This is a genomic window from Phyllobacterium zundukense (assembly GCF_025452195.1).
In the GTDB taxonomy this organism is placed as follows: Bacteria; Pseudomonadota; Alphaproteobacteria; order Rhizobiales; family Rhizobiaceae; genus Phyllobacterium; species Phyllobacterium zundukense_A.
Map to the genome: position 1 here is coordinate 459,545 of NZ_CP104973.1, position 113,437 is coordinate 572,981.

At 56.3% G+C, this 113,437-nt stretch carries 113 protein-coding genes and 2 pseudogenes (2 of these 115 cut by a window edge); 60 read left to right on the forward strand and 55 right to left on the reverse strand.

The window, feature by feature from the left end:
* A protein-coding gene (locus N8E88_RS14605) for an A24 family peptidase (protein WP_262294296.1) crosses the window boundary here: on the reverse strand, positions 1-110 show its 5' end (the start). The gene continues 415 nt to the left of window position 1, outside the view; the window shows 110 of its 525 coding nt (coding positions 1-110); the start codon lies at positions 108-110; the stop codon falls past the left edge of the window.
* A 39-nt stretch (positions 111-149) separates the two neighbouring features.
* Positions 150-350 carry a Flp family type IVb pilin gene (locus N8E88_RS14610; RefSeq protein ID WP_262294297.1) on the reverse strand — a complete coding sequence of 67 codons (201 nt, stop codon included), beginning with the start codon at positions 348-350 and terminating at the stop codon, positions 150-152.
* Between the two features lie 318 nt (positions 351-668).
* On the opposite strand from N8E88_RS14610, the gene N8E88_RS14615 reads away from it, so the two are divergent.
* The 11 genes from N8E88_RS14615 (at position 669) to N8E88_RS14665 (ending at position 11,010) form a co-directional block, all read left to right on the forward strand.
* Positions 669-1,112: a pilus assembly protein N-terminal domain-containing protein gene (locus N8E88_RS14615; RefSeq protein ID WP_262294298.1), complete on the forward strand. Its 444-nt coding sequence runs from the start codon at positions 669-671 to the stop codon at positions 1,110-1,112.
* Between the two features lie 122 nt (positions 1,113-1,234).
* A complete protein-coding gene (locus N8E88_RS14620; protein ID WP_262294299.1) occupies positions 1,235-1,825 on the forward strand; it encodes a TadE/TadG family type IV pilus assembly protein in 591 nt (196 codons plus the stop codon).
* Positions 1,826-1,873: 48 nt separating this feature from the next.
* On the forward strand, positions 1,874-2,491 hold the full coding sequence (locus N8E88_RS14625) for a TadE/TadG family type IV pilus assembly protein (protein WP_262294300.1): 618 nt from the start codon (positions 1,874-1,876) through the stop codon (positions 2,489-2,491).
* A 63-nt stretch (positions 2,492-2,554) separates the two neighbouring features.
* Positions 2,555-3,799, forward strand: a complete 1,245-nt coding sequence (locus tag N8E88_RS14630; protein WP_262294301.1) for a phosphopentomutase — start codon at positions 2,555-2,557, stop codon at positions 3,797-3,799.
* Positions 3,792-4,682, forward strand: a complete 891-nt coding sequence (gene mutM / locus N8E88_RS14635) for a bifunctional DNA-formamidopyrimidine glycosylase/DNA-(apurinic or apyrimidinic site) lyase (protein WP_262294302.1) — start codon at positions 3,792-3,794, stop codon at positions 4,680-4,682. Before N8E88_RS14630 ends, mutM begins: the two co-directional genes overlap by 8 nt.
* Before the next feature lie 16 nt (positions 4,683-4,698).
* A complete protein-coding gene (locus N8E88_RS14640; RefSeq protein WP_262294303.1) occupies positions 4,699-5,472 on the forward strand; it encodes an enoyl-CoA hydratase in 774 nt (257 codons plus the stop codon).
* 144 nt (positions 5,473-5,616) lie between these two features.
* Positions 5,617-5,883, forward strand: coding sequence for a 30S ribosomal protein S20 (rpsT, locus tag N8E88_RS14645; protein ID WP_112526460.1), 267 nt, complete (start codon positions 5,617-5,619; stop codon positions 5,881-5,883).
* Positions 5,884-6,790: 907 nt separating this feature from the next.
* Entirely contained in the window at positions 6,791-8,254 is a 1,464-nt protein-coding gene (gene dnaA / locus N8E88_RS14650) for a chromosomal replication initiator protein DnaA (protein ID WP_410010675.1), read from the forward strand.
* A gap of 174 nt (positions 8,255-8,428) precedes the next feature.
* Positions 8,429-9,547: a DNA polymerase III subunit beta gene (dnaN, locus tag N8E88_RS14655; RefSeq protein ID WP_262294304.1), complete on the forward strand. Its 1,119-nt coding sequence runs from the start codon at positions 8,429-8,431 to the stop codon at positions 9,545-9,547.
* A 21-nt stretch (positions 9,548-9,568) separates the two neighbouring features.
* Complete coding sequence (gene recF, locus N8E88_RS14660; RefSeq protein WP_262294305.1) at positions 9,569-10,732, forward strand: DNA replication/repair protein RecF; 1,164 nt, start codon at positions 9,569-9,571, stop codon at positions 10,730-10,732.
* Between the two features lie 14 nt (positions 10,733-10,746).
* Complete coding sequence (locus N8E88_RS14665) at positions 10,747-11,010, forward strand: hypothetical protein (RefSeq protein WP_262294306.1); 264 nt, start codon at positions 10,747-10,749, stop codon at positions 11,008-11,010.
* Here the strand turns inward: N8E88_RS14665 and N8E88_RS14670 are convergent.
* The gene (locus N8E88_RS14670) at positions 10,989-12,374 is read right to left on the reverse strand and encodes a DUF1254 domain-containing protein (RefSeq protein ID WP_262295482.1); all 1,386 of its coding nucleotides are present in this window, start codon (positions 12,372-12,374) and stop codon (positions 10,989-10,991) included. The genes N8E88_RS14665 and N8E88_RS14670 overlap by 22 nt on opposite strands.
* 262 nt (positions 12,375-12,636) lie before the next feature.
* Here N8E88_RS14670 and N8E88_RS14675 point away from each other — a divergent pair.
* Positions 12,637-12,813, forward strand: a pseudogene (locus tag N8E88_RS14675) (L-lactate permease); the annotation flags it as partial.
* A gap of 187 nt (positions 12,814-13,000) precedes the next feature.
* Complete coding sequence (locus N8E88_RS14680; RefSeq protein WP_262294307.1) at positions 13,001-13,702, forward strand: glutathione S-transferase family protein; 702 nt, start codon at positions 13,001-13,003, stop codon at positions 13,700-13,702.
* 167 nt (positions 13,703-13,869) lie between these two features.
* Here N8E88_RS14680 and N8E88_RS14685 read toward each other — a convergent pair whose 3' ends face one another.
* The gene (locus N8E88_RS14685) at positions 13,870-14,139 is read right to left on the reverse strand and encodes an usg protein (protein WP_114428520.1); all 270 of its coding nucleotides are present in this window, start codon (positions 14,137-14,139) and stop codon (positions 13,870-13,872) included.
* Positions 14,140-14,244: 105 nt separating this feature from the next.
* Between N8E88_RS14685 and groL the strand changes: the two genes are divergently transcribed.
* From groL to N8E88_RS14730, 9 genes are all read left to right on the forward strand, one after another.
* Complete coding sequence (gene groL / locus N8E88_RS14690; RefSeq protein WP_262294308.1) at positions 14,245-15,870, forward strand: chaperonin GroEL; 1,626 nt, start codon at positions 14,245-14,247, stop codon at positions 15,868-15,870.
* 116 nt (positions 15,871-15,986) lie between these two features.
* The gene (locus tag N8E88_RS14695) at positions 15,987-16,259 is read left to right on the forward strand and encodes a DUF4242 domain-containing protein (protein WP_262294309.1); all 273 of its coding nucleotides are present in this window, start codon (positions 15,987-15,989) and stop codon (positions 16,257-16,259) included.
* Between the two features lie 67 nt (positions 16,260-16,326).
* Positions 16,327-16,770, forward strand: coding sequence for an SRPBCC family protein (locus tag N8E88_RS14700; protein ID WP_262294310.1), 444 nt, complete (start codon positions 16,327-16,329; stop codon positions 16,768-16,770).
* The gene (locus N8E88_RS14705; RefSeq protein ID WP_262294311.1) at positions 16,760-17,089 is read left to right on the forward strand and encodes an ArsR/SmtB family transcription factor; all 330 of its coding nucleotides are present in this window, start codon (positions 16,760-16,762) and stop codon (positions 17,087-17,089) included. Before N8E88_RS14700 ends, N8E88_RS14705 begins: the two co-directional genes overlap by 11 nt.
* A gap of 82 nt (positions 17,090-17,171) precedes the next feature.
* Positions 17,172-17,501 carry an ArsR/SmtB family transcription factor gene (locus N8E88_RS14710; protein ID WP_262294312.1) on the forward strand — a complete coding sequence of 110 codons (330 nt, stop codon included), beginning with the start codon at positions 17,172-17,174 and terminating at the stop codon, positions 17,499-17,501.
* The gene (locus tag N8E88_RS14715) at positions 17,498-17,983 is read left to right on the forward strand and encodes an SRPBCC family protein (RefSeq protein WP_262294313.1); all 486 of its coding nucleotides are present in this window, start codon (positions 17,498-17,500) and stop codon (positions 17,981-17,983) included. Before N8E88_RS14710 ends, N8E88_RS14715 begins: the two co-directional genes overlap by 4 nt.
* A 53-nt stretch (positions 17,984-18,036) precedes the next feature.
* Complete coding sequence (locus N8E88_RS14720) at positions 18,037-18,798, forward strand: DUF899 domain-containing protein (protein ID WP_262294314.1); 762 nt, start codon at positions 18,037-18,039, stop codon at positions 18,796-18,798.
* Positions 18,799-18,866: 68 nt separating this feature from the next.
* Positions 18,867-19,280, forward strand: a complete 414-nt coding sequence (locus N8E88_RS14725) for a GFA family protein (RefSeq protein ID WP_262294315.1) — start codon at positions 18,867-18,869, stop codon at positions 19,278-19,280.
* Between the two features lie 104 nt (positions 19,281-19,384).
* Positions 19,385-19,678 (forward strand): GYD domain-containing protein, encoded by a 294-nt coding sequence (locus N8E88_RS14730; RefSeq protein ID WP_262294316.1) that lies wholly within the window; start codon positions 19,385-19,387, stop codon positions 19,676-19,678.
* A gap of 18 nt (positions 19,679-19,696) precedes the next feature.
* On the opposite strand, the gene N8E88_RS14735 is transcribed toward N8E88_RS14730, so the two are convergent.
* The 3 genes from N8E88_RS14735 to N8E88_RS14745 form a co-directional block, all read right to left on the reverse strand.
* On the reverse strand, positions 19,697-20,965 hold the full coding sequence (locus N8E88_RS14735) for a DUF2778 domain-containing protein (protein WP_262294317.1): 1,269 nt from the start codon (positions 20,963-20,965) through the stop codon (positions 19,697-19,699).
* 462 nt (positions 20,966-21,427) lie between these two features.
* Entirely contained in the window at positions 21,428-21,916 is a 489-nt protein-coding gene (locus N8E88_RS14740) for a RidA family protein (protein WP_262294318.1), read from the reverse strand.
* Positions 21,910-22,635, reverse strand: coding sequence for an SDR family NAD(P)-dependent oxidoreductase (locus N8E88_RS14745; protein WP_262294319.1), 726 nt, complete (start codon positions 22,633-22,635; stop codon positions 21,910-21,912). The genes N8E88_RS14740 and N8E88_RS14745 overlap by 7 nt, the downstream gene beginning before the upstream one ends.
* 123 nt (positions 22,636-22,758) lie before the next feature.
* Between N8E88_RS14745 and N8E88_RS14750 the strand changes: the two are divergent.
* From N8E88_RS14750 to N8E88_RS14795, 10 genes and pseudogenes are all read left to right on the forward strand, one after another.
* Positions 22,759-23,662, forward strand: a pseudogene (locus N8E88_RS14750) (LysR substrate-binding domain-containing protein).
* A gap of 166 nt (positions 23,663-23,828) precedes the next feature.
* Positions 23,829-24,287: a (2Fe-2S)-binding protein gene (locus N8E88_RS14755; protein WP_262294320.1), complete on the forward strand. Its 459-nt coding sequence runs from the start codon at positions 23,829-23,831 to the stop codon at positions 24,285-24,287.
* A 4-nt stretch (positions 24,288-24,291) separates the two neighbouring features.
* Positions 24,292-26,448 carry a xanthine dehydrogenase family protein molybdopterin-binding subunit gene (locus N8E88_RS14760; protein ID WP_262294321.1) on the forward strand — a complete coding sequence of 719 codons (2,157 nt, stop codon included), beginning with the start codon at positions 24,292-24,294 and terminating at the stop codon, positions 26,446-26,448.
* A 2-nt stretch (positions 26,449-26,450) separates the two neighbouring features.
* On the forward strand, positions 26,451-27,092 hold the full coding sequence (locus N8E88_RS14765; RefSeq protein ID WP_262294322.1) for an Isoquinoline 1-oxidoreductase subunit: 642 nt from the start codon (positions 26,451-26,453) through the stop codon (positions 27,090-27,092).
* A gap of 93 nt (positions 27,093-27,185) precedes the next feature.
* Positions 27,186-27,377 carry a hypothetical protein gene (locus N8E88_RS14770; RefSeq protein WP_262294323.1) on the forward strand — a complete coding sequence of 64 codons (192 nt, stop codon included), beginning with the start codon at positions 27,186-27,188 and terminating at the stop codon, positions 27,375-27,377.
* 126 nt (positions 27,378-27,503) lie between these two features.
* Positions 27,504-28,295: a hypothetical protein gene (locus tag N8E88_RS14775; RefSeq protein WP_262294324.1), complete on the forward strand. Its 792-nt coding sequence runs from the start codon at positions 27,504-27,506 to the stop codon at positions 28,293-28,295.
* A 149-nt stretch (positions 28,296-28,444) separates the two neighbouring features.
* Complete coding sequence (sugE, locus tag N8E88_RS14780; RefSeq protein ID WP_262294325.1) at positions 28,445-28,759, forward strand: quaternary ammonium compound efflux SMR transporter SugE; 315 nt, start codon at positions 28,445-28,447, stop codon at positions 28,757-28,759.
* A 227-nt stretch (positions 28,760-28,986) separates the two neighbouring features.
* On the forward strand, positions 28,987-29,757 hold the full coding sequence (locus tag N8E88_RS14785) for a molybdopterin-synthase adenylyltransferase MoeB (RefSeq protein ID WP_262294326.1): 771 nt from the start codon (positions 28,987-28,989) through the stop codon (positions 29,755-29,757).
* Positions 29,758-29,760: 3 nt separating this feature from the next.
* Positions 29,761-31,017: an aconitase X gene (locus N8E88_RS14790; protein WP_262294327.1), complete on the forward strand. Its 1,257-nt coding sequence runs from the start codon at positions 29,761-29,763 to the stop codon at positions 31,015-31,017.
* Positions 31,014-31,421 carry an aconitase X swivel domain-containing protein gene (locus tag N8E88_RS14795; protein WP_262294328.1) on the forward strand — a complete coding sequence of 136 codons (408 nt, stop codon included), beginning with the start codon at positions 31,014-31,016 and terminating at the stop codon, positions 31,419-31,421. Before N8E88_RS14790 ends, N8E88_RS14795 begins: the two co-directional genes overlap by 4 nt.
* A 208-nt stretch (positions 31,422-31,629) precedes the next feature.
* On the opposite strand, the gene N8E88_RS14800 is transcribed toward N8E88_RS14795, so the two are convergent.
* A complete protein-coding gene (locus tag N8E88_RS14800) occupies positions 31,630-32,565 on the reverse strand; it encodes a 2-hydroxyacid dehydrogenase (RefSeq protein WP_246410807.1) in 936 nt (311 codons plus the stop codon).
* A 314-nt stretch (positions 32,566-32,879) separates the two neighbouring features.
* Here N8E88_RS14800 and N8E88_RS14805 point away from each other — a divergent pair, with 314 nt between their 5' ends.
* The 5 genes from N8E88_RS14805 to N8E88_RS14825 all read left to right on the forward strand — a co-directional run bounded on the left by N8E88_RS14805 (position 32,880) and on the right by N8E88_RS14825 (position 37,944).
* Complete coding sequence (locus N8E88_RS14805; RefSeq protein ID WP_262295483.1) at positions 32,880-33,362, forward strand: SH3 domain-containing protein; 483 nt, start codon at positions 32,880-32,882, stop codon at positions 33,360-33,362.
* Positions 33,363-33,495: 133 nt separating this feature from the next.
* Positions 33,496-33,828 carry a hypothetical protein gene (locus N8E88_RS14810; RefSeq protein WP_262294329.1) on the forward strand — a complete coding sequence of 111 codons (333 nt, stop codon included), beginning with the start codon at positions 33,496-33,498 and terminating at the stop codon, positions 33,826-33,828.
* Between the two features lie 142 nt (positions 33,829-33,970).
* The gene (locus tag N8E88_RS14815; protein ID WP_262294330.1) at positions 33,971-34,702 is read left to right on the forward strand and encodes a TylF/MycF/NovP-related O-methyltransferase; all 732 of its coding nucleotides are present in this window, start codon (positions 33,971-33,973) and stop codon (positions 34,700-34,702) included.
* Positions 34,703-34,819: 117 nt separating this feature from the next.
* Positions 34,820-36,835 (forward strand): acyltransferase family protein, encoded by a 2,016-nt coding sequence (locus N8E88_RS14820; protein WP_262294331.1) that lies wholly within the window; start codon positions 34,820-34,822, stop codon positions 36,833-36,835.
* Between the two features lie 332 nt (positions 36,836-37,167).
* The gene (locus N8E88_RS14825; protein ID WP_262294332.1) at positions 37,168-37,944 is read left to right on the forward strand and encodes a metallophosphoesterase; all 777 of its coding nucleotides are present in this window, start codon (positions 37,168-37,170) and stop codon (positions 37,942-37,944) included.
* Between the two features lie 2 nt (positions 37,945-37,946).
* Here the strand turns inward: N8E88_RS14825 and N8E88_RS14830 are convergent, their stop codons facing one another.
* The 7 genes from N8E88_RS14830 to N8E88_RS14860 form a co-directional block, all read right to left on the reverse strand.
* Complete coding sequence (locus N8E88_RS14830; RefSeq protein WP_262294333.1) at positions 37,947-40,184, reverse strand: succinoglycan biosynthesis protein ExoP; 2,238 nt, start codon at positions 40,182-40,184, stop codon at positions 37,947-37,949.
* 140 nt (positions 40,185-40,324) lie between these two features.
* Positions 40,325-41,254, reverse strand: a complete 930-nt coding sequence (locus N8E88_RS14835; protein ID WP_315975288.1) for a glycosyltransferase family 2 protein — start codon at positions 41,252-41,254, stop codon at positions 40,325-40,327.
* Positions 41,244-42,218, reverse strand: coding sequence for a glycosyltransferase family 2 protein (locus N8E88_RS14840; RefSeq protein WP_262294335.1), 975 nt, complete (start codon positions 42,216-42,218; stop codon positions 41,244-41,246). The genes N8E88_RS14835 and N8E88_RS14840 overlap by 11 nt, the downstream gene beginning before the upstream one ends.
* Positions 42,218-43,222: a glycosyltransferase family 2 protein gene (locus N8E88_RS14845; RefSeq protein ID WP_262294336.1), complete on the reverse strand. Its 1,005-nt coding sequence runs from the start codon at positions 43,220-43,222 to the stop codon at positions 42,218-42,220. The genes N8E88_RS14840 and N8E88_RS14845 overlap by 1 nt, the downstream gene beginning before the upstream one ends.
* Before the next feature lie 49 nt (positions 43,223-43,271).
* Positions 43,272-44,447: a glycosyltransferase gene (locus tag N8E88_RS14850; protein WP_262294337.1), complete on the reverse strand. Its 1,176-nt coding sequence runs from the start codon at positions 44,445-44,447 to the stop codon at positions 43,272-43,274.
* Positions 44,448-44,595: 148 nt separating this feature from the next.
* Positions 44,596-45,387, reverse strand: coding sequence for an endo-1,3-1,4-beta-glycanase ExoK (locus N8E88_RS14855; protein ID WP_262294338.1), 792 nt, complete (start codon positions 45,385-45,387; stop codon positions 44,596-44,598).
* Between the two features lie 252 nt (positions 45,388-45,639).
* The gene (locus tag N8E88_RS14860) at positions 45,640-46,008 is read right to left on the reverse strand and encodes a hypothetical protein (protein WP_262294339.1); all 369 of its coding nucleotides are present in this window, start codon (positions 46,006-46,008) and stop codon (positions 45,640-45,642) included.
* Positions 46,009-46,275: 267 nt separating this feature from the next.
* On the opposite strand from N8E88_RS14860, the gene N8E88_RS14865 reads away from it, so the two are divergent.
* The 6 genes from N8E88_RS14865 (at position 46,276) to N8E88_RS14890 (ending at position 53,912) form a co-directional block, all read left to right on the forward strand.
* Positions 46,276-47,526, forward strand: coding sequence for an O-antigen ligase family protein (locus tag N8E88_RS14865; RefSeq protein ID WP_262294340.1), 1,251 nt, complete (start codon positions 46,276-46,278; stop codon positions 47,524-47,526).
* Between the two features lie 460 nt (positions 47,527-47,986).
* Complete coding sequence (locus tag N8E88_RS14870) at positions 47,987-48,664, forward strand: sugar transferase (protein ID WP_114428017.1); 678 nt, start codon at positions 47,987-47,989, stop codon at positions 48,662-48,664.
* A gap of 116 nt (positions 48,665-48,780) precedes the next feature.
* Positions 48,781-50,112, forward strand: a complete 1,332-nt coding sequence (locus N8E88_RS14875; RefSeq protein ID WP_262294341.1) for a UDP-glucose dehydrogenase family protein — start codon at positions 48,781-48,783, stop codon at positions 50,110-50,112.
* 42 nt (positions 50,113-50,154) lie between these two features.
* Positions 50,155-51,234 (forward strand): glycosyltransferase, encoded by a 1,080-nt coding sequence (locus N8E88_RS14880; RefSeq protein WP_262294342.1) that lies wholly within the window; start codon positions 50,155-50,157, stop codon positions 51,232-51,234.
* A 39-nt stretch (positions 51,235-51,273) separates the two neighbouring features.
* Positions 51,274-52,455, forward strand: coding sequence for a glycosyltransferase (locus tag N8E88_RS14885; RefSeq protein WP_262294343.1), 1,182 nt, complete (start codon positions 51,274-51,276; stop codon positions 52,453-52,455).
* Complete coding sequence (locus N8E88_RS14890) at positions 52,452-53,912, forward strand: lipopolysaccharide biosynthesis protein (RefSeq protein WP_262294344.1); 1,461 nt, start codon at positions 52,452-52,454, stop codon at positions 53,910-53,912. The genes N8E88_RS14885 and N8E88_RS14890 overlap by 4 nt, the downstream gene beginning before the upstream one ends.
* Here N8E88_RS14890 and N8E88_RS14895 read toward each other — a convergent pair.
* The 3 genes from N8E88_RS14895 to N8E88_RS31550 form a co-directional block, all read right to left on the reverse strand.
* Entirely contained in the window at positions 53,859-55,193 is a 1,335-nt protein-coding gene (locus N8E88_RS14895; RefSeq protein WP_262294345.1) for a polysaccharide pyruvyl transferase family protein, read from the reverse strand. The two genes, N8E88_RS14890 and N8E88_RS14895, sit on opposite strands and share 54 nt — an antisense overlap.
* A gap of 183 nt (positions 55,194-55,376) precedes the next feature.
* A complete protein-coding gene (locus tag N8E88_RS14900) occupies positions 55,377-56,372 on the reverse strand; it encodes a glycosyltransferase family 2 protein (RefSeq protein ID WP_262294346.1) in 996 nt (331 codons plus the stop codon).
* Between the two features lie 361 nt (positions 56,373-56,733).
* Entirely contained in the window at positions 56,734-57,009 is a 276-nt protein-coding gene (locus N8E88_RS31550) for an exopolysaccharide production repressor protein (RefSeq protein WP_315975289.1), read from the reverse strand.
* Positions 57,010-57,871: 862 nt separating this feature from the next.
* Here N8E88_RS31550 and N8E88_RS14910 point away from each other — a divergent pair.
* Entirely contained in the window at positions 57,872-59,152 is a 1,281-nt protein-coding gene (locus tag N8E88_RS14910; protein WP_262294347.1) for a polysaccharide biosynthesis/export family protein, read from the forward strand.
* Between the two features lie 41 nt (positions 59,153-59,193).
* Here the strand turns inward: N8E88_RS14910 and N8E88_RS14915 are convergent, their stop codons facing one another.
* Both N8E88_RS14915 and N8E88_RS14920 read right to left on the reverse strand, forming a co-directional pair.
* Entirely contained in the window at positions 59,194-60,039 is an 846-nt protein-coding gene (locus tag N8E88_RS14915; protein ID WP_262294348.1) for an ornithine lipid ester-linked acyl 2-hydroxylase OlsC, read from the reverse strand.
* 281 nt (positions 60,040-60,320) lie between these two features.
* Positions 60,321-60,938, reverse strand: a complete 618-nt coding sequence (locus N8E88_RS14920; protein ID WP_262294349.1) for a P-loop NTPase family protein — start codon at positions 60,936-60,938, stop codon at positions 60,321-60,323.
* Between the two features lie 285 nt (positions 60,939-61,223).
* Between N8E88_RS14920 and N8E88_RS14925 the strand changes: the two genes are divergently transcribed.
* The 3 genes from N8E88_RS14925 to N8E88_RS14935 are packed head-to-tail and all read left to right on the forward strand — an operon-like array spanning position 61,224 to position 64,255.
* Positions 61,224-61,976: a COG4280 domain-containing protein gene (locus tag N8E88_RS14925; RefSeq protein WP_262294350.1), complete on the forward strand. Its 753-nt coding sequence runs from the start codon at positions 61,224-61,226 to the stop codon at positions 61,974-61,976.
* Positions 61,976-62,194 carry a hypothetical protein gene (locus N8E88_RS14930; protein ID WP_315975290.1) on the forward strand — a complete coding sequence of 73 codons (219 nt, stop codon included), beginning with the start codon at positions 61,976-61,978 and terminating at the stop codon, positions 62,192-62,194. Before N8E88_RS14925 ends, N8E88_RS14930 begins: the two co-directional genes overlap by 1 nt.
* A gap of 18 nt (positions 62,195-62,212) precedes the next feature.
* On the forward strand, positions 62,213-64,255 hold the full coding sequence (locus tag N8E88_RS14935; RefSeq protein WP_262294351.1) for an acyltransferase family protein: 2,043 nt from the start codon (positions 62,213-62,215) through the stop codon (positions 64,253-64,255).
* A 4-nt stretch (positions 64,256-64,259) separates the two neighbouring features.
* Here the strand turns inward: N8E88_RS14935 and N8E88_RS14940 are convergent, their stop codons facing one another.
* A complete protein-coding gene (locus N8E88_RS14940) occupies positions 64,260-64,871 on the reverse strand; it encodes a TetR/AcrR family transcriptional regulator (protein ID WP_262294352.1) in 612 nt (203 codons plus the stop codon).
* Positions 64,872-65,031: 160 nt separating this feature from the next.
* Here N8E88_RS14940 and N8E88_RS14945 point away from each other — a divergent pair, with 160 nt between their 5' ends.
* On the forward strand, positions 65,032-65,793 hold the full coding sequence (locus N8E88_RS14945; protein WP_262294353.1) for an SDR family NAD(P)-dependent oxidoreductase: 762 nt from the start codon (positions 65,032-65,034) through the stop codon (positions 65,791-65,793).
* 93 nt (positions 65,794-65,886) lie between these two features.
* Here N8E88_RS14945 and N8E88_RS14950 read toward each other — a convergent pair whose 3' ends face one another.
* Together N8E88_RS14950 and irrA are read right to left on the reverse strand one after the other, a co-directional pair.
* Positions 65,887-66,600: a DNA helicase gene (locus N8E88_RS14950; RefSeq protein ID WP_262294354.1), complete on the reverse strand. Its 714-nt coding sequence runs from the start codon at positions 66,598-66,600 to the stop codon at positions 65,887-65,889.
* Positions 66,601-66,991: 391 nt separating this feature from the next.
* Positions 66,992-67,423 (reverse strand): iron response transcriptional regulator IrrA, encoded by a 432-nt coding sequence (irrA, locus tag N8E88_RS14955; RefSeq protein WP_112526576.1) that lies wholly within the window; start codon positions 67,421-67,423, stop codon positions 66,992-66,994.
* Between the two features lie 318 nt (positions 67,424-67,741).
* Here irrA and fabA point away from each other — a divergent pair, with 318 nt between their 5' ends.
* From fabA to fabI, 3 genes are read left to right on the forward strand one after another with little or no spacing between them, the layout of a single operon-like run.
* A complete protein-coding gene (gene fabA, locus N8E88_RS14960) occupies positions 67,742-68,257 on the forward strand; it encodes a 3-hydroxyacyl-[acyl-carrier-protein] dehydratase FabA (RefSeq protein ID WP_008122449.1) in 516 nt (171 codons plus the stop codon).
* Positions 68,258-68,293: 36 nt separating this feature from the next.
* Entirely contained in the window at positions 68,294-69,520 is a 1,227-nt protein-coding gene (gene fabB, locus N8E88_RS14965; RefSeq protein WP_262294355.1) for a beta-ketoacyl-ACP synthase I, read from the forward strand.
* Positions 69,521-69,527: 7 nt separating this feature from the next.
* The gene (gene fabI / locus N8E88_RS14970; protein ID WP_262294356.1) at positions 69,528-70,343 is read left to right on the forward strand and encodes an enoyl-ACP reductase FabI; all 816 of its coding nucleotides are present in this window, start codon (positions 69,528-69,530) and stop codon (positions 70,341-70,343) included.
* 149 nt (positions 70,344-70,492) lie between these two features.
* Here fabI and N8E88_RS14975 read toward each other — a convergent pair whose 3' ends face one another.
* The 9 genes from N8E88_RS14975 to rimP all read right to left on the reverse strand — a co-directional run bounded on the left by N8E88_RS14975 (position 70,493) and on the right by rimP (position 81,674).
* Positions 70,493-71,512 (reverse strand): class I SAM-dependent methyltransferase, encoded by a 1,020-nt coding sequence (locus N8E88_RS14975; protein WP_262294357.1) that lies wholly within the window; start codon positions 71,510-71,512, stop codon positions 70,493-70,495.
* An 81-nt stretch (positions 71,513-71,593) separates the two neighbouring features.
* Positions 71,594-73,735: a polyribonucleotide nucleotidyltransferase gene (gene pnp, locus N8E88_RS14980; RefSeq protein WP_262294358.1), complete on the reverse strand. Its 2,142-nt coding sequence runs from the start codon at positions 73,733-73,735 to the stop codon at positions 71,594-71,596.
* 258 nt (positions 73,736-73,993) lie between these two features.
* Positions 73,994-74,341, reverse strand: coding sequence for a 30S ribosomal protein S15 (gene rpsO, locus N8E88_RS14985; protein ID WP_310072173.1), 348 nt, complete (start codon positions 74,339-74,341; stop codon positions 73,994-73,996).
* 74 nt (positions 74,342-74,415) lie between these two features.
* Positions 74,416-75,387, reverse strand: a complete 972-nt coding sequence (truB, locus tag N8E88_RS14990) for a tRNA pseudouridine(55) synthase TruB (protein WP_262295485.1) — start codon at positions 75,385-75,387, stop codon at positions 74,416-74,418.
* A gap of 1 nt (position 75,388) precedes the next feature.
* On the reverse strand, positions 75,389-75,850 hold the full coding sequence (rbfA, locus tag N8E88_RS14995) for a 30S ribosome-binding factor RbfA (RefSeq protein WP_262294359.1): 462 nt from the start codon (positions 75,848-75,850) through the stop codon (positions 75,389-75,391).
* A 94-nt stretch (positions 75,851-75,944) separates the two neighbouring features.
* Positions 75,945-78,671, reverse strand: a complete 2,727-nt coding sequence (gene infB / locus N8E88_RS15000; RefSeq protein WP_262294360.1) for a translation initiation factor IF-2 — start codon at positions 78,669-78,671, stop codon at positions 75,945-75,947.
* Positions 78,668-79,309: an RNA-binding protein gene (locus tag N8E88_RS15005; protein ID WP_262294361.1), complete on the reverse strand. Its 642-nt coding sequence runs from the start codon at positions 79,307-79,309 to the stop codon at positions 78,668-78,670. The genes infB and N8E88_RS15005 overlap by 4 nt, the downstream gene beginning before the upstream one ends.
* A gap of 29 nt (positions 79,310-79,338) precedes the next feature.
* Positions 79,339-80,940 carry a transcription termination factor NusA gene (gene nusA, locus N8E88_RS15010; RefSeq protein WP_262294362.1) on the reverse strand — a complete coding sequence of 534 codons (1,602 nt, stop codon included), beginning with the start codon at positions 80,938-80,940 and terminating at the stop codon, positions 79,339-79,341.
* A 65-nt stretch (positions 80,941-81,005) separates the two neighbouring features.
* Entirely contained in the window at positions 81,006-81,674 is a 669-nt protein-coding gene (gene rimP / locus N8E88_RS15015) for a ribosome maturation factor RimP (protein ID WP_262294363.1), read from the reverse strand.
* Positions 81,675-81,942: 268 nt separating this feature from the next.
* On the opposite strand from rimP, the gene N8E88_RS15020 reads away from it, so the two are divergent.
* The gene (locus N8E88_RS15020; RefSeq protein WP_181872304.1) at positions 81,943-82,107 is read left to right on the forward strand and encodes a hypothetical protein; all 165 of its coding nucleotides are present in this window, start codon (positions 81,943-81,945) and stop codon (positions 82,105-82,107) included.
* Between the two features lie 28 nt (positions 82,108-82,135).
* On the opposite strand, the gene N8E88_RS15025 is transcribed toward N8E88_RS15020, so the two are convergent.
* From N8E88_RS15025 to N8E88_RS15105, 17 genes are all read right to left on the reverse strand, one after another.
* Positions 82,136-83,653 (reverse strand): tripartite tricarboxylate transporter permease, encoded by a 1,518-nt coding sequence (locus N8E88_RS15025; protein WP_262294364.1) that lies wholly within the window; start codon positions 83,651-83,653, stop codon positions 82,136-82,138.
* Positions 83,654-83,662: 9 nt separating this feature from the next.
* Positions 83,663-84,145 carry a tripartite tricarboxylate transporter TctB family protein gene (locus N8E88_RS15030; protein ID WP_262294365.1) on the reverse strand — a complete coding sequence of 161 codons (483 nt, stop codon included), beginning with the start codon at positions 84,143-84,145 and terminating at the stop codon, positions 83,663-83,665.
* On the reverse strand, positions 84,142-85,092 hold the full coding sequence (locus N8E88_RS15035; RefSeq protein ID WP_262294366.1) for a Bug family tripartite tricarboxylate transporter substrate binding protein: 951 nt from the start codon (positions 85,090-85,092) through the stop codon (positions 84,142-84,144). Before N8E88_RS15035 ends, N8E88_RS15030 begins: the two co-directional genes overlap by 4 nt.
* A gap of 504 nt (positions 85,093-85,596) precedes the next feature.
* Positions 85,597-86,295 carry a tRNA (guanine(46)-N(7))-methyltransferase TrmB gene (locus N8E88_RS15040; protein WP_262294367.1) on the reverse strand — a complete coding sequence of 233 codons (699 nt, stop codon included), beginning with the start codon at positions 86,293-86,295 and terminating at the stop codon, positions 85,597-85,599.
* Between the two features lie 19 nt (positions 86,296-86,314).
* Complete coding sequence (metK, locus tag N8E88_RS15045) at positions 86,315-87,580, reverse strand: methionine adenosyltransferase (protein ID WP_262294368.1); 1,266 nt, start codon at positions 87,578-87,580, stop codon at positions 86,315-86,317.
* A gap of 182 nt (positions 87,581-87,762) precedes the next feature.
* Positions 87,763-88,176: a helix-turn-helix domain-containing protein gene (locus tag N8E88_RS15050; RefSeq protein WP_112526604.1), complete on the reverse strand. Its 414-nt coding sequence runs from the start codon at positions 88,174-88,176 to the stop codon at positions 87,763-87,765.
* A 100-nt stretch (positions 88,177-88,276) separates the two neighbouring features.
* Complete coding sequence (gene lnt, locus N8E88_RS15055; RefSeq protein ID WP_410010676.1) at positions 88,277-89,797, reverse strand: apolipoprotein N-acyltransferase; 1,521 nt, start codon at positions 89,795-89,797, stop codon at positions 88,277-88,279.
* A 130-nt stretch (positions 89,798-89,927) separates the two neighbouring features.
* Entirely contained in the window at positions 89,928-91,022 is a 1,095-nt protein-coding gene (locus N8E88_RS15060; RefSeq protein WP_262294369.1) for a hemolysin family protein, read from the reverse strand.
* A gap of 5 nt (positions 91,023-91,027) precedes the next feature.
* Positions 91,028-91,567, reverse strand: a complete 540-nt coding sequence (gene ybeY, locus N8E88_RS15065; RefSeq protein WP_262294370.1) for an rRNA maturation RNase YbeY — start codon at positions 91,565-91,567, stop codon at positions 91,028-91,030.
* Positions 91,542-92,561 (reverse strand): PhoH family protein, encoded by a 1,020-nt coding sequence (locus tag N8E88_RS15070; RefSeq protein WP_262294371.1) that lies wholly within the window; start codon positions 92,559-92,561, stop codon positions 91,542-91,544. Before N8E88_RS15070 ends, ybeY begins: the two co-directional genes overlap by 26 nt.
* A 29-nt stretch (positions 92,562-92,590) precedes the next feature.
* A complete protein-coding gene (miaB, locus tag N8E88_RS15075; protein ID WP_262295486.1) occupies positions 92,591-94,021 on the reverse strand; it encodes a tRNA (N6-isopentenyl adenosine(37)-C2)-methylthiotransferase MiaB in 1,431 nt (476 codons plus the stop codon).
* 19 nt (positions 94,022-94,040) lie between these two features.
* The gene (locus tag N8E88_RS15080) at positions 94,041-94,889 is read right to left on the reverse strand and encodes a lyso-ornithine lipid O-acyltransferase (protein ID WP_262294372.1); all 849 of its coding nucleotides are present in this window, start codon (positions 94,887-94,889) and stop codon (positions 94,041-94,043) included.
* On the reverse strand, positions 94,890-95,393 hold the full coding sequence (rimI, locus tag N8E88_RS15085) for a ribosomal protein S18-alanine N-acetyltransferase (RefSeq protein ID WP_262294373.1): 504 nt from the start codon (positions 95,391-95,393) through the stop codon (positions 94,890-94,892).
* Positions 95,390-96,076: a tRNA (adenosine(37)-N6)-threonylcarbamoyltransferase complex dimerization subunit type 1 TsaB gene (gene tsaB / locus N8E88_RS15090; protein ID WP_262294374.1), complete on the reverse strand. Its 687-nt coding sequence runs from the start codon at positions 96,074-96,076 to the stop codon at positions 95,390-95,392. Before tsaB ends, rimI begins: the two co-directional genes overlap by 4 nt.
* Positions 96,077-96,175: 99 nt before the next feature.
* On the reverse strand, positions 96,176-96,688 hold the full coding sequence (locus tag N8E88_RS15095; RefSeq protein ID WP_262294375.1) for a DUF3859 domain-containing protein: 513 nt from the start codon (positions 96,686-96,688) through the stop codon (positions 96,176-96,178).
* A gap of 12 nt (positions 96,689-96,700) precedes the next feature.
* Positions 96,701-98,878: a malate synthase G gene (locus N8E88_RS15100; protein WP_262294376.1), complete on the reverse strand. Its 2,178-nt coding sequence runs from the start codon at positions 98,876-98,878 to the stop codon at positions 96,701-96,703.
* Between the two features lie 104 nt (positions 98,879-98,982).
* Positions 98,983-100,998, reverse strand: coding sequence for a hydantoinase/oxoprolinase N-terminal domain-containing protein (locus N8E88_RS15105; protein ID WP_262294377.1), 2,016 nt, complete (start codon positions 100,996-100,998; stop codon positions 98,983-98,985).
* Positions 100,999-101,156: 158 nt separating this feature from the next.
* Between N8E88_RS15105 and N8E88_RS15110 the strand changes: the two genes are divergently transcribed.
* Positions 101,157-102,119, forward strand: coding sequence for a cation diffusion facilitator family transporter (locus N8E88_RS15110; RefSeq protein ID WP_262294378.1), 963 nt, complete (start codon positions 101,157-101,159; stop codon positions 102,117-102,119).
* 3 nt (positions 102,120-102,122) lie between these two features.
* Here N8E88_RS15110 and N8E88_RS15115 read toward each other — a convergent pair whose 3' ends face one another.
* Positions 102,123-103,361: a DNA recombination protein RmuC gene (locus tag N8E88_RS15115; RefSeq protein WP_262294379.1), complete on the reverse strand. Its 1,239-nt coding sequence runs from the start codon at positions 103,359-103,361 to the stop codon at positions 102,123-102,125.
* Positions 103,362-103,474: 113 nt separating this feature from the next.
* Between N8E88_RS15115 and def the strand changes: the two genes are divergently transcribed.
* From def to truA, 3 genes are read left to right on the forward strand one after another with little or no spacing between them, the layout of a single operon-like run.
* Complete coding sequence (gene def / locus N8E88_RS15120) at positions 103,475-104,005, forward strand: peptide deformylase (RefSeq protein WP_262294380.1); 531 nt, start codon at positions 103,475-103,477, stop codon at positions 104,003-104,005.
* A gap of 10 nt (positions 104,006-104,015) precedes the next feature.
* Entirely contained in the window at positions 104,016-104,945 is a 930-nt protein-coding gene (gene fmt / locus N8E88_RS15125; protein WP_262295487.1) for a methionyl-tRNA formyltransferase, read from the forward strand.
* A gap of 11 nt (positions 104,946-104,956) precedes the next feature.
* A complete protein-coding gene (gene truA, locus N8E88_RS15130; protein WP_262294381.1) occupies positions 104,957-105,742 on the forward strand; it encodes a tRNA pseudouridine(38-40) synthase TruA in 786 nt (261 codons plus the stop codon).
* Here the strand turns inward: truA and N8E88_RS15135 are convergent.
* Both N8E88_RS15135 and dapE read right to left on the reverse strand, forming a co-directional pair.
* On the reverse strand, positions 105,694-106,320 hold the full coding sequence (locus N8E88_RS15135) for a hypothetical protein (RefSeq protein ID WP_262294382.1): 627 nt from the start codon (positions 106,318-106,320) through the stop codon (positions 105,694-105,696). The genes truA and N8E88_RS15135 overlap by 49 nt on opposite strands.
* Positions 106,317-107,504: a succinyl-diaminopimelate desuccinylase gene (gene dapE / locus N8E88_RS15140; RefSeq protein WP_262294383.1), complete on the reverse strand. Its 1,188-nt coding sequence runs from the start codon at positions 107,502-107,504 to the stop codon at positions 106,317-106,319. The genes N8E88_RS15135 and dapE overlap by 4 nt, the downstream gene beginning before the upstream one ends.
* Before the next feature lie 101 nt (positions 107,505-107,605).
* On the opposite strand from dapE, the gene N8E88_RS15145 reads away from it, so the two are divergent.
* Entirely contained in the window at positions 107,606-108,661 is a 1,056-nt protein-coding gene (locus N8E88_RS15145; RefSeq protein WP_262294384.1) for a 2-dehydropantoate 2-reductase, read from the forward strand.
* 6 nt (positions 108,662-108,667) lie between these two features.
* On the opposite strand, the gene dapD is transcribed toward N8E88_RS15145, so the two are convergent.
* Positions 108,668-109,522: a 2,3,4,5-tetrahydropyridine-2,6-dicarboxylate N-succinyltransferase gene (gene dapD / locus N8E88_RS15150; RefSeq protein ID WP_262294385.1), complete on the reverse strand. Its 855-nt coding sequence runs from the start codon at positions 109,520-109,522 to the stop codon at positions 108,668-108,670.
* 156 nt (positions 109,523-109,678) lie between these two features.
* On the opposite strand from dapD, the gene N8E88_RS15155 reads away from it, so the two are divergent.
* Complete coding sequence (locus N8E88_RS15155) at positions 109,679-110,521, forward strand: LOG family protein (RefSeq protein WP_262294386.1); 843 nt, start codon at positions 109,679-109,681, stop codon at positions 110,519-110,521.
* Between the two features lie 6 nt (positions 110,522-110,527).
* Here the strand turns inward: N8E88_RS15155 and N8E88_RS15160 are convergent, their stop codons facing one another.
* The gene (locus N8E88_RS15160) at positions 110,528-111,253 is read right to left on the reverse strand and encodes a pyrimidine 5'-nucleotidase (RefSeq protein WP_114427971.1); all 726 of its coding nucleotides are present in this window, start codon (positions 111,251-111,253) and stop codon (positions 110,528-110,530) included.
* Positions 111,254-111,422: 169 nt separating this feature from the next.
* On the opposite strand from N8E88_RS15160, the gene N8E88_RS15165 reads away from it, so the two are divergent.
* Positions 111,423-112,178, forward strand: coding sequence for a GGDEF domain-containing protein (locus tag N8E88_RS15165; protein ID WP_262294387.1), 756 nt, complete (start codon positions 111,423-111,425; stop codon positions 112,176-112,178).
* A gap of 34 nt (positions 112,179-112,212) precedes the next feature.
* Here the strand turns inward: N8E88_RS15165 and phhA are convergent, their stop codons facing one another.
* Entirely contained in the window at positions 112,213-113,046 is an 834-nt protein-coding gene (phhA, locus tag N8E88_RS15170) for a phenylalanine 4-monooxygenase (RefSeq protein WP_262294388.1), read from the reverse strand.
* Between the two features lie 153 nt (positions 113,047-113,199).
* Here phhA and N8E88_RS15175 point away from each other — a divergent pair, with 153 nt between their 5' ends.
* Positions 113,200-113,437: the 5' portion of an Lrp/AsnC family transcriptional regulator gene (locus tag N8E88_RS15175; protein WP_262295488.1), read on the forward strand. 209 nt of this gene lie beyond the right edge of the window; 238 of the gene's 447 nt are visible here — the first part of the coding sequence; it begins with the start codon at positions 113,200-113,202; its stop codon lies beyond the right edge, outside the window.

Genomic DNA, 113,437 nt, shown 5'->3' on the forward strand with positions numbered 1-113,437 from the left:
ACCATCAGAATGAGTGGAACCCTATTCTGTATCGTCATGGACAACAGATCCGATGTGGCTGCAAACACCATGGCAAACGGAAATATGACGAGTATAGCTGCTTCAACCATGTTCAGGTTCCGTCGAAAAAGTTTGCGATTGCTGGCGGGTCATCTGTCGGCCGCTTCCGTCACATCTTCAGCGAGACTCGTATATAAATCCTTCAACGATGTGCCGAGCGTACCCGCACCGACGAGAATGCCTATGCTGATGATCGAGGCGATCAATGTGTATTCGATAGCTGTCGCGGCAGATCTATCACGCAGGAACCCGGCGAAGACGTCGAAGATAATCTTTACAGGTCGTCTCATCTCGAACTCACGCTCGTGCCTCTAGCGTCACTGAATACTCCTGGAAACTAGATATTGCTCATTGCATTCGGCTTAAGAAATACCGTTACGAAAATGTAAACTAGCATGAAACCTTAAATCACGTCTTCAGAAGGTGAAAATTACCGATCTGATTTGTTATAAATTCTAAATATACTTTAACCGCCCTGCTGAAGTTGGTCGGCAAAGAGGCGGCGGAGTGGCTATCTCGCATATACTTTAACCAAGTATTTGCAGATTTAAGCTTTCCTTCACCAATACCCGCCATGGTTAACCTGACAATTTTCGAAGGGCTATCCTATGGTTCACGTCAGAAACCGAAGCATCCGTTCCTATGCCCTCACAACCGTGTTGACCCTGGCTGCCGTTTGGTCGGTTGCCCCGGCAACGCAGGCCGACACCGGCATTCACATCGTGATGAACCAGGCAAGGATCCTCAAGCTTGCCCGTCCAGCCGATACGGTGGTCGTCGGAGATCCGGAAATCGCCGATGCGGTCGTCAAGGATTCGCGTACGGTCGTGCTGACAGGCAAGGGTTTTGGTATCACCAATATTGTCATCATCGATGCGGACGGCGCCGCTATCGTCGATGACCAGGTCATGGTCAGCCGCAGCGTCGCCAATACGACGCGCGTTTATCGCCGGGCCTATGTCCAGACGCTTTCGTGCACGCCCTATTGCGAAACGGCACAGAAAACCGAGGCTGAGAAAGCATCAGACTCGCAAATTGGCGGCGCTAACTGAACCCGCACGGGAATAGGGTTGAGAAATAGTAAAACCATTGGCAGCAATTTGCCGTTGTCCCCAAACGAGATTCTAATATCTGATGTGTAAGAGTTCCTTCGGGCTAATTGCGCGGGGAAACTATGTTCGGGAAAATTCATAAACTCTTTGGCCTTCGACACACCGCCGAGGCAACTGATGAGCCGAAGGGCGTGCGCGGCTCTACCGCGGCGCGGTTCTTCGCCAACAAGCGCGGCACGGTCGCAATCGAATTCGCGCTCATAGCGTTGCCCTTCTTCCTGCTGGTCTTCGCAATTATCGAAGTGAGCCTGAGTTTTACAGCCCAGCAGGTGATGGCAAACACAACGGATGACATTGCACGCCAGTTGCGCACCGGTGAGATCAAGACCCTCAATCTGGCCCAGCTGAAGCAAAAGGTTTGCGCGGGGCTGCTGATGCCGGCGGCGAACTGTCCCGACCTGTTTGTGGATTTGCGCACTTACACCACCTTCGCCCTCGTTCCCAAAACCATCCCGCTCAAGGCAACAGGCGACGTCGATTCAACCGGATTCACGAGCGCACCGGGCGGGGCCGGTACAATCAACCAGCTGCGAGTCTTTTATCGCTGGCCGATTTTTACCGATCTTATGAAACCTCGCATCGCCAACATCGACGGAACAGGCAAGATACTGCTTTTCTCGACCGCAACGTGGAAAAACGAGCCCTATCTCTGAACCGGCACCGTCAAACGAGCATCCCTTTGCATTCTGAAAGTGTGACGCATGGAAGCCTACAACAAAAGAAAAAAGACCGCAGCCGAGTTGCTGAACCGGATGCGGAACTTTCTCCGTGATCGGCGCGGTGTCGCGGCGCTGGAATTCGCCCTGATCGCGCCTGTCATGATCGCTCTCTATATGGGCAGCGTGGAGGCAACTGCGGGACTGGATCTCAACAAAAATCTTGGCCGCGCCACCAGCATGGTCGCGGATCTGGTTACCCAGCAACAAACCATCACCAAGGCGAGTATCAAGGATATCATGGATATCGGAACGGCGACGCTCCTGCCCTATGTGCGCGACACGCCGCAGATCACCATCACCGCCATCGACATATCGGCCGCCAGCGTCGCGACAGTTGCGTGGTCAAGGCGGAAGGTTAATCTCACTTACACAAAACCGTACGTAACCGGAAGTGCAGTCGCTCTTGATGCAAATCTGCTAATCCCGAGTACGTCGGTGATCAGGGTCGAGATGTCGATAGCCTATGTGCCGCTCATGGCCTTCTACATGAAGAATGTGGTGACGACAGCAACCGGTACTTCGGCTGTCGGAATAACCATGCCCAAGACCTCATACGGGCGCGTTCGGCAGGGCGCATCGGTCACCTGTTCCGACTGCTAGAGCAGACATTTGTCATTGCGCAAAGTTTCACTTATCTGTGGGGCGTAACCTACGGAGTAAGGCATGTCCCGCGCTTTCCTTTTTGTACTCGATTCCTTTGGTATCGGCGGCGCGCCGGATGCCAAGGAGTTCGGGGATGAAGGCTCAAATACATTCGGTCATATTGTCGAAGCCTGCGCAGCCGGCACTGGCGATCGGGCCGGACTGCGTTCCGGTCCACTCCACCTGCCGAACCTGAAGGCGCTCGGTCTCTTCCACGCCGCCCATCTCGCATCAGATCTTCCGCTCCCTCCGGAGCCGCTCGTTCCGTCGGGACTATGGGGTGCAGCGGAAGAAGTATCCAAAGGCAAGGACACGCCGTCCGGCCATTGGGAGATTGCCGGCGTGCCCGTTACTTTTAACTGGGGCTATTTCCCGCAGCAAATCCCGACCTTCCCCGACAGTCTCGTGGCCGATGCCATGGGCCGTGCACACATTCCCGGCATCCTCGGCAACAAACACGCGTCCGGCACGGATATCATCGATGAATATGGCGAGGAGCATATCCGCACCGGCAAGCCTATATTCTACACGTCGACCGATTCCGTCATCCAGATTGCCGCGCATGAGGTGCATTTCGGTCTGGACCGGCTCTATGAACTCTGCGCGGTTCTTCGCGAGCTTGTCGATCCGCTCGATATTGGCCGCGTCATCGCAAGGCCCTTTATCGGAGAAACCCGGGAAACCTTCACGCGGACCGGCAATCGCCGCGATTATTCTGTCCCGCCGCCGGAGCCGACATTGCTCGACCGGCTGACCGACGCGGGCCGTATGGTAATCGCCATCGGCAAGATTGGCGATATTTATGCGCATCGCGGCGTTGGCCAGGTGCGTAAGGCCAATGGCAATATGGCGCTCTTCGATGAAACGCTCGTCGCTATGGACGACGCACAGGACGGCGATCTGGTCTTCACCAATTTCGTCGATTTCGACATGCTCTATGGCCATAGACGCGATGTGCCCGGGTACGCGGCAGCGCTGGAAGCTTTCGACCGGCGGCTGCCGGAGGCATTGGCCAAACTGCGCCCAGGCGATCTTATGGTTCTCACTGCAGATCATGGCTGCGACCCGACCTATAAGGGAACTGATCATACGCGCGAACGTGTGCCTGTCCTCTGTTACGGTCCCGACCTTCCCCACGCCTCATTCGGTATTCGCCCGACCTTTGCTGATATCGGAGAAACGGTCGCCGCCCATCTCGGTATCGCGCCGGGCTTGCATGGCAGGAGCTTCCTGAAGGGAACCGGAGACATCGCTCCAAATGCCTGAGCTACCAGAAGTTGAGACTGTCAAACGCGGCTTGCAACCGGTCATGGAGGGTTCGACAATCCTTGCCGTCGACCAAAATCGTCCCGATCTGCGCTTTCCGTTCCCTGAACACTTTGCCAAGCGGCTGACGGGTCGTCATATCGAGGCGCTCGAACGCCGCGCCAAATATCTGATTGCCCACCTCGATAACGGTCTTGGCCTGATCAGCCATCTGGGCATGTCCGGCTCCTACCGCATTGAACAGGAGGACGGCAGCGATATGCCCGGTGGCTTTCATCATGACCGCTCGAAAAGCGTGGCACACGATCATGTCGTACTGCATCTGGACACGAAAGACGGCAAGCGCCGCATCATCTATAACGACCCGCGACGCTTCGGTTTCATGCTGTTCTTCGAACCTGGCAAGCTCAATGCGCATCCGCTGATCAAGGATCTCGGCACTGAACCGACGGGTAACAGTCTGGACGGTTCTCTTCTGGCGAAGTTGTTTGCAAACAAGTCCGCTCCATTGAAAGCGGCGCTCCTCGATCAGAAGCTCATCGCCGGTCTCGGCAACATATATGTATGCGAAGCGCTATGGCGAGCTGAACTTTCGCCATCGCGTATGGCCGGCAGCATATCAGGCAAGAACGGCACAGCCACGGACATGTCCAGACGTCTTGCCACTTCGATTCGCTCTGTCATCGGCGACGCGATCAAGGCGGGTGGATCGAGCCTCAAGGATTATCGGCAAGCCGACGGCGCTCTCGGCTACTTCCAGCACTCCTTTTCGGTCTATGACCGCGAAGGTCAGCCTTGCCCGCGCAAGGGCTGCCATGGCACGGTGACACGCATAGTTCAGAGCGGACGTTCAACGTTTTACTGTCCCGTCTGTCAGCATTGATTTGGAGGAAGTTCGGATGGCCTACGAAAACATCATCGTCGAGACACACGACAAGGTCGGTTTGATCCGACTCAATCGTCCAAAAGCACTCAATGCATTGAACTCGGCATTATTGGCTGAGCTTGCCGAAGCGCTTGAGGCTTTTGACAAGGACACTAGCATCGGCGCCATCGTGCTTACCGGCTCGGAAAAGGCCTTTGCGGCGGGGGCTGATATCAAGGAGATGCAAACACTGGAGTTCGCCGATGCCTATCTTGGCGACTATTTCAGCGAATGGGAGCGGGTGACGCGGTTGCGCAAGCCACTGATCGCTGCTGTTTCCGGCTATGCGCTTGGCGGCGGCTGCGAGCTCGCCATGATGTGCGACTTCATTATTGCCGCCGATAGCGCAAAATTCGGCCAGCCGGAAATCACCCTCGGCGTCATGCCAGGCATGGGTGGTTCGCAGCGGCTCACCCGTTTTATTGGCAAGTCCAAATCCATGGACATGTGCCTGACCGGGCGCATGATGGATGCCACAGAGGCGGAGCGCAGCGGATTGGTCTCGCGTGTTGTGCCTGCCAGTGAGTTGATCGACGAAGCCATGAAGGCCGCCGGGAAAATCGCATCTTTCTCCCTGCCCGTCGTCATGATGACCAAGGAAACCATCAACCGTGCCTATGAAACGACGCTCGCAGAAGGCTTGAGGTTCGAACGGCGCGTGTTCCATTCCATGTTCGCGCTCGAGGATCAGCGCGAGGGAATGAATGCATTTGCGGAAAAGCGCGCGCCGGGTTTCAAAAACCGGTAAGAGCAAAATCGCGTAGATTCCTCGTTGACGCAAAAGCAAACGTCATCTATAAGCCCGACAACGTTCGGTGGCCTCTTGGCCGCCCTATTATTTTGTGACGGCCGCTTTAACGCTGCCGATTAGCTGACAGAAAAGAGAGGCAACATGGCCAACACTCCTTCGGCCAAAAAAGCGGCGCGCAAGATCGAAGCCCGCACCGAAGTCAACAAGTCCCGCCGCTCCCGCGTGCGCACCTTCCTCCGCAAGTTCGAAGATGCGGTGGCAAGCGGTGATCAGGCAGCCGCTTCCATCGCCTTCAAGGCGGTTGAACCGGAAGTGATGCGCGCTGCATCGAAGGGTGTCTTTCACAAGAATACCGCTTCACGCAAAGTGTCCCGTCTGTCGGCTCGCCTGAAGAGCATGTCGGCCTGATCGCACCCCTCATTTTTATATATGAAGACCCGGCTGCTCGTTAGCCGGGTTTTTTGTTTTGGGCGATTCTGTGGGAATAAATTCGTTTCCCGAGGAAAAGATCGTGGCTTATCAAAACCATGACATATGTTGGTCACAAACTTGCTAGGACAAAAAGCGTCAACCATCAATTTGCCTTTGTTTTCAATGGTTTATGGTAGGTAGTCGTTATAGCGCGAAGTAGGCGGGGAGAATCTCCCGCCTCAGCCTCTGTCAAGCGATAATTTAATATTTTTTTTTGCCAACAGGAGTCCGCACTGCAACAAAATGTAGAGCCCAAAAAAGGCTTTGAATCCGAACGATTTTTCCTCTTTGTCTCAAAGACCGTTAAAAAAAATGCAAAATCGTTAACCTTTAATTCATCAAAAAACCCTTGGGGCACACTTGCCCTTCCTGCAAAGGTTTTTGTAAGGTCCAGACATCGAAGGGGTGGGCAAAAACCCATTTAACAGGCTTAGTAAATGTAGGGTCGGGCGCAGATTTTATCGTTTGCGTGACGGGTAGATTTTGTCAGTACTCAAGTCTTGCGATTTGAGTTGTTTCAAAAAATGAGCGAGTCGACGACGCTGGCGAGAGCCGGGCGTAAGTCTTACTGCGCCTAAACTGAGAGAGGGATGCGAACGTGGTAGTTATAAATATTCTGGACGAGATTTATTCAGTCCGGCACTGCGTTATCGCCAAGACCTCTACCCTTTAGCTTCTAGACTGTTCGGGCTGACCACTGGGGCGGTTGGCCGGAATTCATTTTGCAAAAATACGGGCGTGACCCGAACGACAATATCAGGATGAGGCGATGACAATGACCAGCGGAATAATGGAGAACGGCTCAAAGGCAGCCATGGTCCCGCTCCATATGGAAGGGGATAATATGGACACGGCCGGCAGCCAGGGGGAGCTGATTTTTGAGCGCGTCAAGCTTAAGCTGAAAGCGAAACTCGGAAGCGAGGTTTATTCAAGCTGGTTTGGCCGCCTGAAACTGGATGAAACGTCCAAGAGCATCGTTCGCCTGTCGGTTCCGACTGCCTTTCTGCGTTCGTGGATCAACAATCATTACTGCGACATGATCACTGCCCTCTGGCGTGAAGAAGATGAGCAGACGCTCAAGGTCGAGATCGTTTTCCGCAGCGCCAGCCGCGCTACCCGCCCGGCTTGCGATACGGAAGCCACGATGCGCGCTGACAGCCGTGCCCTCACACGCGAAAAGCCCGTTTTTCCGGTCGGCAACACCACGCAGGACAAGAAAGCACCAACGCATTTTGTCGACCGCGCCCAGAATGCCGTCTTCGGTTCGCCGCTCGACCCGCGGTATACATTCGACACCTTTGTCGATGGCACGCCCAACCGCGTTGCGCTTGCTGCTGCGCGCACGATTGCTGACGCAGGCGCCAGTGCTATCCGGTTCAATCCGCTGTTCATTCACGCCTCTGTCGGTCTCGGCAAGACGCATCTCTTGCAAGCAATTGCCGCCGAAGCGTTGAAGCGTCCGGAACGTGCCCGTGTCGTGTATCTCACCGCCGAATATTTCATGTGGCGCTTTGCAACCGCCATCCGCGACAACAACGCATTGTCGTTCAAGGAACAGCTCCGCGACATCGATCTGCTGATCATCGACGACATGCAGTTTCTGCAAGGCAAGTCGATCCAGCACGAGTTCTGCCATCTGATCAATACGCTGCTTGACAGTGCCAAGCAGGTCGTGGTCGCCGCCGACCGTCCGCCGTCCGAGCTTGAATCGCTGGATCCGCGCGTTCGTTCGCGTCTTCAGGGCGGTGTAGCGCTTGAAATGATCTCGCCGGACTATGCGATGCGTCTCGAAATCCTGAAGCGCCGTCTTGTCGCGGCCCAAATGGAAGACCATTCGCTCGACATCTCGCCGGAGATTCTTGACCACGTTGCCCAGTCCGTCACCGGCAGCGGCCGTGAACTCGAAGGTGCGTTCAATCAGCTCCTCTTCCGCCAGACATTCGAGCCCAACCTCTCGGTTGATCGCGTTGATGAACTTCTGAGCCATCTGATGCGCGGTGGCGAAGCCAAGCGTATCCGCATCGAGGAGATCCAGCGGATCGTTGCCCGGCATTACAACGTGTCAAAGCAGGACCTTCTATCGAACCGGCGCACGCGCACGATCGTCAAACCCCGTCAAATCGCTATGTATCTCGCCAAGACACTGACACCGCGCTCGCTGCCGGAAATTGGCCGCCGCTTTGGTGGTCGCGATCACACCACGGTTCTTCATGCGGTTCGCAAGATCGAAGATATCGTCGGCAAGGACCAGAAATTGTCGCAAGAGCTGGAGCTGCTCAAGCGTTTGATCAACGACCAGGCTCAATAGTTTATCAACAGAAAGCCTGCGGTATGGCACACTGTTGCCAGCCGCAGACTTGCTTTTTGCGGTAAATATCTGCCAATTTGCCTGACCTTGGGAAAATTGCGTTTCCCTCACCAGAAAAGTGCGGCAAACCCGCGGTGCTTTGGCTGGAATTGAAGTCAGCGAGACCGGTTTATCATGCGTGTAACTCTTGAACGTTCCAATCTTCTGAAATCGCTCAACCATGTGCATCGTGTGGTCGAACGACGTAACACAATTCCGATCCTGTCGAATGTTCTTTTGAACGCCGATGGCGCAAGCCTCGCCCTCAAGGCCACCGACCTCGATCTCGAAGTGACGGAAGCGACGGCGGCGCAGGTAGACCAGGCTGGCGCGACGACAGTTCCAGCGCACCTTCTTTACGATATCGTCCGCAAGCTGCCGGATGGCGCGGAAGTCCTGCTTGCAACCAACACCGACGGTAACTCCATGGCCGTGACCTCGGGCCGGTCGAGTTTCCGCCTGCAGTGTCTGCCGCAATCGGATTTTCCCGAGCTCACAGCCGGTTCCTTCACCCACACGTTCCGTATGCCTTCAACCGCACTGAAAGGCCTGATCGACCGGACACAATTCGCCATTTCCACCGAAGAGACACGTTATTACCTCAACGGTATCTATTTGCATGCGATCGAGAGCGAGGGTGCGCTAAAGCTGCGGGCAGTTGCGACCGACGGCCACCGTCTTGCTCGCGCCGAGCTGGAAGCCCCGTCAGGTGCTGAAGGCATGCCCGGCATCATCATTCCGCGCAAGACTGTCGCTGAACTGCAAAAGCTTGTCGATGATCCGGATATCGTCGTGACGGTCGAACTCTCGGAGACCAAAATCCGCTTCACGATTGGCTCGGTCGTCCTCACCTCAAAGTTGATCGACGGCACCTTCCCCGATTATCAGCGCGTCATTCCCTCCGGAAATGACAAGAAACTGTCAATCGACCGCCAAAGCTTTGCGTCCGCCGTCGATCGCGTTTCGACGATTTCGAGCGAGCGCGGCCGGGCAGTCAAATTGACTATCGCGGATGGCCAGTTGACTCTCACCGTCAACAATCCTGATTCCGGCAGTGCCACGGACGAGCTTTCCGCGGACTACGACTCAGATCCGATCGAGATCGGCTTCAATGCCAAGTATTTGCTCGATATTACGGCCCAGTTGACGGGATCAGAGGCGATTTTCATGCTGGCCGATGCAGGTTCGCCGACGCTGGTGCGCGATACGGGCGATGAAAATGCGCTTTATGTGCTCATGCCAATGCGGGTTTGACGACATTAGCGTCAAACTCACATGACCGATGATCCGAATACGGATGCGGGCAAGCCGGCCCGCGTTTCGATCAGCCGGCTGAAGCTCGCCAATTTCCGCAATTATGAAAACCTGTCGCTGCGGCTGGCGCCGTCGCATGTGGTGCTGACCGGCGAGAACGGTGCGGGCAAGACCAATTTGCTCGAGGCGATTTCGTTCCTGTCGCCAGGCCGGGGTCTGCGCCGCGCAACCTATACCGACGTTACCCGCAACGATGCGGCCGACGGCTTTGCCATTCACGCCGCCATCGAAACCGCCGAGGGCACTGTCGAAATCGGCACGGGTCTTGCAGGCAATGCGCCCGGGGACAATGCGCGGCGCGTCCGCATCAATGGCGTAACGGCGGCTGGCGCCGACGAGCTCCTGGAATACTCCCGCATCCTCTGGCTGGTTCCAGCCATGGACGGGTTGTTCACAGGCCCGGCCGCTGATCGTCGCCGCTTCCTTGACCGTATGGTCCTCGCCATAGACCCGGCGCACGGCAGGCGCGTCCTCGACTACGAGAAAGCAATGCGCAGCCGTAACCGCCTGCTTACGGAAGAGCGCGGCAACGATGCCTGGCTCGATGCGATCGAGACGCCGATGGCCGAACTGGGCATCGCCATTGCTGCGGCGCGAGCCGAGCTCATGCGCCTGATCAATGGCATGATCGAGCGCTTGCCCGACAACACCCCCTTCCCCAAGGCGGATTGCCTGCTCGAAGGCGAACTCGAGCAGCGTATCGGTATCGAAGCGGCAACCGATGTCGAAGAAACGTTCCGCCGCGCCTTGCATGACGGACGCACCCGTGATCGTGCCGCGGGGCGCGCGCTCGATGGCCCGCATCGCACCGATCTGCTCGTCCGCCATCGGCCAAAAGCGATGCCGGCTGAACTCTGTTCCACCGGCGAGCAGAAGGCCTTGCTCATCGGTCTCATTCTCTCCCACGCGCGGTTGACGGGCGAACTATCTGGTATGGCGCCAATCCTGCTTCTGGACGAGATCGCCGCGCATCTGGATGAGGGCCGAAGGGCGGCGTTATTTGACATCATAGAGGAACTTGGCGGCCAAGCTTTCATGACTGGCACGGACAAGGCGCTGTTTAGAAGCCTCGAAGGACGAGCTCGGTTCTTCGACGTTTCGCATGGTGCGGTGCAACAGCGCTAGGTTGTAAATAGAGGATGCCTCCGCCGAACACCGCGAGCCCGACGCTCATGACCGCCGGTGACCTGACAGCCACCGGTGCGACCACCAGCGCCACGTTGGCACAAGACGGATACCACGCACGCGAATTCGTCGATCATGCGCGGTCCCGGACGCGCGAAGGAGCGCAGTTCGTTCAGGATCGCCGGCCAGAGACCGGTGATATCATGAAAAATGCGCCGGGCGTAACTCATGCCAGCCTATCGGCAGAACCTTCGCGCTATTGCGCAATGACCTGTTGAAGCGCCGGAACCATCACCACCGGAGGCGGATTCCATTTCCCTGTCAGCGCGTCCCTTTCCGGCCCATAGAGCCGCATGGTCAGGTTGAACGGTCCTGCGGGTGCAGGTAGCCAGTTGGCCTCTTTATCCTTGCCAGGGCTTTTTTCCTGGAAGTGGATATCAAGCGAACCATCGGCATTGTACTCAAACGGCATCCAACTGCTTACGGCGAACCGATTGATGCTGTTGGCAACTTGAAAACCCTGAGAATCATAGAGCGTAATCGACCAGAACGCCTTGACTGGCGGCAGCGACGCCTTGTCGAAATGAATTGTGTAATTGTTCGCTCCATTCAGCGGGCTGCCCTTTTCGTCGCCGAGATTGAGGGGGTAGATGGCGTCATCAGGAAGGTTCGCGCCAAGCCCCACCTGGGCCACGATTGCACGCTTCAGATAGTAATTACCGTAGACACCCATCGTGTCGGTATTCATCGACCAATTGTTCGCGACCCGGGCCAGAGTCGCCATCTTCCATTGCATCATTTTGTTCGCTTCCGCCGGCACACCTTCGAGCGCCTTGGCGACGGCGGGATCGACCTTGGTAATGTCAAAGCTCTGACCGGGCTCTATGCCGATCCGTCTCATCTGGGCGATGATGGGCTGATCGGTCAGGTGGGGCGGATTGATTTTCAGGATCTCTGCGGCTCGCGCGAAAAATTCACCGGCCGACATTCCGTCCACAGTGGCCTTCGGCGATGTCTTCATGTCAACTGCCGGGTCGATCGTGACTTTGACCGGCTCGGGCGTTTTGCCCCATTGCGACAGCGGCGTTACCTTGTAGCCCGCCTGTATCTTGTGGACCGCATCATAGTCCGGTGGGCCGTCGGTCTTGGTGCGCCCGATTATCCAGACGAAGGGTGTCGGCGCATCTATACGCTGCGTTCCCTCGGGTAGTCCTCCGCCCTCCCACTTTGGCGGAACGATAGCAAAATCGGCTTTGGCGGTGCCTGTCGTCCGCCAGCCGGGTGAGGCAAAGACGTCCGACCACATGTCGAGCATCGGCAGCAGGTAAAACCGCCCGTTCGTGTCCGGAACCGAAACGATCATCGGCTCCTTGGTCATGTCCAGCCAGGCGACTGAATAAAGCGTATCGAAATTGACGCGAACGACATCGCGCATGTCAGCCGTCGGGAACTCGGGCACGTTGGTGAATTCATTGGCCGGTCCGCGGCCCATCATCTTGCCGGCCTCGATATTGGTGGCCTGTTTGCGGGTGACGTCCATCGTCACCAGCGGATAAAAATACACATAGGCATCCAGGCCTATGGAATGCGCTTCCTGCTCGGTAATGGCATCGGCGGCGCTATAATGCACAGTCGACACCATGAACAAGATCGCACAGGTGATAAGTGCGAACAGTTTTGCCTTCATGATTGTACTCCCCGTTTAAAAGGCCATTTCTGCTTGATCGGCTGGCGAGTGCGAGCAGCTTGGATTTCAATTGTTCATGGGCTGCAGGCAAAGGCGATCAGCTGGCACCGGGCAGCTTTCAATATGTTGGCGGCGCGCACTGAAGTCAGCGGATGTTTTGTCCGGCAAGCATTGTCCGGCGGCATACAAGGAAACAAGTACGTTACTGTAACACTGCAAGATGATCGACGCACAGTCTATCGTCGTCGCCTCGACGGCTACGAACTGGTACGGCCACGAAGGCACGATCCTGCGTTTCGTCTTCAAACATTCGATCATATTGGCGTGCCTTGTAGGTGTTCTCGTGATGCTGCAGGCCTATGTCTTCCCATGGATGATCGTGACGGCTCCATGACGTAAGCAGCATCTCTTGCAACTGGCCCGGCATCCACGCCGGGCCACTTTTTGCAGTGCAATAGAACAAGCGCTCATCGCCATGCTAACCTTCTCACACAGAATCAGACCGCCCAGCATCATGATGTGCCAGCCCATCCGGGGGAGATCGTCATTGTGTGAGCGGCCTCTAAGTACAGGAGTACCTCATGCCTGATTTATCTGCCTTCCCCATCGCCAAACGATGGCCGGCACAACATCCCGACCGCTTGCAGCTCTACTCCTTCCCGACACCAAACGGTGTCAAGGTTTCGATTGCGCTCGAGGAAATTGGACTTCCGTACGAAGCGCATGCAGTGGACATCGGCAAGAACGAGAGCTGGACGCCAGAATTTCTGTCGTTGAACCCGAACGGCAAGATCCCGGCGATCGTCGATCCCAACGGACCAGGCGGCAAGCCGCTGGGGCTGTTCGAGTCCGGCGCCATTCTGCTTTATCTTGCCGAGAAGACCGGCAAGCTCATAGCTGCGGATCCCGCTCTACGGTATGAGACCATCCAGTGGGTGTTCTTCCAGATGGCGGCGATCGGACCGATGTTCGGCCAGGTCGGCTTTTTCCATAAATTCGCCGGCCGCGACTATGAGGACAAGCGACCGCTTGAGCGCTACCGGGACGAGTCGAAGCGGCTGCTCGGCGTCCTCGAAACGCGTCTCGATGGACGCGACTGGATCATGGGTGACTACAGTATCGCAGACGTTTCGATGCTCGGCTGGGTTCGCAATCTCGTCGGCTTCTATGGCGCACGCGATATCGTAGAATTCGACAGCCTTAAACGCGTGCCCGCATGGCTGGAGCGCGGTCTCGCGCGGCCGGCGGTACAGCGCGGCCTCGATATTCCCAAGCGGCTATAAAGAGCACGGCCGATCAAAGGTTTTCGGAGCGCGAACGAAAATTCGTCGTGGGGTGGCGAAAATGGTGGATTTCGAGCACCGAAGCGCAGCGTACGTTTGGGACGTGAGCATCGGAGCGCAGAAAAAACGCCATTTGCAGTCCTCAATGGCGAATTTTCGTTTGGGTCTCAGTGGATAGAGATAATCCCGTCCACCGCCCGCCACTCCCGCGGTTCTATGAGCCGCTGGTGAACGATGCGAATTGAATGGAGTGGCCCCTCGAGGTCCTTTTGCCAGAAATCAAGAAAGCCTTTCAATTCCGGGAAGTTCGGCGCAAGATCGTATTCTTGCCATATGTAAAGCTGAAGAAATTTGGGGTGGTCGGGAAGACGATAGTGTATTTCAGCCGTCGTCAGCCCGTAGCCTTTCAACTGAAGTTCGAATGCTCTGCCACTCATGATATCATCCTTATGGATCAACTCATGCATTGCAGTGAATCTTGCCAGATTCTGTATTGCTTTCAAGGGGAAAATAAAGCCCCACGAACCAGGGAGTGAACGACGATGGCTGCAAAAGAAGTCAAATTCGGCTCTGAGGCTCGCGATCGAATGCTGCACGGCGTCGACATCCTCGCCAATGCCGTCAAGGTTACACTAGGCCCCAAGGGCCGCAACGTCGTCATAGAGAAGTCCTATGGCGCGCCACGCATCACCAAAGACGGCGTAACGGTCGCCAAGGAAATCGAACTAGAGGACAAATTCGAGAATATGGGTGCGCAGATGTTGCGCGAGGTCGCATCGAGAACCAGCGATGTTGCCGGGGACGGTACGACGACAGCGACAGTGCTCGCCCAGGCGATCGTCCGTGAGGGCGCCAAGGCCGAAGCGGCCGGCATGAATCCGATGGATTTGAAGCGCGGCATCGACCTTGCAGTTGTTGCAATTGTCGAGGAACTGAAGCGCAACGCCCGCAAGATTTCAAACAATTCAGAAATCGCCCAGGTCGGCACGATTTCTGCCAATGGTGACACGGAGATCGGACAATATCTGGCCGATGCCATGGGGAAAGTCGGGCATGAAGGCGTCATCACCGTCGAGGAAGCCAAGACGGCCGATACCGAACTCGAAATCGTCGAGGGCATGCAGTTCGACCGCGGTTACCTCTCCCCATACTTCGTCACCAATCAGGAGAAAATGCGGGTTGATTTTGAGGATCCCTATATCCTCATCCACGAAAAAAAGCTCTCCAATCTCCAGGCTATGCTGCCTATCCTTGAAGCGGTCATGCAATCCGGCAGATCACTGCTCATCATAGCCGAAGATATCGAGGGCGAAGCTCTGGCAACCCTCATCGTCAACAAGTTGCGCGGTGGTCTGAAGGTCGCCGCCGTCAAGGCTCCGGGATTTGGTGACCGCCGCAAGGCCATGCTTGAGGACATCGCAATTCTCACGGGAGGAACGGCGATCAGTGAGGATTTGGGGATCAAGCTTGAAGGCGTGACACTTGAAATGTTGGGCAGCACCAAAAAGGTTGTAATCGATAAAGAAACCACGACGATTGTCGGTGGTGCTGGCGCGAAGCCGGAGATCGAAGGGCGCGTCGCCCAGATCAAGGCTCAGATCGAGGACACGACATCCGACTATGACCGCGAGAAACTGCAGGAGCGTCTGGCAAAACTTGCCGGAGGTGTCGCGATTATTCGCGTAGGCGGTTCGACTGAAGTCGAAGTGAGAGAGAGGAAAGATCGCGTTGATGACGCCCTGCATGCGACGCGAGCAGCGGTCGAGGAGGGCGTTCTTCCAGGTGGCGGAGTAGCACTCTTGCGTGCAGCCAAGGCACTTGACGGGCTACAGGCTGCAAATGCCGATCAGCGTGTTGGTATCGAGATCGTACGTCGTGCCACCGAGACACCGGTTCGCCAGATCGCCGAGAATGCGGGTGCTGAGGGATCGCTCATCGTTGGCAAGCTTCGCGAGAATGCCAACTTCTCCTTTGGCTGGAATGCCCAGACTGGGGAATACGGCAATCTCTTCGACATGGGCGTCATCGACCCTGTCAAGGTGGTGCGGAGCGCGCTGCAGGGTGCCGCGTCCGTCGCCGGCCTGCTGGTGACGACCGAGGCTATGATCGCCGAACGCCCGAAGAAAGAGGCGGTGCCATTACCACCAAGCGCAGCCATGGACTACTGAGTTCGAGAAGCCGGTCCCAACAGCCTGCTCATTGATCGCGCAGAATTAGGATCTGGAGCCTAACGCCGCCGCATAAAAACGCGCCGCGCCGGCAAATGGTCGACAAGGAGGATAGAATGCCAAAATTCGTGATCGAACGCGATATGCCAGGTGTCGGCAAGCTGACACAGCCGGAGCTCAAGGGCGCCTCGCAGACATCCTGCGCAGTGCTCCGCGATCTCGGAACAGATATCCAATGGATCCATAGCTATGTTACGGATGACAAGATTTATTGTGTATATCAATCTACAAGTGAGGAACTGATCCGCGAGCACGCCAAAAAGGCTGGCTTCCCGGTGAACAAGATCTCGCAGGTACGCAACATTATCGAGCCGGCCACAGCCGAATAAAACGCAACTTTCCGGTTGCACTTCGCGGCTGATGTTGCATAATTAGGGCAACCAGGAGGTTGCCCTTATGTCTGATCGCATCGAAAAAAGCATTGAGTTGAATGCGCCGGTCGAGCGGGTCTGGCGCGCGCTAACGGATCATATCGAGTTTGGCGAATGGTTTCGCGTCAAGCTCGAGGGTCCGTTTATAGCCGGCGAAGTGGCCAAAGGCCGGATCACCTATCCCGGCTACGAGCATCTCAAGTGGGAGGTGACGGTGAAGACGATGGACGAGCCACGGCTCTTCTCTTTCACGTGGCATCCCTATGCGATAGAGCCCGGTTTCGACTACTCGGCCGAACCCCCGACGCTGGTCGAATTCAAGCTTGCGCCAAAGGGCAAAGGCACAAAGCTGACTATTGTGGAATCTGGCTTTGATAGTCTGCCGCCGCAGCGACGGCCGGATGCCATGCGCATGAATGAAGGTGGCTGGGCAGAGCAAATCAAGAACATCAAAAAGCATGTTGATTGAAACACCCGAGCGCGATACCGCGTCACTTTTTGCAGCCTTGGGCGACCCCACCCGCTTGTCCTTGCTGACGAAGCTCAGTGACGGGCAATCCCGTTCGATTGCCGGACTGTCCGCTGGCACGGACCTCACCCGCCAGGCCGTCACTAAACATCTGCGCGTTCTCGAAGAGGCGGGGCTCGTCATCAGCAGCAAGGTTGGGCGGGAAAGCCAGTTCGCTTTCCGGCCCGAGCCCATTGACGATATCCGAGCCTATCTCGACAGTGTCTCGCAACAATGGGACGATGCCCTTTCGCGTCTGAGAACTTTTGTGAAAAGGTAAGTGTTTACTTACCTAGCTTACACGATCAAATACATGAATCATTAGTATTGACTAATCAATTAGCATCTACTAATGTATCTTCATGATTGAAGTTACCGCCATCGACGCTGTTCTGCGCACGCTTGCTGACCCCACCCGACGAGCCATATTCGAGCGCGTCGCCAGTTCCAACGAGATTACCGTGGTCGAGCTGACGCGGGGTAGCGGCGTGACACAGGGCGCGATTTCCCAACATCTCAAGTCCTTGAAGCAGGCCGGTTTGGTCACTGAGCGTCCCGAGGGTCGCAACGTTTATTATCGCGCGGAGCCCGAAGGCCTTGCACCGCTGGCCGACTGGATGAGTCATTACGCCGTCTTCTGGCGCGAGCGCTTTGCAAATCTCAAAACACTCCTGAAGGAGATCGATCCATGAAAGACGCCGCATTGAAGCCCGATACACAAGACATCGTGGTTGAAGAGATCTTGCCGCATGCGCCGGAGACGATCTGGAAAGCGCTGACAACGGGCGAGTTGATTGCGCGCTGGCTAGGGATGCCGACAAGCGGTTTCGAGCCCGCCGTCGGCAAGCGCTTCACATTCAAGACGACGCCGGCCGGCGCGTGGGATGGTCTCATTCAATGCGAGGTATTGGAGGCGGTGCCGAATGAACGGCTCGTTTATTCCTGGCAAGGCGGACATGAGGGAAATGTCGGCTATGGCTCGCGGTTGGAAACTGTGGTCACGTGGGTCCTTTCCAAGGCTGAAAAAGGCACCCGCCTTCGCCTTGTTCATTCAGGCTTCGTGCTGCCGCGCAACGATACTGCCTTCAGGAATATGGGCGCAGGCTGGAAGAAGGTCGTTCCAGGCATCGGCGCCATCGCAGCGGAACACGCCTCGTCCAAAAAGCGCAATTGACGCAACGATCGGTTGCATCAGACGTTGGAAAGGCATCTCAACAGGAGGTAGCTATGAAGAATCCGGTCGTTTCACGCGATGAGTGGCTTGCAGCCCGGCTTGCGCTGCTAGATGAGGAGAAGCAGCTGACGCGCCGCAGTGACGAGATCGCACGGCGAAGGCAGGCTTTGCCATGGGTCAGGATCGACAAAGAGTATCAATTCGATACAGACGAAGGCCGTGCGTCGCTTGCAGATCTATTTAAAGGGCGCTCGCAACTGATCATCTATCACTTCATGTTCGGGCCCGACTACAAGGCGGGGTGTCCTTCTTGTTCGGCGATCGCCGATGGCTTCAACGGCTCCGTTGTTCACCTCGCCAATCACGATGTAACGCTTGCCGCCGTGTCGCGGGCGCCGCTTGCCAAGTTGCAGGCATTCAAACAGCGTATGGGGTGGACTTTCCCCTGGGCGTCTTCATTCGGCAGCGACTTCAATCCGGATTTCCACGTCACGTTCACCGAAGAGCAACAGCGCAAAGGCACCATCGAATACAACTACGTGCGTGAAGAGCCAGCGCCATCCGGCGACGATGGCTCTGACGGGGACGACATATTCGCAACCATGGCCGGAACAGATACGGCTACTTACGCACGCGAGAGACCGGGCATAAGTGCATTCGTGCTCGAAGACGGCGTCGTCTATCACACCTATTCCGCCTATGCGCGCGGGGTCGACGGCATCTGGGCCATGTATCAATGGCTCGACCGCGCACCCAAGGGACGAAACGAAAAAGGCGACGTCTGGTGGCGCCGCCACGACGAATACAACAACTGAGCAAAGTTCGTGCTTGTGGCGGTAGCGCGGGCACGGCCGATCCCAGAAATTCATCAAAGGAGATTAGAATGAGCGAGGCCTACACGGGCGGATGCGCTTGCGGCGCGATCCGTTATCAAATTTCCGCCGAACCGGTTGTCATGCTCGATTGCCAGTGCCGCCAATGCCAGCGGGAAAGCGGTACAGGCCACGCCTCCCATCTGACATTCCCGCGGGCCGGGGTAAAGGTTGAAGGCGAAGCGACGTTCTGGGACGCGACTGGCGACGACGGAACTGTAAAAAGCCGCGCATTCTGCCCCACCTGCGGATCGCCGGTCTATATGATTTTTCCAGATATGCCGGACTACTTCGTCGTGCGAGCCGGTAGCCTCGACGATCCTCGCCGGTACAAGCCACAAATGGTTTCCTGGGCCTCCGCCGGGCACGCATGGGACCACCTCGACCCGACCCTGCCGAAATTCGACAAGATGCCGCCGACGTAACGGTTTGATTGTTGGCCAGCGGCAACAGGCGTATAGTCGCTTAAGGCGGAGGGCGGATCATTTCGCGGCCTCCGGCGCGAGCCGGACCGCGTGGGAGGTTTGCCATGACCACTTACGTGATGTTGATCAACTGGACCGAGCTCGGCGTGAAGAATATACGCGATTCGCCGGCAAGGCTCGATGCAGCCAGAAAGCTGCTCGGCGAGATGGGCGGTTCCCTCAAGGAATTCTACCTCACCATGGGCGAATACGACATGGTTGTGGTCGGCGAGGCGTCCGATGATGCGGTCATGGCGCGGTTTGCTCTTTCCCTTGGCATGAAAGGCAATGTGCGCACGAAGACCCTGAAGGCCTTCCCCGAAGCAGCCTATCGCGAGATCATCGCCTCGCTCGGCTAGATAGGGAATGCACGTCAGTTATCTGGAGGCGATACGCGACGACCCGCCCGGCATGCGGGCGACGACGACGAGCTGCGTGATCTCGCCCCGTTTGAAGGCGGCGAGAAAGCGGCGGTAGTCCTTGATCGACACGCAGCCATTGGAATCACCGCGCGGCCCGAGCATATAAGTATGCGCCAGAAGCCCGTCGCGCCCGAAGATCTTGCCCGGTTCGACAGGGTTGAGCCTGATTGCCTGGACACCGTGGAAGAGCTTCTCGCGCATTGTCAGATTATAGGTATGCGGCGGCGTGGCGCCGCGCATCCTCTTGTGCACATAACGCGGATTGTCGAGCATCGGTCCCAGCCCCGAATGCGCTTCGAGGCGTTCGCCATTCGGTAGGTAGACGGTTTTCGCCTCGATACTGTAGACCGCCGTGCGGCTGCGTGAAGCAAAAAGCGGCGCAGGCCTGTAACTCGGCGCATTATCCTGAATAGCATTGTCCTGCGGCGCATAGGCCAGCATTTGCGGGGCGGCTCGCTTCAAGGCTTTCGTCGAAGGCAAGTCCACCTCGCCCGCGGGTCGGCGCGGCCTTATCCCCGGCAGCGGCACCGCAGCCAGGTCATCCTCGGCGGCGGGGTCCTCCTCGGCGAGCACCAGGCTGAACGGCCCCTGCGCCGAGGTCCCGACCGGCGGCGGCGCGTCCTGCAAGGCAGCCACAGCAATTGCAGGCGCTGGAGCGGAAGGCGCAGCCACAGGCGGCGCCGCGTCAAAAGCGGTGTAGGTCTGGATCGAAGCGACCTGCATCGTATCGATACCGGAAGCGCGGGCGCCAAAGGCATCTTCGGCCAAAGGCCCGGCCCGCACCACATCAAAACGCGCACCGAATGACTCGGCTGCCAATGGATGATGCATGGCCGCCACCACCTTGGGCTTTGGCTGCGCGATGACGCTGATCTCTCCGGTCGGCAAGATCACCGAGCCTTCGTCCATGGTGCTGACCTGCCAGGCCGTGTGTTTCAGCTCCGGCACTCGTGGAAACTTCGAGGGTTTGGGCAATGTAACCAAGGGGCTGACGAGCGCGATCGAAGGCGCAGAAAACGCCCGCTCTGCCTGGTTGAAGGCGCCGCTACCCGCGGCATGGGAGCCGAAAGCGCCTTGCATGGTGGCCACCGCGGCAATCGCCCCGAGAGAAGCCACGACACTGACGCCCGCAAGCAAGCCAGCGGACAGCAACCGTCGGCCACCAAAACGGCCCCTCTCGCCAGAAGGCGCAAAGCCCTTGGCGGATCTGACTGCAAACCCCATGATACACGCAACCCACGCTTGGACACCAACGCGTCAGCCTGCGCAAAACCCTATTCCCGTGGCGAAACTGAGGCCACAAGACGTAAAACCTGGCTCACGCCGTCATGCTGACTTTATGGACAATGAAGAATGTTGGTTACCAACCCGTTTATGCGGCGACGAATGTTTGAATGAATTTTGGCACGGAGAGCAGCGAGGCAAGTGCTATTCCTCTCCGTCCTCCATGAAGCCTCGAACTCTCCGTCATCCTCGGGCTTGACCCAAGGACCCACGGCTGAGGAGCGCAAACATCTCCGATGCCCGAACTCGATCCAGCTGGCTCGGAATGGATGTCCGTCATTGAGCAAGAATTTAGCTGGAATGTGTCGGGAGCACTGAAGCAACAGTTCTTCCTTGCCGTGGGTCCTCGGGTCAAGCCCGAGGATGACGGAAAGGTTGGGGCTTTTCGGGGACACACCCCATTCAAGCCTCGACTTCAACGACGAGTTCAATCTCGATCGGCAGGCCAAGCGGCAGGCTTGCTACGCCGAGCACGACGCGGCCGGAAAGCTTATTTTCTCCGAAGACCCGGAGCAGCATCTCGGACGCTCCGTCCGCGACTTTCGGATGATCTCTGAAATCACCGTCGGTCGCGATGTAGACGCCAAGCTTTGCGACGGCCTTGACCTTGTCGAGCGAGCCAAGATGTTCGCGGACGGCCGACAGTGCGCTCAGCGTCGCCACTTCCGCGGCCTTGCGGCCGTCCTCGGCGGTGAGTTCACCGCCGACGCGTCCGATGAACTGGGGCTTGCGGTCGATGACCGGCAGCATCCCGCTGAAGAAGACGAGGTTGCCGATCGTCACGGCTTCCACGTAAGCGCCAAACGGGGTTGGCGGCGGTGGAAGCGTGATGCCCATTTCCTGCAGCCGCTGTTCTGCACCGGCTGCCGATTCTTTCGTGTGGTTTACCATTTGCCCAGATGTGCGCCGCCATCAACGTGCAGCACCTCCCCGGTTATGTGCGGGGCTTCCGTCAGGAAGACGACTGCATCGACGATTTCCTTTACGGTGGAAATGCTTGCCATGGGCGACAATGTCCGCAGGAACTCCTTCGGATTGTCCTTGTGCAACGGCGTGTCGACCACGCCGGGAGCGACAGTGTTAACCCGGATACCATCGCTTGCATATTCCATCGCGATGTTCTTGGAGATCGCGTCGATGCCGCCCTTGGTCATCATGGGGACCGAGGCGGAAAGGCCGGCGATCGGATGATCGATCAATGGCGTGGTGATGCTGACGATGCTGCCGCCGGACTTCTGCGCCAGCATTTGCCTTACGGCCCGCTGGGTCAGGTGGATGAAGCCTTCGAGATTGGTCGAGGACAGCTTCCTGAAATCGTCCATCGTATAGTCGATGAACGGCTTGGTGTAGAAGATGCCGGCATTGTTGACGAGGGCATCGATCGAGCCGAACCGGCTGATTGCGGTTTCCGCAACTTGCCTTGCCGTTTCGGGATCGCCGATGTCACCATCGACGACAGCGATCTGGTCAGAAGCCCGGAAGGCATCTGACGACGTTACCTGGCGGGAAGTCGCGACGACGTTGTAGCCGCGCTCGGCAAAGGCGTTGACGATGCCTGCTCCGATACCCTGGGAGGCTCCCGTGACGATGACGGTTTTAGGTATTGGCATTTTAATCTCCATCGGTTGAAGCGCAGCAGTTGCGCTTGTTGCCGATGAATATGGCCGAGACCCCATTGCGCGATTAGATGGAAATATCTGGAATCTATTTTCCACTTATGCAAAAATCTTGTCATGACGGATTTGAACGATATCGCGGTTTTCGTGAAGGTTGCGCAATTCGAGAGCTTCAGCCGCGCGGCCCGCTCGCTCGGGATGCCGGTATCGACCGTCAGTCGCAAGGTCTCCGCGCTCGAAGACCAGCTCGGGGTCACCTTGATCCAGCGCACAACCCGCAAGCTGACGCTTACGCTGCAGGGCCGTGCCTACTACAATCAGTGCAGCGAACCTCTCAGCGACTTGTTCGATGCCGAGCAGGTTCTGACCCAGACGCAGAAGCAACCGGAAGGCCTGCTGGAGAATCTCGGTGCCTGTGCTCATGGGGCAGGAACCATTCTATGAATTTCTCTCCGCCTTCCTGAAAAGACATCCGCGCATCGCGGTCGATCTCTTCATCACAAATCTCTTCGTCGATCTTATTGCAGAGAATGTCGACATCGGCATTCGCTTCGGAGAGTTGCGCGATTCAACCATCGTCACGCAAAGGATCGGCAAAAGCGTCCGCTATGTCGTCGCGGCGCCGGACTATCTCGAAGGCCGGACGGCTCCGGAAAAACCGGAGGATTTGAAGGACCATCGGTGCATCCTGCTCAACGGCCGCAACAATGAGGCGGAATGGCATCTGGTCAACGGACGCAAATCGCTCAAGCAGCATGTGTCAGGGCCGCTGTCGAGCAGGGATTTTCAGTCGGTGGCCGCGTTCACCTATCGCGGCCACGGGATCGGCCTTTTGCCGTCGACCTATTGCGACGAACAGATAAAACGCGGAGAACTCATCCGCGTGCTGCCGGACTGGTCATCGCCGGAAATCTTCGTGCATGCCGTCTATCCTACCCGCCGGTACCTGCCGGCAAAGCTGCTGGTCTTTCTTGATGAACTGAAGGCGTGGAAGAGCCCCTTATGGATTCCATTACGCTGACAGCAACGTAGTTTGGCCAGTAGCATACATCGAACTACTTAGAGAAACCGACCACGCAAAGTAAAAACGCGGGCATCCGTGCTCAAAGCTTGCCGTTTTGAACTATCTCGGCTACTTTTAATAACTGCTGCAAGTTAGTCGGGGACGGCTGTCAGCCGGGTTTCACATGTCACATAATCTTATGGTCAATGGCAATGACTATGCCGTCGATGTGGATGACGACATTCCGCTTCTATGGGTTCTTCGCGACACCATAGGTCTTACGGGCACAAAATTTGGCTGTGGTATTGCCATGTGCGGTGCCTGCACCGTGCATGTGGATGGCGTGCCGGTGCGGTCGTGCGTCATGCCCGTCGCAGAGGCGGTAGGCAAGCCTGTCACCACGATCGAGGCAATTGGCGATACCGCCGAAGGCGCGCGGATACAGAAGGCCTGGCTGGATATCGATGTCGTCCAGTGTGGTTACTGTCAGTCCGGACAGATCATGTCCGCAACCGCGCTGCTCGCTGCCAATCCATCGCCGACCGACGATGATATTGATGCGGTCATGGCGGGAAACATCTGTCGATGCGGCACGTATCCGCGCATTCGGGCGGCCATCAAGCAGGCGGCGAAGGCGGGGTGATACGATGTCCATTCATGACAAAGTCAAACTTTCCGTTTCGCGCCGCCACTTTCTGATCGGCGCATCGCTGACAGGAGCTGGCCTCGTTTTCGGATTGCGGCCGTCGACCTCTTCAGCTGCCGCAGCCGGGTTTGATCCTAACCCCTTCATTCGCATTCCTGAGGATGGCAAAATTGTCCTCATCATGCCAGCCGCAGAGATGGGGCAAGGCATCTATACGTCGATCGCGATGCTGCTCGCCGAAGAACTGGAAGTCCCCCTTGACCAGGTAGTGCTGGAGCATGCACCCGCCGATCCTGCCCGTTACGCAAACCCGTTGCTGGGGGACCAGATCACCGGCGGTTCACTCTCCATTCGCGGTGTTTACGAGCAGATGCGCAAGGCCGGTGCCAGCGCCCGTATGGTACTGATCAACACCGCAGCGCGAGGCTGGGACGTTGCGCCAGATACGTGCACGGCCGAGGCCGGGGAGGTCGTTCATGCCGCAAGCGGACGCACCGCGGCCTATGGCAGCCTTATTCGGGCCGCTGCTGCCGAGACCATTCCACAGGACGTGCCACTGAAACCTGCGTCGAGCTTCAAGGTTATCGGCCAGGCCATCCGGCGCCTTGATAGCCCGCAGAAAGTGAACGGTACTGCAAAATTCGGCATCGACGCCCGTCCGGAAGGCGTGTCCTACGCGGCAATCGCGATTTGTCCGCACTTCGGCGGCAAGCTGCGTTCCGTCGATGACAAGCCGGCAATGGCGGTCAAGGGTGTCAAGCAGGTGGTCCGCATCGAGGACGCGGTTGCAGTCGTGGCCGACAATACCGGCGCCGCCCGCAAGGGGCTTGCGGCGCTTTCCATCGAGTGGGATCCGGGTCCGAGCGGCGATCTCACCTCGGCCGAACTTGAGAAGAGCATCGAGGATGCGACGAACGGCGGCAACGCCCTGCCTCATATAAAGGAAGGCGATGTCGTCAAGGCCGAGGCCGAACACGGGCCCGTCCATGAATTCCTCTACCGCATGCCGATCCTCACGCATTCGGCAATGGAGCCGATGAACTGCACACTTCACGTTCGCAAGGACAGCTGCGACGTGTGGACCGGCACCCAAGTTGCGGGTCGTGCGCGGCAGGCCGTAGCGGACGTCACCGATCTCCCCGTGGACAAGGTCCTTGTTCATAACCAGCTTCTCGGTGGCGGCTTCGGCCGCAGGCTCGATGTCGACGGCGTCATTCTGGCGGCGAAGATTGCGAAACAGGTGGATGGCCCGGTGAAGGTCACCTGGAGCCGCGAGGAGGACATCCGCCATGACTGTTATCGCTATCTGAATTACAGCAAGGTCAGCGCGACGCTCGGTCCGGACGGCATGCCCGTCTCGTGGCGGCATCGCGTGATCGGTCCCGCCGTCATGGCACGCTGGCTGCCGGCCTTTACCAAAGATGGTATCGACCTTGACATCATGGGTGGTGCAGAGTCGGCCTACGCGATCCCGAACAAATTTACCGAGTTTGTGCGCCATGAGGCTCCGGACGGAATGTTGACGGGCAACTGGCGCGGCGTCGGCGCCACGCGCAACATCTTTCCGATCGAAGGCAGCATCGACGAACTGGCCAGCGCCGCGAAGATCGATCCGCTCGAGTATCGCAAGCGCCTGCTTCAGCATAAGCCGCGTCTCCTTGCTGCTCTTGATCTGGCTGCAGAAAAGGCGGGCTGGTCAAATGCCCTGCCTAAAGGCAAAGGAAGGGGCATTGCCCTTTCGGAGGATTTCGGCAGCTTTGCCGCAATGATCTCTGAAGTCAGCGTCGGGGACGACGGAAAACCCAAGGTCGAGCGCATCGTCTGTGCGGTCGACTGTGGCCAGGTCGTCAATCCGGACACGGTGGACGCCCAGATATTGAGCGGCATCGTCTATGGCCTCAGTGCTGCACTCTACGGACGCCTGACGGTCCAGAACGGTGCCGTTGTCGAGAGCAACTTCGACGACTCCCCCGTGTTGCGCATAAATGAGACGCCGAAGATCGAGGTCTACATCGTTCCAAGTTCGGAGGCGCCAGGCGGCATAGGCGAGGTCGGCACGCCGGGCGTTGCTCCGTCGCTGTACAATGCGATCTTTGCAGCGACGGGCAAGCGGTTGCGGTCGCTGCCGATCGACCAGCACGAATTCCAGAGGGTGTGACGATGGCCATGCGTTTTGCCGCTATCGCAATCGCATCCGTTCTCGCGACAGCCGGAACATATGTCGTCATGGGATCCTTGCAAGGCAACGCCGAGACATCCGCTGGCGGCGCGCTCAAGGCCGTCGCCGACTTCGATGTGATCACAGACACCAGCGCGCGCTCGAAGGCCATCTTCGAAGAGGCAAGCCGCGTCCTGACGCATCCGCGCTGCATCAACTGTCATCCGGCGACCCGCAGCCCGACACAAGGGGAAGACAAGCACCCGCATGTGCCGTTGATGATCGCCAGCAACAGCTCAACGGGTCCGCTGGGTCTTGCATGCAGCACCTGCCATGGCGCCGAAAATCGTTCGATCGTCGGAAGCCGCATGAAATCCATCCCGGGTAACGCCCACTGGCAATTGGCCCCGGCCAGCATGGCCTGGCAAGGGCTGACGGTCAGCGAAATATGCCAGCAGGTCAAGGACACGAGCCGCAACGGCAATCGCTCCCACGAGGCTCTCATAAAGCATATGGGCGAGGACCACCTGGTCGGCTGGGCCTGGCACCCGGGCGATGGACGAACCGCCCCGCCCGGATCGCAGGAGACATTTGCAGCGCTGATCGCCGCGTGGGTCAAGACCGGAGCCGGCTGTCCCGACTGATGGACCAGGCCACCCAACAAAACTGTGATTTTGCCGAAATGCAATTAGCGGTTACGCTGACTGCGCATCACAGAAAAGCTCAGGAGATAGACGATGAAGACAATCCTCGTACTTGCCGCTGCTTTCGGTCTTACCGTATCGGCCGCCTCGGCCGATTGTGCGGGACATAATAGTGCCTCCGTCGATAAAGAAACGACGACGGCAAGCATTTCGCAAGACCAGACACCCATTCCGGCTGAGAACCAATCAGTCAAACAGGAAAAGCCCCAACAGGAAGCCGAATAGCTCGAGCTTTCAGGGGATGTGACCTATCGGGCGCGATCTGGCTGGTTGCTTAGATCGTGCGGGTGATGTTGTGCCGATAACTCCGGCCGCAGCGGGAATTCTACCCATCGTGGACTGTGTCTGGCTTTGTTTTCTGACATGCTTCACTTTATCTATGAGGGTCTAGTTGCACTTGAAAAACGGAAATTTTCAGTTGCGTTTGCACTCTTGCGAAAGCCATTCAAAGAGGGAATGTTGCTAGCGGCACAGGTATGTGCGGACGAAGTGAGCTTCTTTGATACAATGAAGTTGGATGCAAAGAGTCTATTGAGTCGTAAGGCACTAGATGAGACGAGAATAAAGACTCTTCTCGAGCTAACACTGAAGGCTTGCCACGCCACCAGTTTCTTGAGCTCCGACGTGATCTATAACACTGTTTTCAACCGCAAAAATGATGCTGGCCTCGCTCAACTTTTCGACAAAGCGACACACTTTGTAACGGAATTCAGTCAAATTCGAACCGAGAACTACAACATCAATTTCATTTTTAAGAATCCAGAGGATAACGATGTCTATGAGACCATCTATCCAGAGCTTGCGAGGCTGCTCCTCTTTCTCAACATGATGCAGATTGAGCTGTACACCAGGATGCGGGCGCCGAAGAAGAATTATCGGAATTGGATCCTCTTCACTTCGATCGGCTCATATGAAGCTCTTTACGCAAAAGGGCGGCGCTCTAAAATGACGGCCTTTGTTAATTCGCATTTCGGTGACTTTCTGATCTGCCCGCACTGCGCAGCGAATATTCGGGTTAAGAAGGCGGATGCTCCCCGACTATTTATTGGTGAGACCTTAGATTGTAACAACTGTCGAATGGCACACCATTTTCCATTCGGTTGGTTGCTCTCAAAGATTGATATGGCAATGTTCGATAATTGAACCTAACCCTCAAAATTACTCATCCACTCGCCTCCTTGCCAATTCCTCCCCTGATCCTTACATAAATCCTTGGAGGACGGCCTCCACGCTTCCCAAGCGTATCCAGACAAATCCGGGACGGCCCGATCGAACATTAAAGGATGGTCGTCATGGCCTGGATTATTCTCATCTTGGCTGGTCTCTTTGAAATCGGCTGGGCCATCGGGCTCAAATATACCGATGGGTTTACCCGTATCACCCCCACCATTCTCACCGCCGGCAGCATGGTCATCAGCGTCGTTCTGCTTGGCCTTGCCTTGCGCGATCTGCCGGTCGGCAGCGCCTATGCGGTGTGGACCGGCATCGGCACTGTCGGTACGGCGCTGCTCGGCATGTATATCTTCGGCGAACCGGCAACGGTTGTGCGCCTCGTCTGCATCGGGCTGATCGTTGCGGGTATCGGCGGGCTGAAATTTCTTGCCTAGTACCACTTATCTCCCCCCTTGCGGGGGCCGAAGGCGGGCGAGACCCGTGGCTCGCCCCGGTAGCGATTTCAGCATCTTAGCTTCTTTAGCTAAGTGCTAGAAATCGCAAGAGAGGGGATTTGCAATAATTATGCTACCCCCTCACTTGGATTTTCTAAGGATTTAGCAAACAGGCTAAATCCAAGAAAATCCTTTCTCTCCCACAGGGGGAGAGATAAAACAGCACCATGACCGAACAGCAGATCACGCCCCTCACCTCTTCCGAAATCGAGCGCTATGCCCGCCATATCATCCTTGGCGAGGTGGGCGGGCCCGGTCAGCAAAAGCTGAAACGCGCCCGCGTGCTTGTCGTTGGCGCCGGCGGGCTCGGTGCGCCTGTGCTGCAATATCTGGCGGCGTCGGGCGTCGGCACGCTCGGCATTGTCGATGACGACCGCGTGTCGCTGTCGAATTTGCAGCGGCAGATCATCCATTCCACCGAGCTTGTCGGCTCACCCAAGGTGGAGAGCGCGGCGCGCGCCATCGGCGCGATCAACCCGCATGTGACCGTCGAAGCGCATGAGCTGCGCATCGCGCCGGACAATGTGGCCGATCTCGTCAGCCGCTATCACATCATCGTCGATGGCTCGGATAATTTCGATACGCGCTATATGCTGGCCGATACGTGCCTCGAACAGAAGCGGCCGCTGGTTTCGGCGGCGCTCGGGCGCTTCGACGGCTCGGTGACGACGCTGCTGCCTTACGCGGCAAATGCGGCGGGCGAGCCGAACCCATCCTACCGCGATCTCTTCCCCAATCCGCCACCGCCGGGGCTGCTTCCCGCCTGCGCCGAGGCCGGTGTGCTCGGCGTCCTGCCCGGCGTCATCGGTACCCTGCAGGCGACCGAGGTGATCAAGCTCATCACCGGCATCGGCGAACCGCTCATCGGGCGGCTGCTGCTTTATGATGCGCTGACCTCGCGCTTCGAAACGATCAAGTACAAAGCGCGCAAGGCCTGAGCGATGGCGCTCGCGCTTTCCGCCGAACAGCAGGCGATTGCCAATGGTGTGCGCGGCGAAGGTGCCGCGATGGCCATGCGCATCGTCGCCGCCACTGCGCGGCTGATGGGGGCGCCATCCCTCATCCCGATCGCCTCGGCGCATATCGACGGCGCGCTTTATCACGGCGATAGCGGTACGCTGTTTGCGGAAAAGCTGGCCCTCGGCGGCGGCAAGGTTGCGGTGCGCGCAACGCTGAATGTCGGCTCGCTCGATCTGACCGGTTGCTCGAAGAACCGCCTGCCGGATCATGAGCGCGGCATGGCGCGGCGGATGATGGATGCCTATCGCACGCTCGGCTGCGAGCCAAGCTGGACCTGCGCGCCCTATCAGGCCGGGCACCGTCCGGCGCTAGGCAGCGACGTCGCCTGGGGCGAGAGCAATGCGGTGGTTTTCTGCAATTCCGTGCTCGGCGCGCGCACCAACCGCTATGGCGATTTTCTCGATATCGCCTGCGCCATATCCGGCTTTGCGCCCTATTACGGCCTGCACCGGCCGGAAAACCGTCGCGCCACGCTGGTTTTCGATGTGTCCGGGCTGAATCCGGCATTCCTCGGCTCGGAGGTCGCGTGGCCGATCCTCGGCAGTCTATATGGCCGCGAGATCGGCGATGCGGTCGGCATCGTTGCGGGTATAGCCGCCCACCCCGGCGAGGATGCGCTGAAGGCATTCGGCGCGGCATCCGCTTCGGCGGGCGCCGTCGGCCTGTTCCATGTGGCGGGCGTGACGCCGGAAGCGCCGGACCTTGCAACGGCCCTGCATCACCAGCCGCCCGAGACCGTGATCAAAGTCACCGCCGAAATGATCGCGGATTCGCGCCGCCGCCTCTCCACCGCGCTTGACATGGACCGTATCGACGCCGTCGCCATTGGCAGCCCGCATCTGTCGACCGCGGAGTTCGACCGGCTGGAAGCATTGATCGGCAAGCGTAAGCTCAAGGTTACACTCTACGCCTGCACCGGCCGCCATACACTTGCCGCTCTGGCGTCGAGTGGCCGCCGCGCGGCCTTGGAAGCGGCCGGCGTCGTCATCGTCGCCGACACCTGCGTCGTGGTCACACCGATCCTCCCGGATATCGAAGGTGCGGTGCTGATGACCAATTCCGGCAAATTCGCCCACTACGCGCCGGGCAATACCGGCTATGGCGTCATCTATGGCTCCATGGCCGAATGCGTGGAAAGCGCCGTGCTCGGCCGCCCGGTATTTGAGGGCGCGGCATGAAGGCCGAAGTCCTTGTCGCGGGCCAGCCTGCCGAAGCGCCTGCCCTTGTGCTCACCGCGCCGATCAGCTTCTGGGGCGGCGTCAATCCGAAGACCGGGCTGATTGCGGATGTGCGCCATCCGCAGCATGGCGTTTCGATCAGCGGCAAGGTGCTTTGCCTGCCCGGCACCATCGGCTCGTCCTCGGCTGCCGCCGTGCTGCTGGAGCTGGTCAGCGCAGGCCTCGCACCCGCCGCACTCGTCCTGCACGAGCCCGACGCGATCCTGCTGCTCGGTCTCATCGTTGCGCAGGAGATGGGCCATTTAACTCCGATGGCGCTGAGATTGGATCGCGCTGAATTTGGGGAGTTCGTGGATACAAAGCTAGCAATTGGTACCGACGGGACGGTTCTTATTACCCGATGAGAAGCCTCCACCTCTCCGTCATCCTCGGGCTTGACCCGAGGACCCATGACTTAGAGGGTGAAAGCACATCACGATACTGGACGATGCAGTGATTGGTTTTGGCTCGATGTTCTTTGGCCGTGGGTCCTCGGGTCAAGCCCGAGGATGACGGAGATGGAGGTGTTCGCCATCCGAGAAAACCGCATCAGATGGCCGTCAGGGTGGATTGTCACCGGTCTCGGGGCAGGACCCGGTCCGGCGGGCGATGCCCATCGATGAAGGCGCGGATGTTGATGATTACCTTCTCGCCCATGTCGATGCGGCCTTCGAGCGTTGCCGAACCCATATGCGGCAAGATCACGACCTTGCCTTGCCTTGCAAGCTTGCGGAGCTTGGAGTTGACCGCGGGCTCGTGCTCGAACACGTCGAGCGCCGCGCCCGAAAGTTTGCCGTGCTCGAGCTGCTCGATCAGCGCGTGCTCATCGATGATCTGACCGCGCGCGGTGTTGACGACAAATGCCGTCGGCTGCATCAGCGCGATGCGCCGGGCGGAGAGGAGATGGAAGGTCGCGGGTGTCGAAGGACAATTGACCGAAATGATATCCATGCGGGCCAGCATCTGATCGAGGCTCTCCCAATAGGTCGCCTCAAGTTCGTCTTCGGTCTTCGGGCTCACGGGCTTGCGGTTGTGATAATGGATCGACAGGCCAAACGCCTTGGCTCTGCGCGCTACGGCGGTGCCGATCCGGCCCATGCCGACAATGCCGAGGCGCTTGCCCCAGATGCGGCGGCCGAGCATCCACGTCGGGCCCCAACCTTCCCATTTGCCATCGTCGAGCAGGATCGAGGCCCCCTCGACCAGACGCCGCGGAACGGCCAGCATCAAGGCCATGGTCATGTCCGCCGTATCTTCCGTTAGTACATTGGGTGTGTTGGTAACGGTAATGCCGTGTTTGGCGGCGGCCACGACGTCGATATTGTCGGTGCCATTGCCGAAATTGGCGATGAGCTTGAGATTGGGACCGGCCGCGCTGATAATTTCTTCGGTGATATGGTCGGTAATGGTCGGCACAAGGACATTGGCGTGGCTGACAGCCTCGATGAGTTCCGCTCTCGTCAGCCGCCGGTCATCGACATTAAGCCGCGCCTCGAAGAGTTCGCGCATGCGCGTCTCGACGGAATCCGGCAATTTGCGGGTGATGACGACCAGAGGCTTCTTGCTCACCAATATTCCCTTCCCAATTCGCGACGCATTGAGACCTCTTTAACCAAGTCATTGCAAACTGCAATTGCTCGTGGCGTTCTGCACCTGTCTATCAAGGCGGCGTACAGAAGACAAAGAAAAATAGGGATCGTTCTCGATTCGGCCGCAATTTGGCGGTTGCAAACCCGGGACGATGAAGGACCGACTTGTTGAATATTCGAAGTTTTCGCCTTTTTTTCTTTGCGGCTGCGATCGTTCTGGCACTTCCGCTCGGCATGCCGGCGCTGGCGCGAGCCGTCGCTGCGGCTCAGATAGGCCCGAGCGGCCTGCCGCTGCCGCGTTTCGTCAGCCTGAAGCCCGGGCGCGTCAATTTGCGCGTCGGGCCGGGCCGCGATTATGCGGTGACCTGGCTGTTTCTCAAATCCGGCCTCCCGGTCGAGATCGTGCAGGAATATGATAATTGGCGGCGCATCAGGGATTCGGAGGGCACCGAGGGCTGGGTCTATCAATCGCTGCTGTCCGGAAAGCGCACGGCAATGACCGCGCCCTGGCAGCGCGACAAGGATGGCGTCATGCTGAACGTTTATCGCAACGCCGACGATACAGCGAGCGTCGTCGCCAAGGTGCAGCCCGGCGTTCTCGGGAGCCTCAAGGCCTGCAATGGAGAATATTGCCGCGTCGTATTCAGCGGCGCCAGCGGCTGGATGCGCCAGTCGGACATCTGGGGCGCCTATCCGGACGAGAAATTCGACGACTGATTTTCGGATTTCGTCGGCGTGCTGCCCGTTCGAATCCGATAGCGGCGAAAAACGAAGGATGCATTCAGCGTAATCCTCACGGTAACGAAGTTCCTGTAACGTCACTCGCTGTCCACTCTTTCTGGGGGTTTACGTGACTTTTGCCGCCTCTCTCCAACTTGCCCTCTCAACGGCCACCTTCCTGCTTGCCGCAACTTGCGCGAAATATTGGGCACTCGGTCCGAGTACCCTGAAACTCGTACTGACAATTGCTTTGTACTCGGTGGGCAATCTGATCATGTTGCGTCTCGTACGCGAGGTTGGAATGTCTTCGGCGTTCAGCCTTTCAGCTGTAATCCAGCTCATTGCAGTCAACGTGATTGCCCTGACATATTTTGGCGAGAAACTGACCATCATCCAGTCGTCCGGAATGGTATTGGCTATTCTCGCCGTCATTCTGATAACCTTTGGATCGGCTTCGGAATAGCTGCTGGCCCGTGCCGCATCGCCGTTCTCGCTGACAAGTTCTCCGGCCTGCCATGCTATGACCACAACCTGTTGGTTCAACTGCACGGGTTGCATAACGGCACAGACGATTCAAAGATGGGCACACCCCGAAGGAGAACGTAATGGCTACAATGCATGCTATCGTCGGGCGTGCTCGCCGCGTGGTTGACGAATCCCTTTTGAGTACCACGGCGCGATCGGTCCGGCGGGATCGACTTACATATCTGTCCCCGCGCAAGCTGAGGCGTCTTGAAGCCGCCTTGAACGAGATCAAACGGCGGCAGGTATCGGGTGATGTGGCGGAGTTCGGCGTTGCCCTTGGCGGAAGCGCGATTGTTCTCGCCAGGACGGCAACGAGCCAAGGGCGGTGTTTCCACGGCTTCGACGTTTTCAGCATGATCCCTCCTCCCACTTCGGAAAAGGACGATGTGAAATCGAAGGACCGCTACCAAAAGATCGCGAGCGGAAAGTCTTCGGGGCTCGGCGGCGACGAGTATTACGGATATCGCGACAATCTCTATGACGACGTCTGCCGGTCATTCAGGAAGTATGGCCTCACTATCGACAATTCCAGCGTTGGTTTGCACAAAGGCTTGTTTGAGAACACGCTGCCCAACGCCAAAATGGAGCGGCTTGCCTTCGCCCATATCGATTGCGACTGGTACGATCCGGTCATGTATTGCCTCAATAAGGTCGCCGACCGGCTGAGCCCGAATGGCGTCGTTTTGATCGACGACTATCACGACTACGGCGGATGCCGCACCGCAACGGATGAATTCCTGCGCCAGCGCGCGGATTTCACCTTTGAAGACGGGGAAAACGTCATACTTCGCCGGACAGGCACACTCGCCTGACCATCCAATCCAGCCGGGACAGAATATTGCGTCGCACCAAAATTGTTGCAACGCGTCAAAATATACCTATGCTGCCCGGCAGGAGATTTCCCGAAACTGGGAGTATTCGACAAGCTCATGAGCGCCGTCACCGCATCAAAATCGTTCCGCCCTGACATTGAAGGGCTACGTGCCCTGGCAGTTTCTGGAGTGATCGCCTTCCACTTCGGCTACACCGGCCTGCCCGGCGGTTTTGTCGGTGTGGACATCTTCTTCGTCATATCCGGCTATCTCATTACCCAGCATCTTCAGCAGGAAATCGCCAAGCACGGCACGGTCAACCTTTGGACGTTCTATGCGCGGCGGGCACGCCGTCTGCTTCCAGCCTCGCTTTTCGTCATTCTCGTTACCCTTGTCGCTGGATATTTTATCCTCGCGCCGTCCGAGCAGCAGCTTTACTCCAAGGGAGCACTGTTCGCCTCGACGTATATAATCAACCTGTGGCTTATCCGCTGGTCTCTCGACTATTTCGCTGTCGACGCCACGAATAACCCGTTCATTCATTTCTGGTCGCTGTCAGTCGAGGAACAGTTCTACCTCGCCTGGCCCGCGCTTCTTCTACTATTTACACGGATGCGTCCGGGTAAACATGGTGTGTTCCTGCTGATGGCAGCCGTAGCCGCCATTTCGTTTGCGCTTTGCGCGTGGCTGACCACCGTTTCGCAGCCTTGGGCGTTCTATTTTTCACCTCTACGGGCTTGGGAATTTGCGCTCGGGGGCCTTGCCTCTATGGCGTTGTTGAACAATTGGGCCAAGCGGTTTGCCTATTCGCCGGCGATGGGCTGGATTGGCCTTGCATTGATCGCCATAGCGTATTTGCGCGTATCCGAGCAGGATGCCTTTCCAGGCTTTATTGCCTTGGTCCCTGCCCTAGGAACTGTGATGGTGCTGCTCAGCGGCGTGCATCTGAGTAGCTATGGACCGAGGGCCCTTCTCGCGATCAAGCCCGCCCAGTGGATTGGAAAGCTGTCTTATTCGCTCTACCTCTGGCATTGGCCGGTCATCGTTTATGCGGCGATGCTGGTACCTGATCTGACCAGCGTACAACGTATCCTGCTTATGCTGCTGACCCTTGCATTGTCGATTTTCAGCTATCGCTTCGTTGAAAATCCGATACGCCGGAATGCATGGCTTATGGTCAGCACGCGCCGGTCCCTCGCCTTCGCCGCGCTGCTGACAATGACGGGCGTGACAGTTGGCTACGCGAGCGCCACACTCGCAAAACGCAATCTAAGTCCGCAGCAGGAAATGATCCTTGAAACGGCAGAACGGCCCTCCACCGTGCGGGCAACAGACAAGAGCTGCGTGCTGGATCTCGAAACGGTCAAACCGAAACCCTGCGTGTTCGGCTCGGCATCCTCGAATACAAAAGTCGTTCTTTTCGGCGATTCCCATGCCGATCATTGGTCGACACCGCTCGTCGATATTGCAAAGAAGGATAATATCCGTCTCGTCACTTACCTGAAATCATCGTGCCGGGCGACCCGCATCACGACGCGCGACTCGAAACTGCGGAGAGATTACACGGAGTGCAATGACTGGCGAGAGCTTGCGATCAAGGAAATTATCGCGATGAAACCGCAGACGGTCATTATCTCACAACTTTCCATAAGCCATCTGACGGATGAAATCGGCGATCCTTCAGAATATTCGGCACGCAAAAAAGAATGGGCTGACGGGATCAGATCAACGGTCGAGGTGCTGAGCAATGCCGGAATAAAGGTCGTTTTCCTGCGCGATGTGCCCACCCACACCTCCTATCTCGACAAATGCGTGGCGCGTGCTCTCTGGCAGGGAAGAGACCCATCCGTGTGTGATACACCGCGCGCTGCAGCCGCTGATGACAGTGATGCCGAAACGGAAAAGGGGATCATTTCGGGCATCAAGAATGCACGATACATCGATATGACGGAGTTCTTCTGCAGCAATACAATCTGTCATGCCATGATCGATGGCAAGTTGACATTCCGTGATCGTCATCACATCGCCACCCCTTACGCTGAATCTCTGGCTGCACCACTTGAACGCGCGATCTTCAAACAGACGATAGCAGGTTCTGTGAAATCCGAACCTGTCAGCGAGAAAAACCTGTAAACCGAATGGGGTTGTTGCGGCTGCGTTGATTTCCGCCGCCAACAGGTGTCGAGAGAGACGTGGCTAGGCCCCTATCAGCACACGGGGGCTTTACGGTCAATATGACCGGAAGGGTCCTAAATCCGCTACGGGGCCCCAAAATCGCCAATTAACCAAAAGAATGATACATCTCGTGCCGCCCGCTCGGAGAGATTGCATTTGAACACGTTTATTCGTTATAAGTCATTGTTTTCAGCGTCATATTTTTCGAATGACTAACATGACAAATCCAGCTTGGACACCATACTCGCTTATACGTATCGTCATGGCTGGCTAATAGCAGGGAACCAGTATTGAAGACGCTTCTTCGATTGTTGAAGTCCGATAAGCCGGCCCCACGGGTCGCAAGGCGCCGTCTTTCGATCAATATCTCACAGACCGCCGTCTACACGATCGGCGATGTGCACGGCTGCTACGATCAGTTGCTTGAACTGGAAAGTATGATCACTGAAGACGCGGCTGGGTTGCCCGGCAAAAAGCTCATCATCATGCTGGGAGACTACATCGATCGGGGGCCTGCCTCCGCGCAGGTTATCGAACACCTGCTTCACAAGCCGCATGCCGATTTCCAGCGCATATGCCTGACCGGAAATCATGATATTGCCATGCTCGACTACCTGGAAGGGCGGCTGTCTCTGTCGGCGTGGTGGCATATGGGAGCCAACTCGACATTGCTTTCCTACGGCATCGATGTGGAACGTCTGAGATTGAGTCACCGTACGCCCCAAATGCTGGATGACACCATCCGCGCTTCAATTCCCCATCGGCACAAACAGTTTCTGCGTCACTTGCCAATCATGATCGACGCTGGAAACTTCCTGTTCGCGCATGCCGGCATAAGGCCTTCCCTTTCGGTCAAAGACCAAAAAGATGACGACCTTGTTTCGATCCGCCGAGAATTCTTCGAAACCGCCCATCTGCTTCGGCAATGGGTCGTTCACGGTCACACGCCGATAGAAATCCCGCGCCAGGAAGGAAGGCGATTCAACCTCGATACCGGGGCCTTCTCCACCGGGAAACTGAGCGCTTTGCGGCTCTGGCAGAAGAAGGGCCGCGTGTTCACGACTTGAGGCTATGTTTTGGTCGGAGCCACTCGTGGCGTATCGAGATAGTAGCTTGAGTATCGCTCCATGAAATGCTCGGTGCTTCCGTAGGAGCTGTACTTCGCTAGCCGCTTCATATCGACCTTGTTGAGGACCAGTCCGAGAATCTTCGGCGCGATTTCCACCTCCGCTTGCAGCACGGACTTGACGAGTGCACGAGGCGTGACACCCCACTCTGCCACCATGACGAAGCCATCGGCCATTGGAGCGAAGGCCTTGGCGTCGACGACCGGGCCAAGCGGTGGCAGATCGATGATGATGTAATCGAACACATTGCGCGCCTCATCCAGCAGTTTCTTCATACCCTGGCTTGAGAGAATCTCGCTGGTGTGACGCAAATTCCGATGAAGCACTGTCGGAATGATGGCCAGTTTGGTCTTGTTCTCGACCTTGACGGAATTTTGCCAAGGCTGACCATCCATCACCGCCTTCACGAGCCCTCGTTGGGTTGAAAGCGACAGGGCGCGGGACAGGCCCGGATTGCGCAGATCGCCATCGATGAGAAGCGTCTTGGCCCCCTTTGCGGCCAGCAATCCGGCAAAATTGGCAGCAATCGTGGTTTTGCCTTCGTGCGGCAAAACCGAGACGACACCGATCACCTTGCTTTCCTTGCCCTGCAGCACCACGTCCGCAGCGATTTTGACGTTCCGCAATGTTTCGGCAAACTGCGAAGAGGGGTTATCGACGGCCAAGCGGATTATATTGGTACGGGCAGGCGGCGCAGGCTGCCCCTCCAAAGCCACAGGCGCTTTCTTGGCCTCTGTTATACCCTCGAGTTTTGGCACAAAGCCAAGGAACTTGACGCCGAGAAGCGAGCGGACATCTTCACCGACCCGGAAAAAGCGCTCACGGTATTCACGCCATGCACCGATGCCAGCGCCGGCAAAAAGGCCGAGCAGCAGAGATGCTGCGAGGGCCAGCTTCTTCTTCGGGCTCGACGGGTCTTTCGGCGTCGATGCCACCGAAATCACGCGCGCCTTGGCGATCGGGAAGGACTGCTGCTGTGATGCTTCCTGATAGCGGCCGAGATAGGTTTGATAGAGATTGGTCAGTGCCTGGGCATTCTGTTCCAGATCCCTCAGATGCACCAGCGCTTCGTTTGCAATGGAGGTTTTTCCGGTGGCGTTTTCCAAACCTTCCCGCAGGGATGTCTCGCGCGACTGCGCAGCCTCATACTGATTGCGGTAGCTTTCGGTTATTTGCTGGAGTTCCTGGAAAATTTGCCGGGAAACGTCCTGCTCTTCCGTGCGAAGACTGACGGCCTGCGGATGATCCTGGCCGAAACGGCTGACGATTTCCTGCTCGCGCTTGGTGATCGTCAGATAGCGCGCCCTCAGGGTTCCTATCACCGAGGTGCCGCTCTGGTCCGATACAACAGCCGCATTGTTGACGGCGCCCTCCGGGCCCGAGGCCAATATCGACTTGTACTGATTGTAAAGTGCCCGCGCCCGCGCGGTGTCAGCCTGGGCCAGTATCAGCTGGCTATTGATATCTGAGAGTTGCTGCTCGGAAACCAGCGCTCCCTTTGCCGCAGTCAGACCATTGGCGGCCCGGAAGCGCTCGGTCTCGAGGGCTGCTGCCTGCGAACTTTCCTTCAGTTCATTCAAGCGGCCCTGAAGCCAGACTGTCGCCCTTTGCGTCGCATCGAAGTTAGCGTCCAGCTGATCAGAGAGATAGACGTCCGCATAGGCCTTCGCAATTCTTCCGGCGAGTTCCGCGTCGTCTGACGTATAGGTGAGATCGATGACAAAGCTGCGTCCCTGTCTTTGGACATCAACGTTGGACTGCAAGAGCGATGCCGCATATTCGACCTTGAGATCCGCAGCGGATAGGCCATCCGTATTGGCCGGTTTGCTGCTACTGAAAAGCCCGACGATGGACCGCACTGTGGAAATGGCCGTTGCGAAAATGGAGCGCGGCGGGTTCATAAACCCATCGTTCTCGTCAAGCTTTTCCTTTCTCACAACCTTTTCCGCAAGCTCGGCCGACTTCAAGATCGCGATCTGGCTGAGAATTGTTGTATCTGTCTGCATATTGGCAGGTGCAGGCGAAGGTTCATCAGCGAACTTGCCGAGATTGTCGTCAAGCAAAATGCTTGTCGCGGCCGTATAGCCTGGTTTGGCGGCAATGATGTAAACAAGGCCGAGTAACAGACCCACGCCAGCGGTTATGGCGACTGTTTTCGCCTGCCGTCGGGCAATAGTCATCAAGTGCTCGAGGTCAATAAAATTATCGGCGTGGGCTTGCCCTTCCGGGCTTCCCGCTAGCCGAACATTAAAAAGTTGATTGCCTTGATGCATGTTACCGCCGATTGTTTGCTTTCATATAAAATATTGACTGCCTGCCTTTAGGACGGGATCAGGCGCCTGAGACGTATTCCGATAGGCATAGAGAGATGGCGAAGCGCAGCAGGATCCTTCAATACCACCTCGATGATCCCGCTGATCGATCTGCGTTTGATATGACCGACGAGAGAGAGGAAGGACTTCGCCTCCTCCAGGCTGCGCGTCCGTCGCGTTTGGGCAGCCCTGGCCTCGGGATCGAGTTCGAATTTTGCCAGGAATGTCTTGTCCGCTTCTAACATGGCGATGATGTGGTGCGTTTCGAGAACGCGCGAAATAGAGCCAGGACGCACATGATAAGCATATCCGACCGATGGCTCCACGATGCATTTTCCTCCCTTCGCCAGAATGGATGCGAGGAAGATATAATCTTCTCCGATACGCAGGTTCTCTTCGTAACGCAGACCATGCACCTCGATGAACCGGCGCTCAAAAATCGGCTTCATGTAGCCGAAATTGAAGGTCGTCTCGAAAACGAGGTTCGAAGCTATGAAATCCGCCAGTGTAATTTCGTTGATTTTCGCGAGGTAGTGGACGGGAAACATCGTCTCGCCCTTTGTCTCGCCGTCCTTTATCACTTCGATATTGTCCACGGCGGCGCTCGCCCCGGTACTCTCGGCACGTGCTATCATCGCCGCAATGCGGTCGGGAAACACCGTATCGTCGGAATCAAGTACCGCAATCCAGCGGCCGTTCGCGAGAGCAAGAGCGGCGTTGCGGGCGTGGCCGGGACCGCGATTGCGTTCCAGCGTCACAACGCGCACCCGCTCATCCCGAGACGAACCGGCGATGGCGGCGGTGTTGTCGGTGGACCTGTCATCGACGACTATGACTTCCACGCTCACTCCACGCTGTGCGAGCGCGCTTTCGATTGCACGCCAGATCGTATCCGCTGCGTTATAGGCGGCGATAATGAAGGTGACATCAGGCTGCACGGGATTTATCTCTCCTCGCCGGCACCATCGCTGCCTCTCCATATTGCTCGATCTCGCGGATGCCTATCAGACCGCTGACGACACCCATATGCATAATGCCGCGCAGGAACCATCGGTTGCGCCGGGTAGCAAAAAAGGCCGTCACAAGCGCCATAGACACGCTAAAAGCTGCCTTTGCACCCGCAGGCAATATCTGCGCGGCACGTTTCACGCCAGCTGATCCACCCTTGAGCATTCGCCCATGTGTCTGACCAACGCGGAAACGCCGTTTGCAAAGCCACGAAAATTTAGCCCGCGCCTGCGGCACCGGTTCGAAAACCCATGCTTGCGGTGCGTATGAAATCCTGCCGCCCGCTTGGTGAATCTCGGTGAAATATTGTGTGTCTTCACCGCCGCTTCGTCCCAGCGCCAGACTGAAACGCCGGTTCCCGATGAATGTCGAGGCGCGGCGCAACAGGACGTTGCACGTATAGCCGGTGAGAATTTCGCCGCGTACCCATACGGGGAAGGTCGAGTGAAAATCACCTTTGCTCATCCAGCGTGGCGCATCGCTCGCATAGGTTGCTTGTACGGGCCCGAGTACGGCATCGGCATTCGTATCGCGTGCCGTGGTCAGCAGACGTTCTATCCAATCCTCCGACGCCGTTTCATCATCGTCGATAAATGCAACGTAGTCGCCGGTGCTGGCGTCGAGGCAGGCATTGCGAGCCAATGATATGTTTGCTGCCGGGCTATGGATATAACGCACTTCGAACGGAAGTTCCGCCGCGATATCGGCAACCCGTTCCTTGGCGCTGGGCTCGACATCGTTGTCGGCGACGATAACGCGTATGCGGCATTTTTCCGGCAGGGTCATTTGGCCGAGCGAAAGCAGGGTCGCTCTCAGTTCCTCCCGACGATATGTGCAGACACAGATGTCGATCCGGGTCTCGCCTGTGTTGTGTTGATTGCTTGAGCCGGGCATCAGCGCGTATCCCCCCGTCTGCGCGAATCGAACAGTTGCAGCCAGAAACCCGTGGACCAGGCGAGATGCATGATCATCGCCGATATGGACGCCAATGGACCGTAAGGATTGCGTTCGCCAATGGCCAGCCACACGCCATAGCCCAGGCAGATTGTCATCCATAGTACAGCCGGCACTGCTGCCCACCAGTTGAGCGCAGCGAGAAGAATGCCGGCGACCACGGGAAGCACCATCAATGGCAGCGCCTGACGAAGCTTCGGAATCATGCGATGTTTCAAAAGGTTCTTCGCCCTGCCTCTACCATAGCCGAGATACTGCCTGAACAGTGCCGATGCCGATGACCGCGGGTAGTAGACCATGAAGGTCTTGTCCGTCATCCAAATGCGTGCACCGGCAGCCTTCAGCCGGCAATCAAGCTCGGCGTCCTCGTTGTGGGTGAAGCCCTCGTCGTAACCGCCAACCTCGCGGAACATCGAAACACGCATCAGCGCATGATGGCCGTGATCGGTCCAGTGGCCTTTTGCGCCGAGACGATGCCTGGCGCCGCCATTACCGAGTTTGGAATTCTGCGCGAGGGCTGTCGCCTTTTGGAAGGTCCCGAACCCCTCGGTGGCCATGCCGACGACGACCGAATCCGCTCCCGTGGCTACCGCTTCATCGAGCAGTTTTTCGCAATAATCGTCCGGGTATTTTCCATGCGCGTCAATGCGGATGAGATAGTCGTGGCCGTCGCCATAGGCCGCCACCGCCAGATTGATCGCGGCGCTCTGGATGCGTTTTTCATTGTGCACGAGGATAACACGCGGGTCGTTCTGGATTATTTCCGTAACGATCTGCTGCGTTCCGTCACTGCTGCCGCCATCCGCAACGATAATCTTCAAGTCGAAACGCCGGGCTTCCGCGCCCAGTTTTTCAAGAAGCGCGCGGATGTGCTCGGCCTCGTTGAGGCAAGGCACCACAACAATGCATCGGCCGACAAAATCCGGTTTTGTAGCACTTGGCATTGACGTCACTTCTCCTGTTTTCATTTTGCCGATCCGGCATTCCAGCTGGTCAAGCGGCGACCTGAAGTACGGCGCCATGTTCGTTTGCATGCGTGAGCCGCCCAAGGCGTTCCACCAGTGCGCGGCAATCGTTCTGGTCGAACACCCAGGCCGAACGTTCCTGCGCTTCGACTTTTTCGCAGGCACGTTGGTAACGATCGGTATCCATTTTGTCGAACAGTGCTGCGAGCGCCTCGATCGTCGGTTCGCCCAAGGAAAAACCGATGCCGCGTTCTTGCAAAAACAGCGACGTTTCGGTGCCCTGCATCGCTATAGGCACAGAGCCATAGCGACATCCTTCATAAAGCCTGTTCGGCAGAAGCCAGTTGGAATTTTGTCCGGCCTCGTAGAAATCTATAGCCCATGAAAAATGCACCTCGTCATAGATCTTCTGCAGATCTTCCGGATTTGCATAGGCGCCGTGGAATTGCATAAAGGGTTCATCGGCGACGAAGCGGTCGAAATCATCGAACTCCGAATAGGCGGGGCGACCCCTCAGAACGATTTCAACGCGGCCCTCCATCTTGCGAGAGAACGCAGACAGGAGCGCCAGCGAAGTGCGGCAGCGCAAGGCACCAAACCAGCCGATCTTCCAGGGCTCCTCCTTGGACTTGCCCGCGCGGTTTATGGCCTCCGTTTCCTGAGGCTCGAGTTCCAGAACCTTGTTCTCCACCACTTCGACCGGCACGTTGATCTGGCCAAAGGGTGCGAAATATTGCCTGACGAATGCGGGCGAAGAGGTAATAAGAAGCTGTGCATTGTTGCTGAGCGTTCGTTCTACGAAGCGCAGCGCCTTACCTGTCATATCCCGGCGCAAAAGCAGCCGATGAATATCAAGGCATTCATAGACAATTGGCACGTCACCGGGAAAAAACGCCTTCGCCCGATTGGCGAGCGCCAGCATTTCGAGGTTACGTCCGATGATCAGGTCCGGTCTGGCAACATTCTTGAGCCTCGAGCCGAGCGCCAACGCGGCGCGTGCAACAGCGGCGACGCGTTGGGTAAACCTGCCATCACTCGTCCTGCCGAGATCGATCGGAACGATTGTCGCAATCTCGCTGATCGGTTCGCGGCTTCGCGTGAAACCGGCAATAGTCACGGTTGCGCCGCCGGCTTGCATCATGATTACGCGGCGCCGGACCGCGGGGTCGGACAGATCATGCACGAGGTACAAGACATGCAGCATGAGGTCATCCCACAATTGATCTGCACAGGGAACTTAGTATGGCTTTTACTGCAGTGCAACATTTTTGCTTCACTGCGGCAAGTTCCATAATGAGCCCTGCGGCATTATCGTAATGAATTGGGCGTAGGTATGTTGCCATCGAAATAAATTAATCCAGCGAACACGCGACTGATTCCGGAAACTGGCAAGCTTCACCCAGCGCTGTAAACGCAACGCGGGCAAACTCGGCGGAAACGGGCGTGCCAGGCATGCTGAAAGCTCCAAGCCAGGATTTCATCTTGTCGCTCGCCCAAAGGCTCAGGAATATCTTCTGCGGGTGGGTAGGTAGAGCCGCAGGATCGGTGACAGTGTGCACCAATTTGCCGTTCACATAGTAGCGCAGACGATCCTTTTCCCAAACGAAGGCATAATCATTGTACTTGCTGTCTGCGCCTTCAGGCACCCCGACCAGTTTCTCGTTTCCGCCCTTGCCGTTGACATACGTATTCAATTGAACCCTGGAGGGGTCCTTTCCCAGGAACTCGAAGTCGATTTCGTCCCATGGTTGCTTTTGCTGGGGCCCGATATAGCTGAAAAAGCTGGTGTTGAAACCTGAACCCGCCGCGGCCTTGATGCGTGCCTCGTAGGTGCCGTAGCTATAGCGCGCATTGGTCTGGATCTCGCCGCACACATAGTCGCGATCCTTGGTTTTTTGAGGCGCAAAGCCAAGTGTCAAGGTGTTGTCCTTGAGACCCACCTGCCCCTTGGACCACGTGCAATTCTGGTGAGCCCCATTGGACCAGCCATCGGAAACGTACCAGCGCTTCTTGTCCAGGCTGGCAAAGTTTTCGACGAACGATTTTCCTGGCTGCTTCTCTTGTGCAAATGCGAGAACCGGGGTCATACCAAGGCCAAGCGCTATGCTGACGAATGCTATCCGGGATGAAATCGAGGCGACCATCGATCTTCCTTTCTTTATGGGAAAAGGCGCGTCAGCAAGAAGCCGAAGTTAAACATAATCCTAAGAGCGCACAGTTTCTTTGCTGCACTGCATCATTATCACTACCTGCCGCGATCGGTGTCAACCACGTAAAAAACTGAAAAAAGCAATGTTTTTCTAATTCAAATTCAATGAGTTAGGCGGGCTTCGCCGATTCTGGCACGGGAACTTTTGCCTTTTTAAGGTCGCATTCGCTCCGTTGTCTGTAACTCTTCAATCTGACTTCGGTTCCGTTTGGCCAATGCCATTCGCGTTCTCAAACGTCGTTATTGCCTCGTCCATTTCTTGCATGAATGCCATCTGTTTTTCCAGAAAATCAATGCGCTGCGAAAACCTCGTGAGTGCGTGCGTCAGATTATCCACCTGCGCGGACACCTTTTCTGTTTCGCCTTCGTTTTCCATGTTTTCAAAGGAAAATGCAGCATTGACTGAAGCGTCGTCATAACGGCGGCGAAAGCCGTCGCGCTCACGTTCAGTCTCGGCAACGACGTCCCTTATCGCCCGCTTGATGGTCAGGAAACGTGTGGCATCCGACAGACGATCTCTCTCGGGATTTCTTGTCCGGAAGCGGAATAGTGCCATCTCTCACCCCATTTCCCAAGACGCAAAGGCGCCGTACCGGAACCGTAGACAAAACTTGTTACGCAATGGTTGTTTCCGGTTTCAATCCTGTCAAGCCAGATAACGAAAACCTCTTATCTGACACAACATTCGCGTTTTTGAATTTTACAAATTCCGCCGATAGTGCCAGTTTCCCCGAAGGATGCGATAGAGCTCAAATCATCTCTGGACGACCAAAACGGAAATCCGTCCAAGAGAAAAACACAATGCTCGCATACGGACGTCACGATGAGAATTGCAAAATCCCTGCTTGTCGAGCCAGGCAAGAATTTTTGGTACGGAACGTTCGCCGTAGCGCTATCGGTCTTCGTTTTTGCCTATTCGACAAACTTTGGTTTCGTGTCCATTCTGGTTTTCTACGGGCTGTGGTTGCCTCTGATTCTGGTCGACTATCGCAGGGTAATTGGTAACTACGCACGTTTCTATTGGGTGTTGCCTTTCGTCCTCTTGGCATGCATGTCGTTTTCTTGGTCGGCCGCGCCGCCTGTCACCCTGCGCGCCGGCATTCAATATTTGACGACGATAATCTGCGCCTTGATCGCTTCCCGCATCATAGACGCGCGGACCTTTGCGGGCGGCGTAAGCATGGGTGTCGCGCTGGTTTTGCTTTATTCGCTCGGCTTTGGCCAATACCAGTATGATGCGCTGGACGGCTCCTATAGTTTCGTCGGCGCGTTCGCGTCCAAGAACCAGCTTGGCTTCTTTGCATCCCTGGGTGTCTATTTCGCCTTCGCCAGTTTCTTCGTGCTGCAAACCAGCAAATTGTGGCGCTGCATCGCAGTCGTGTGCGGGCTCCTGTCTGCCTATTGCCTGGTTGCCTCCAGTTCGGCTACCTCAGTCATCGCAACGACTGCAATACTCACCAGCACCTTGATTGTGGGCGTCGTATTGAAATTCTCACCGAAGCACCGCCGGTCGTTCTTTCTGGTCGGCATTGCCGTAGCGTTGGTGCTCGTGGCCGTCGCCATAAATGCCGGTGCCATCGATCTGGTGCTCGGCGCTTTCGGCAAGAATTCCACTCTCACCGGACGTACCTATCTTTGGCAGGAAGGATTCAGAGCTGCTCGCGAGGCCCCGCTTATGGGCATTGGTTATCAGGCTTACTGGGTGCAAGGCTTTTCCGAGGCCGAGCGATTATGGGCGGAGTTCTATATCCCTGCACGTACCGGATTTCATTTCCACAATACCTATATCGAAGTGCTTGTCGAACTTGGCTATGTCGGCGTTGTTCTGATCAGCGTGCTCCTCGGAGGTGTGGTGATCGGTTTCCTGCGGCGTCTGCTGATGGAGGGATATACGCCGCAAGGACACCTCATGTTTGGCATCGCGCTGTTGTTATTGATCCGCTCGTTCTTCGAGATCGACTTCATCCAGCCTTACACGATCGGGTCGTTCCTCCTGTACTATTCCGCAGGATTGCTCGCCATTCCACAGCGCACACCATACAAAATGATGCAACCAACCCAATTACAGACATAACAATATCGTGATCGAACGAAAAAAGCGCGATATGGAACGGGCGGAACCCGTTCTTCCGCCACTTCTTTATGCATGATATGGATTACTGCAGTGCAGCAAAATGCTCTGTTTGCGGCCCCGAAAAAGTTACCGCATTCGCGTCATGACCTGTATCAGACGCCGATTTTGTGCTGAACCATGCCTTAAAACGCAAACATGGCCAAATCCGCCACAGTACAGTGTAAATAGCGAATAATAGTCGGCAAAACGTCTGCAAGTTAACAGACGTATAATATAGTCGAAGAGGTCAAAAATTAGGCAACTTATGGGCAATTTCTAGCCATCACTTAGTGTTTCAAGCCTGTTAATTTTTTGTGTTGCGCTGCACCATATTTTTGATGCAACTTCGGTTATACCTTTGGATGTACCGTTTGATACCGTCGCATCAGCCATTCAATCACCCGACCGCCGGAGTTGTGCCATGAGCGATTCAGTCAAATCGACCGATTTGAGTTATTCCCAAGTTGATACGGATTTCGACCCTGCTTTGGGCGGATTCCTGAAGCGTGGATTCGATATTGCCGGGGCCTTGGCAGGCCTCATTGCCCTTAGTCCCCTGTTCCTGCTTATTGCACTCCTTGTGAGGTTGTCCGATGGCGGGTCGGTATTTTATGGCCATCGCCGCATCGGGCGGGGCGGCAGCATTTTCCATTGCCTTAAATTCCGGACGATGGTCGAGGATGGCGATGGCGTGCTTGCCAGCTATTTTGCCGCTAATCCGGACGCAAGAGCAGAATGGGAAGCCACCCGCAAGCTCAAGGACGATCCGCGTGTGACTCGCGTTGGCGCTGTGCTGAGAAAGCTGAGCCTTGATGAACTGCCACAGATCATCAATATTCTTCAGGGCCACATGAGCATTGTCGGACCCCGTCCCGTCGTGCACGACGAGTTGGAGAATTATGGCAACGCTGCTGTGTTCTACCTCAAATCACGCCCTGGCCTCACGGGGCTTTGGCAGGTGAGCGGGCGCAATGACGTTTCTTACGACAGCCGCGTGCAGTTCGACAGGCACTATGTCGAGAACTGGTCGTTGAAACTCGACTTGCATATCATCATCAAGACTGTGCCCGCGGTTTGCATGGCCAGAGGCAGTTACTGACCCAATGACAATTGCGAAAACTTGGTTGCGGGCATTTCTTATGGCCCGCGATTTTTAATGACTATAGGTGACCGGATCCTGGTTCGATCCGATGTCTTTGCACAGGAACAAATCCAATGAATTTGACGGTTTTTGGAATTGGCTATGTCGGTCTTGTACAGGCCGCCGTATTGGCTGAGGTGGGGCACAATGTCTTGTGCGTCGATATCGACGCTGACAAGGTGGAACGATTGAATCAGGGGTTCATCCCGATTTACGAGCCAGGTCTCGAGAGTCTCGTCAAGGAAAATCACGCAGCGGGGCGCATCACGTTCACGACGGACGTCGCAGCTGCCGTCAAACATGGCCAGATTCTGATGAGTGCAGTCGGCACACCGCCCAGCGAAGACGGCTCAGCCGACCTCAAATATGTGCTGGCCGTGGCAGAGGCAATCGGGCGAGAAATGGAAGCGCCAAAGATCATTGTCAGCAAATCGACAGTGCCGGTGGGAACCTGTGATAAGATAAGGCTGAAAATCGCCGAAGTGCTCAAGGCGAGAGGACGCGAAGAACTGGACTTCGACGTCGTCTCAAATCCGGAATTCCTGAAGGAAGGCTCGGCAGTGGTGGATTGCATGAAACCTGACCGAATCATCATTGGAACCAGCAGCGATAACACCGAAAAGGTGATGCGGGAGCTCTACGCTCCCTTCAGCCGCAATCATGATAAAATGATTGTCATGGATGTGCGCAGCGCCGAATTTACGAAATATGCGGCCAATTGCATCCTCGCGACCAAAATCAGCTTCATGAATGAAATGTCCGGTCTGGCGGAGCGGCTTGGCGCCGATATCGAGGAGGTCCGCAAGGGCATCGGTAGCGATCCACGCATTGGCTATGATTTTATCTATCCGGGAATAGGCTATGGCGGGTCCTGCTTTCCGAAGGACGTTCGCGCCATGATCCAGACGGCAGAAGGCATCAGTTTCGATGCCAAGATGCTGAAGGCGGTGGATGAGCGGAATAACGCGCAGAAGTCCATCCTGTTCGAAAAAGTTCACCGCTACTTCAAGGGCAATCTCAAGGGCAAGGTATTTGCGCTTTGGGGCCTGGCCTTCAAACCGAACACCGATGACATGCGTGAAGCCCCCTCACGCACGCTGATGGAGGCTCTGTGGCAAGCCGGAGCCAGCGTGCAAGCGTTTGATCCGGAGGCGATGCAGGAATGCCAGAGCATCTATGGCCAGCGCGATGACCTGCTCCTTTGCGGGACAAAGGAAGCAGCGTTGCGCGGTGCTGACGCCCTGCTTATTGTAACCGAATGGAAGAGCTTCCGGGCGCCATCCTTCGATCTGATGAAGGATGCCCTTACGACGCCAGTCGTCTTCGATGGCCGGAATATCTATGATCCCAAGGTCATCGCCCGGCATGGCCTGGAATATTACAGCATCGGCAGGCAGGCCGCATAGGCCGCCGAGCCAGGTGAAAAACAGGATATAAGGAGCCACGCGATGAAGGTGCTTTTTGCGGGCGGCAACGGCTACTATCCCCAGTTCAGCGGTGGCGTTCAATCCAGTACGCATCATCTGGTCGAGCAATTGCGCAATCAGGGGCACGAAGCCTCGGTTCTGGCTGCCTTGTTTGGCCAGGGGATGTTCGGATTGAAGGCACGCGCCAAGATGAAGATCCTGGGTCAGCGGGCGGCAGTCGACAGTTTTCCGGGCTATCCCGTGGTCAGGGCCTGGTTTCCCTGGGAAGCCGCGGCCTTCGCAGTCCAAAGACTCAGGCCCGACGTCGCTGTCGTCCAATGCCACAAATCGGTCCCGATAGGCAAAGCCCTGCAAGCTGAAGGGATACCCTTGGTCATTTACCTCAGAAACGTGGAATTCCATGAACTTGCCGGCGATCTGCGCGAACTGGATTCAGCACTTTACATCGCGAATTCCGAGTTCACCGCGAGGACCTACAAGGAAAAGTTCGGGATCGATTCGACCATCATCCCTCCGACGATCGACCCTGTCCTCTACGGAACGCCGACGACCGGCGAATATGTGACGTTCATCAATCCCTACAATGAAAAGGGATTTGAACTGGCTGTCCAGATTGCCGCCCAGTGTCCTGACATCCCGTTTCTCTTTGTCGAAAGCTGGAAGCTTGCCGATGATCACCGGGCCAGCATCGAAAAGACAATCGCGCCTTTGAAGAACGTCAAACTCGAAAATCGCACCAGCGACATGAAAACGGTCTATGGGCGCACCAAGATCCTGCTCGCCCCCAGCAAATGGGAAGAGGCATGGGGCCGCGTCGCGTCAGAAGCGCATTGCAGCAGCATTCCTGTCGTGGGGTCACGCCGTGGCGGACTGCCGGAAGCGATTGGCGAAGGCGGCCTTGTCCTAGATTACAACGCGCCACTGCAGGACTGGGTCAGCGCAATCCGCACGCTTTGGACTGACAAGGGCGAATATGACCGGCTTTCTTGCGCTGCAAAGAAATTCTCCGAGCGGCCGCAGATGGATCCAAAGAGCCAGTTTTCGACCTTTCTAAGCGTTCTTGACCAAGCTACCAGCCGGAATATCAAGCAGGTGGCGTGATAAGCGCCGCCAATAAATATATTGAAAGAATACTCGATAATGAGAGTTGGTTTTGTTGTCGACAAGTTCCCGTCATTGTCCGAGACGTTCATTTTGGATCAGGTAAATGGGTTTCTTGAGCGCGGTATCGAGGTGGGCGTTATCTGTAACGAGAACCTTCTGAAGCAAGGTAGCAGCGCTCGAACTGAGCATTGGCAAGCACTGTCTGAAAATACGGTTTGCTGGTGGGGTGCCTTGGCACCGTTACGCCCGTCCTTGCGAAAGTTGCCAACAGCCCTCTGGGACAAGGTTTCGACGGCATTCGATATTGCCTTTTCGCGAAAGCTCCAAAATTTCGATGTCATAATTGCTCATTTCGGCAATAACGGTTTGCGTGTAGCGCGCGTGTTGAAGCGGAAGAAACTTGGCGCTCCCCTGGTCACGATATTCCATGGCCGCGATGTCGGTCGTCCCGTTCTCGACAACTCCCTCTGGCAATATAATGTGCTGTTCGATCAGGGAACGCTTCAACTGACGGTGAACGACTATTTCCGCAAGGCGCTAGTGCACGCCGGGGCGCCGGCAGCAAACGTCGTCGTGCATCATATGGGCGTTCGGATCAATGAGATCGAATATGCGTGGCGCTCTTGGGATCAAGGCACCTTGAACCTCATTTCGGTCTGCCGCTTGACCGAAAAGAAGGGCATCGAGTTCGCCCTGCGCGCGCTGGGTCAGCTTTCGATTTCAAATCCAGACCTCGATTGGGCCTATATGATCATAGGCGGCGGCGAATTGCTCGACGATCTGAAGCACCTCGCCAAGGATTTGAACATCGCGCACAGGGTGACATTTCTCGGACCGCGCCCTCACAGCGAGGTCAAGCAGCGCTTGCGCGAAGCGCATGTGTTCCTGCTGCCGAGCGTGACGGCACAGGATGGAGATGTGGAAGGCATTCCGGTCTCCCTCATGGAGGCAATGTCTGCCGGGCTCACAGTGCTCAGCACATATCACTCGGGGATTCCGGAACTCATAGAGGACCAGAAGACAGGATTTCTCGTCCCCGAAAAGGATACCGAGGCTCTGGCGGGAAAACTCCTGTGGATAGCCGAACACCCGGCCGCGTGCGAGCGCATCGCTTTGGCTGCAAGGAGAAAGATCGAGGCCGATTTCAACGCCGATGTTTTGAATGATCAGTTTGCACATATGATCGCGCGTCTGGCCGAAGCGAAGTTAAGCGCGTGAGTGCCGAACCGCTTCAGTTTGGACGCGTTGCCCTCCGCGGCGGGCTTTTGACCGTCATTGCGCAGGGCATCAAAATCGTTGTCCAGTTCCTCTCCGTCATCGTTCTGGCGCGCCTGCTCATTCCGGAAGATTTCGGGCTTGTCGCCTCTGTCAGTCCGATCGTGGCATTCGTCGCGCTTTTCCAGAATCTCGGGCTTCAGCAAGCGGTCGTTCAACGCAAGGAGATCAGTCAGCGGCAGCTCAACCAGGTCTTCTGGATGAGCGCCTTTGCCGGTCTCGCCAGCACCGCGGTCGTTGTTGCACTCTCTCCCGTTGTCGCATCGTATTACGGTGATGCGCGCATGGTCGGGATCACCATCGGCGCCGGCCTGCCGCTCTTCCTCGGAAGTCTGGCGGCCATGCCGCTCAGCCTGATGAATCGCCATCTGCAGTTCGGTCAGCTTGCGATCAACGATGTTGTCACCGCCATTGCGGGCTTTGCAACAGCGGCTGTGGCCGCTTATGCCGGCATGGGCTATTGGTCGTTGGTGCTTGGCCCGGCCGCATCGGCCGTGGTTGGATTGCTTGCAGCCTGGCGTGTGGCGCGATTCAGGCCGGACAAGCCGGTCTTGAAGATCGATCGCGACATCATGTCCTTCGGCGCCAACCTTACAGGCTTCAACCTCGTCAATTTCTTCTCCCGCAACCTCGACAATATTCTGATCGGCAAATTTTCAGGCGCGATCGAACTCGGCTATTACGACCGCGCTTACAAGCTTCTGCTATTCCCTTTGCAGAACATCAATCAGCCGCTGACACGCCTGATGATCCCGCTGCTCAGCCGAATACAGGACGATAAAAAGCGGTTCCGCGATATCTACATGCAGACGAACTGGATCCTCGCGGCGGTCACAGTACCCGCCATTGCGGCGCTGACCCTTACCTCGGAACAGGTCGTCGGCATTCTTTTCGGCGATAGATGGTTGCCGGTCGCACCGATTTTCGCCTGGCTCGGCATTGCCGGCCTCATTCAGCCCATTTCGAGTACAACAGGCTGGATTTTCATCTGTCAGGACAGGACGAAGACCATGTTCCGCTGGGGCATCTACTCTTCGATCACGACTGTGGTTGCTTTTATCGTCGGCCTGCACTGGGGTGCCGTCGGCGTCGCCGCGGCCTATGCCATCAGCGGCTATGTCCTGCGCGTTCCTGTTCTCGCGGTACTTGTGCAGCGCGTCGGCCCGGTGACAGCGATGGATGTCCTTCTGGTGCAAGGCCTCTTCATCGTTTCGGCCCTGCTGGCCTGGCTCGCCTACTGGTGGCTACCCTTGTCGCTGATCGCCCGCTCGGACTTTCTCGCGGTCATCCTGGCTGTTTTGCTGAATTATGCGTTCGCACTCGTCCTGATGCTTTTGCTGCCCCAGTCACGCAGCGCTCTGTCGGCCATCTGGTCCAAGGTTTTGAGCAACATTCGTTGACGGCGCGGCAAGAAGCGGCTTCAGAAGCCCGGTCGCGGACATTGCCGATGCATGCTCGTCAAGAACAGCCTTGAGGCTCGTCTTGCGATAATGTTCCAGATTCTGGATGAAGGTATCGAGCTTTTCACCGGCTTCTTCCACCGTCACCGTGTCGATGTCGAGCAGAACGTCGGATACACCGATGCGCTTGGCGACTTCCTTGGTCTTGAACTCGTAGGCGATCGGCAGCACCGGCGTGCCGACGCACAGTGACATGATCATCATGTGCATGCGTGTCGCGACGACAAAATCAAACCCCTTTACGAGAGCCATCAGCTGCTCTGGCGTATGAAATGACGCGTCGACGCTGACATGGCTGGCAATCTCGGGATCGAGCTCGGCAACGATCGCCTTGGCTGCCTTGGAATCGTCGTGGGCATATTCCGGCACGCCCTGGCAAGTCGACAGGAAGGTCACCTCTTTGCCCTGATCCCGCACCAGCTTGGTGACGATATTGCGAATGGAATCAAGGTAGCGGCGCATGCCGTCCCCGCCACCCTTGACGTAGTTCCAGTGCCGGACGGAAATAGCGACGCGACCCGTTTTCGGTGTCTGGTCCGCAGCCAGAATCCCTGCGATCCGGTCCGTGTCGGCGAGCGCGAACACCGCATCCGCCACCACATGACATTTGCCGGGGTCGTCGACGAGGTCGACGATATGGTCCCTTGACCTTGAATCGCGAAGAAGAATGAGCGGGCTCCGGTCAAAGACGGGTTTCAGTTCCTGACGATTATAGTCCTTGTTGAAGGGCCCCAGTGACTGCGTGAAGAACACTGGATCCTTGCCGACTATCGCATCGATACGGAATTGATTGAGACGCCGTTCGAGGTTGTAGTTCTCGACGAGATAGGTTCCACCCGTCGTGATGACGAGGTCAGCGTCCCGGTAGATCTCAAGCGAGCGGCGGTCGCTCTCGCCGAACAACATCTTGTCGATGGATCCGCCCCTGCCGAAGCGGCGCAGGGCCTCAAGTACAATTCGGTTATAGAGCGGCTTGACGGCGTTCTTCAGGACGTTTTGATCGTAGCTGTACTTGAAGACGGATTCCGACAGGAGTTTGTGAAATTCGAGATCCGGATACTCCTTCGAAGGGTAAAGTCGTGCCGCCACCTCCGGCTGGCTGTCGAAGACCTGAAAACGCAAATCTTCACCCCAGACTTTTCTCAGGATGTGCCTGATCGCTAGAAGAATTGCGGCGTCGCCAGTATTGAGGCAGACCGTGTTCTCGACAATGATTTTCATAAATCTAACCCTGGTATTTGATTGGCGGCATGGGGTCTGTTGGCTGCAAGTCAATCATAACTGCGTCCTTTGCGGGCTCAGTCGTCGTAACAACTTGAGCGCATCCGCTCGTATTGACCCCTGATCTATTCCGGAAACAGATTAGTCCATCGCGTTTTATTGTGCAACGCACAATATCCGCGTTCAGCTCAGAGCCCGTTTTGAAGTTGCTGGAAACAGATAGCGCAGCTCCGGTTTGACCTGCGGGGCCGTCGATCTGTTTTTGATGGCTCCATCGATCTTGTCGGTCAGGATGCCCCTCGCGATTGGAAAAACCGCAGACGGATTGCGCAAGCCATAGGCAGCTGCCGCAACAAGTCCCTTCTGCGACTTGACGTCCAGAAACTGCCGGTGGTGGAACTTGGAGCGAATATGGCGCTCATGCTCGCGGACTGCTTCCAGCCCGCTTCCCGACAGCATGCCGCTGTCCAGAAGTGCCCTGTCCGCATCGGCGAGTTGTTTCAGATCGTCTGTCCTGTGCCGCCCACTCAGCGAATCCGCACGGACGACGGCGCCATATCCACAATTGTTGATGATCTGAAACCGGGCACCCAGGGCCAGCGCCCTCGTATAGAGATCGTAATCCTCGCCGAGCCGCAGCTTTTCATTGTAGCGCAGGCTGTGGCGATCCAGAAACTCGCGCCGGATGACAGGTTTCAGGAAGCCAAGCTCGCCGCGCTGCTTGTTGCGTCTCGATATATTGCGGTCAACGAATGTCGGCAGATCGAGAAACCAGGTTTCCGGAGAAAATTTATCAATGGCGAGTGTGCTGAAGTGGCTGACCCAACGCTGATCGACGAAGACGATGTTGTCGGCGGCCATATCCCAGTCCCCGTTCGACAGCAGATGGGAAAAGCGCCCCGGGATAAAGAAATCGTCGGCATCGAGAATACTGATCAGAGCTGCCGAGGAACAGGAGATGGCGTGATTGCGTGCATGGGATGGACCCCTGTTGACGTCGAAGCGAATGATGCGCAACCGTCCGCTTGCGTCATCGGCCGCTCCGGCGGCTTCCGAAGTTCCGTCGGTCGAGCCGTCGTCGACGACGATCACTTCCGTCACGTATGTATCCGCCAAGGCGGAGGATATGGCGGCCGCGATAGTGTCGGCTGCGTTCTTCGCAGCGATGATCACACACACACTATTATCTGGATTATCTGTAATTGCCCCTGCCCTCGACTGTGCGGGTCTGTATTGGGTGCACGAAGGCTCAGCTTATTTGTGACCGCGCACCGTGGGAGTCCGTGGGCGTTTGCCGACACCAGACCGGTGTAGCAAGGATACAAATATTTCGGCCTCCCGCAAGAGGCAGACGTCTAGAGCAAGGTTCCGACGCCCGGAAGTTGCTCCGGATCGCTTAAGGGTCTGTTGAGATTCATGTCAGGGCGAGGCGAAAACGGTGGTTTTCGAGCACCGGAGCGCAGCGTACTTTTTGGTACGTGAGCACCGGAGCGCAGAAAAACGCCGTTTGCAGGCCGCCATGGCATGCATATCACAGACCCTAGTGGGTCTCGGTTGGGGTAATTGACTTAAACGGCGGTTGCTTGTTGGCGACAGCGCCGGTTTCGTTGGCCCCGGACTGCTTCCACTCGGACCTCCGCGGTTTTTCTCGGGAGACAAGGAAGAGCACAACCGCGAAATATCCTATCTGGATGACGACCGCGCAAAGGACCGTCTGGACGATCGTTGTCCACAAAGATTGCGTGAGAATGTAGGTCGTGATCGCAAACGCGATGAGGACGCCGAACATTCCAACTAAAAAATTTGGGAATCTCATGCTCAGCTCCCGTTCGTTATACGGAGAAAAGCTGGCGTATCGTTTCTTGTCATTTGATCTCCCCCCACAGACGCTAATGCGCGTACATGAATGTTTTTTTGACTGCCAATTTGTCTATACCAAACCCCTTGAGTTTAGATGAAAGCACCTCGGCTAATTTTAAGCCGGAATATAACAGTTTTCTTACTTTGTAACCACAATTTTTCTGCGCTTTTGGAGCCGGCGAGGTATTGCGACTCGCGAATACAGCGTACAACGCACGCGGACGGCTGAAGCACGTCCTGTCTTCACTCAAAATACGAATTTTCACGTTATGTTGCAGCGCAAATAAAAAAAGTACACAATATCTCACGGCGGTACAACCCCTCCAATTGTATAGAAGAAGACAAAACTAATTACAATCACTCAACTATATAAGCATATGTAATTATGTTTTTGACGCGAACAAGGTGGAATTGCCATCACAAATTACATAATACTCCCGTAAAATACACTGTCATTTCCGGCGATTACGACCAAAGAACGCAGCCAAATGCCATTCAACTCGCATTGTGCAAACGGCGTTCTGTTGCAACGCACAATTTTTATGATATCTTCCGGACAATCATTCGCGTCCGTTCCAGTCTGACTGGAACGGATATACGAGGGCGGCGGTATTACCTTCGACGAATGCCTTGTTTTCGACAAGCATTCCGTTGAAATTGGCCTTTTCGGAAGGGACATTGTGATCGTGCGCAAGATCATTCCCGCCTCATATATGTCACACGATCCTGCTTATGAGGCTGGGGCCGGGTGGCTTTGCTGAGATTTGTGCGGAACAGCCACACCGATCCCGATCGATTTACAGGAGTAATTGTTGGAAATGACCCCGATTTCCCCGTCTAGTGTATGCTCAGGCATGCCAAGCGGTTTCACCGCTGCAACGCGCTGGTTCTTTTACGGCTGCTTGCTGCTTCTCATGATGCTGTTGGCGCCGCCTGCCCATGCGGCAGATTACGCCTTGGGCCCAATGGACAAGGTAACTATACGCGTGGTCGAATGGCAGACCGCCGAAGGTGCTTTCCGCGAGTGGCCCACGATCACAGGTGATTACCGGGTTGGTCCCTCAGGCACCTTGTCCCTTCCCTTCGCGGGTGAAATAGCAGCGGGCGGCAAGACCACATCCGAGATTGCCAAGGAGATCGCTACGAACCTCCGGCAGAAACTCGGCCTTAGCGATCTACCGGAAGCCTCCGTCGAGATAGCCGAGTTTCGGCCAATTTTCGTTTCAGGCGACGTGCAGACGCCAGGAAAATATGCATTCGAGCCTGAAATGACCGTTCTCAAGGCTGTCAGCCTTGCTGGCGGAATGCCGCGAACGGCCGGGCAGCGCTTCGAGCGGGACTATTTCAATGCGCGCGGGGATTATGATGTCATTGTAGCCGAGCACGACCGGGCGGTCGTCAAACTCGCAAGACTGCAAGCCGAATTGGCCAACGAACAGGAAATCAAAGTCCCGGACAATTTGATCGAGAAATCGAACGCCAAGAGACTGATCGACGATGAAATGGCAATCATGCGGACGAGGAAGAATTCCCTCGATCTGCAGATCAGTGGGCTGAACGATCTCAAGACGCTCTATACGAACGAAATCAGTTCGCTTGAAAAAAAGATGGGCGTGCAGAACCGGCAGCTGGATTTGACCCGCAAGCAGCTCAACAGTATTGGCGGCCTGGCGGATCAGGGCCTTGTTGTGAACTCGCGCCTCCTTGGGTTGCAGACCTCGGTTGCGGACATGGAAGGCAAACTTCTGGATCTTGATACCGCCTCGTTGCGCGCCAAACAGGAAATCAGCAAATCCACCCAGAATGAGACCGACCTTGATAACGAGCGCAAGGCAGAATTGGCAACCGAGATGCAGGCGACGCAGGCCGCACTCGATGAAAGCAATTTCAAGCTTCAGATGAACAAAAACCTGATGACCGAAGCGCTGGTGAGTGCGCCAGCTGCCTTGGGCAGGGGCAATGGCTCAGATCCTGTTGTCATGCAATACAGCATTGTCCGCAACTCCAACGGCAAAACCGAAGAGACGACCGCTGAAGAAGGAACCATCCTGCTGCCCGGCGATGTGGTCAAGGTTAAAATCGACACCGAGCGTTCGTGAACGTCAGAGCGGTTTGCAACCCCTGCTAACCGCTCTAAGCCTTAAGTCTCGGACTGATTTCGCAAGGTCTCGGCTTCGGCGTAGAAACGTTTTTCCCATTCCTTGTGGTTGTCGAGGCCTTCGCGGATGAACGGCGTGAAGATTGCCAGATTCATGAGCGCCCAATTGATGAAACGGGCGGGGAGTTTTAGCGGCTTCACGAAATCCACGAAGAGGACGACGCGCGTCTTGTCCGTATGGTTCCAGGCTTCGTGTTCGTAGGCATCGTCGAAGATCAGCGCTTTGCCCTCTTGCCAATGACATATCCTGTCTTTGACCCGGATGGCGAGCTTGTCGCCTGGCTCCGGCACGATCAAACCGAGATGAAGGCGCAATACTCCGTTGTAAGGGCCTCGATGAGCAGGCAGGTGCTTGCCAGGTTCGAAGATCGAAAACATGGCTGTCTTCAAGTTGGGAATCCTCTGCACCGCAGCCCATGTCTTGGGACATGCCCGAATGTTCTGTTCTGACTTCACGCCGAATCCGACCAGGAAGAAGGTCTTCCATTGCCTGTCCGTCGAGATTGTTTTGACGTCCGTCGAAATATCCTGAAATGCCGGCAGTTCGCTTTGACGCAGAAGAACGCGGTCGAGTTCAGTGCGAATATCCGGCCAAGCCTTCTCTATCTCGCTTGTCCAGGGAAAGACCGCATTGTCATAGACTGGAGGGTTGCCAAATCTGGCATATTTGAGATTGAGCTTTTCTGCCCAGGAGACGATGCCCATGAAAAAGCGTGTGGTCCTGCTCGGGCGAGCCATCGGCGCAATTCCGGCTGTCCCGAATTCCTGCTCGACTTCTTCAGCCCCCGCATTCTGAAGATTTGGTTCCTTCAACGTTCCTTCGGTCATAATCATTCCAATACGTTGCTGGCTTTGCGGAACGAGGCGCAATCGTGGATACGTGCGATTCCGGTGACGGCATTCTATTTAGGCGACGATAGACCTCTGCGCCAGATCACTTGCCAATTTTTGGCCTAGCGCGTGGGAGATACCTTGAGAGCCCGAACCAAAATCCGCCGAGGGGTGGCGAAAATGGTGGTTTTCGAGCACCGAAGCGCAGCGTACATTTGGTACGTGAGCATCGGAGCGCATAAAAACGCCATTTGCAGCCCTCCATGGCGAATTTTCGTTCAGGCTCTGAGGCTATTCACGATGCCGTCAATCAGGTCTTCTGTCGTTTTATACGCGTCAACATCAAGGACCTTGCAGCCGTGCTCGCCAACAAGTTCGGCGGTCTTTCGATCGAATAACAGCGTGCGTTCGAGAAATCTTGAGATCATTCCACGGTTCTGTTCGCTGGCATTGTGGAAACCGCTTGCTTCATAAATACGTGTGCGCAACGTGTCGGGACTGGCTGTCAGCCAGACAGCTCCGACTTCCTTCATGCGGTGTCCACTCGTGATAAAAGGCCAAAGTGCAGATCCCTCAAGCACCAGTTTGTCCATACCTTCATCGTGCACCGTAGCCCGGACGAGTTCCGCGACGAGTGGCGACATCTTGCGGTGATGCAGAATGACGGATTCCAGCAGTTCATTGGCCTTTAAACTCAGATAGTGCTCGGCTACGTGGGCGGGAACTTTCTTGTTTGACTGTCGCCAGGGCCTGCCAGGGTGCCTGGCAAGGCTGTCCGTCGAAATACAGCGCCAGCCAATTTTGCTCGCCAATGCGCCTGCGACCCTTGATTTCCCGACATTGGACGAGCCGCCGATCAGGATAATTTTAAGCTGCGGATCAATCCGTGTGTTCAAGGGCATTATCCCCGGTCGAAGGTGAGAGAGAATTTCAAAAACTGTTTATCGCCGACTATTTGCGATGTTCCATTATTTGCAACCAAAATGCACCTTCAGACAAAGAGCAACAGAAAACTGTTTTCCAAAGCGCGAACGAGCAACAAAACATTTGATTGTCGCCGCAGATCAATGACATTCGTCTCACGTTTTCTTTCCATCCGGGCGCTTCGGTTTCCTGACCGCCTGAATCTTGACTTTTTATCGAGTAGTCTTTGTCCCATTCTGCCGAACGGAAATCCTTCCATGTCCAACATCACGACCATAGTATCGACTATGACGGCAGCCTTCCTCGGCTCCTTCGTCGAAGTCGTCGAAGCCTTCACCATTATCCTGGCCGTCGGCGTTTCCCGCAGCTGGAAGCCCGCCATCATCGGCACGGGGCTCGCGCTCGTCGTTCTGGCCGCTCTGGTCCTGATCCTCGGCCCGCTGCTCGGACTGATCCCGACCGAGCTCCTGCAGTTCGTCATCGGAACCCTGCTGATCCTGTTTGGAATGCGCTGGCTGCGCAAAGCCATCCTCCGTGCTTCAGGTATTATTGCGCTTCACGATGAAGCAGAAGCCTTTGCGAGGGAGACCGATCAGCTCAAGCGCCAGGCAGCCGAACGGCGCGCGGACTGGATCGCAGGAATCGCTGCGTTCAAGGCGGTGCTGCTTGAGGGTATCGAAGTGGTCTTCATCGTCATCGCGGTTGGCGCCGGGCGCGGCATGCTCGGTTATGCCGCCCTTGGCGCGGCTATAGCGTGCCTCCTGGTACTGATCGTCGGTTTCGTCGTGCACAAGCCATTGTCGCAGGTGCCGGAGAACACCTTGAAATTCGTCGTCGGACTTCTACTTACGGCATTCGGCGTCTTCTGGGTTGGTGAAGGCCTTGGCGCCGATTGGCCGGGTGCCGATCTGTCGCTGATCGCAATCCTTGCCATCCTCGCAATATTCTCGTTTGCCGCCGTACGAATGCTACGCGGGTATTACAGCTCCAACGTAAAGGCAGTCGCCTGATGAACATCTTACGCACTGCCATACGAGAACTGATCGGCATGTTCATCGATGACGGCGCTCTTGCACTCTGGTCAATTGCATTGATTGGCGTCATTGCGGCCGCTGTGGAATATGGCGGATTGTCTGGATTCGCCGGTGGTATCCTGTTATTGGCGGGCTGCATCCTCATCCTCGCAGAAAGCACGTACCGTGCGGCGCGGAAAAAATCCCACGGATAATGCTGGAGTAAACTGGAATTGGTCAGCTTACCAACGTCCGGGCAGTCGCGCGACAGCCTGACCTACCGGCGCGACATCGACGGCCTCCGGGCCATCGCGATTTTGCCGGTCGTACTCTATCACACCGGCATGTCCGGCTTTCAGGGCGGATTCGTTGGCGTCGACGTGTTCTTCGTCATTTCCGGTTATCTGATGGCCTTGCGGATCATTGGGGGAATCGACCAGGGCGATTTCAGCCTCTGGCGGTTTTACGAAAGCCGCATTCGCCGCATTTTTCCGGCGCTGTTCGCAATGATCGCAGCGTCGGCGGTGATGGCATGGCTATTTTTCATGCCGGTCGAATTTGAGTATTTTGCTCGCAGCGTGAAAGCGGCGGCTCTTTTTGTTTCCAACATCCAGCTCAACAGGGAGAGCGGATATTTCGATATAAGCGCCCAGCTGAAGCCGTTGTTGCACACATGGTCGCTTGCCATCGAAGAACAATTCTACATCGTCTTCCCCCTGATGCTCCTTCTCTTGAGCAGGATCGGCCGGGAATGGATAAAGCCGGCGCTCGTTCTGCTGTTTGTGGGGTCGCTCGCAGCGAGCATCTGGGGCGTTGAGCAAAGGCCCGTCGAGGCGTTTTATCTGTCGCCTTACCGCGCCTGGGAGCTGCTACTCGGCGCTTTGCTCGCATTGGGTGTCGTGCCCAGGCCGAAACAGCAATTTATCGGCGAAATCCTGGCTGCCGTCGGACTCATCCTGATAGGCTTTGCGGTCTTCGTCTATAGTGACAGCACTTCGTTTCCCGGCCTTGCCGCGCTCGTCCCCTGCATTGGTGCCGCTCTCATCATTCAGGGACGGGCCGCACGCGGTCCGGCGGGATTGTTTCTCACGTCCTCGCCGCTCGTGTTCATCGGCCTGATTTCCTATTCGCTCTATCTCTGGCACTGGCCGATTATCGTCTTCACGCGTTACCTGAACGGTCACGAGCTCACCTTCATCCAAAGCGGTCTGCTCGTAGCTATCTCGCTTATGGTGGCTGTTTTTTCCTGGCATTTGATCGAACGGCCGTTCCGCGGACATGCCGGCTCGATTTCCCGCAAACCTGTCTTTGCCGCTGCGACGGCGGTTATCATAGCGGTCGTCGCCTTCGGCAATTATGTCATATCCGAAGTCGGGCTTCCCGGCCGCCTTACCCCGGTTGCCCAGAAAATCTACAATGCCACCTATGACGAAAGCCGGTATTCCAGTCCCGAATGCTTGCAGGATACCAGTGGAAGAGGTCCGTCCCTTTCCGACATCCAATCGGGCAACCTTTGCCGCTTGGGAATTCCCGGTGCGGATAATGTGAATTTCCTCGTTTGGGGCGACTCGCACTCCGGATCGATGGCGCCTGCCATCGATCTTGCAGCGACGAAGGCCGGTGCCAGTGGTATTTTGGCCGCACGGGCCTCATGTCCGCCACTTCCGGATGTGGAACTCAAAGACCAAAAAGATACGCTGCGTTGTGTCGACTACAATGCGGCAGTGCGAGACCTTATCGTTCGCAAGCGCATACCGTTGGTCTTCATGATCGCCTATTGGCCTAAATACGTCCTCCGCTCGGAGTTACCTAACCAGGGGCTTTATTTCGATCCCAAGATCCGCCCGCAGCTTGACGACGAATCGGCGCCCATTGCGGCCGCTCTGGACCAGACCCTCGCTGACCTCAAACGGCAGGGTACGCAAGTGGTGCTTGTGATGGATGTTCCGGAAATGGGGCACTACATGCCGGAAGCCCTTGCCAAAGCGGCAACGAGAGGCACATCTACCGACATTGCACCGTCATGGGCCTACACGTCCGAGAGGCAGGCAGTCTCCCGTGATATGCTTAGCGAATACGCTGCAAAATACGGGGCAATCACCGTCGATGCGCTCCAGGGTATCTGCGACAATGGCCGGTGTGACAGCATGCGAAACGGCCTGCCCCTGTACAAGGATTCAGACCATATCACCGCCACGACCGCCCGGAGTCTGAGTTACCTCTATACGCCGGTGTTCAAGACATTGGCCGGTGCTCTCGGAATCGCTGTCGACTAGCGCTTCAGGATGACTTTTCCGAAGACGTGGAATTACCCGCAGGCCACGCGGAAAGTGCTTGCTCGGCAACGGCCTCCAGCATCTCGCGGCTAAAGCCGGCTTTGGCCTGCACCGCCATGCCGTGAGAGACAGCCATCACGAATGCCGCAAGGGCATCCGGTTTGGCCGTCTTCGGTAAGTCGCCTTCGGCCTTTGCCCGTTCGAAGCGTTCACGAAGCTGCGCCTCACCGCCGGCGCGAGCTTCGATCAGCGCTTGACGCACTGGCTCCGCTTCATCAGATCCTGCCAAAACCCCGTTTATACCCAGACACCCCGTATGGTGGGAGTAACGTGTATTGAGTTCGGCTGCACTGTAAAGGATATGCGCAGCAACTGCCCGCGCTGTCGGGAGCTCAAGCGACTTCGGGATGAAATCCAGGTATCGCTCATAATAGCGATCCAGGGCTCGGCGGAACAAAGCCTCCTTGTTGCCGAATGCAGAATAGAGGGCGGGCCTCTCAACGCCGGCAGCCTCTGTCAGGTCAGCATAGGATGCGCCCTCGTAGCCCTTGCGCCAGAAAACGCACAGCGCAGCGTCGAGCACCTTCTCCACATCAAATTCGCGATGGCGTCCCATCAGCGCAACCCGGTCTTTTTCATAATGACCGTTATTTAAAACACTTGACTGCCTCTGTCAAATTTCATACCAAGCGTTATCGTAATGCCTGTTATGAAAACGGGCCGCTTTCGCTCACCAGATCAGGCAGCGCCCTGATCATCCACAGAAAGGGATTCTCATGTCGAACATATTGAAGGGCAAGACCGTGCTCATTACGGGCGGCTCGCGCGGACTCGGCGCTGCCACGGCGGAGGCGTTTGCCAATCAGGGAGCAGACGTTGCGATCAGCTACGCCGCCTCGGCCGAGAAAGCCGAAGCCGTCGTGGAGAAGCTCAAGGCAAAGGGTGTTCGCGCGATTGCGATCAAGGCCGACCAAGCGGACCTCACGGTCGCCAAGCCTCTGATCGAGTCGGTGATTGCCGAATTCGGCAAGCTCGACATCCTCGTCAACAATGCCGGCATCGCGATCCAGGGCCACAAGGTCGACGATACCGAGCTCGATGGAGACAAATATAATCGCCAGTGGCAGGTAAATGTTATGGGCACGATCGCTATCACGCGCGCGGCGGCACCCAAACTGACCGACGGTGGCCGGATCATTTTCATCGGCTCTCTCCTCGGCTCATACGTGCCCTTCCCGGGTGTCGCCGACTATACCGGGACAAAGTGGGCGCTCGCCGGGTACGCGAAGGGCATCGCGCGCGACCTTGGCCCCCGCAATATCACTGTGAACGTCGTACAACCGGGCATCATGCCCACGGACATGGCCTCTGACGTTGCCGGTGAGCTTCCGAACCGTGAAGCCATCCTCGACATGCATCCGATCCGTCGCATTGCGACCCTCGAAGAAGTGGCGGAAACCGTTTGCTTCCTCGCCGGACCTTCCGCGGGCTACATCAACGGTGAGACCGTAAATATCGCCGGTGGTCTCGGAATCTGAGCGTCGAACGCAATAATCCATTCCACTTTCGTACTCGGGTCAAGACCTGTAATCTGCCGCGACACGTTTGCCGTGTCGCGGTATTCAAGTAATTTAAGTTATGTCCTGAAGCTGGGCCTCGCCATTGTGCAGCAAGCAGGCTTTCGTGAAGAGCCCTAAATTGACGAGATTGGGTAGGCGAATGTCCCGAATATCCGGCAGAGGCCTGATTGATGGATCAAACGACCGATCAATCTGCGAGATGAACCCCAGGACGACGCCGGTCTTTCTGGCGAAATCCTTAAGAGCGAGAATTTGATCGGAGAGTGCTGGCTTGCTTCGTTGCTTGTCGAGTATCTGAAGATAGTCGACAACGGCAACTGTCCCTCGGTCCGAGGCTGACAAGTGGCGAATAATGTAGTCCGCGCTGATTTCATCCGACGTAACGATTTCAATAGCGTCGCCAAGGTCGCGGTAGTCGTCATCCAACGAGCGAATATGTTGCCGTGCCTGCTGCTCGGTAAATTCCAGCGTGAAGAATATCGCCTTTCTGCCGTCTCGGGCAGCGTCGAGCAAAAGCTGAAGTCCAAGCGTGGTCTTGCCATGTCCGGGGCGACCGGCCACCAGCAGCAGATCGCCGTCATCGAGCCGGGATAATACGGTTTTCGACAATGATCCCGCTGCGATCCGGGACGAAAGCAGGCTCCACCCTGCAAACCCTTCCTCGCGCGCAATTTGGTTCAGTGCTTCGTGCAGGGGAATATTATTTTTTCGGACCAGCAGCTTGGCCCGACGTTTCAACTGGAAGATAGGGGCAGAAAGCTTCATCGAGGACCTCCATTCCGAGCCAAAGACGCAACCCCTCCTTATGCGTCGCTCGAACAGATGGTTCGATGATGATGTCACCCCGTATGTGCGATACTTCCCGAAGGAGGGAGGAGGCGCGGGCCAAGCCTATGTGGCAAAGGTTAGCGGGCATCATGATTCGCGACAAGCACAAATGACAGCCTTGTGCCTCGCGACTCGGATGACGAGTCCCATGGCGCAACAGCCGATGCGTTGCCACTCGTGCCTATAAGAGCATGACCGGAAAATCCGTCAGGGCGTGGCGAAAATGGTGATTTTCGAGCACCGAAGCGCAGCGTACGTTGGGGTACGTGAGCATCGGAGCGCAGGAAAGCGCCATTTGCAGCCCGCCTTGGCGAATTTTCCGTCTAGATCAGCCGCGCTTCTTGCGCAGGCGAATGATGATGTCGACGTTGACGATTTCCATGCCTTCGGGAACCGGAGGCAAGTTGCCAACCATGGTCGAACCACTGGGGATATCAATCACCTCATTTTCGCCCTCGACGAAAAAGTGATGATGGTCGGAAACATTCGTGTCGAAATAGGTCTTTGCGCCCTCGACGGCGAGGATGCGGAGCATTCCGGCCTGGGTAAATTGATGCAGTGTATTGTATACCGTAGCCAGCGAAACTGGCACATTGGCGCCAAGCGCCTCTTCGTGCAGTTCTTCGGCGGAAAGGTGTCTGTCACCCTTGGCAAAGATCAGGCTGGCGAGCGCGATACGCTGACGGGTCGGCCGCAATCCTGCAAAGCGCAAGCGCTCCTGCAAGGATACATCGGCGTCAATTTCGTAAGAAATATGCATGGCCCGTCTGCCACTCCGTTAACTCATATCAGAAGTCCCACCACAGACACATTGCCCGTCGTGTTACATGATTGATATATGCTGTCTTGCGAAATCGATCAATAGGCAGCGTTTACGCCATTTGTCTAAGGAAAAGTGTGGGCACAACTGGAAATCGCATGTCGCACTAAATTCGCAGAGGGCTTCGATCCGGCGAGGGTTCCATTTGACCGTAGTTTGCTCTATGCAGCGTTTTCAGGCGGAAATACACTATGATAGGTTCCGCCCGCGCCGGAACATATGCAGGCGCAAGCCTTGACGTTACCGATGGGAGAAAGAATGCCAGAACAGAAATCAAGCTACGGGTATGAAGAGCTTCTTGCCTGTGCCCGCGGAGAGATGTTCGGTCAGGGCAATGCCCAGTTGCCAGCACCGCCCATGCTGATGTTCGACCGTATCACCGAGATTTCTGAAACAGGCGGCGAGAATGGCAAGGGCTACATCCGCGCTGAATTCGATATCAAGCCTGACCTTTGGTTCTTCCCCTGTCATTTCATTGGCGATCCTGTAATGCCCGGCTGTCTCGGCCTCGATGCCATGTGGCAATTGACCGGCTTTTATCTCGGCTGGCTCGGCGAGCCCGGCAAGGGCCGCGCCCTCTCCACCGGCGAGGTCAAGTTCACCGGCATGGTCACGCCAAAAAACAAACTTGTCGAATATGGCATCGACTTCAAACGCGTCATGCGTGGCCGTCTGGTGCTTGGAATTGCCGATGGCTGGTTAAAGGTCGATGGCGAGACTATCTATAAAGCAACTGACCTGCGGGTTGGCCTGTTCAAGGAAAGCGCTGCCTGACAAATTTGGCAACGTATTACCTTTAAGGAGATCGCGATGCGGCGAGTAGTTGTGACGGGCATGGGTATCGTGTCCTCTATCGGCAACAATGTAGAGGAGGTGCTGGAATCGCTGCGAACGGCGAAATCCGGTATTGTCTTCGCCGAAGAATATGCTGCGCACGGTTTTCGCAGCCAGGTGAAAGGTGCTCCTACGCTCGATCCCGCCACGCTTGTCGACCGCCGCGCAATGCGCTTCCACGGTGGCGGCACTGCCTGGAACCATGTCGCCATGGATCAGGCCATCGCTGACGCCGGACTCGATACGGATCTCATTTCCAATGAGCGCACCGGCATCATCATGGGTTCGGGCGGCTCCTCGACCCGCACGATAGTGGAGGCTGCGGAAAAGACGATCGAATCCGGCTCCAGCAAGAAGGTCGGTCCCTTCGCCGTGCCGAAAGCCATGTCTTCGACCGCCTCGGCAACGCTGGCCACATGGTTCAAGATCAAGGGCGTCAATTATTCAATTTCCTCAGCCTGCGCGACATCCAACCATTGTGTCGGCAATGCCTATGAGATGATCCAGTATGGCAAGCAGGACATGATGTTCGCCGGCGGCTGCGAAGATCTCGACTGGACCTTGTCCGTGCTTTTCGACGGGATGGGCGCCATGTCCTCCAAATTCAACGACCGGCCATCGGTAGCCTCCCGCGCCTATGACAAGAACCGCGATGGCTTTGTCATTTCGGGTGGCGCGGGCGTGCTCGTTCTCGAAGAGCTGGAACATGCCAAGGCGCGCGGTGCCAAGATTTATGGCGAACTGGTCGGTTATGGCGTGACCTCGGATGGTGCCGATATGGTCGCACCGAGCGGTGAAGGCGCGGCGCGCTGCATGCGCATGGCGATCGCCAACGTCAAGGGTCCGGTCGATTACATCAACCCGCACGCGACCTCGACACCTGTCGGCGATCTCAAGGAAATTGAAGCCATCCGCGAAGTCTTTGGTTCGGGTAATCAGTGCCCACCTATTTCGGCGACCAAATCACTGACCGGACATTCGCAGGGCGCGACCGGCGTACACGAGTCCATCTATTCACTTCTGATGATGAATCACGATTTCATCGCGGAAAGCGCCAATATCGAAGAACTCGATCCGGCATTCGAAGACATGCCCATTACGCGCCGGCGGATCGACAACATCAAACTGAATACGGTTCTGACCAATTCCTTCGGATTTGGCGGCACGAACGCTTCGCTGGTCTTCCAGCGTTACGAGGGTTGAGGAAACAATGGCTGATTTAATGAAGGGCAAACGCGGCCTTATCATGGGGGTCGCGAACAGCCACTCCATTGCCTGGGGAATAGCCAAGGAATTGGCCGACAACGGCGCCGAACTGGCATTCACCTATCAGGGCGAAGCCTTCGGCAAGCGTGTTGCACCCTTGGCAGAACAGCTTGGCTCGAAACTGCTCTTGCCTTGCGATGTCGAGGATATTGCTACCGTCGATGCGGTTTTCGAGACGCTGGAAAAAGAATGGGGCACGATCGATTTCGTTGTCCATGCCATCGGCTTCTCCGACAAGTCGCAGCTCAAGGGTCGCTATGCCGATGTGACCACGCGGGACAATTTTTCGAGAACAATGGTCATTTCCGCCTACTCCTTCACCGAGGTCGCCCAGCGCGCGGCAAAGCTGATGCCTGACGGCGGTTCTATCCTGACGCTGACCTATGGCGGCTCCACCCGGGTCATGCCCAACTACAATGTGATGGGCGTGGCCAAGGCTGCCCTCGAAGCGATGGTCCGCTATCTCGCCGCCGACTACGGTCCGGAAGGAATTCGCGTCAATGCAATTTCTGCGGGTCCTGTCCGCACATTGGCTGGCGCCGGCATCGGCGATGCACGCGCCATGTTCTCCTACCAGAAGCGCAACGCACCACTACGCCGCACGGTCGACATAGAAGACGTCGGCCGGTCTGCCCTCTACCTCCTGTCGGACCTTTCGAGCGGTGTCACCGGTGAAATCCACTACGTGGATTCCGGCTACAACATCGTATCGATGCCGACTCTGGAAGAGCTGAAAAAGTCCGACGACGGCAGGGAGTGATTCTGGCAGGGTTCTCCCCGGAACCGGGACGAATTTCCGCAAGTTTTTTGCAAAAATGACGCAAGGACTTGCGAAACGGATGCAAGAAATGCCGAATCTGACATGCTTTTTACCACCGCGGGTGGCATTTTAGTTGCAAGAGGTAGAAATTACTTCTTCGCTTCGATGATCTTGTAGCCAGCATTGTCCTCAAGCGGCGGCAGCACCGATTTGAACAGTGATTTCAGTCCCGCCTCATAGGGCATCTGCCGGTTGGCAACGAGGAGCAGCTTGCCGCCTGGCTTCATCCGTTTGGCTGCCGCCGCAATGAAACCCTGCCCCATCGTCGGGTCCGCACTGCGCCCGGCATGGAACGGCGGATTCATGACGATCGTATCGTAAATCTCTGTAATCGCTTCACTATTCACGTCATGCCAATGGAAGCTCACGGGGATTTCGCCCCCTGATATATTCATTTTGGCAGCTTCCAGGGCCTCGAAATCAGCCTCGTAAAGTGCCAGCGATTTCAGTTTTTCCGGATGGTTCAAAACTTCGCTGGCAAGGTAGCCCCAGCCTGCGCCGAAGTCCGCTACGTGCCCGCTGATGCGGCCGGCGAAGTGCTTGACGAGCATGGCCGAACCCTTGTCGACGGCGGAATGCGAAAACATGCCGGGGGCCGTCGTGAAGCGATCTTCGAGCGTTGTTAGCTCGCCCGTAAGTCTTTCAATTTGCTCGTTATTTACGGTTTCCGGCCGCATGAACCAGAAGGCCACGGCATGATGTTTGGATAGCCTCTCAGCGACTGGAACGACGCTCTCCACCGTCTTTCGGAAGCTGTCGACGCCGAGCTTCTTGTCACCCGAAACCACAATCTGACCGCCGGGTTTAATGTGCTTCAGTGCCTGAGCAAGCCAGTTCTCATTGCGTCCCTTGTGCTTGCCCAGCAAGATCAACCCACCATCAAACTGCTCATTGCCAAGTAACCTTGGCACAGCATTAAAGCCTGCCTTCTGCAATGCCAAATAGTCCGGTTTGAATGGTTGAAGACAGGTCAGGCTTGTCTTCCACTCATCACTTATATCACGATCTACTTCAGCACCGAGAAACAACCATGCGGAGCCATCGTCTGGCAAAGCCAGTATCTCGTCTTCAAAAGGCAGGAAGAGCGTCTGCAGGGCGCCGTTGGCCATAAAGAATCCATCTATAGATATGTTGTGCCAAGAAAAAAGCGCGCCACAAGGGCGCGCTTTCACTATAGCCTATTCAGAAGATTACTCAGCGTCTTCCTGAGCTTTCTTTTCCTGAACGATTTCTTTGCCAGTTTCCTGGTCAACGACTTTCATCGACAGGCGAACCTTGCCGCGTTCGTCGAAGCCCATGAGCTTGACCCAGACCTTCTGACCTTCCTTGACCACGTCCGAAGTCTTGGCAACACGATCCGAAGCAAGCTGCGAGATGTGAACCAGCCCGTCGCGTGGGCCGAAGAAGTTTACGAACGCACCAAAGTCAGCAGTCTTTACAACTGTGCCTTCATAGATCTCGCCTACTTCCGGCTCTGCTACGATGGAGTGGATCCACTTGCGTGCAGCCTCGATCTCCTTGGCCGAGGACGATGCAATCTTAACTGTACCATCATCTTCGATGTTGATCTTCGCGCCTGTCTTCTCGACGATCTCGCGAATGACCTTGCCGCCGGAACCGATAACGTCACGGATCTTGTCGGTCGGAATGTTCATGACTTCAATGCGCGGTGCAAATTCGCCAAGTTCCGAGCGGCCTTCGGTGATGGCCTTCGCCATCTCGCCGAGGATGTGCAGACGGCCGTCTTTGGCCTGCGCCAAAGCAACTTTCATGATCTCTTCGGTGATGCCGTCGATCTTGATATCCATCTGCAGGGCAGTGATACCATTTTCCGAGCCGGCTACCTTGAAATCCATGTCGCCGAGGTGATCTTCGTCGCCGAGGATATCGGAGAGAACAGCAAACTTCTCGCCTTCGAGGATCAGGCCCATAGCGATACCGGCGACCGGACGCAGCAGTGGAACACCAGCATCCATAAGAGCCAGCGATGTGCCGCAAACCGTAGCCATCGAGGACGAACCATTGGATTCGGTGATCTCGGAGACCGTACGGAGCGTATAGGGGAACTGTTCCTTGGCGGGCAGAACCGGATGGATAGCGCGCCAGGCGAGCTTGCCATGACCGATTTCGCGGCGGCCGGGAGAACCCATGCGACCTGTTTCACCGACCGAATAGGGCGGGAAATTGTAGTGGAGCATGAAGGTTTCTTTGTACATGCCGGTCAGCGAGTCGACATACTGCTCGTCTTCGCCGGTGCCGAGCGTCGCAACGACGATGGCCTGTGTTTCACCGCGGGTGAACAAAGCCGAACCGTGCGTGCGTGGCAGAAGGCCAACTTCCGAAACGATCGGACGGACCGTTGAAAGATCACGGCCATCGATGCGGCTGCCCGTGTCGAGAATGTTCCAGCGAACGATCTTCGCCTGAACCGACTTGAATACGGTTGCGATTTCTTCTGCGGAAAACTCTGGTTCTTCAACGCCTTCCGGGAAGAAATGCGCCTTGACCTTGGCTTTCGCCGCATCAACGGCGTTGTAGCGATCCTGCTTATCGGTGATCTTGTAGGCATCGCGAAGATCGGCCTCAACGACCTTCAGAACAGCTGCTTCTGCGGCCGAAAGGTCGTCCGTCTGGAAATCGCGCGGCTCTTTTGCGGCGACTTCCGCGAGCTTGATGATCGCATCGATAACCGGCTGAAAAGCGCGATGGCCGAACATTACCGCGCCGAGCATAATGTCCTCAGCCAATTCCTTGGCTTCCGATTCAACCATGAGAACCGCGTCGCCCGTACCGGCAACAATGAGATCGAGGCTCGATTCCGGCATTTCGTCAACGGTTGGGTTCAGCCTGTATTCGCCACCGATATAGCCGACGCGCGCGCCGCCAATCGGCCCCATGAAAGGCACGCCGGAAAGCGTCAGAGCGGCAGAGGCACCGATCATCGAAACGATGTCCGGGTTGTTCTCAAGATCATGCTGGATAACGGTCAGAACGACCTGTGTGTCATTCTTGTAGCCATCAGCAAAAAGCGGGCGGATCGGGCGGTCGATCAAACGCGAAACCAATGTTTCGTTTTCGCTCGGACGGCCTTCACGCTTGAAGTAACCGCCAGGAATCTTGCCGGCGGCATAAGTCTTTTCCTGATAGTTGACGGTCAGCGGGAAGAAGTCCTGACCGGCCTTCGGTGCCTTGGCGGAAACGACTGTCGCGAGTACGACGGTTTCGCCGTAGGTGGCGAGAACGGCGCCGTCAGCCTGACGGGCGATCTTGCCGGTTTCGAGAATGAGCGGACGTCCGCCCCATTCGATTTCAACTTTGTGTTGATTAAACATATCTTGTCCTTCAGTGGAGAAAGACGCGCTTCCCTTTGGATAGCAGCATCGATCTCCCGTTTCGATTTAGACCAATCACGGGCAAGACAATTTGCAACTCGCACTTTCGAGTTGCCAGCAATCCTGCCCCATGACCTGTCTCATGGTAGAATTCATTCCCATCGAAGGTTCCCGGTCATTTCATCCGAAATGACCGCCTCCTATGGAGATGAAAGAAACCGGCGGAACGCAACGCGTATCCGCCGGTTTAATCCGTTATTAGCGGCGCAGGCCGAGCTTTTCGATCAGCGTCTGGTAACGGCCCTGATCAACTTTCTTGAGATAATCAAGAAGGCTGCGGCGCGTCGAGACAAGCTTGAGCAGACCACGGCGGGAATGGTTATCCTTCTTGTGGTCCTTGAAATGTTCGGTCAAATTGACAATGCGCTCTGTCAGAACGGCAACCTGGACTTCCGGAGAACCGGTATCGCCTGGCTTCGTTGCATATTCAGTGATCACTGCCTGCTTGCGTTCAGCGGTTATCGACATCGTATATCCTTTCTTTTGAAGAGGAAAACAGGATGCCCACGGCCGGGATGTCGTCCAGCGGGGGCCGGTTAAAGCGATAGCAAAAGCTGGTCGCTGCGGGCCGTATAGTCGAAAATGTGACAAATTACCAGCCGCAAATGATTCTGGCCATTTCAGGCCGTGAATACACGCTTCGGCTGGAACTGACCCTTCTCGATAAAGCCAATCGCCAAAACTTTGCCCTTGGTAGTCACGCAGGCCTCGTCAGCTTCGACAGGTGCATCGCGCCCGCGCAGTATCACAGGATTGCCCATCCGAATGCGATGCGCCTGATCATCAGAGACTGCAACCTGCGGCAGGCTTTCCAACGCTGCGCCTGTATCGATAAGAAAAGCATCCATCACCGAGAAGCGCTCGGCCAGCCGCTCATAAGATCGGTCCTCACCCTCCTCCTCCGTCGGGACGGGAGGGTGGGCAGCTTCCAACTCCGCGAGTGTGACGAAATCGGACTCGTCGAAGGGTGCAACCTCGATGCGGCGCAGGTCGGAAATGTGGCCATAGCAACCAAGATCGCGGCCCATGTCGCGCGCGAGTGAGCGCACGTAGGTGCCCTTGCCGCATTCGACTTCGAAGATCGCCGTCAACGCATCGGTCTGTTCGATCAATTCCAGCCTGTCAATTTCCACTTCGCGAGAAGGTATTTCGACCTCCTCGCCGCCGCGGGCGAGATCGTAGGCCCGTTCGCCAGCGATTTTGATGGCGGAGAATTTGGGCGGCGTCTGTTGGATGACACCGATGTATTTCGGCAGCAACGCTTTGATTGACGCTTCGTCGGGACGCAAGTCCGAGGTCACTGTGACCTCGCCCTCGAGATCATCCGTGGAGCGTTCGGCACCCCAGGTCACGGTAAAACGATAGATCTTTGTTCCGTCCATGACATAGGGAACCGTCTTTGTCGCCTCACCCAGAGCAATCGGCAGCATGCCGGATGCCAGAGGGTCCAGCGTGCCCGCATGACCAGCTTTCTCGGCCTTGAACAACCATTTGATCTTGGAGACGGCCTCGGTGGATCCCATGCCTTTCGGCTTGTCGAAGATCAGCCAACCGGAAACCGGACGGCCTTTTTTCTTGCGCTGCCGTGTCATCTCAATCGTTACCGTCGCCGGCGTGGCCTGGCACGTCGCCCGGATTGGGATCACCACCGTCGTCATCCTCATCGTCGACGAGGTCGCGAGTGACTTCCGGCTTGCGCAAGAGAGCGTCAATCTTGGCGTAATTGTCGAAGCTTGTGTCGATACGGAACCGGAATTCCGGCATATATTTCATCTGCTTGAGATGAGATGCGGCCCGGCCGCGAATGAACTTGGCATTCTTGTTAAGGGCGCTGATGACACCATCGCTGTCGACGGCACCGACCGGCGACACAAAACAGGTAGCGATTTTCAGATCTGGCGACATACGCACTTCGGAAATGGCAATCACCGCATTTTCCAGCGTGTCATCACGAACATCGCCGCGTGCAAGCACTTGAGAAACCGCATGGCGCACCTGCTCACTGACGCGCAGCTGGCGTTGAGAAGGGCCTGATCCTGTAGCAAAACGAGCCATAAATTTATCTTATCCCAAGAATGTCATATGCCAATAAACAATGGATCGCCGGTTTTCATTCCGGCGATCCTGTCTTCAAATATTGGGCGCTGCCTTAAAGCGTGCGAGTCACATGTTCGACGCGGAAAGCCTCGATCGTATCGCCTGCGCGCATATCGTCGTAATTCTCGAACGCCATACCGCATTCCTGACCGGCCGGGACTTCGGTAACTTCATCCTTGAAGCGCTTGAGCGTCTTGAGCTTGCCTTCGTGGATGACGACGTTATCGCGGATAAGGCGGACACCCGCACCACGTTCGACCTTGCCTTCCGTGACACGGCAGCCAGCGACCTTGCCGACCTTGGTGATGTTGAAGACTTCAAGAATTTCCGCATTACCGATGAAGGTTTCACGGCGTTCTGGCGAAAGAAGACCCGACATCGCTGCCTTCACATCATCAACGAGGTCGTAAATGATGTTGTAGTAGCGGATTTCGATGCCTTCGCGCTCGGCCAAATCACGGGCCTGCTTGTTGGCACGCACGTTGAAGCCGATGATCGCCGCGTTCGAGGCCTCGGCGAGGGCGATATCGCTCTCGGTGATACCGCCAGCACCCGAGTGGATGATGCGCGCACGTACTTCGTCGGTTCCAAGCTTATCCAGGGCGCCGGCAATGGCTTCGATCGAGCCTTGGACGTCGCCCTTGATGAGAAGCGGAAATTCCTTCAGCCCGGTTACTTGCAACTGGCTCATCATCTGTTCGAGCGAACCGCGCGAACCAGCCTGACGTGCCACAGCCTTTTCACGGGCGAGACGCGTGCGGTATTCGGAAATTTCACGCGCCTTGGCTTCGCTTTCAACGACAGCAAAACGATCACCGGCCTGCGGCGGTCCGCCTAGACCAAGAACCTCGACCGGCATTGCAGGTCCGGCATCCTTGAGATTTTCACCGCGGTCATTGACCAATGCACGAACACGACCCCACTCGCTACCTGCAACGATGATATCGCCCGGTCTGAGAGTACCCTTCTGAACCAGAACGGTAGCAACCGAACCGCGGCCGCGATCAAGCTTGGCTTCGATCACGACACCTTCAGCTGTCCGGGTAGGATCGGCCTTGAGGTCGAGAACTTCCGCCTGAAGCAGGATCGTTTCCAGAAGCTTGTCGAGACCGGCACCGGTCTTGGCCGAAACCTCGACGTCCAGCGTTTCACCGCCCATGGATTCCACGAACACTTCATGCTGCAGAAGACCGTTGCGGACCTTCTGCGGATCAGCGGACGGCTTGTCGATCTTGTTGATCGCTACGATGATCGGAACACCCGCAGCCTTCGCATGGTTGATCGACTCGATCGTTTGCGGCATGACGCTGTCATCGGCAGCAACGACCAGAATGGCGATATCGGTTGCCTGTGCACCGCGGGCACGCATGGCCGTAAAGGCAGCATGGCCCGGCGTATCGATAAACGTGATCTTCTGGCCGTTCTGCTCAACCTGATAAGCACCGATGTGCTGGGTGATACCGCCAGCTTCGCCGGAAACGACGTTGGCCTTGCGGATCGCATCGAGCAGCGAGGTCTTGCCGTGATCGACGTGACCCATGATGGTGACAACCGGCGGACGCGACACGAAGGATGCCGTGTCGTCCTGCACGTTGAAGATACCTTCTTCGACGTCGGATTCAGCAACGCGGCGAACCGTGTGGCCGAATTCTTCGGCAATCAACTGAGCAGTATCGGCGTCGATCAGATCGCCCGGCTTCATCATCTGGCCTTCCTTCATCAGGAATTTGATGACGTCGACGGAACGCTCTGCCATACGCTGGGCGAGTTCCTGGATCGTAATCGTCTCCGGCAGGATAACTTCACGCGCGATCTTCTCGCGGGTCTCCTGCTGCATGCCGCGCTTGAATTTCTCCTGGCGGCGGCGCATAGCGGAAAGCGAACGGCTGCGACTTTCATCATTGAGCGCAGTGCCCAATGTCAGCTTGCCGCGGCGGCGTTCATCTTCGCCCTTGACGACCTTTGGTGCCCGGACTTCCGGCTTGGCCGGAGCAGCACTGGTGCCACGGCGGACGCCAGCAGGACCACGACGGTCGTCGTCTTCTTCGGCAGCATTCGGCTTGCGCGCCGCTGCCTTCAGTGTTGCGTCGTCGGCTGTCTTCAACTCGGCAGGCTGGCGCTTGCGGGATTCTTCTTCTGCACGCTGCTTGGCCTCAGCCTCTTTGCGCAGGCGCTCTTCTTCCTCAGCCTGACGGCGGGCAGAAGCTTCACGTTCCTGGGCACGAAGTGCGTCATCTTCAGCACGGCGGGCAGCTTCGACGGCTGCCTTGGCGCGATCTTCCGCATCACGGGCCTTGGAACCTTCCAGCGCCTTGCGGCGCGCTTCGAGTTCTGCTGTGGACAGAGTGTTAAGCACCATACCGGAACGATCGTTCGGGCGCTGACCGGAAGGACGATAAGGCTGTTGGGCGGGGCGCTGCTGGGCAGGCGCAGCGGGACGCGCGCTTGTCTGGGGCGCTGGTGCCGGCGCGGCTGGAGCAGCCGGACGCGGCGCCGGTGCAGCAGCACTTGGCTGCGGTGCAGCCGGCTGAGGCGCAGGGCGCGCGGGCGCAGCAGCTGCCGGCGTTGGCGCTGGAGTCGCCGCAACAGGAGGCGCAACCTCCGGCTTCTGATCCGGGAGGCTGAACTTGCGCTTCTTTGTTTCAACAACAACAGACTTCGTACGCCCATGGCTGAAGTTCTGACGCACGGTGCTCTGTTCAACGCCAGGCCGCTTCAGGGTCAGGGTCTTCTTATTGACGCCTAGCGTCTTGTCGTCTGTCGATTTTGTATCGCTCATTCCGTTTCCGTTTCCTTCGCGACAGTCGCCGCTTTAGCGTCGGCCACATCCGTGGGGCCATCGCGAAAATGCTGTAGAAGCCAGGCTCGTTTCATGAACCCGGCAGCTGCCTTCCCCTTGAGTACGGCAGCATGTATCACATTTACCCCACCCAATGCCAAATCCATTTCACTGCTTTCGAACAATGAAAGGGCGGGTATTTCAGGTCCGCCCGCATAAACAACCGAACGGCGGGCCTGGTCAAGTTTGCGGACACCATCTTCCGCCGCTTCAAAGGCATGAAGCACGAGTGCAGCGGTGCCGTTGCGGATCGCAATATCCACTTTTGCGGCCCCTGTTACCACAACCCCGGCCTTTCGCGCCAATCCAAAACTGCCCAACGCTGATTTTGCGAGCATCTGGTCGACTGCCTGTCCCAAATTATCGGGAGCCGTGACACTGCTTTTCAATCCGCGCGGAAAAAGCTTTCGCTTGACCGCCTCATCGATATATCGCCGCTGAGCTTTGACCCAACAGCCCCGGCCGGGCAGATTGCGCTTCAGATCAGCCACAACCGTACCGTCTGGACCAGCGACAAACCGGATCATGTCATCGACAGAACCGCTTGTCCGCGTGACAATGCACGTTCTGTCGTTCATTTCCGGTTCCACGTCTGGATCGCTCGAAATCAGCCAGCGACCTCTTCTTCCGCCGTTGGTTCGGCTTCGGCAGCAGCAAGATCGTCTTCCGTGATCCACCCGGCTTTCAGGCGTGCAGCAAGAACCATCTGTTCCGCGTCGGCACGGCTGACTTCGAACGACGACAGAATGCCTGGATAGTTGATTGTCTCACCATCCTTGCGTTCACGCCAGCCGGTCAGTTCGTCGACTGCGTAGCCAGCGAAGTCCTCGACCGTCTTGACGCCATCTTCACCGACAGCAACGAGAATAGCGTTGGTCATGCCTGGCAGGTCACGAAGCTCGTCCGCAACACCCAGTTCCTTGCGGCGGGCGTCGCGTTCCTCTTCGATACGGCCAAGATATTCCTGGGCGCGCTGTTGAATCTCAGTTGCCGTATCCTCATCGAAACCATCGATGGAGGAAATGTCATCGGCATCCACATACGCGATTTCCTCGACACTGGCAAAACCTTCGGAGGCAAGAACCTGGCCGACCATCTCGTCGACATCAAGCGCTTCCATGAAGAGGTTCGACCGTTCGACGAATTCTTTCTGGCGGCGCTCGGATTCTTCCTGCTCTGTAAGGATATCGATATCCCAGCCCGTCAACTGCGACGCGAGGCGAACATTTTGCCCACGACGACCGATTGCAAGTGATAGTTGGTCATCCGGGACCACAACTTCAATACGTTCGGCGTCTTCATCGAGAACAACTTTGGAAACTTCCGCCGGCTGCAGCGCATTGACGATGAAGGAAGCGGGCTCTGGCGACCATGGAATAATGTCAATTTTTTCGCCCTGAAGCTCACCGACAACCGCCTGAACGCGCGAACCGCGCATACCAACGCAGGCGCCGACCGGGTCGATCGAGGAATCACGGGAGATGACCGCGATCTTGGCGCGCGAACCCGGGTCGCGAGCTACCGACTTGATCTCGATAATGCCATCATAAATTTCCGGAACTTCCATGGTGAAGAGCTTTGCCATGAACTGCGGATGCGTACGGCTCAGGAAAATCTGCGGACCGCGCTGTTCGCGGCGCACATCGTAAACATAAGCGCGAACACGGTCGCCATAACGGAACGTTTCGCGGGGGATCAGCTCGTCGCGGCGGACAATGGCTTCGCCACGACCGAGATCGACGATCACGTTGCCATACTCCACGCGCTTGACACTGCCGTTGATGATTTCACCAACGCGATCCTTGTATTCGTCGTACTGGCGGTCACGCTCGGCTTCGCGCACCTTCTGCACGATGACCTGCTTGGCGGACTGGGCAGCGATACGGCCGAAATCCATAGGTGGCAGCTGGTCGGCAAGGAAATCGCCCGGCTGCGCATCCGGATTGCGATCCCGCGCAGCTTCCATGCTGATCTGGGTGACAGGATCTTCGACATCATCAACCACCTCAAGCAGGCGCTGAAGCTTGATCTCACCGGTCTTGGCGTTGATATCGGCCCGAATATTGGTTTCCTGGCCATAACGCGAGCGCGCGGCTTTCTGAATGGCATCGGCCATCGCCGCAATCACGATCTCGCGGTCAATCGACTTCTCGCGCGCCACCGCATCGGCGATCTGCAGAAGTTCTAGCCTGTTTGCACTGACTGCCATGTTCTTCTCCTTGAAGTTCCCCTTAGGGTTCATCGCCGCATTGCTTCTGCGGGCGTATGAAAATATCAATCCTGTTTTGTCTGTTCCTGCCCCGCCGTCGAAGCTTCCGCCTCGTCTGCTTGGCCAGTGCTATCTTCCGGGATCCGGCCTTCGCGCAAATCCTTGTCGCGGCGCAGCGCATCACGAATGAGATCGTCTGTCAGGACAAGCCGTGCATCCGAAATCAGCTCGAACGGAACCTCTACGACTGGTTTGTCGCCATAGCTCGCCTGGTCGCTCTCGACCGTGACGCCTTCGACGGAAACCTCGGCTATGCGGCCGCGAAACTTTTTGCGTCCTTCGTGAACGGCCGATGTATCGATCTTGGCGATATGGCCGATCCATTTGGTAAAATCTGATTTGCGAACCAACGGCCGGTCAATGCCCGGTGAGGAGACTTCGAGATGATAATTCCGGTCGATTGGATCCTCGACATCGAGCACCGGTGACAATGTTCGACTGACGAGTTCACAATCCTCCACAGTCATCGTGCCGTCGTGGCGCTCGGCCATGATCTGCAGCGTCAAGCCATTGAGACCGGAAAGCCGGGCGCGTACCAACCGAAAGCCGATGGACTGCAGCACCGGTTCAATGATACCGGCAACGCGGGCATCGATACCCGTTTCAGTGATGATCCGCTCGTCGGCACCCTCTATGTGGGCCGTTTCCTGTTTCGTATTAGCGTCGTCTGTCACGCAAAGATTTTCCCTGTTTCGGCCCTAAGAAACAAAAAAGAGCGGGACCGGTCTGGACCCACTCCTGTTCTATCGACCAAGAATATGACGCTTATATACCGAAATGATGCGCGAGTTTCAAGCGCAGAGGTGATTTTCTGCTGAGTTGTTTACAGACGCCAATCTCGTCATGCGTTTTCGCATGGCTGCCCTGCATTGTTGGACCTAAATTTATCAGCTCATTCATCCTATCTATGCTGCAGTGCAATATAGACTAAAGGATGAAAAAATGTCCAAAACTCAACAGCTTTCAAAGATTGGCAACTTCTTCCGCGCATTCGGAAGCGCTGTTGCTGTCGCCGAAGCTACTCGACTTGGCCACCAGCCCGTCGCGTCTGACCTGCGTGCGCTCGGTATCGATCCAGTACAGTTCAAATCCATCTACCGGCGCTAATCTCCGATAGACGGCGTAGCAGACCTTCTCAATCCTCGTTAGCCGCGAGGGCGGCCAAGACTTTACCTTTGCCTCGCGCCCGCAGGATAAGCGGGACCACAACTGCGCATACTGCAAGCAACAGCAGTATGACCGATATGGGCGAGCTGACGAAGACAGTGAAATCGCCTTGGCTGATCTGTAGTGCGCGGCGGAAATGTATCTCCGCCATGGGTCCGAGAATGAGACCCACGACCACAGGCGCAATCGGATAGCCAAAAAGCCGCAGGAAATAGCCGAGCAGGCCAAACAGCAGCAACATGCCTAGCTCGAATGTCGAGGGATTGGCGCCGATGGTTCCGAGTGTCGCAAAGACCAGGATGCCGGCATAAAGCCAATGCCTTGGGATGGATAGCAGCCGGACCCATAATCCGACCAGCGGCAAATTCAGTACCAGCAACATGAAATTGGCCACAAGCAGGCTGGCGATCAAACCCCAGACCAGCTGCGGATTGGTTGCAAACAACAGCGGACCGGGCTGCAAACCGAACTGCTGGAATCCTGCCAGCATGATGGCTGCAGTGGCGCTTGTCGGAAGACCAAGCGTCAGCAGGGGAACAAGCGTGCCTGCGGCCGATGCATTGTTGGCCGCCTCAGGACCCGCGACACCCTCAATGGCGCCATGGCCGAATTCTTCAGGCTTTTTCGACAGCTGCTTCTCCACCGAATAGGACAGGAACGTACCAATTTCCGCACCGCCCGCCGGCATCGCGCCGATCGGAAAACCAATGAATGTTCCCCGAAGCCAGGGTTTCCAGGAACGTGACCAATCTTCCCTGTTCATCCAGACTGACCCCTTGACGGGCTCGATTTTTCCTTCGCCCGTGCCCTTCGATGCAGCGACACTCAATGTTTCACCAATCGCAAACAGGGCAACGGCAAGCGTTGTAACCTCGACGCCATCAGTCAGATCGGGGATGCCGAAGCCCAGGCGCACCTGTCCCGACAGACCGTCGGCGCCTATCAAACCAAGCGCTAGGCCTATGAAAAGCGCAGTCAATCCACGCAAGGTGGAATCGCCAAACGCTGCCGAAACCGTCATGAAGGCCAACATCATCAGGGCAAAATATTCGGCCGCGCCAAAGGAAAGCGCAAATTTGACAATGGTGGGGGCAATCAGCGCCAGCGCCATGGTCGCGATCAACCCCGCAACGAAGGAACCGATCGCCGCCGTCGCCAAGGCAGGACCACCTCGCCCGGCGCGCGCCATCTTGTTGCCTTCGAGCGCAGTGACGATCGATGCACTCTCCCCTGGCGTGTTCAAAAGAATCGACGTGGTCGACCCGCCATACATGCCGCCATAGTAGATGCCGGCAAACATGATGAGCGAACCTGCGGGGTCCAGCTTATAGGTAACCGGCAGCAACAACGCGACCGTAAGAGCTGGACCAATGCCGGGCAGAACGCCTACGGCCGTACCCAATGTTACGCCGATGAGCGCATAAAGCAGATTGAATGGCTGGAATGCTACGGCAAAACCATGTGCTAATAGGGAAAAACTATCCATAGCCGGTCCTTAAATGAGACGTTCAAGCGGTCCAACCGGGAGGGACAACTCCAGTCCCTTGGCAAAAATGACCCAGATTATAAATGACAAAACAATACCGATGGGAACTGTCATCCAGAGCGGTCCCTTGCCGAAGCCACGCGCGGTAGCGGCGAAAAGCAGTCCTGTCGCGATGGCAAAGCCCGTTATATGCAAAAGCAGCATCTGGGCGACGAGACCGCCTACAATCCAGACAACAGGCTGGATCTGCTGTTCCTCGCGTTCGGGAAAATCACCGCGCATCGCTTCAAAAGCAGTCCAGATAGCAAGAATAAACAGACCGCCGGCAATCGCATAAGGAAACACTGCCGGACCGATGCGTGTCGCGCTGCCGCCAACGGCGGTGGCCGTACTATAGGCGATGATCGCAGCAACAATTGCGATACCGGCGGCAATTGCCAGCGCCGCCCGATCAGGGCGGCGCGCTTCGGAACTCGGTGTCTCTTGGGTCATTTCACGAGGCCAATATCTTTCAGGATAGCGGCTGTTGCTTCGGTATCCTTTTTCAGTTGAGCTTTGAACGCGTCACCGGCAAGATAAGTGTCGGCCCAGCCCTTGGCTTTGAGCTGTTCCTGCCAGGTCTTTGACTTTGCCAGTTTTTCGACGTCTGCACTGATCGCAGCTTCCTGTTCCGGTGTGATACCGGGAGGAGCCGCGATCATACGCCAATTCTGGATGGCGACATCCACACCGCCCTCCTTGAAGGTCGGCGCATCAATTCCTTCGACCTTTGCTTCGCTGGAAATACCTATGATGCGCAGGGCGCCGGACTTGATCTGCGATTCGAATTCGCCGTAACCGGAAATGCCGACCGTAACCTGCCCGCCAAGGAGTGCGGCCAAGGCTTCACCACCACCGGAGAAGGCAACGTAGTTGATCTTCGTTGGATCGACGCCGACAGCCTTTGCAATCAGACCAGCAGTGATCTGATCAGTACCGCCGGCCGAGCCACCTGCCCAGGAAACCGCTCCAGGATCAGCCTTCAGCTTTTCGACCAGTTCAGCCATCGTCTTGATCGGCGACGCAGCCGGAACAACTACAGCCTCGAACTCACCCGTCAGGCGAGCGATCGGAGTAACCTGATCCAGCGTTACAGGCGATGCGTTGGTCAGAATGGCACCCACCATGACGTAGCCGCCAACCATGAGCTGCGAAGGATCGCCCTTGGCCGAGTTGGCGAATTGCGCCAAGCCAATAGTACCGCCCGCACCGGGAACGTTCACAACCTGAACGCTACCGGAAATCTTCTCGTCCTGCAGTGAACTCTGGATCGTGCGGGCAGTCTGATCCCAACCGCCGCCTGGCGCTGCTGGTGCCATGATTTTATAGTCGGCGGCAAAGGCCTGGCCGGACAAAACGATCGCCCCGGCGGCCGCAAAAGCAAGCAATATCTTATGCATTTCTGGAATCCTCCCATGACGGCCGTCGGCCGTCTGTTTATTTTTAGACACTGAAGAAAACGGGAAGATGCCAACGCGTGTTAAACCGGATGGCAGATGCCAATCCTTGGTTCGACAACTTGATATACGGACAGCCTCCCAGCGGTCTCCTCATCCTTAAAATGATACTAGGAAACTGTCAGGAAGCTGTCACGTGAAATGACGAACCAAACGCCGTCGCATCGCAGATTGATATTAGGTCGTGAATTCATAAATCTGATGGAAATGGCAGGAGGCCATTTGTTTGGATATGCAAGGAGCAAGGGCGATGGCAATGTTTATCCATTGTCGAGCCTTTGCGACGACGCAGCGGGGCAAATGGACCCTGTCCTGCGGACGCCGAAACGGCTGCAAGCTGCAGTGTCGAACCGTTCGGCCGGGAGAAAGACCCCGCCCTTCACGCTTCTCCTCGCATCTTCTTGCCGTTTCAGGCGCCCATTTCCACCAGATTTATGAGTTCACGACCTACAGACGCAAAAATGTCAGGTAAGCACCGATACGGCCTTCGCGATGGGCTTTCTGTTCGTAACGAGTGCCTGGCCACGCTTCATAAGGCGTATGCCAGTCGGCGGAAGTCTCCGCCTGCCACTCAAATTGCCCGTGCGCGTGGCAATGTTGCAGCGTCCAGTTCACATAAGTGTCGATGTCGGAAGCAAACCGGAAACGACTCCCGGACTTCAGTACGCGAGCAAAACGGTCGAGATTCTTTTGACTGACAAAGCGGCGTTTCCAGTGCTTCTTCTTCGGCCAAGGATCGGGATAGAACAGATCAATGCCGTCCAAGGAGTTGTCTGGCAACCAGTCGAGGACCTGCGTTGCATCATCATCATAGAGCCGAATGTTCAGTATCGGATCTTCATGGAGATCGACGACGAGTTTCGCCATGCTGTTGACGAACGGCTCCACGCCGATGAATCCTGATTGCGGACAACGCCGCGCCTCATGCAACAGGTGTTCGCCGCCGCCAAAGCCAATTTCCATTCGGACCGTTTCGACCTCCGCAGAAAACAAACTGCGGAGGTCGTCGGGTGCTTGTACACCAAGATCAAGCTTGAGCAGCGGCAAGAGCTCATCGCGGATGGAGCGCTGCATAGGACGCAGCGCTTTACCGCTTCTTCTACCGAAGAATGCCTCCGTTGAACGCTCGCGCCGTGCCTCAGTCATAGGATTTTGCAATGGCCGCTCAAGCAGCCAGAGCGGACTTCAATTGCTTGGCCAGATCGGTCTTCTCCCAGGAGAAAGAGCCATCGCGGCCGGGCTTGCGGCCAAAATGGCCATAGGCGGACGTCTTGGCATAGATCGGCTTGTTGAGGTCGAGATGTTTACGGATTCCGGATGGCGAAAGGTCCATCACCTTGCGCAGGGCGGCTTCCACCTGATCCTCATTCACGCTGCCGGTTCCATGCAGATCAACATAAACCGACAGCGGCTGGGCAACGCCAATCGCATAGGAGAGCTGGATCGTGCAGCGATCGGCAAACCCGGCGGCAACGACGTTCTTCGCAAGATAGCGGGCAGCGTAAGCGGCGGAACGATCGACCTTGGTCGTATCCTTGCCCGAGAATGCACCACCGCCATGGGGCGCGGCACCACCATACGTGTCGACGATAATCTTGCGGCCTGTCAGACCGGCATCCCCATCGGGCCCGCCGATAACGAACTTGCCGGTTGGGTTGATGTACCAGACACAATCGTCCGCGATCTTCAGATCGCCCATCGCTTCGCGGATATATGGCTCAACGACCTTGCGAACCTTCTTGGAGTCCCAGCTCGCATCGAGATGCTGCGTCGACAGTACAATCTGCGTGGTTTCAGCTGCTACGCCATCGACGTAGCGGACCGTAACCTGGCTCTTGGCGTCAGGGCCGAGCTTGCCAGCATCACCCTCGCCCTTGTGACGGGCGGCCGCGAGAAGTTCGAGAATCTTGTGGGAATAATAGATTGGGGCTGGCATCAGGTCCGGTGTTTCACGGCAGGCGTAGCCAAACATGATCCCTTGATCACCAGCGCCTTCTTCGCCCTGTCGATCGGCCGCATTGTCGACGCCCTGCGCAATGTCAGCTGATTGTGGATGCAGGAGCACTTCGATCTTTGCCGTCCTCCAGTTGAATCCATCCTGCTCATAACCGATATCGCGGATGGCGCGGCGGGCAGCGGCGCGAAAGCGCGAGGGATTGATAACCGGATGTCCCTTGGCGTCTTTCAGCACGACGCCGTCCTTGTCTTTCTTCAGCAGTGTGTCAGGAACACGCACTTCGCCGGCGATCACGACGCGGTTGGTAGTTGCCAGCGTTTCGCAAGCAATGCGCACAGTCCACGGGTCAACGCCTGTTTTCTTTGCCTCTTTGTAGATCATGTCTACGATTTCATCGGAAATGCGGTCACAGACCTTGTCTGGATGACCTTCAGATACGGACTCACTGGTAAAAAGATAAGAACTGCGTGTCACGGGGAACCCCTCTTGAAAAGCGAACGAATGCTCAATCAGCAAAGTCTGAATTGGGCAGCGTAGTCTTTGCCAAGGTCCAGGGGATCAGTCAATTGCTTTCGTTTTCAAACAAATGGCAGTTTGAGAATTTTTTTCTAAAGCGTCCGAATGCGCTTTCGTATCCGAACACGCATTTCAGCCGATTACTCTTCTTCGTGACCCAATGTACGGACAAGATCGAGAATTTTCCGCCTTATCTTGGCATCGCCGATTTTGGCGAATGCACGGGCAAGCTGAATCCCCTCGGAACTATTAAGAAAGCCGACGACATATGTGGTCTCGCTCTCCTCCTCGAACCCTTTGGGCTTGTCGGATTGACCAGGCATGTCGTCAAAGAAAAATGTGACAGGCACATTGAGAATATTCCCGATAGCCTGCAAGCGGCTGGCGCCGACCCGGTTCATGCCCTTTTCGTATTTCTGTATCTGCTGAAATGTTATTCCAAGGCTTTCACCAAGCTTTTCCTGGCTCAATCCAATCATGTTGCGCCGCAACCTAATGCGTGCACCCACGTGTACGTCTACTGGGTTTGGTCTCTTCTTATTAGTATCAGTCATAAAAATCTCATTCGTATGAAATGAAGCTTAAAACGAATTTTATCATCAATGCATCAACGGTCCAAATAAGGCTTTATTCGATAGGTCCACGTCCGAAATGTCAACCAACCCTCGCTCTATGGCGAGAAAAATAAGCCAGCGTTACAACTAGAACAATGCCAATTACAATCCAGAATTGAAAATGGCGCGCAGCTGCACGAATTGGTAGTTCCACTTTCGTTGGAAGAGCGACATCGATCACGCCAATGGCGTCGAGTGCCAACCCATCGATGATTCGGCCGTACGGATCTACAACACCAGAGAGTCCGTTGTTGGCAGCCCTTATAAGAGGCAATCCCTGCTCCACCGCGCGCAATTGAGCCTGCCGGAAATGCTGGTAAGGACCCGGGGTGTCTCCGTACCAAGCATCGTTCGTGACGTTGACAATGGCGTCTGCAGGCGGTCCTTCATAGGACATTTCGGCTGGAAAAATCGCCTCGTAACATATGAGAGGCAAGGCGGTAAAATTGTCTCTCACGGTAAGCGAACGACGGGTCGCTGCAGCTGTGAACCCGCCGGGCAGTTCGATGACTTCGCTGATGCCGAACCTGCGCAGAATGTTCTCAAGCGGCACATATTCTCCAAACGGAACGAGGTGGACCTTGTCTGCAGCGCCGGTGATTTCTCCCTCGGCGTCGATTGCATAGATCGAATTGTAGTAAAGCGGCGCATCGCTGCCGCCGGGCTCTTCCATTCGAATTGCCCCCGCTAAAAGGACTTGGTCATCCGCTAGAACGTCGGCAATACTCTTCAGTGCTTCGGGCGTCTTCGTCAAAATATATGGAACGGCTGTTTCCGGCCAAACGACGAGCTGTGGCTTAGGCTTGCCATCCTTGGGCACCTCGCCGGTCATGGCGAGATACTTGTCCATTATACCCCGCCGTGCGTCGGCGTCCCATTTGAGATCCTGCGCGATCGATGGTTGGACCACACGCACTTGCAGTCCTTTAGCTTCGACCTTGGCATTGCTGAGCCGATATACGCCGAATCCCACATGGGCGGATATCAGGACGAGGGCGAGAATGGTACCGCTTCTCAGACCATGCCGGCCCGCCAGCAGCGCAGGCATGGAAAAAACGATCACAGCCAGCGCATTCATCGCGAGCAGCCCAACGATGACCGATGACTGCATCAGCACTGGCACCGGCATAGCCGCGTAGCCTATGGCGTTCCAGGGAAAGCCCGTCAGAACGAATGATCGAAGCCATTCCGCGATGCCGAATCCAAAGGCAAGCGCGAATATCCGACCAAGGCCATCACTCCACAACAGCCGTGCGAGCGCCGTGGCAAAGGCATAAAAGATGGCAAGAAAGGCCGGAAGCCCGAGAATCGCAAAAGGGATAGCCCAAGCAAAGTTGGCAGCATCGACAAGCAGAGCGTTGCCGATCCACCAGAGCCCGAATACGAAATAGCCAAAGCCGAACCACCAGCCTACCATTGCGGCCGGTAAAAGACGGCGGATCGGCCCTGCGCCGGCATTATCGACGGCCCCGTCAATGAGCCAGACAAGAACCGGGAACGATATGAAACAAACGGCAAAGAAGTCATAGGGCGGAAGCGCGAAGCTCGCGAGCGCTCCCATCAGGAACGACAGCACGACCCGCCTCCAGCCCGACAGGAGAATAATTTTTCCGGGCAGCCGCTGGACTACCCCTGCCTCTTTTTCGGCTCGGGATATTGTGACATTCACGGACGCGACACGAGCAAAACGATCATTGGCCACGATCCGACGGATGATCCGCAGGATCTTCTTGTTTGGCGAGGCGAGTTGGGCGGCGTTCCGCGTGGCGTAGAGGTACAATACGCACCTTGCGAATGCGGCGGGGGTCGGCTTCCAACACGTGAAACTCATAGCCGGGGACCGCCTGCACCATCTCGCCGCGCACCGGAATACGGCCGAGGATCGAGAAGATCAGTCCGCCGACGGTATCGACATCCTCTCCGTGTTCACCAATGACGAATCCAGTGCCGATCTTTTCGGAGACCTCATCGAGATCGGCGCGAGCATCGGCAATGAAAACACCTTCCGGGTCTTCAATGAGCATCACTTCATCGTCGTCATGCTCGTCTTCGATATTTCCAACGACCATTTCGACGATGTCTTCCAGTGAAACCAGACCGTCGGTTCCGCCATACTCGTCAATGACAAGAGCAATCTGGATGCGTTGTGCCTGCATGCGGCCCATCAAATCATTGGCAAGCATCGATGGCGGCACGAACAGGATTGGCCGCATCAAACTCAGGTCAGAAATGGTTTTGGTCAAGTCGACATTGGACAGGTTGAACTTTGCCGCAGCAGGTATCCTGGACACCCGGGCAGCTGTCCTTCGCGGTTTGATCCTGGAAATATTGGTGATGTGATTGACCACATCACGAATATGAACCATGCCGCGCGGGTCATCGAGCGTTTCAGCGAAAACCGGCATACGCGAATGACCAGACTTTTCAAAAACCTCCAACAGGTCGCCAAGCGTTGTGGAAATCTCTACGGCCTCGATATCGGAACGCGGGATCATGACGTCTTCCACGCGCAACTCCCGCAGACGCAGGATATTGTGCAGCATGGCACGCTCTTCAGGCGAAAACGCCGTGTCGCCGTGATGGCTCTCGGCCAGAGCAGCATCGAGGTCTTCCCGCAGGGAGGTTCCTGGGCGGGCGCGGAGAAATGGAAAAATTGCGGAAAGGAGCGAGCGCTTTTCTTGACCTTGCGCTCTGGGAGTACTTTGCCCTTCGGCATCACTCTCCTGCCCCGATATTCCCCTCGAGGGAACGGCGGCAGAATCGTTCTGGTGCGACGTGTCAGACATGGTCCTCAATCGAATTGATCGTCAATGACGGATAGCGCATATGGGTCCGGGATGGCAAGACGTTCAAGGACTTTGCGTTCAAGTCCTTCCATCTCCTCCGCTTGCGTCTCGTTGAGATGATCATAGCCGAGCAAATGCAGAAATCCATGAACGATGAGATGGCTGAGATGGTGATCGAAAGGCTTGCCCTCGTCCAAAGCTTCGCGCGCCACTGTTTCGCGTGCAATGACAATGTCGCCGAGCATTGGCCCAGGCTTGTGACCAGGCTTTAGCCCAAAAGCTGGAAACGACAGGACGTTGGTGGGCTTGTCCTTGTCACGCCAGTCATTGTTAAGTTCCTTGATCGTGGCATCATCAGTGAAGACCAGACTGAGTTCGCTTGCCGGTTGTTCCCCTCGCTCAAGCGTTTGCCACGCGGCAGCAATGGCGTTGGTCGCCAGATCGCGCAATAGGGATTCATCATCCCAGCCGTCCGTTTCAACCAGTATGTCGATCTCGATCAAGATATTTCGCCAAGTGTCAGGGCTTGGCGCCTTCCTTGTCATAGGCACGGACAATCGCGGCAACGAGCGGATGCCGTACAACATCTACATCAGTAAAGCGCACGGTGACGATCCCGCTGACCCCATCAAGAATTCTCAGCGCCTCTACCAATCCGGATTTCTGTCCCGGAGGCAAATCGATCTGGCTCGGATCACCGGTGATGATCATTCGGCCGTTTTCACCCAGACGGGTCAGAAACATCTTCATCTGCATGGCAGTCGTGTTCTGCGCCTCATCGAGAATGATCGCCGAATGGGCAAGTGTCCGGCCGCGCATGAAGGCGAGCGGCGCTATTTCGATTACGCCGGCCGCAATCGCCCGCTCCACCTTGTCGGCGGGCATCATGTCGTAGAGCGCATCGTAGAGCGGTCGCAGGTAGGGATCGACCTTTTCCTTCATGTCGCCCGGCAGGAAGCCTAGTCGTTCGCCGGCCTCGACGGCTGGACGCGAGAGAATGATGCGGTCGACGAGGCCGCGCTCAAGCAGCATCGCTGCGTGCGCGACTGCAAGATAGGTCTTGCCAGTACCCGCTGGCCCGACACCGAAAACCATCTCCGAGCGATCCAGCGCTCGCATATAGGCATCCTGCGTCGGCGTGCGGGCAAAGATCGTCTTTTTGCGGGTCGATATCTGGGCTGCAGCCATCTTGCTTTTGTTTTCCATCGTCGGGAGCGTCAACTGGTCATCGGCGGCAATTGCCATGCGCAATGCGCCATCGACATCGGACGCGGAGATGTCATGGCCTTTCTGCAAAAGCTCGTAGAGCTGATCGAGCGTCCTGCGTGCCTGTTCTGTTGCGCCAGGTTCACCCCGAATGGCGAGCTGATTACCTTTTGAGCGAACATCGACACCGAGCTTCTGCTCGATGCGGGCGAGATTTTCATCGAATTGGCCGAACAGCGCACTCGCCAGCCGATTATTATCAAATGTCAGTACGATATGCGCCAGATCTGAAGCTCCTGAGGGAGCGGGTTTCAGTTTTTCGGTGGCGTTCAAACGGCTCTCCTGAATAAGTGTTCAGCCTTTTATATAGTCCCATTGCTCGCCGAGTTCATCTCCCGAATGCCAATCAGACTGTTGGTACCGGTGTCGATGATTCGTACCTTGATAATGTCGCCGATTCTTGGCCCGTGTACATCGATAATTACGGGTTGTAACCAGGGAGATCTTCCGACCATCTGGCCGGGTACCCTGCCGGGCTTTTCGATCAGCACATCCATGCTCTTGCCAACGAGGCTGCGCTGGAACGCATATTGCTGCTCACTGAGCAGGGCCTGCAGGCGCCGGAGTCTTTCATCCTTCACCGCTTCATCGATATGACTAGTCATATCAGCACCGGGCGTGCCGGGCCGCGGCGAGTATTTGAACGAATAGGCTGCAGCATATGTAGCATCGCGCACAATCTGCATTGTCGCTTCGAAATCTTCTTCCGTCTCGCCCGGAAATCCCACAATGAAATCGCCAGACAGGGCGATATCGGAACGAGCAGCGCGAATGCGCTCGATCAAACGCAAATAGTCGGCACTTGTGTGCTTGCGGTTCATGGCTTTGAGGATGCGATCGGAACCGGACTGAACGGGCAAATGCAGGTAAGGCATCAGCATATCAAGATCGCGGTGCGCGTTGATCAAGGCGTCGTCCATATCGCGCGGATGACTGGTGACGTAACGAAGCCGCACGATTCCGGGGATTTCGGCCAGGCTGTAGAGTAGCTTACCCAAACCCCATTCGCGTCCGTCCGGACCCTCGCCGTGCCAGGCATTGACGTTCTGACCGAGCAAGGTCAGTTCACGCACGCCGGCATCGGCAAGCTTTTCAGCTTCTTTCAGAATTTGTGCGACGGGACGGGAAACTTCCGAACCCCGTGTGTACGGGACCACACAGAACGTGCAGAATTTGTCGCACCCTTCCTGCACCGTCAAAAACGCCGTTACACCACGGCTTCGTGTCTGCTCTTTTGCAGGCGCAGGCAGATGCTCGAACTTGTCTTCTATCGCATACTCGGTCTCGACTACGCGCTCACCTTGGCGAACGCGAGCCAACGCCTGGGGCAGACGATGATACGTCTGGGGACCGACGACGAGATCCACGACCGGCGCGCGGCGTGTGATCTCATCGCCTTCTGCCTGGGCAACACAACCGGCGACACCGACAGTCAGTTCGCGACCTTCCTTTGCCCGCGCATCCTTCATCTTTCGCAGACGGCCAAGCGCCGAATAGAGCTTTTCGGAAGCCTTTTCGCGGATATGGCAAGTATTGATCAACACGAGATCCGCATCGTCAGCGGTATCGGTCGGACTATAGCCTTCGGCGGCGAGGCTGTCGGTCATCCGCTGACTGTCATAGACATTCATCTGGCAGCCATAGGTCTTTACATAGACCTTGCGCGTGTTCGCAAGTGCCGGCGAATGCCGAGCGGTGCCGGAAGCTTCGCCCGGCTCAGTATTGATGTTCATGTCGTCCATTTGCAGGCTTCTAAAGCTTTTTGGCGTCGTTGAGAATAGCTGAGTCGCTTTCGGCGTCCGGATTGACAAAATCACGCCCCATCACCGAAGATCGCACCATTGCGCGGACACGCTCTTCCATCGTCCGTGCTAAAGCCTTGCGGTCGCTTTTCCTGTCGATGACGACTGGTTCGCCAAACCAGACATCGACGTCGATAGCGCCATCTTTGAGAAGACCAATCAAACTTGGGCCGAGGGGTACATCACCCGGCCAGGCAACAAGCGGTCTATGTGATCGTCCCATCGGTATGCCATGAACTCGTGTATAGGCGATCGCCACGGGCTGTACCGTAACCGTTTCTGCACCCGCATCGCGAATTGCCACCTGCGCGGCGCCAAAAAGTGATGTCTTGAACGGAAGGACGCGGTTGCCGTCGGAGGTTGTTCCCTCGGCAAACAACACCATGGCGTCGCCTCCAGCGAGCCGGGTTGCGATTTCACTGGCTTGATGATGCGTCTTGCCGCGCTTTTCCCGCTCGATGAACACCGTCCGCTGCAGCTTGGCCAGCATGCCAAACAACGGCCAGTTCGCCACTTCCGCCTTGGCGATAAAAGCCATCTCGTGCAACGAGCCGAGGATGACGATGTCCGTCCACGAGGAATGATTTGCCGTCAACAGAAGGGGCCGTCCCTTTGCCATATCGCCATGGACATGCACTCGAAAACCAAGGAGACGTCGCACGATCCGATGAAACAAGATTGGCGTGGTGGTGCGCGGCCGCCAGCCGGTTTTCACAAACAGGAACTGCAGGGGTACCAGGAGTATTATAACGAGAACAAACGCCGTCGCCGTCACCAGAAAACGCAACCACGCGATCATTCAGCGGCTCTTTTTCAAATCGCGGCGCATCGTCAAGGCTGCCGAGCGTCCTGCCGCCGTTTCATAGTAGCCCGGCCGCTTTCCAACCTGCTTGAAACCAAGCCTGCGATAAAGTGCAAGTGCCGGTACGTTGAGCTCATCGACCTCGAGAAACAGCATAGTTGCGCGCGCATTGTGAAGATAACGGAGCGCTGCATCCATCAAAGCGTGGCCAAGACCCTTACGCTGTGACTGGGGTGCAACGGCGATAGTCAGGATTTCCGCTTCGTCCAACACAAGACGCGCCAGAACGAACCCGCCCGGTTGCGCTTTTCGGTTCCCCTCCTCCCGAGCGATAAACCCGAAAACCTTGTCGTTGACGATAAGTGCATGAAATTCCTCATCACTCCACGGTTGCCGAAATGTCTTCTCATGAATCTTGGCCAGATGTGGCGCATCCTCCGGAAGAACCGGCTCAATCACAAAGGATTGCGATCGCATGGTGTCGAATGGAAAGCCGATCATTCGACGACCTTCCTTTTCAGAACAAACCCCTGCTGCTGCTTGACATCAAGGCCACGCAGATAAAGCGGTCTTGGCGCCTCGCCATCCCTGCGCAATGCTCCAAGCCGGGCGAACGCCTCGATGCTTCCTGTCGCTGTGTTTGCGGCAATGTCGAGAGGACGACCAAGTTCTTTTTCGATTAGAATTGCACCCGAACCCGCGAGCACGTGTTCACTGCCTCGTTCTTCCAATTGTTTCACAATCGAGTGCAATGTCGTCACCACAGGCTCCGATGCCGCCGATCCATTCTCGCCAAAGAATTGAGCATAAAGCTCGTCACGCCGTGCATCGATGATCGAAAGGATTGGCCTATGCGAAAATTGCTTGGCTGCATCGTAAGCGAGCGCCTGAAGCGTGCTTATGCCAACTGCCGGACATTTTAGCGCGAGCGCAAAACCCCGCGCCGTGGAGACGCCGACGCGGACGCCGGTAAACGATCCGGGTCCAATGCTGACAGCAATCTTGCCAATATCCGTGATGGAAATTTGGGCCGCAGCGGCCACCTGCTCGATCGTGGCCATCAATCGCTCGGCATGCCCTTTGCCGATATCTTCGCTGGACGCCGCCAGTATAGTACCGCTTTCAACGTCGAGAACGGCGACGGAGCAGAGATTGGCAGCGGTATCGAGCGCAAGCAGTTTCATGCGCCTCGCCTAAACAAGAATCAGCCAGCACACAAGTAGGCGGATGTGGCAGTTCGGATATAGAACTCACGTTCCGCTCAATCCCAGCCCATCTTCCGTCTATGAAATCGGACAGCTTCCGGCAGTTACTTCGAAACTTTTTGATACCAGTTCCCGACCGGACAGGTCACGCAGCGAAATCGTCCATTCCCCGGAGACGAGTTCGAAGTCCCTTTCGAAAACCCAGCCGGCGTAACGACGCAGGGAGGTCGCACTGTCAGGCCAGCTGCTTTTCAGCATCGATCGGCCGTCCTCTGTTTTGATCATTGGGTGGAAAACCACGACCGTTATTGGAAGGACCGCCTCACCGACATCCGACGTTCTGTAAAGGACACCGAAACTCGTGCCAATGCATGCTCGGATGATCGTGGTTCGCATGACATCGACCGGACCTTCGACCAGCCGGTTCACACCCGTCGGCGTATCGGGTGAAACTTCGGATCCGACTTCCTTCGGGCTCGTCAGCCCCCAGTCGACGATCTCTACTACCGACGTTTGTCTTTCTTCAGCCAGACCCGTGTTCCACACGATCACAGCGGTGAGGAACACAAGATATCTGACGTAGTGAGCCATATGTCCGTAGACCTAGATAGCAGTCTGCTTTGCCTTCAGCTCGAGCCGGCGGCGATGCAAGACCGGCTCTGTATAGCCATTTGGCTGTTCGCGGCCTTTGAAAACGAGGTCGCAGGCCGCTTGAAAAGCAATTGAACCGTCAAAATCAGTGGCCATCGGATGATAGAGCGGATCGCCAGCGTTCTGCTTGTCGACGACCGCTGCCATGCGCTTCAGCGTCTCAAGCACTTGCGCCTCGCTTGCTACACCGTGATGCAGCCAATTGGCGATATGCTGGGCAGAGATGCGAAGCGTTGCGCGGTCTTCCATCAAGCCCACATTGTTAATGTCCGGCACCTTGGAACAGCCAACGCCTTGGTCGACCCAACGCACGACATAGCCAAGAATCCCTTGCGCATTGTTGTCGAGTTCGCGCTGAATATCTTCCGGTGTCCAATTGGGGCGGGAAACGACGGGTACGGATAGAATATCGCTGAGCTTGGCGCGTCCACGCTTTTTCAAACTGGTCTGGACTTCGGCGACATTGACCTTGTGGTAGTGCGTTGCATGGAGCGTCGCAGCGGTCGGCGATGGTACCCAGGCGGTGTTGGCACCGGCTTTCGGATGCGCGATCTTCTGCTCAAGCATTGCTGCCATCAGGTCCGGCATGGCCCACATGCCCTTGCCGATCTGCGCACGACCTGAAAGTCCGCACTCAAGACCGACATCGACGTTCCAGTCCTCATACGCGCCAATCCAGGCGGCCTGTTTCATGTCGCCCTTGCGGATCATGGGACCGGCTTCCATCGAAGTGTGAATTTCATCACCCGTGCGGTCGAGGAACCCTGTATTGATGAAGACGACGCGTTCCTTCGCAGCACGTATGGATTCTTTCAAGTTAACCGTGGTGCGTCGTTCCTCATCCATGATTCCCATCTTCATGGTGTTTGGCTGCATGCCAAGCAGCGTCTCGACCCTTCCAAACAGCTCGGAAGCGAATGCTACCTCTTCGGGACCGTGCATTTTTGGCTTGACTACATACATGGATCCGGCGCGGGAATTCTTATGCCGGCCGCCTGGTCCTATGTCGTGGAGCGCAGCCAAAGCGGTAATCGCCGCATCCATGATGCCTTCCGGCACCTCGTTACCCTCACTGTCGAGGATTGCAGGATTGGTCATCAGATGACCGACATTGCGCACCAGCATGAGCGAGCGTCCAGGTACGGTCAGATGCTTGCCGTCCGTGCCTGTGTACTCCCGATCTGCATTGAGTTTGCGCGTAACTGTCTTGCCGCTTTTCTCGAAAGTATCTTCGAGATCGCCATTCATCAGGCCGAGCCAGTTGCGGTAGACGACAACCTTGTCTTCCGCATCGACAGCCGCAACGGAATCCTCGCAATCCTGAATCGTGGTCAGAGCCGATTCCAGCAGAACATCGGCAATATGTGCGGGATCTGTCCTGCCAATCGGATGATCGGCATTGATGACGATCTCGACATGCAGGCCATTCTTTATGAGAAGAATTGCGGTCGGAGCAGTCGCGGCACCGCGATAACCGGCAAACTGTCCTTTATCCTTGAGCGAGACAGGTTTGCCACTCGCCTCGAGCGCGAGCGTCCCATTATTGATGCTCAGACCGGAAACATCGGCCCAATGTGCACCATCCAGCGGCGCGCTATCGTCGAGAAACGCTTTGGCCCAGGCTATCACCTTCGACCCTCGGACCGGGTTAAACGCCTTGCCCTTTTCAGCGCCGCCGTCATCCGGAATGGCATCCGTTCCATACAATGCATCGTACAGCGATCCCCAGCGCGCATTGGCGGCATTGAGCGCATAGCGGGCATTCATGACGGGAACGACAAGCTGCGGACCAGCGACAACGGCAATTTCAGGATCAACATTGCTGGTTGAAACGGCGAAGGCTTCGCCTTCTGGCAACAGGTAGCCGATTCCCCTCAGGAAGGTTTCGTATTCTTCGTGGCTGTAGCCGCTGTCGCGCTTGCTCTTGTAAAAATCGTCCAGCTTCTGCTGGAATGCATCGCGTTTTTGCAAGAGTGCGTGGTTTTTTGGGGCCAAATCTTCGATGATCTTTGCAAAGCCAGACCAGAATTGCGCCGCATCGATGCCGGTACCCGGGATAGCTTCATTGACCACGAAGTCGTGGAGTTCCTTCGCTACCTTCAAGCCATTGATCTCGATGCGTTTAACCATAGTTCGTTCCTTAAATTTCGTAGGCCTACCCTTGAACACGCAGAAGCATTGTCAGTCAATTCTTCAATAGCAGCACAATTTTGGGCCAAGTTGGAAAGAATGTTTCAATGCGCAATGCGCGGCCTGCCGGAGGCTGTTGCTATTACCACCGCTTCGATGAACTTGCGCTGATCCTCGACTGTGGCGGCGCTGACGTCACGAGTGATGCTGATCTGCGCTTCATCGGTTCCAGCTTCCAGGGCCAGCTGTCCGATTTGATATTCCAGCGTCAATTCGGCAAAGGCAATCGATTCTTCCTCAATCTCGAAATCCCTGACGGTCTCCCCGGCCATGACGCGGAAGATGCCCTCGGCGGGCTGGCTGATATGGGCCTCAACCGAAACACGAACCTGCCCAACAACGGCGCCCAGAGCGTTGGCGACGTCCGTATCTACAGGGACAATGCATTCCGTGCCAAGCATGTCACCCACAGCCGGGTAATAGACCGGTGCCGACGCGCCCAGGCCAATCAATGGCCGGTCTATGTAGAGCCTTACTCCGGCAATCCCGGTCTCACCGGAAAGGGCGCGCTGGACCAATGGACTAGCCACCGTTTCCGCTCCTTCAAGCCCGTCCTCGGCGAAAACCGTCTCAAGAACCACTTCGGAAGAGCGTCGGATCAACGCATCATAGGTACGGTGGGAAACCTCCTCGGGTGTGTCGCACAGCGGACGTCCAGCACCATCCTTGCGCCGTGCATAGAGTATGGCACCGTAACGTGCTGCCTCCGCATTCCAATTATCTTGCAGCCCCAGAACGTGGCAAGCATCTGACGGCGTGAAACCCGACAGATGAACCAAACCCCGCGCCACAAGGCGGTTGACAGTGGTTGCCTGTGAGATGGAACCCAAAAGCCTGTCCAGCGGCTGCGGTTCGTGTGTGATGCGTCCATACAGTTCGGCTTCATTTTTGCTCAAACCGGATGCCATTTGCGCCGGAACACCCGTAAGAAGCGCAAAACGCCCGTCCAATCGGCCGGCAGTGGCTGCCTTTGCTTGCCGCATCAGATGATCGATGACCAATGAGCCATGATTGGCGGCGAGCAGCGACAAGGGCACGAGCCTTCTCGGGCCAAGCTTGATGCCTGGAACCATGGCATTGTCGTCGAGGGATACTTCCGAATCTCCCCCAAGGCCAAAAGTATGCATGGCGACCGCCTCAACCATCGTACGGAAGCCGCCTACCGTGGCGCCGTTGGGGTCGAGCCGAGGCCGGCCTTTGTCGAGAACTGCGACATCTGTGGTCGTGCCCCCAATGTCAGAGACGATCGCATTGTCGAGCCCTGTCATGTACCGCGCACCGACCAGACTGGCCGCCGGTCCAGAAAGAATGGTCTCAATTGGCCGGTGCCGGGCAAAGGCGGCAGAGACAAGGGCGCCGTCGCCGCGCACCACCATGAGCGGGGCGTGGATGCCGCTCACGTCGAGAAAGCCTTCCGTTGCGGCCACCAGCCGGTCTATCATCGCGATAAGCCGCGCATTGAGGACGGTGGTCAAAGCACGACGGGGGCCGTTCAATTTGGCCGAAAGCTCATGGCTGCAGGTAACGGGCAAACCGGTTTCTCTTCGCACGAGATCACGAACCGCGATTTCATGTTCAGGGTTGCGCACAGCAAAATAAGCGCAGATGGCAAAACCGGTTACCTCCCGCGTCAACTGTGGGAGGGCCTCACTCAAGACACTCGTATCGAATGGCTGCGACCGGCCATAGACATCATGTCCACCGGGTATGAAGACAACGGGATCTGATCCGAGGGCCGTGCCAAGATCAGCCTTTTCCAGATCAACTTTGGAGAATCCGACCATGATCAGTGCGATGCGGCCGCCTTGCCCCTCTACAAGTGCATTGGTGGCCAGCGTTGTCGACATGGAAACAAGCCGTATGTCGGCAGGAGCGACCGATGTTTCAGCCATGATGCGCTTTACGGCGCCGGAAATCCCGACGCTCAAATCATGCCGCGTTGTTAAAGATTTGGCTTTGGCAATGACGCCGCGCTGCTCGGACCAAAGGACCGCATCGGTATAGGTGCCGCCGGTATCCAGCCCGAGGAAGATAGCACTTTCAGTTGTGGATTTACTCATGATGCCCTGCACTATTTGAGGCAGGGTTATCGCATGAATGGCAAGAGAGCTAGCGCCATTCCGACCATTCTCTGCCGCAACCTTTCAAGACAAGTGGTCGTGACCAGCCCGGAACCAAACAAATCATGTGGCGTTTCGTAAACTCAGGGGAAATCGTGATGTCATCACAATCAGCAACGACACACGCTGGATCGAAGAAAGTGATCTACGCTGCGATCCTTGGCAATCTGCTCATTGCTGCAACGAAGTTCATTGCGGCCTTTTTCACCGGCAGTTCGGCAATGCTTTCTGAAGGTGTGCATTCCCTGGTAGACACCGGCGATGGCGGGCTGTTGCTTTATGGGCTTCGCCGCGCTGCGAGGCCCGCAGACAAGACTCATCCGCTGGGCCATGGACGCGAACTCTATTTCTGGAGTTTTATCGTTGCGTTACTCGTCTTTGCGGTCGGTGCCGGCGTGTCGTTCTACGAAGGAATTATCCATATCCTGGATCCTGAACCTGTCGCCAACCCGATTGTGAACTATGTTGTGCTGGGCTTTGCAACTGTTTTCGAGGGAGCATCGTGGTTGGTCGCCCTGAAGGAATTTCGAGCGGTGAAAGGCGACCTCGGTTATGTCCGCGCCGTACAGCAAAGCAAGGATCCCAGTGTCTTTATGGTACTGTTTGAGGATACAGCGGCATTGCTGGGGCTAGTCATAGCCTTCATCGGTATCTCCACTGCAGAAATCTTCGCTATGCCGGAGCTCGACGGCGTTGCATCGATTGGCATTTCGTTTGTCCTTGCCGCGACAGCAATTTTCCTGGCGCGCGAAAGCAAAGGCCTCCTCATGGGCGAATCGGCATCACCCGAAACCGAACAGCAAATCCTGGACATCGCAAACAGCGATCCGGACGTTCAGAAGGCCAATGGTGTGTTGACCTTGCACATGGGGCCTAAACAAATCGTGGCCGGCCTCAGCGTCGAATTCGAAGACGACGTCCAGGCTCCCGAAATGGAAGCCTGCGTGGAGCGTCTCGAAACCGCCATGAAAAAGGCCAATCCCGATATTGTCACGTTATTCGTCAAGCCGCAGACGACCAGTACGTGGAAGGCACGGCGTCAGAAGATTGACGCGGCTTAGGTGTTAGTCGTCGCCCTCAACAACCCGCAGGCGCAATTGACCCGTTGCCGAGGCAGCAGAACGTGTCGTTTCGGCATCTTTGAGAGGGTTGCCAACAGGCGTTTCGGCAAACTCCAGCGCTTCAATCTTTTGACCGCGTTTGGTCACCTTGCTGGAAGAGACCAAAATGTCGTCAATGTCCTTGTTGGCCTGACCGAAATGCGTCTGCAAGCGGCGCACCCGGTCATCGAGCCGCACCACGTCCTCCATGAGCCTTATGACCTCGCCCTGAATGAGATGCGCCTGCTCGCGCATGCGGACGTCCTTGAGGACGGCTTGAATAACCTGGATTGAAAGCATCAGCAGTGAAGGCGAGACGATCACGATGCGCGAACGATGCGCCTTTTGGACTACGGCCTCAAAATTCTCATGAATTTCCGCAAAAATCGATTCGGACGGCACAAAAAGAAACGCCGTATCCTGGGTCTCGCCGTTGATCAGATATTTCTCCGCCACGTCGCGAATGTGAATCTCTACGTCCCGCCGGAACTGAGCGGCTGCAATCTTCTTGGTCTCAGGTGTTTCCGACTCGCGGATAGCATTCCAAGCCTCCAGTGGAAACTTAGCGTCGATAACGAGATTGGGCGCGCCATTCGGCATACGCACCACGCAGTCCGGCCTGCTGCCGTTGGAAAGAGTGGCCTGGAACTCATACGCCCCCTGCGGCAGGCCATCAGCGATGATCGCCTCCATCCGGGCTTGGCCAAAGGCCCCGCGCGTCTGCTTGTTAGCAAGGATTGCCTGTAATTGCACCACTTGCCCGGCGAGCGCCTGGATGTTGTTTTGGGCGGTATCGATGACCGCCAGACGTTCCTGCAATTTCGTCAGATTTTCGTGTGTGGACTGCGTCTGTTCCGTCATGGTCTGGCCGATGCGGCTCGTCATGCCATCCAGTCGTTCGCGGATCGATTGATTGAGTTCGGCCTGCCTTGACCCGAACAGCTCGGCCATTGTCTGCATCCGGCCTTGCATCTCCGACTGGCTTTTCAGAATTTCGCCCATCCGGGCTTCCGCATCCCGCGCCCGGTCTTCGGCCTGGATCTCGGCGACCATCCGCATCCGGCTGGAGCGCAACACTGCAATGCCAGCGAAGAACACGATAAACGCTGTGGCGAAACCTGCTGCCAGCAAGGTAGCACCGAGCGACACAGAGCTCGAGCCAAATTGAAACAAAGTTTGATCCAGAGAAATTGACGTTTCCATAATGTGCAGACTAACCGATTCGGACGGCAAATGTGAGATCAAAACGAGAACATTTTTATAAACGACTTTCAGGCCGGATTGACGGTTGAAAGCCGAGATATTAGGTGATGCTCATGTCCATAAAACCACTTGTCATTCTTCCCGATCCATTGCTGCGCCAGGTGTCAAAGCCTGTGGAGCGTTTCGACGCCGATTTGCGCAAATTTTCGGCCGATATGCTCGACACCATGTATGACGCGCCAGGTATTGGGCTCGCGGCCATTCAAGTCGGTGAGCCTCTGCGCATGCTGGTCATCGACCTTGCCAAAGAAGACGAGCCCAAAGCCCCTCAGATATTCATCAATCCGCAGATATTGTCGTCGAGCGATGAGCGTAACGTCTATGAGGAAGGCTGCCTTTCCATCCCGGACTACTATGCTGAAGTCGAGCGACCGGCACAGGTGCGCGTTTCTTATGTCGACATCGACGGCAAGCAGCAAGAGGTTGCCGCGGAAGGGCTCCTCGCCACTTGTCTGCAGCACGAGATCGACCATTTGAACGGTGTTCTGTTCATCGATCACATTTCGCGATTGAAGCGTGAGATGGTCGTGAAGAAATTCAAGAAACTTGCCAAGGACCGTCCGCCAAGCCGGTTGGCGGTGTGAGCCGATGAGCCTGCGAATTATCTTCATGGGAACACCGGAGTTTTCGGTACCCATCCTCAACGCCCTGATCGGCCAAGGTCACGAAATAGTTGCGGTTTACAGTCAGCCACCGCGCCCTGCAGGACGGCGCGGGCTGGAGCTGACGCCCTCGGCGGTGCATCGCAATGCCGAACAGTTCGGCATTGAAGTGCGGACACCGAAAAGTTTGAAGTCCGAGGAAGAGCAGCAGGCGTTTCGCGACCTTGAGGCCGATGTAGCTGTGGTCGTTGCTTACGGGCTCATCCTGCCTGCCGCAATTCTCGAGGGTACGCGACTTGGCTGCTACAATGGACACGCTTCGCTGCTGCCGCGTTGGCGCGGAGCGGCGCCTATTCAGCGTGCGATCATGGCCGGCGATGATGAGACGGGGATCATGATCATGAAAATGGACGAGGGTCTCGACACTGGCCCTGTCGCCATGGCCGAAAAGGTGAAAATTACGGCGGATATGACTGCAGGCGAATTGCACGACCAGCTCAGCATGGCGGGCGCCGATCTGATGGTTCGCGCCATGGCGGCACTGGAGCGCGACAGTCTTACGCTCACGCCGCAGTCCGAAGACGGCGTCACCTATGCCTCCAAGATCACCAAGGCGGAAACGCGCATCGACTGGACGCAAGCTGCCATCGATGTTCATAATCGTATACGCGGCCTTGCACCGTTTCCGGGTGCATGGTGCGAGATGGAAATCGGCGAGGAGCTTGAACGGGTAAAACTGCTGCGTTCGATCCCGGCAACCGGGATAGGTGATCCTGGAACCGTACTCGGCGACGATCTGCGCATCGCCTGTGGCGAAGGCGCTGTTCGCCTGCGCTCTTTGCAGCGTGCGGGCGGGAAGGTCTTGGATGGTTTGGAGTTCCAGCGCGGCGCCAAGATCGCACAGGGAACGCGCCTGCCATGAACAAGATCTAAGTGCCTCGTTACAAGCTCACCATTGAATATGATGGCACGCCCTACGCCGGCTGGCAGCGGCAGGAGAACGGCCACACTGTTCAGGCCGCCATCGAACAGGCGATCTTCAAATTCTGCGGCGAAACGGTTGCCCTTGGCGCCGCTGGCCGCACAGACTCCGGCGTGCATGCGACGGCACAGATCGCGCATGTTGATCTGACGAAAGACTGGGCCAGTTCCAAGGTACGCGAGGCGTTGAACGCCCATCTGGTCATCGCGGGGGAAACCGTTGGCATCATCAACGTCGAACTCGTCGGGAGCAATTTCGATGCGCGGTTTTCGGCGACGGGCCGGCACTACCTTTACCGCATCATCAACCGCAGACCCCCCGCGCCACTTGAGGCGCACCGCGCGTGGTGGGTAAAGAAACCGCTCGACGAAATGGCCATGCACGACGCCGCGCAACGGCTCATCGGCACCCATGATTTCACAACGTTTCGCGCAACCCAATGCCAATCAAAGAGCCCGGTCAAAACGCTCGACCATTTGAGCGTCGCTCGCAGCGGTGAAATCGTCGAGATCAAGGCATCCGCGCGATCATTCCTGCACAACCAGATCCGCTCTTTTGTCGGAACACTCAATGAGGTCGGATGCGGGCGCTGGGATGCAGATGATGTCACCGCTGCGCTTGTCGCCCGCGATCGTAAGGCCTGCGGGCCCGTAGCCCCGCCCTACGGTCTTTATCTTGTCGGCGTTGACTATCCCATCATTGCCGGTTCAGGCAGGGAAATCCCCAGCAGGTTCTGAAGCAGGATCATCAGGAACAGCGACCCGACAATCATGACCACGAAAAACGTGGCCGTATATGCATGGGATTTTTTCAACGCGACATGCGTCAAACGGTACGTCAGGTACATTATGCCGCCATAGAGGACAAGGCCAAAACCTGTTGCCAAAGCGGGCCAACCAGGCAGCAGTAGCCGTGCCAGCGTCGCGGGTACCATCAGCCAGGCGGCAATTGCCGTCCCCCAATTGCTGGCGACAACATAGGGACTAAAGCGCTTGTTCAGACCGAGCCGTCGGGCAAGTAGCGCGAGAACGACCAGCGGGACCACCCAGGCCGCCAAATCGACAAACGCTACGCGGCCCATGATGGAAAATCGGTTACCCGTTTCCGGCTGCAATGAGATCATGTCGTTGGCGAAGATAATCCAGCCGAGGATGAGCGGCGGCAAGGAAATCGTAATCGCATGGAACGACTGCCAGAAGCCATCTTCGGTGAAATCGAGTTGGTCAAGCCCGTCGGCATGACCATTCATCATGCGCCAAGCGCCCCACATATATTGCTGAATCTCGTCAAAATCCGGCATTTCACTCGTAGTCATGCAAAAAAATCCGCGATGAACCGTTCGTAGATTTGCGTCAGTGTTTCAAGATCGGCAATCGCCACTCGCTCGTCAACCATATGCATCGTCTTGCCGACAAGTCCGAATTCAACGACAGGGCAATAATCCTTGATGAAACGGGCATCCGACGTGCCGCCTGATGTGGAAAGTTGCGGGCGCTTTCCTGTTGTCGCTTCGACTGCCGAGATCAGGGTACCTATCAGTTTTTCATCGTGCGTCAGAAAAACATGGCTTGGGTGGTCACGCCAAGTCAGCTCGTAGTTCACTGGCGCCGTTTTGCCAGGGCGCAGCTTGCGCCGACCAGCAGCCTTATCGAGACGGTTGTGGATCTCGGCCATCAGTGTCTCATCGGTCCAGGTGTCGTTGAAACGAATATTGAACGTCGCTGTGGCTTTTGCCGGGATGACATTTACCGCCGGATTGCCGACGTCAATCGTTGTGATTTCGAGATTGGTGGCCTGGAAGTCTTTCGTTCCAGTGTCGAAAGCTGGATAAAGCAGGCTTTCAACCAGTGTCACCAGCCCGCGTACAGGATTATCGGCCAGGTGCGGATAGGCAACGTGGCCTTGCACGCCATTAACGACGATTGTGCCCGACAACGAGCCACGACGCCCGATCTTCATCATGTCGCCCAGTTTTTCGGGATTTGTCGGCTCGCCAACAACTGCAGCGTCCCAGCTCTCGCCTTTTGCCTTGGCCCACTCCAGCAGCTTTCCTGTCCCGTTGATGGAAGGTCCCTCTTCATCGCCGGTAATCACAAAAGATATCGAACCATTGAGTCCCCCGTGCTTCTCCAGATGGCGCCCTACAGCCGCGACAAAGCAGGCAATCCCGCCCTTCATATCGACGGCGCCGCGCCCATACATTTCACCATTATGGATGGCCGCCGAAAACGGTGGATAGGTCCACGCTTCTTCATCTCCTACCGGCACGACATCCGTGTGACCCGCGAACATCAGGTGAGGTCCATTGCCGGAGCGCCGCGCGTATAGGTTTTCGACATCCGGTGTATCGTCTTCACTAAAGACGGGCCTTTCGACCTCGAAGCCCATCGGGGCAAGCATGGATTGAACCACCGTTAAAGCCCCGCCCTCTAAAGGTGTAATTGAGCGACATGCGATGAGCTTGCCAAGGTTTTGTATTGGATCGGTCGAGGATTTCATGGCCAAAAGCGATAATGGAAAAGCACGATCCTGTCACGTACTGGATGGTAGTTCCTGCGTCTGATTTAATGACACCAGCGACTCAACCAAGGACCAGCAACATGATCGGAATTGATAGCCGGATTGTCATAGCCGGCGCCGGGTCGATCGGACGCTACGTGGGCGGGCGTCTCGCTGTGGCAGGCAAGGCAGTGACCTTGTTGGTTCGGCCTCGAATGATTGAGGGACTTCAGCAGGAGGGCCTAAAAATCATTGACCCGGATGGATCGGAAAAACTGGTGGAGCCCGGGCAATTTTCCCTGACAATTGATCCTGAAATCGCGTTCCGGCAAGCCGACATTATTCTCGTCGCCGTCAAGAGCGGCGCTACCGAGGAGATGGCCAAGTCGATAAGGGAAAGTGCGCCATCCAATGTCATTGTGGTCAGCCTGCAAAATGGCGTCGGAAACGCTGATACTCTCCGACAACATCTGCCTCCGGAAGCGACTGTTGTCTCGGGAATGGTTCCATTCAACGTCGTTCAGTCCGAGCCTGGCGTCAGCCCGCTTAATGTTAGGCGGACAATGCCGGGGACCATTCTCATCGACGACACCTTGGATCGCTTGGCAGAGGTTCTTTCGGTTCCGGGGCTCTCCGTCCAGGTGCATTCGGACATGAAAGGTATCCTGTGGGGCAAACTGCTGATAAATCTCAACAATGCTCCCAATGCCCTTTCGAACCTGCCGCTCGTTGAACAGTTGGCCGACCGAAATTGGCGGCTTCTGATAGCGGATCAGATGATCGAAGGTCTCAAAGTTGTGAGAGCGCACGGTATCACACCGGCCAAAGTGCAAGGGGTGTCGCCCTCGATGCTTCCCTGGATTCTCCGATTGCCGAATTTTCTGTTTCGCATCGTCGCGGCGCGAATGCTCGCGATCAACCCGCACGCCCGCTCGTCCATGTGGGAAGACCTGTCGCGGGGGCGCGCCACCGAGATCGATTACCTGCAAGGCGTTATCGTCCGGTTGGCCGACGAGAAAAACATCGCCGTGCCGCTCACACGCAAGGTGCTTGCCTGTGTGAAACGGGCTGAGGGCAAATCATTACGAAGCCATTCCGTCGAAGAAGTTCGTGAGATGAAAATTCAGGAAAGAGGGACTGATAACTCTCATTCCTGAATCGGATCAATCCCGCAGCAACTCGTTGATCGAGGTCTTGGAACGCGTCTTTTCATCGACGCGCTTGACGATTACAGCACAGTAAAGACTTGGACCTGGTTCGCCGTTTGGAAGGTTCTTGCCGGGCATTGAACCTGCCACGACCACCGAATACGGCGGGACTTCGCCATAGAAAATCTCACCAGTAGCGCGATCAACGATCTTGGTCGATTTACCGATAAATACGCCCATACCAAGCACGGAGCCTTCGCGAACGATACAGCCCTCGACCACCTCGGAACGTGCTCCGATGAAGCAGTTGTCTTCAATGATCGTAGGTCCGGCCTGCATGGGTTCGAGAACACCGCCAATGCCGACACCGCCTGAAAGATGAACATGCTTGCCGATCTGGGCACACGAACCAACCCCCGCCCATGTGTCGACCATGGTCCCTTCGTCGACGTAAGCGCCAAGGTTGACAAAAGATGGCATCAGGATCACGCCGGGGGCAATATAGGCAGAGCGGCGGACAATCGACCCGGGAACGGTGCGAATACCTGATTTGGCAAATTCAGTCGCACCCCAGCCGTCAAACTTCGATGGCACCTTGTCCCACCAGGTTGCACCGCCAGGGCCACCCTCGATAATGCCCATCGGGTTAAGCCGGAAGGAAAGCAGGACCGCCCTTTTCAGCCATTGATTGACTTTCCAGTCGCCGTTCGACTGCTTCTCCGCAACGCGAACTTCTCCGCTATCGAGCAGCAAAAGAGAGGCCTCGACTGCTTCCCGTATTTCGCCACGCGTTTCGGTGCTGATTGCATCGCGTTCTTCGAAGGCCTTGTCGATCGTCGTCTCGAGACTGGCCAGATCGGGCTTGGACATTTCAGATCACTCCATTAAACGGGCGGGTTATGGCTAATGACAAGGGCTACTATGTTAAGTCTGCGAGAGCGTCAATTCGCTGCGCCACATTGTTGGATGAGGAATCGATTTTTATGTCTCTAAGCGCCATAAGTGTCCGCAGAAGGAGAAAACCAATTGAACACTGATGAAAAACACAGCTGGACGCCGTTCTCGCATTCTTCCGAAGCTGTACGCCGCGTAGAGAGCGCACCGGAAACGCCGCAAACCCAATCACCTACCTATCGGCTGGCCTTTGCCGACCCAGATTTCATGACGAAGAGTGAACTTCGTGCAGTGCGTCTACAACTCGAGCTCCTTAAACCGGAGATGGCACTCGCGGAACGCGGCATTCGATCAACTGTCGTGCTTTTCGGCGGGGCGCGTATTCCGGAACCCGGCGGTGCTGCCTGGGCTGCAAAAAACGAAACCCAGAAGAAGAACCTCGAAGCCAATTCTCACTACTACGCCGAGGCACGCAAGTTCGCGCAGCTTTGCTCGACCTATTCTTCAACGACCTATAATCGCGAATTCGTTGTCGTCACCGGAGGCGGTCCCGGCGTGATGGAGGCCGGTAATCGCGGCGCCGCTGACGTCGGTGCGCCAACGATCGGCCTTAATATCGTGCTACCGCACGAACAGGCACCTAACGCCTACGTGACGCCGGAGCTTTGCTTCAACTTCCACTATTTTGCCATTCGCAAGATGCATTTCCTCATGCGGGCCAAAGCCATGGCGATCTTTCCTGGTGGCTTCGGGACGATGGATGAGACTTTCGAAGCCCTCACCCTCATTCAGACCGGACGTATGGAGCGCATTCCCTTTCTGCTGTTTGGCAAGCCATTTTGGGAAAAGGCAATCAACTTCGATTTCCTGGCGGAGCAGGGCGTCATTTCACCGTCCGACAGAGAGCTGATTACATTCGTCGATACTGCCGAAGAGGCTTGGGACGTGATCAAAACCTTCTATGAACTGACCTAGAGCCCTCTACGCAGGTACATTCAGCGCCGTCTGACCTGGCAGGATGGCGCTGAGGAACGAGGCAAGGTTGTCCGTAACATAGTCGACGTGATCGGTATGACCTGGATCGCGTTCCCAGATTTCCGAGAATGTCGGTTCGAAATTGTTGGGAACGATCAGGACCGTCGTCATTCCCAGAGCTTTCGGCACGATAAGGTTGCGCGCCAGATCCTCGAACATCACGCTGCTTGCCGCGTCGATCTTGTGCAGCGCCAAAAAGCGGTCATAAGTCTCTTGAGCAGGCTTCGGCAGCAATTCCGCCGCGACAATGTCGAAAATGTCATCAAACTCGTCGAGAACACCAAGCTGACGCGCGGCGCGCTCGGCGTGCCCACGATTACCGTTGGTGAAAATGAACTTGCGGCCGGGCAGTTGCCGGATGGCGGTGGCCAATGAGGGGTCCGGCACCAGCCAAGAATAATCGATATCATGGACTTTCCGTAAAAAGTCATCCGGATCGATCTCGTAGCGGTCCATCAATCCTTTGAGAGTCGTGCCATAATCCTTATAGAACTGCTTCTGCATCTGCCGCGCATCGGTGCGGGACAGCTTCAGAAGATCAGCAACATAGTCCGTCATTTTCACATCGATCTGCGAAAACAGATTTGAATGATGCGGATAGAGGGTATTGTCGAGATCGAAAACCCAATCGGTCACATGGGCAAAGTTCAAGGATTCTGGTTGATTTGTCATACGCGATCAAGGTTCCGCCGTTTCAGGGAGGCAAAAGCAAATTCAGAAAATTCTGTTTCGCTCCCGAATCAATAGACGAAAAGAGTCTGAACTACGACCGTTTTTAAATTTTTCGCTAACGACCGCTTCACCTGTTTTTCGTACTGATTAAAGCTGTCTCCGAGGTCCGATGTCCAGAATTCTCCTCAAATGTGCAATGGTTATGGTCGTTTCCGTTATGTGCTCCCTGCTCATTACCGGGGTCATCATGACGGCCAATGATATGCATGACGCACGGGGATATATGATCGCGACCATTTGCCCCTTGGTGATTTCTCCTGCCATTTCCTTCATCGTTTTTCGTCAGTCGGAAAAACTGCGGCTGACCCTCGAAACACTCAATCACGTCATGCAGGAGCTTGAGATCACCAATGCGAAACTATTCGAGAAGTCATCACGCGATAGCATGACGGGCCTCCTCAATCGCGAAGCGTTTTTCAACCATATCGAGGATGTCCGTACCCAAAGGGCAAGTTCTCTTTTGATCATAGACGCTGATCATTTCAAAAAAATCAATGATGTTCATGGCCATTATAATGGCGATGGCGCTTTGATGGCGATCGCACAGAGTATCGCTGGCTGCCTCGGTAAAGAGGACAGTATTGGACGCATCGGAGGCGAGGAATTCGCTGTCTTTCTGGCAATGGATGATGAGGAAAACGTCAAATCCATCGCCGAAACCATTCGGGCGGCGGTGAACCGCATTGAGTTCCACACTCCGGAAAACGAACGCGTCGCGCTGAGTGTCAGTATCGGGGGTATTGTTGGACTGGCAAATGGAGCAATCGCCGATCATTTTCAGATCGCCGATCGCAGGTTGTACGAGGCCAAGCGTAACGGCCGCAATTGCGTGATCATCGAGTCCAATATGAAGAATGCGGCCTGAGACGACCGTCTATAGCGGCTCGTTTCTGGCTATCTCAGACCATTGCCGGATCCAATGGATCAACATCTTTCCAGCGCGCAACCAGTTTCGCCATGTCGGCTTTCTCAAACGCATCTCTCAACGCGGCAAAGGATGGCAACACGAAATATGCCCGTTGGAACTTGTCGATTTCATATGCCGTACGCATCACCGTTTCCAGATCGAACGGCACGTGATGGGCATCGGGACTCGTCACAGCGAATTGCAGTTCACTGAACGACGACATAAGACCGGCACCAAACGCTTTGAGTGACGCGCCCCCCTCGCGCATAAGGCCAAACTCGGCAGTGTACCAGTATAGCCGGCCTGCCAGCTGTTCCCCGCCCATGCGTGATGCTGCTCCCCCCTTCTCGCCATAAAGCTGCATGAAATCCGCAAATACTGGTTGGCTGAGAATAGGAACGTGACCGAAGAAATCATGAAACATGTCCGGCTCAACGATATAGTCGAGCTCTTTCTTGCTGCGCAGCCAGTTCGTCACCGGAAAGCGCCGGTTGGCAAGATGGTCGAAAAACGGCTCATTCGGGATAAGACCCGGCACGGCAACGATTTCCCAACCGGTCAATTTCTGAAGCCGCTCGCTCACCTCGTGAAAATCCGGTATCCGGTCGAGAAGTCCCAGGGCATCCACGCCGTCAAGATAGCTGTGGTGCGCTAATTTCTCAGTCAATTTTGTCTGGCGATCGCAAAGGGTGCGCCAGACCTCTTGGTCTTCATCGGAATAGTCATATTTCTGTTCAACGGTGAAGTCCGCTTGGCAGACCGCGTAGTTGCCGCGAAGTCCCTGTTCGGCACACTCCCGGGCATAAGCCTCAACGCTTATAGTCATCGTTTCCCCCTCGATTGGTTTCCAGGAGGATACGATGGGAAAATGAGAGGATTTGACTTAATCAGCTGCTCTTAGCATTATTATGAGTGAATTAGCGAAGGATAAGGAAAAATTCGAGTGACTTCAACTCAATTCAGCGATTTCGAAATCAAGATGCTGCAAATTCTCCAAAGCAATGGGCGCGTTGCGATAACTGACCTCGCCCAATTGATCGGCCTGTCCGCCACACCCTGCGCCCGACGGTTCGAGCAGCTGCAGGAGAGCGGGGTTATCAAAGGCTTCACAGCCTCCATCGACCGACGATCGATCGGACTGATGGTCGAAGTTTTCATACAGGTGCGTCTCAACACCCATAGCGACGATTCTCCCGAGCGCTTTATCGCAGAAATTG

Bases quoted from the DNA above. Each gene is read 5' to 3' on its own strand.
- N8E88_RS14610 (WP_262294297.1), bottom strand. From the start codon at position 350: ATGAGACGACCTGTAAAGATTATCTTCGACGTCTTCGCCGGGTTCCTG.
- N8E88_RS14615 (WP_262294298.1), top strand. From the start codon at position 669: ATGGTTCACGTCAGAAACCGAAGCATCCGTTCCTATGCCCTCACAACC.
- N8E88_RS14620 (WP_262294299.1), top strand. From the start codon at position 1,235: ATGTTCGGGAAAATTCATAAACTCTTTGGCCTTCGACACACCGCCGAG.
- N8E88_RS14625 (WP_262294300.1), top strand. From the start codon at position 1,874: ATGGAAGCCTACAACAAAAGAAAAAAGACCGCAGCCGAGTTGCTGAAC.
- N8E88_RS14630 (WP_262294301.1), top strand. From the start codon at position 2,555: ATGTCCCGCGCTTTCCTTTTTGTACTCGATTCCTTTGGTATCGGCGGC.
- mutM (WP_262294302.1), top strand. From the start codon at position 3,792: ATGCCTGAGCTACCAGAAGTTGAGACTGTCAAACGCGGCTTGCAACCG.
- N8E88_RS14640 (WP_262294303.1), top strand. From the start codon at position 4,699: ATGGCCTACGAAAACATCATCGTCGAGACACACGACAAGGTCGGTTTG.
- rpsT (WP_112526460.1), top strand. From the start codon at position 5,617: ATGGCCAACACTCCTTCGGCCAAAAAAGCGGCGCGCAAGATCGAAGCC.
- dnaA (WP_410010675.1), top strand. From the start codon at position 6,791: ATGGACACGGCCGGCAGCCAGGGGGAGCTGATTTTTGAGCGCGTCAAG.
- dnaN (WP_262294304.1), top strand. From the start codon at position 8,429: ATGCGTGTAACTCTTGAACGTTCCAATCTTCTGAAATCGCTCAACCAT.
- recF (WP_262294305.1), top strand. From the start codon at position 9,569: ATGACCGATGATCCGAATACGGATGCGGGCAAGCCGGCCCGCGTTTCG.
- N8E88_RS14665 (WP_262294306.1), top strand. From the start codon at position 10,747: ATGCCTCCGCCGAACACCGCGAGCCCGACGCTCATGACCGCCGGTGAC.
- N8E88_RS14670 (WP_262295482.1), bottom strand. From the start codon at position 12,374: ATGGTGTCGACTGTGCATTATAGCGCCGCCGATGCCATTACCGAGCAG.
- N8E88_RS14680 (WP_262294307.1), top strand. From the start codon at position 13,001: ATGCCTGATTTATCTGCCTTCCCCATCGCCAAACGATGGCCGGCACAA.
- N8E88_RS14685 (WP_114428520.1), bottom strand. From the start codon at position 14,139: ATGAGTGGCAGAGCATTCGAACTTCAGTTGAAAGGCTACGGGCTGACG.
- groL (WP_262294308.1), top strand. From the start codon at position 14,245: ATGGCTGCAAAAGAAGTCAAATTCGGCTCTGAGGCTCGCGATCGAATG.
- N8E88_RS14695 (WP_262294309.1), top strand. From the start codon at position 15,987: ATGCCAAAATTCGTGATCGAACGCGATATGCCAGGTGTCGGCAAGCTG.
- N8E88_RS14700 (WP_262294310.1), top strand. From the start codon at position 16,327: ATGTCTGATCGCATCGAAAAAAGCATTGAGTTGAATGCGCCGGTCGAG.
- N8E88_RS14705 (WP_262294311.1), top strand. From the start codon at position 16,760: ATGTTGATTGAAACACCCGAGCGCGATACCGCGTCACTTTTTGCAGCC.
- N8E88_RS14710 (WP_262294312.1), top strand. From the start codon at position 17,172: ATGATTGAAGTTACCGCCATCGACGCTGTTCTGCGCACGCTTGCTGAC.
- N8E88_RS14715 (WP_262294313.1), top strand. From the start codon at position 17,498: ATGAAAGACGCCGCATTGAAGCCCGATACACAAGACATCGTGGTTGAA.
- N8E88_RS14720 (WP_262294314.1), top strand. From the start codon at position 18,037: ATGAAGAATCCGGTCGTTTCACGCGATGAGTGGCTTGCAGCCCGGCTT.
- N8E88_RS14725 (WP_262294315.1), top strand. From the start codon at position 18,867: ATGAGCGAGGCCTACACGGGCGGATGCGCTTGCGGCGCGATCCGTTAT.
- N8E88_RS14730 (WP_262294316.1), top strand. From the start codon at position 19,385: ATGACCACTTACGTGATGTTGATCAACTGGACCGAGCTCGGCGTGAAG.
- N8E88_RS14735 (WP_262294317.1), bottom strand. From the start codon at position 20,965: ATGGGGTTTGCAGTCAGATCCGCCAAGGGCTTTGCGCCTTCTGGCGAG.
- N8E88_RS14740 (WP_262294318.1), bottom strand. From the start codon at position 21,916: ATGGTAAACCACACGAAAGAATCGGCAGCCGGTGCAGAACAGCGGCTG.
- N8E88_RS14745 (WP_262294319.1), bottom strand. From the start codon at position 22,635: ATGCCAATACCTAAAACCGTCATCGTCACGGGAGCCTCCCAGGGTATC.
- N8E88_RS14755 (WP_262294320.1), top strand. From the start codon at position 23,829: ATGTCACATAATCTTATGGTCAATGGCAATGACTATGCCGTCGATGTG.
- N8E88_RS14760 (WP_262294321.1), top strand. From the start codon at position 24,292: ATGTCCATTCATGACAAAGTCAAACTTTCCGTTTCGCGCCGCCACTTT.
- N8E88_RS14765 (WP_262294322.1), top strand. From the start codon at position 26,451: ATGGCCATGCGTTTTGCCGCTATCGCAATCGCATCCGTTCTCGCGACA.
- N8E88_RS14770 (WP_262294323.1), top strand. From the start codon at position 27,186: ATGAAGACAATCCTCGTACTTGCCGCTGCTTTCGGTCTTACCGTATCG.
- sugE (WP_262294325.1), top strand. From the start codon at position 28,445: ATGGCCTGGATTATTCTCATCTTGGCTGGTCTCTTTGAAATCGGCTGG.
- N8E88_RS14785 (WP_262294326.1), top strand. From the start codon at position 28,987: ATGACCGAACAGCAGATCACGCCCCTCACCTCTTCCGAAATCGAGCGC.
- N8E88_RS14790 (WP_262294327.1), top strand. From the start codon at position 29,761: ATGGCGCTCGCGCTTTCCGCCGAACAGCAGGCGATTGCCAATGGTGTG.
- N8E88_RS14795 (WP_262294328.1), top strand. From the start codon at position 31,014: ATGAAGGCCGAAGTCCTTGTCGCGGGCCAGCCTGCCGAAGCGCCTGCC.
- N8E88_RS14800 (WP_246410807.1), bottom strand. From the start codon at position 32,565: ATGCGCGAACTCTTCGAGGCGCGGCTTAATGTCGATGACCGGCGGCTG.
- N8E88_RS14805 (WP_262295483.1), top strand. From the start codon at position 32,880: ATGCCGGCGCTGGCGCGAGCCGTCGCTGCGGCTCAGATAGGCCCGAGC.
- N8E88_RS14815 (WP_262294330.1), top strand. From the start codon at position 33,971: ATGGCTACAATGCATGCTATCGTCGGGCGTGCTCGCCGCGTGGTTGAC.
- N8E88_RS14820 (WP_262294331.1), top strand. From the start codon at position 34,820: ATGAGCGCCGTCACCGCATCAAAATCGTTCCGCCCTGACATTGAAGGG.
- N8E88_RS14830 (WP_262294333.1), bottom strand. From the start codon at position 40,184: ATGACTATTGCCCGACGGCAGGCGAAAACAGTCGCCATAACCGCTGGC.
- N8E88_RS14840 (WP_262294335.1), bottom strand. From the start codon at position 42,218: ATGCCCGGCTCAAGCAATCAACACAACACAGGCGAGACCCGGATCGAC.
- N8E88_RS14845 (WP_262294336.1), bottom strand. From the start codon at position 43,222: ATGCCAAGTGCTACAAAACCGGATTTTGTCGGCCGATGCATTGTTGTG.
- N8E88_RS14850 (WP_262294337.1), bottom strand. From the start codon at position 44,447: ATGCTGCATGTCTTGTACCTCGTGCATGATCTGTCCGACCCCGCGGTC.
- N8E88_RS14855 (WP_262294338.1), bottom strand. From the start codon at position 45,387: ATGGTCGCCTCGATTTCATCCCGGATAGCATTCGTCAGCATAGCGCTT.
- N8E88_RS14860 (WP_262294339.1), bottom strand. From the start codon at position 46,008: ATGGCACTATTCCGCTTCCGGACAAGAAATCCCGAGAGAGATCGTCTG.
- N8E88_RS14865 (WP_262294340.1), top strand. From the start codon at position 46,276: ATGAGAATTGCAAAATCCCTGCTTGTCGAGCCAGGCAAGAATTTTTGG.
- N8E88_RS14870 (WP_114428017.1), top strand. From the start codon at position 47,987: ATGAGCGATTCAGTCAAATCGACCGATTTGAGTTATTCCCAAGTTGAT.
- N8E88_RS14875 (WP_262294341.1), top strand. From the start codon at position 48,781: ATGAATTTGACGGTTTTTGGAATTGGCTATGTCGGTCTTGTACAGGCC.
- N8E88_RS14880 (WP_262294342.1), top strand. From the start codon at position 50,155: ATGAAGGTGCTTTTTGCGGGCGGCAACGGCTACTATCCCCAGTTCAGC.
- N8E88_RS14885 (WP_262294343.1), top strand. From the start codon at position 51,274: ATGAGAGTTGGTTTTGTTGTCGACAAGTTCCCGTCATTGTCCGAGACG.
- N8E88_RS14895 (WP_262294345.1), bottom strand. From the start codon at position 55,193: ATGAAAATCATTGTCGAGAACACGGTCTGCCTCAATACTGGCGACGCC.
- N8E88_RS31550 (WP_315975289.1), bottom strand. From the start codon at position 57,009: ATGAGATTCCCAAATTTTTTAGTTGGAATGTTCGGCGTCCTCATCGCG.
- N8E88_RS14910 (WP_262294347.1), top strand. From the start codon at position 57,872: ATGACCCCGATTTCCCCGTCTAGTGTATGCTCAGGCATGCCAAGCGGT.
- N8E88_RS14915 (WP_262294348.1), bottom strand. From the start codon at position 60,039: ATGACCGAAGGAACGTTGAAGGAACCAAATCTTCAGAATGCGGGGGCT.
- N8E88_RS14925 (WP_262294350.1), top strand. From the start codon at position 61,224: ATGTCCAACATCACGACCATAGTATCGACTATGACGGCAGCCTTCCTC.
- N8E88_RS14930 (WP_315975290.1), top strand. From the start codon at position 61,976: ATGAACATCTTACGCACTGCCATACGAGAACTGATCGGCATGTTCATC.
- N8E88_RS14940 (WP_262294352.1), bottom strand. From the start codon at position 64,871: ATGGGACGCCATCGCGAATTTGATGTGGAGAAGGTGCTCGACGCTGCG.
- N8E88_RS14945 (WP_262294353.1), top strand. From the start codon at position 65,032: ATGTCGAACATATTGAAGGGCAAGACCGTGCTCATTACGGGCGGCTCG.
- N8E88_RS14950 (WP_262294354.1), bottom strand. From the start codon at position 66,600: ATGAAGCTTTCTGCCCCTATCTTCCAGTTGAAACGTCGGGCCAAGCTG.
- irrA (WP_112526576.1), bottom strand. From the start codon at position 67,423: ATGCATATTTCTTACGAAATTGACGCCGATGTATCCTTGCAGGAGCGC.
- fabA (WP_008122449.1), top strand. From the start codon at position 67,742: ATGCCAGAACAGAAATCAAGCTACGGGTATGAAGAGCTTCTTGCCTGT.
- fabB (WP_262294355.1), top strand. From the start codon at position 68,294: ATGCGGCGAGTAGTTGTGACGGGCATGGGTATCGTGTCCTCTATCGGC.
- fabI (WP_262294356.1), top strand. From the start codon at position 69,528: ATGGCTGATTTAATGAAGGGCAAACGCGGCCTTATCATGGGGGTCGCG.
- N8E88_RS14975 (WP_262294357.1), bottom strand. From the start codon at position 71,512: ATGGCCAACGGCGCCCTGCAGACGCTCTTCCTGCCTTTTGAAGACGAG.
- pnp (WP_262294358.1), bottom strand. From the start codon at position 73,735: ATGTTTAATCAACACAAAGTTGAAATCGAATGGGGCGGACGTCCGCTC.
- truB (WP_262295485.1), bottom strand. From the start codon at position 75,387: ATGACACGGCAGCGCAAGAAAAAAGGCCGTCCGGTTTCCGGTTGGCTG.
- rbfA (WP_262294359.1), bottom strand. From the start codon at position 75,850: ATGGCTCGTTTTGCTACAGGATCAGGCCCTTCTCAACGCCAGCTGCGC.
- infB (WP_262294360.1), bottom strand. From the start codon at position 78,671: ATGAGCGATACAAAATCGACAGACGACAAGACGCTAGGCGTCAATAAG.
- N8E88_RS15005 (WP_262294361.1), bottom strand. From the start codon at position 79,309: ATGAACGACAGAACGTGCATTGTCACGCGGACAAGCGGTTCTGTCGAT.
- nusA (WP_262294362.1), bottom strand. From the start codon at position 80,940: ATGGCAGTCAGTGCAAACAGGCTAGAACTTCTGCAGATCGCCGATGCG.
- N8E88_RS15020 (WP_181872304.1), top strand. From the start codon at position 81,943: ATGTCCAAAACTCAACAGCTTTCAAAGATTGGCAACTTCTTCCGCGCA.
- N8E88_RS15025 (WP_262294364.1), bottom strand. From the start codon at position 83,653: ATGGATAGTTTTTCCCTATTAGCACATGGTTTTGCCGTAGCATTCCAG.
- N8E88_RS15030 (WP_262294365.1), bottom strand. From the start codon at position 84,145: ATGACCCAAGAGACACCGAGTTCCGAAGCGCGCCGCCCTGATCGGGCG.
- N8E88_RS15035 (WP_262294366.1), bottom strand. From the start codon at position 85,092: ATGCATAAGATATTGCTTGCTTTTGCGGCCGCCGGGGCGATCGTTTTG.
- N8E88_RS15040 (WP_262294367.1), bottom strand. From the start codon at position 86,295: ATGACTGAGGCACGGCGCGAGCGTTCAACGGAGGCATTCTTCGGTAGA.
- N8E88_RS15050 (WP_112526604.1), bottom strand. From the start codon at position 88,176: ATGACTGATACTAATAAGAAGAGACCAAACCCAGTAGACGTACACGTG.
- lnt (WP_410010676.1), bottom strand. From the start codon at position 89,797: ATGGGAGCGCTCGCGAGCTTCGCGCTTCCGCCCTATGACTTCTTTGCC.
- N8E88_RS15060 (WP_262294369.1), bottom strand. From the start codon at position 91,022: ATGTCTGACACGTCGCACCAGAACGATTCTGCCGCCGTTCCCTCGAGG.
- ybeY (WP_262294370.1), bottom strand. From the start codon at position 91,567: ATGACAAGGAAGGCGCCAAGCCCTGACACTTGGCGAAATATCTTGATC.
- miaB (WP_262295486.1), bottom strand. From the start codon at position 94,021: ATGAACATCAATACTGAGCCGGGCGAAGCTTCCGGCACCGCTCGGCAT.
- N8E88_RS15080 (WP_262294372.1), bottom strand. From the start codon at position 94,889: ATGATCGCGTGGTTGCGTTTTCTGGTGACGGCGACGGCGTTTGTTCTC.
- rimI (WP_262294373.1), bottom strand. From the start codon at position 95,393: ATGATCGGCTTTCCATTCGACACCATGCGATCGCAATCCTTTGTGATT.
- tsaB (WP_262294374.1), bottom strand. From the start codon at position 96,076: ATGAAACTGCTTGCGCTCGATACCGCTGCCAATCTCTGCTCCGTCGCC.
- N8E88_RS15095 (WP_262294375.1), bottom strand. From the start codon at position 96,688: ATGGCTCACTACGTCAGATATCTTGTGTTCCTCACCGCTGTGATCGTG.
- N8E88_RS15100 (WP_262294376.1), bottom strand. From the start codon at position 98,878: ATGGTTAAACGCATCGAGATCAATGGCTTGAAGGTAGCGAAGGAACTC.
- N8E88_RS15105 (WP_262294377.1), bottom strand. From the start codon at position 100,998: ATGAGTAAATCCACAACTGAAAGTGCTATCTTCCTCGGGCTGGATACC.
- N8E88_RS15110 (WP_262294378.1), top strand. From the start codon at position 101,157: ATGTCATCACAATCAGCAACGACACACGCTGGATCGAAGAAAGTGATC.
- N8E88_RS15115 (WP_262294379.1), bottom strand. From the start codon at position 103,361: ATGGAAACGTCAATTTCTCTGGATCAAACTTTGTTTCAATTTGGCTCG.
- def (WP_262294380.1), top strand. From the start codon at position 103,475: ATGTCCATAAAACCACTTGTCATTCTTCCCGATCCATTGCTGCGCCAG.
- N8E88_RS15135 (WP_262294382.1), bottom strand. From the start codon at position 106,320: ATGACTACGAGTGAAATGCCGGATTTTGACGAGATTCAGCAATATATG.
- dapE (WP_262294383.1), bottom strand. From the start codon at position 107,504: ATGAAATCCTCGACCGATCCAATACAAAACCTTGGCAAGCTCATCGCA.
- N8E88_RS15145 (WP_262294384.1), top strand. From the start codon at position 107,606: ATGATCGGAATTGATAGCCGGATTGTCATAGCCGGCGCCGGGTCGATC.
- dapD (WP_262294385.1), bottom strand. From the start codon at position 109,522: ATGTCCAAGCCCGATCTGGCCAGTCTCGAGACGACGATCGACAAGGCC.
- N8E88_RS15160 (WP_114427971.1), bottom strand. From the start codon at position 111,253: ATGACAAATCAACCAGAATCCTTGAACTTTGCCCATGTGACCGATTGG.
- N8E88_RS15165 (WP_262294387.1), top strand. From the start codon at position 111,423: ATGTCCAGAATTCTCCTCAAATGTGCAATGGTTATGGTCGTTTCCGTT.
- phhA (WP_262294388.1), bottom strand. From the start codon at position 113,046: ATGACTATAAGCGTTGAGGCTTATGCCCGGGAGTGTGCCGAACAGGGA.